Source organism: Chryseobacterium sp. ON_d1 (assembly GCF_006829085.1).
Classification (GTDB): domain Bacteria; phylum Bacteroidota; class Bacteroidia; order Flavobacteriales; family Weeksellaceae; genus Chryseobacterium.
In genome coordinates this window covers 1-115,343 of sequence record NZ_BJTC01000003.1, presented here as the reverse complement: position 1 = coordinate 115,343, position 115,343 = coordinate 1, and the positions used below count along the sequence as shown (strand labels likewise).

General features: G+C 37.0%; 103 protein-coding genes, 2 tRNA genes and 1 riboswitch (1 of these 106 running past the window's edge). Of the genes, 40 read left to right on the top strand and 65 right to left on the bottom strand.

Annotation, left to right across the window (positions count from 1 at the left end):
- The 3 genes from CRS_RS06030 to CRS_RS06020 all read left to right on the top strand — a co-directional run.
- Positions 1 to 715, top strand: partial view of an AraC family transcriptional regulator gene (locus CRS_RS06030; protein WP_142723174.1) — the 3' portion only. It extends 164 nt beyond the left edge of the window; only the last 715 of its 879 coding nucleotides appear in the window; its start codon lies off the left edge, out of view; its stop codon occupies positions 713 to 715.
- Positions 716 to 804: 89 nt separating this feature from the next.
- Positions 805 to 2,733 (top strand): oleate hydratase, encoded by a 1,929-nt coding sequence (locus CRS_RS06025; RefSeq protein ID WP_142723173.1) that lies wholly within the window; start codon positions 805 to 807, stop codon positions 2,731 to 2,733.
- Between the two features lie 38 nt (positions 2,734 to 2,771).
- The gene (locus CRS_RS06020) at positions 2,772 to 3,668 is read left to right on the top strand and encodes a 3-hydroxyacyl-CoA dehydrogenase (RefSeq protein WP_142723172.1); all 897 of its coding nucleotides are present in this window, start codon (positions 2,772 to 2,774) and stop codon (positions 3,666 to 3,668) included.
- 376 nt (positions 3,669 to 4,044) lie between these two features.
- Here the strand turns inward: CRS_RS06020 and CRS_RS06015 are convergent, their stop codons facing one another.
- Positions 4,045 to 5,718 (bottom strand): glutamine--tRNA ligase/YqeY domain fusion protein, encoded by a 1,674-nt coding sequence (locus CRS_RS06015; protein WP_142723171.1) that lies wholly within the window; start codon positions 5,716 to 5,718, stop codon positions 4,045 to 4,047.
- A 154-nt stretch (positions 5,719 to 5,872) separates the two neighbouring features.
- Here CRS_RS06015 and CRS_RS06010 point away from each other — a divergent pair, with 154 nt between their 5' ends.
- A complete protein-coding gene (locus CRS_RS06010; protein ID WP_142723170.1) occupies positions 5,873 to 7,003 on the top strand; it encodes an alpha/beta hydrolase in 1,131 nt (376 codons plus the stop codon).
- Positions 7,004 to 7,437: 434 nt separating this feature from the next.
- Here CRS_RS06010 and CRS_RS06005 read toward each other — a convergent pair whose 3' ends face one another.
- Positions 7,438 to 8,442, bottom strand: coding sequence for an o-succinylbenzoate synthase (locus CRS_RS06005; RefSeq protein ID WP_142723169.1), 1,005 nt, complete (start codon positions 8,440 to 8,442; stop codon positions 7,438 to 7,440).
- Positions 8,443 to 9,459, bottom strand: coding sequence for a class 1 fructose-bisphosphatase (fbp, locus tag CRS_RS06000; RefSeq protein ID WP_142723168.1), 1,017 nt, complete (start codon positions 9,457 to 9,459; stop codon positions 8,443 to 8,445). It lies immediately after the preceding gene.
- 323 nt (positions 9,460 to 9,782) lie between these two features.
- Here fbp and CRS_RS05995 point away from each other — a divergent pair, with 323 nt between their 5' ends.
- The 3 genes from CRS_RS05995 (at position 9,783) to CRS_RS05985 (ending at position 13,067) form a co-directional block, all read left to right on the top strand.
- A complete protein-coding gene (locus CRS_RS05995) occupies positions 9,783 to 11,021 on the top strand; it encodes an aspartate kinase (RefSeq protein WP_142723167.1) in 1,239 nt (412 codons plus the stop codon).
- 22 nt (positions 11,022 to 11,043) lie between these two features.
- Positions 11,044 to 12,885 (top strand): lysophospholipid acyltransferase family protein, encoded by a 1,842-nt coding sequence (locus CRS_RS05990; RefSeq protein ID WP_142723166.1) that lies wholly within the window; start codon positions 11,044 to 11,046, stop codon positions 12,883 to 12,885.
- Between the two features lie 109 nt (positions 12,886 to 12,994).
- Positions 12,995 to 13,067 (top strand) — tRNA-Phe (locus CRS_RS05985).
- Between the two features lie 445 nt (positions 13,068 to 13,512).
- On the opposite strand, the gene tssD (CRS_RS05980) is transcribed toward CRS_RS05985, so the two are convergent.
- The gene (tssD, locus tag CRS_RS05980; protein WP_142723165.1) at positions 13,513 to 13,917 is read right to left on the bottom strand and encodes a type VI secretion system tube protein TssD; all 405 of its coding nucleotides are present in this window, start codon (positions 13,915 to 13,917) and stop codon (positions 13,513 to 13,515) included.
- A 442-nt stretch (positions 13,918 to 14,359) separates the two neighbouring features.
- On the opposite strand from tssD (CRS_RS05980), the gene CRS_RS05975 reads away from it, so the two are divergent.
- Positions 14,360 to 14,432, top strand: a tRNA-Phe gene (locus tag CRS_RS05975).
- Positions 14,433 to 14,848: 416 nt separating this feature from the next.
- Here CRS_RS05975 and CRS_RS05970 read toward each other — a convergent pair.
- From CRS_RS05970 to CRS_RS05950, 5 genes are all read right to left on the bottom strand, one after another.
- A complete protein-coding gene (locus CRS_RS05970) occupies positions 14,849 to 15,610 on the bottom strand; it encodes a LytTR family DNA-binding domain-containing protein (RefSeq protein WP_142723164.1) in 762 nt (253 codons plus the stop codon).
- A 79-nt stretch (positions 15,611 to 15,689) separates the two neighbouring features.
- Positions 15,690 to 17,009, bottom strand: coding sequence for a RagB/SusD family nutrient uptake outer membrane protein (locus CRS_RS05965; RefSeq protein WP_142723163.1), 1,320 nt, complete (start codon positions 17,007 to 17,009; stop codon positions 15,690 to 15,692).
- 12 nt (positions 17,010 to 17,021) lie between these two features.
- The gene (locus CRS_RS05960) at positions 17,022 to 20,354 is read right to left on the bottom strand and encodes a SusC/RagA family TonB-linked outer membrane protein (RefSeq protein ID WP_142723162.1); all 3,333 of its coding nucleotides are present in this window, start codon (positions 20,352 to 20,354) and stop codon (positions 17,022 to 17,024) included.
- 6 nt (positions 20,355 to 20,360) lie between these two features.
- Positions 20,361 to 22,934, bottom strand: a complete 2,574-nt coding sequence (locus CRS_RS05955) for a zinc-dependent metalloprotease (RefSeq protein ID WP_228451192.1) — start codon at positions 22,932 to 22,934, stop codon at positions 20,361 to 20,363.
- 130 nt (positions 22,935 to 23,064) lie between these two features.
- A complete protein-coding gene (locus tag CRS_RS05950; protein WP_142723160.1) occupies positions 23,065 to 24,648 on the bottom strand; it encodes a histidine kinase in 1,584 nt (527 codons plus the stop codon).
- 279 nt (positions 24,649 to 24,927) lie between these two features.
- Here CRS_RS05950 and CRS_RS05945 point away from each other — a divergent pair, with 279 nt between their 5' ends.
- From CRS_RS05945 to CRS_RS05935, 3 genes are read left to right on the top strand one after another with little or no spacing between them, the layout of a single operon-like run.
- Positions 24,928 to 26,103: a thioredoxin fold domain-containing protein gene (locus CRS_RS05945; protein ID WP_142723159.1), complete on the top strand. Its 1,176-nt coding sequence runs from the start codon at positions 24,928 to 24,930 to the stop codon at positions 26,101 to 26,103.
- A gap of 12 nt (positions 26,104 to 26,115) precedes the next feature.
- Positions 26,116 to 26,748, top strand: coding sequence for a DUF3575 domain-containing protein (locus CRS_RS05940; protein ID WP_142723158.1), 633 nt, complete (start codon positions 26,116 to 26,118; stop codon positions 26,746 to 26,748).
- A 4-nt stretch (positions 26,749 to 26,752) separates the two neighbouring features.
- Complete coding sequence (locus tag CRS_RS05935) at positions 26,753 to 26,959, top strand: hypothetical protein (RefSeq protein ID WP_142723157.1); 207 nt, start codon at positions 26,753 to 26,755, stop codon at positions 26,957 to 26,959.
- Here the strand turns inward: CRS_RS05935 and CRS_RS05930 are convergent, their stop codons facing one another.
- Positions 26,960 to 28,171 (bottom strand): exo-beta-N-acetylmuramidase NamZ domain-containing protein, encoded by a 1,212-nt coding sequence (locus CRS_RS05930; protein WP_142723156.1) that lies wholly within the window; start codon positions 28,169 to 28,171, stop codon positions 26,960 to 26,962. It abuts the gene before it with no gap.
- Positions 28,172 to 28,175: 4 nt separating this feature from the next.
- Between CRS_RS05930 and CRS_RS05925 the strand changes: the two genes are divergently transcribed.
- Positions 28,176 to 29,405 (top strand): ABC transporter permease, encoded by a 1,230-nt coding sequence (locus tag CRS_RS05925; protein WP_142723155.1) that lies wholly within the window; start codon positions 28,176 to 28,178, stop codon positions 29,403 to 29,405.
- Positions 29,406 to 29,554: 149 nt separating this feature from the next.
- Entirely contained in the window at positions 29,555 to 30,547 is a 993-nt protein-coding gene (locus CRS_RS05920) for a PLP-dependent cysteine synthase family protein (RefSeq protein WP_142723154.1), read from the top strand.
- A 77-nt stretch (positions 30,548 to 30,624) separates the two neighbouring features.
- Here CRS_RS05920 and CRS_RS05915 read toward each other — a convergent pair whose 3' ends face one another.
- From CRS_RS05915 to CRS_RS05905, 3 genes are read right to left on the bottom strand one after another with little or no spacing between them, the layout of a single operon-like run.
- The gene (locus CRS_RS05915) at positions 30,625 to 31,158 is read right to left on the bottom strand and encodes a YcxB family protein (protein WP_142723153.1); all 534 of its coding nucleotides are present in this window, start codon (positions 31,156 to 31,158) and stop codon (positions 30,625 to 30,627) included.
- A gap of 36 nt (positions 31,159 to 31,194) precedes the next feature.
- Positions 31,195 to 31,497, bottom strand: a complete 303-nt coding sequence (locus CRS_RS05910; protein WP_142723152.1) for a chaperone modulator CbpM — start codon at positions 31,495 to 31,497, stop codon at positions 31,195 to 31,197.
- A 3-nt stretch (positions 31,498 to 31,500) separates the two neighbouring features.
- Positions 31,501 to 32,415, bottom strand: coding sequence for a DnaJ C-terminal domain-containing protein (locus CRS_RS05905; protein ID WP_142723151.1), 915 nt, complete (start codon positions 32,413 to 32,415; stop codon positions 31,501 to 31,503).
- A 93-nt stretch (positions 32,416 to 32,508) separates the two neighbouring features.
- Between CRS_RS05905 and CRS_RS05900 the strand changes: the two genes are divergently transcribed.
- Entirely contained in the window at positions 32,509 to 33,708 is a 1,200-nt protein-coding gene (locus CRS_RS05900; protein ID WP_142723150.1) for a dicarboxylate/amino acid:cation symporter, read from the top strand.
- A gap of 56 nt (positions 33,709 to 33,764) precedes the next feature.
- Here CRS_RS05900 and CRS_RS05895 read toward each other — a convergent pair whose 3' ends face one another.
- The 3 genes from CRS_RS05895 to CRS_RS05885 all read right to left on the bottom strand — a co-directional run bounded on the left by CRS_RS05895 (position 33,765) and on the right by CRS_RS05885 (position 37,046).
- Positions 33,765 to 34,148, bottom strand: coding sequence for a DUF779 domain-containing protein (locus CRS_RS05895; protein WP_142723149.1), 384 nt, complete (start codon positions 34,146 to 34,148; stop codon positions 33,765 to 33,767).
- An 81-nt stretch (positions 34,149 to 34,229) separates the two neighbouring features.
- Complete coding sequence (gene adhP / locus CRS_RS05890; RefSeq protein WP_142723148.1) at positions 34,230 to 35,264, bottom strand: alcohol dehydrogenase AdhP; 1,035 nt, start codon at positions 35,262 to 35,264, stop codon at positions 34,230 to 34,232.
- A gap of 252 nt (positions 35,265 to 35,516) precedes the next feature.
- Complete coding sequence (locus CRS_RS05885; protein ID WP_142723147.1) at positions 35,517 to 37,046, bottom strand: aldehyde dehydrogenase family protein; 1,530 nt, start codon at positions 37,044 to 37,046, stop codon at positions 35,517 to 35,519.
- Positions 37,047 to 37,228: 182 nt separating this feature from the next.
- Here CRS_RS05885 and CRS_RS05880 point away from each other — a divergent pair, with 182 nt between their 5' ends.
- Entirely contained in the window at positions 37,229 to 38,161 is a 933-nt protein-coding gene (locus tag CRS_RS05880; protein WP_142723146.1) for an AraC family transcriptional regulator, read from the top strand.
- A 44-nt stretch (positions 38,162 to 38,205) separates the two neighbouring features.
- Here CRS_RS05880 and CRS_RS05875 read toward each other — a convergent pair whose 3' ends face one another.
- The 13 genes from CRS_RS05875 to CRS_RS05815 all read right to left on the bottom strand — a co-directional run bounded on the left by CRS_RS05875 (position 38,206) and on the right by CRS_RS05815 (position 55,169).
- Positions 38,206 to 39,669: a RagB/SusD family nutrient uptake outer membrane protein gene (locus CRS_RS05875; protein WP_142723145.1), complete on the bottom strand. Its 1,464-nt coding sequence runs from the start codon at positions 39,667 to 39,669 to the stop codon at positions 38,206 to 38,208.
- A gap of 15 nt (positions 39,670 to 39,684) precedes the next feature.
- Complete coding sequence (locus tag CRS_RS05870) at positions 39,685 to 42,474, bottom strand: SusC/RagA family TonB-linked outer membrane protein (protein WP_142723144.1); 2,790 nt, start codon at positions 42,472 to 42,474, stop codon at positions 39,685 to 39,687.
- 620 nt (positions 42,475 to 43,094) lie between these two features.
- Positions 43,095 to 44,420, bottom strand: coding sequence for a hydroxymethylglutaryl-CoA synthase family protein (locus CRS_RS05865; RefSeq protein ID WP_142723143.1), 1,326 nt, complete (start codon positions 44,418 to 44,420; stop codon positions 43,095 to 43,097).
- Positions 44,421 to 44,589: 169 nt separating this feature from the next.
- Positions 44,590 to 47,100: a M1 family metallopeptidase gene (locus CRS_RS05860; RefSeq protein WP_142723142.1), complete on the bottom strand. Its 2,511-nt coding sequence runs from the start codon at positions 47,098 to 47,100 to the stop codon at positions 44,590 to 44,592.
- 22 nt (positions 47,101 to 47,122) lie between these two features.
- Positions 47,123 to 47,341, bottom strand: a complete 219-nt coding sequence (locus CRS_RS05855; protein ID WP_142723141.1) for a hypothetical protein — start codon at positions 47,339 to 47,341, stop codon at positions 47,123 to 47,125.
- Positions 47,342 to 47,484: 143 nt separating this feature from the next.
- Entirely contained in the window at positions 47,485 to 48,924 is a 1,440-nt protein-coding gene (locus CRS_RS05850) for a hypothetical protein (RefSeq protein ID WP_142723140.1), read from the bottom strand.
- Positions 48,925 to 49,000: 76 nt separating this feature from the next.
- Complete coding sequence (locus CRS_RS05845) at positions 49,001 to 49,795, bottom strand: thymidylate synthase (protein ID WP_142723139.1); 795 nt, start codon at positions 49,793 to 49,795, stop codon at positions 49,001 to 49,003.
- A 138-nt stretch (positions 49,796 to 49,933) separates the two neighbouring features.
- Entirely contained in the window at positions 49,934 to 50,584 is a 651-nt protein-coding gene (locus CRS_RS05840) for a hypothetical protein (RefSeq protein ID WP_142723138.1), read from the bottom strand.
- 16 nt (positions 50,585 to 50,600) lie between these two features.
- The gene (locus CRS_RS05835; protein WP_142723137.1) at positions 50,601 to 51,041 is read right to left on the bottom strand and encodes a GreA/GreB family elongation factor; all 441 of its coding nucleotides are present in this window, start codon (positions 51,039 to 51,041) and stop codon (positions 50,601 to 50,603) included.
- Between the two features lie 153 nt (positions 51,042 to 51,194).
- Positions 51,195 to 52,544: an alpha-amylase family glycosyl hydrolase gene (locus CRS_RS05830; RefSeq protein ID WP_142723136.1), complete on the bottom strand. Its 1,350-nt coding sequence runs from the start codon at positions 52,542 to 52,544 to the stop codon at positions 51,195 to 51,197.
- Between the two features lie 143 nt (positions 52,545 to 52,687).
- A complete protein-coding gene (locus CRS_RS05825; RefSeq protein ID WP_142723135.1) occupies positions 52,688 to 53,281 on the bottom strand; it encodes a plasmid pRiA4b ORF-3 family protein in 594 nt (197 codons plus the stop codon).
- A gap of 133 nt (positions 53,282 to 53,414) precedes the next feature.
- Positions 53,415 to 54,446 carry a cell wall metabolism sensor histidine kinase WalK gene (locus tag CRS_RS05820; protein WP_142723134.1) on the bottom strand — a complete coding sequence of 344 codons (1,032 nt, stop codon included), beginning with the start codon at positions 54,444 to 54,446 and terminating at the stop codon, positions 53,415 to 53,417.
- Positions 54,447 to 54,494: 48 nt separating this feature from the next.
- Positions 54,495 to 55,169 carry a response regulator gene (locus CRS_RS05815; RefSeq protein WP_002977493.1) on the bottom strand — a complete coding sequence of 225 codons (675 nt, stop codon included), beginning with the start codon at positions 55,167 to 55,169 and terminating at the stop codon, positions 54,495 to 54,497.
- Between the two features lie 324 nt (positions 55,170 to 55,493).
- Between CRS_RS05815 and CRS_RS05810 the strand changes: the two genes are divergently transcribed.
- Together CRS_RS05810 and CRS_RS05805 are read left to right on the top strand one after the other, a co-directional pair.
- Positions 55,494 to 58,283: an outer membrane beta-barrel protein gene (locus CRS_RS05810; protein ID WP_142723133.1), complete on the top strand. Its 2,790-nt coding sequence runs from the start codon at positions 55,494 to 55,496 to the stop codon at positions 58,281 to 58,283.
- 45 nt (positions 58,284 to 58,328) lie between these two features.
- Positions 58,329 to 59,738, top strand: coding sequence for a hypothetical protein (locus CRS_RS05805; protein ID WP_142723132.1), 1,410 nt, complete (start codon positions 58,329 to 58,331; stop codon positions 59,736 to 59,738).
- Positions 59,739 to 60,117: 379 nt separating this feature from the next.
- Here the strand turns inward: CRS_RS05805 and CRS_RS05800 are convergent, their stop codons facing one another.
- The 7 genes from CRS_RS05800 to CRS_RS05770 form a co-directional block, all read right to left on the bottom strand.
- Positions 60,118 to 61,356, bottom strand: coding sequence for an amidohydrolase (locus tag CRS_RS05800; protein ID WP_142723131.1), 1,239 nt, complete (start codon positions 61,354 to 61,356; stop codon positions 60,118 to 60,120).
- Positions 61,357 to 61,436: 80 nt separating this feature from the next.
- Positions 61,437 to 62,282 (bottom strand): AraC family transcriptional regulator, encoded by an 846-nt coding sequence (locus CRS_RS05795; protein ID WP_142723130.1) that lies wholly within the window; start codon positions 62,280 to 62,282, stop codon positions 61,437 to 61,439.
- Positions 62,283 to 62,469: 187 nt separating this feature from the next.
- On the bottom strand, positions 62,470 to 63,804 hold the full coding sequence (locus tag CRS_RS05790) for an amidohydrolase (protein ID WP_142723129.1): 1,335 nt from the start codon (positions 63,802 to 63,804) through the stop codon (positions 62,470 to 62,472).
- A gap of 504 nt (positions 63,805 to 64,308) precedes the next feature.
- On the bottom strand, positions 64,309 to 65,598 hold the full coding sequence (gene hemL, locus CRS_RS05785; protein WP_142723128.1) for a glutamate-1-semialdehyde 2,1-aminomutase: 1,290 nt from the start codon (positions 65,596 to 65,598) through the stop codon (positions 64,309 to 64,311).
- A gap of 70 nt (positions 65,599 to 65,668) precedes the next feature.
- Positions 65,669 to 66,727 (bottom strand): glucosaminidase domain-containing protein, encoded by a 1,059-nt coding sequence (locus tag CRS_RS05780; protein WP_142723127.1) that lies wholly within the window; start codon positions 66,725 to 66,727, stop codon positions 65,669 to 65,671.
- A gap of 66 nt (positions 66,728 to 66,793) precedes the next feature.
- Positions 66,794 to 67,702, bottom strand: a complete 909-nt coding sequence (locus tag CRS_RS05775) for a 1-aminocyclopropane-1-carboxylate deaminase/D-cysteine desulfhydrase (RefSeq protein WP_142723126.1) — start codon at positions 67,700 to 67,702, stop codon at positions 66,794 to 66,796.
- Between the two features lie 324 nt (positions 67,703 to 68,026).
- Positions 68,027 to 68,353 carry a hypothetical protein gene (locus CRS_RS05770; protein WP_142723125.1) on the bottom strand — a complete coding sequence of 109 codons (327 nt, stop codon included), beginning with the start codon at positions 68,351 to 68,353 and terminating at the stop codon, positions 68,027 to 68,029.
- Positions 68,354 to 68,393: 40 nt separating this feature from the next.
- Between CRS_RS05770 and CRS_RS05765 the strand changes: the two genes are divergently transcribed.
- The 3 genes from CRS_RS05765 (at position 68,394) to CRS_RS05755 (ending at position 71,282) form a co-directional block, all read left to right on the top strand.
- Complete coding sequence (locus tag CRS_RS05765) at positions 68,394 to 68,576, top strand: DUF5522 domain-containing protein (RefSeq protein ID WP_047434227.1); 183 nt, start codon at positions 68,394 to 68,396, stop codon at positions 68,574 to 68,576.
- 1 nt (position 68,577) lies between these two features.
- The gene (locus CRS_RS05760) at positions 68,578 to 69,105 is read left to right on the top strand and encodes a DUF4136 domain-containing protein (protein ID WP_142723124.1); all 528 of its coding nucleotides are present in this window, start codon (positions 68,578 to 68,580) and stop codon (positions 69,103 to 69,105) included.
- Between the two features lie 389 nt (positions 69,106 to 69,494).
- Complete coding sequence (locus tag CRS_RS05755; protein WP_142723123.1) at positions 69,495 to 71,282, top strand: endonuclease; 1,788 nt, start codon at positions 69,495 to 69,497, stop codon at positions 71,280 to 71,282.
- 179 nt (positions 71,283 to 71,461) lie between these two features.
- Here CRS_RS05755 and CRS_RS05750 read toward each other — a convergent pair whose 3' ends face one another.
- The 17 genes from CRS_RS05750 to namA all read right to left on the bottom strand — a co-directional run bounded on the left by CRS_RS05750 (position 71,462) and on the right by namA (position 87,116).
- Positions 71,462 to 72,175, bottom strand: coding sequence for a hypothetical protein (locus CRS_RS05750; RefSeq protein WP_142723122.1), 714 nt, complete (start codon positions 72,173 to 72,175; stop codon positions 71,462 to 71,464).
- Positions 72,176 to 72,266: 91 nt separating this feature from the next.
- Positions 72,267 to 72,917 (bottom strand): hypothetical protein, encoded by a 651-nt coding sequence (locus tag CRS_RS05745; RefSeq protein WP_142723121.1) that lies wholly within the window; start codon positions 72,915 to 72,917, stop codon positions 72,267 to 72,269.
- A gap of 18 nt (positions 72,918 to 72,935) precedes the next feature.
- The gene (locus tag CRS_RS05740; protein WP_142723120.1) at positions 72,936 to 73,709 is read right to left on the bottom strand and encodes a hypothetical protein; all 774 of its coding nucleotides are present in this window, start codon (positions 73,707 to 73,709) and stop codon (positions 72,936 to 72,938) included.
- A 4-nt stretch (positions 73,710 to 73,713) separates the two neighbouring features.
- The gene (locus CRS_RS05735) at positions 73,714 to 74,082 is read right to left on the bottom strand and encodes a hypothetical protein (RefSeq protein WP_142723119.1); all 369 of its coding nucleotides are present in this window, start codon (positions 74,080 to 74,082) and stop codon (positions 73,714 to 73,716) included.
- Positions 74,063 to 74,623 (bottom strand): LemA family protein, encoded by a 561-nt coding sequence (locus CRS_RS05730; protein WP_142723118.1) that lies wholly within the window; start codon positions 74,621 to 74,623, stop codon positions 74,063 to 74,065. The genes CRS_RS05735 and CRS_RS05730 overlap by 20 nt, the downstream gene beginning before the upstream one ends.
- Entirely contained in the window at positions 74,623 to 75,273 is a 651-nt protein-coding gene (locus tag CRS_RS05725; protein WP_142723117.1) for a hypothetical protein, read from the bottom strand. The genes CRS_RS05730 and CRS_RS05725 overlap by 1 nt, the downstream gene beginning before the upstream one ends.
- A gap of 13 nt (positions 75,274 to 75,286) precedes the next feature.
- On the bottom strand, positions 75,287 to 75,886 hold the full coding sequence (locus tag CRS_RS05720) for a hypothetical protein (RefSeq protein WP_142723116.1): 600 nt from the start codon (positions 75,884 to 75,886) through the stop codon (positions 75,287 to 75,289).
- Positions 75,887 to 75,891: 5 nt separating this feature from the next.
- Positions 75,892 to 78,723 (bottom strand): OmpA family protein, encoded by a 2,832-nt coding sequence (locus CRS_RS05715; protein ID WP_142723115.1) that lies wholly within the window; start codon positions 78,721 to 78,723, stop codon positions 75,892 to 75,894.
- Between the two features lie 11 nt (positions 78,724 to 78,734).
- Positions 78,735 to 79,223: a DUF4280 domain-containing protein gene (locus tag CRS_RS05710; RefSeq protein WP_142723114.1), complete on the bottom strand. Its 489-nt coding sequence runs from the start codon at positions 79,221 to 79,223 to the stop codon at positions 78,735 to 78,737.
- 29 nt (positions 79,224 to 79,252) lie between these two features.
- Positions 79,253 to 80,296 carry a hypothetical protein gene (locus CRS_RS05705; RefSeq protein WP_142723113.1) on the bottom strand — a complete coding sequence of 348 codons (1,044 nt, stop codon included), beginning with the start codon at positions 80,294 to 80,296 and terminating at the stop codon, positions 79,253 to 79,255.
- A gap of 56 nt (positions 80,297 to 80,352) precedes the next feature.
- Entirely contained in the window at positions 80,353 to 81,765 is a 1,413-nt protein-coding gene (locus CRS_RS05700) for a DUF2235 domain-containing protein (RefSeq protein ID WP_142723112.1), read from the bottom strand.
- A 31-nt stretch (positions 81,766 to 81,796) separates the two neighbouring features.
- Positions 81,797 to 82,774, bottom strand: a complete 978-nt coding sequence (locus CRS_RS05695; protein ID WP_228451191.1) for a DUF2931 family protein — start codon at positions 82,772 to 82,774, stop codon at positions 81,797 to 81,799.
- A gap of 64 nt (positions 82,775 to 82,838) precedes the next feature.
- Complete coding sequence (locus CRS_RS24350; protein WP_156121567.1) at positions 82,839 to 83,009, bottom strand: hypothetical protein; 171 nt, start codon at positions 83,007 to 83,009, stop codon at positions 82,839 to 82,841.
- Position 83,010: 1 nt separating this feature from the next.
- Positions 83,011 to 84,942 (bottom strand): type VI secretion system Vgr family protein, encoded by a 1,932-nt coding sequence (locus CRS_RS05690; protein ID WP_142723110.1) that lies wholly within the window; start codon positions 84,940 to 84,942, stop codon positions 83,011 to 83,013.
- Between the two features lie 147 nt (positions 84,943 to 85,089).
- A complete protein-coding gene (tssD, locus tag CRS_RS05685) occupies positions 85,090 to 85,494 on the bottom strand; it encodes a type VI secretion system tube protein TssD (RefSeq protein WP_142723109.1) in 405 nt (134 codons plus the stop codon).
- A 262-nt stretch (positions 85,495 to 85,756) separates the two neighbouring features.
- The gene (locus CRS_RS05680; protein WP_142723108.1) at positions 85,757 to 86,035 is read right to left on the bottom strand and encodes a DUF2752 domain-containing protein; all 279 of its coding nucleotides are present in this window, start codon (positions 86,033 to 86,035) and stop codon (positions 85,757 to 85,759) included.
- Positions 86,036 to 86,063: 28 nt separating this feature from the next.
- Complete coding sequence (namA, locus tag CRS_RS05675; RefSeq protein WP_142723107.1) at positions 86,064 to 87,116, bottom strand: NADPH dehydrogenase NamA; 1,053 nt, start codon at positions 87,114 to 87,116, stop codon at positions 86,064 to 86,066.
- Between the two features lie 104 nt (positions 87,117 to 87,220).
- On the opposite strand from namA, the gene CRS_RS05670 reads away from it, so the two are divergent.
- Positions 87,221 to 87,703: a cytidine deaminase gene (locus tag CRS_RS05670; RefSeq protein ID WP_142723106.1), complete on the top strand. Its 483-nt coding sequence runs from the start codon at positions 87,221 to 87,223 to the stop codon at positions 87,701 to 87,703.
- An 87-nt stretch (positions 87,704 to 87,790) separates the two neighbouring features.
- On the opposite strand, the gene CRS_RS05665 is transcribed toward CRS_RS05670, so the two are convergent.
- The 8 genes from CRS_RS05665 to CRS_RS05630 form a co-directional block, all read right to left on the bottom strand.
- A complete protein-coding gene (locus CRS_RS05665) occupies positions 87,791 to 88,093 on the bottom strand; it encodes a barstar family protein (protein WP_142723105.1) in 303 nt (100 codons plus the stop codon).
- Positions 88,090 to 88,716 carry a Zn-dependent protease gene (locus CRS_RS05660; protein ID WP_228451190.1) on the bottom strand — a complete coding sequence of 209 codons (627 nt, stop codon included), beginning with the start codon at positions 88,714 to 88,716 and terminating at the stop codon, positions 88,090 to 88,092. The genes CRS_RS05665 and CRS_RS05660 overlap by 4 nt, the downstream gene beginning before the upstream one ends.
- A 121-nt stretch (positions 88,717 to 88,837) precedes the next feature.
- A complete protein-coding gene (locus tag CRS_RS05655; protein ID WP_228451189.1) occupies positions 88,838 to 89,098 on the bottom strand; it encodes a GIY-YIG nuclease family protein in 261 nt (86 codons plus the stop codon).
- Between the two features lie 67 nt (positions 89,099 to 89,165).
- On the bottom strand, positions 89,166 to 89,675 hold the full coding sequence (locus CRS_RS05650; protein ID WP_142723104.1) for a ribonuclease domain-containing protein: 510 nt from the start codon (positions 89,673 to 89,675) through the stop codon (positions 89,166 to 89,168).
- Positions 89,676 to 89,782: 107 nt separating this feature from the next.
- Positions 89,783 to 90,577 carry an NAD(+) synthase gene (gene nadE / locus CRS_RS05645; protein WP_142723103.1) on the bottom strand — a complete coding sequence of 265 codons (795 nt, stop codon included), beginning with the start codon at positions 90,575 to 90,577 and terminating at the stop codon, positions 89,783 to 89,785.
- A 15-nt stretch (positions 90,578 to 90,592) separates the two neighbouring features.
- A complete protein-coding gene (locus tag CRS_RS05640) occupies positions 90,593 to 91,126 on the bottom strand; it encodes a GNAT family N-acetyltransferase (RefSeq protein ID WP_142723102.1) in 534 nt (177 codons plus the stop codon).
- Entirely contained in the window at positions 91,123 to 91,653 is a 531-nt protein-coding gene (locus CRS_RS05635; RefSeq protein WP_228451188.1) for a GNAT family N-acetyltransferase, read from the bottom strand. The genes CRS_RS05640 and CRS_RS05635 overlap by 4 nt, the downstream gene beginning before the upstream one ends.
- A 5-nt stretch (positions 91,654 to 91,658) precedes the next feature.
- Entirely contained in the window at positions 91,659 to 92,306 is a 648-nt protein-coding gene (locus tag CRS_RS05630) for a leucine-rich repeat domain-containing protein (RefSeq protein WP_142723100.1), read from the bottom strand.
- Positions 92,307 to 92,358: 52 nt separating this feature from the next.
- On the opposite strand from CRS_RS05630, the gene CRS_RS05625 reads away from it, so the two are divergent.
- From CRS_RS05625 to CRS_RS05585, 9 genes are all read left to right on the top strand, one after another.
- The gene (locus CRS_RS05625) at positions 92,359 to 93,342 is read left to right on the top strand and encodes a gliding motility protein GldB (RefSeq protein ID WP_142723099.1); all 984 of its coding nucleotides are present in this window, start codon (positions 92,359 to 92,361) and stop codon (positions 93,340 to 93,342) included.
- 32 nt (positions 93,343 to 93,374) lie between these two features.
- The gene (gene gldC, locus CRS_RS05620) at positions 93,375 to 93,698 is read left to right on the top strand and encodes a gliding motility protein GldC (protein ID WP_123872449.1); all 324 of its coding nucleotides are present in this window, start codon (positions 93,375 to 93,377) and stop codon (positions 93,696 to 93,698) included.
- Positions 93,699 to 93,809: 111 nt separating this feature from the next.
- Positions 93,810 to 94,949 carry a cystathionine gamma-synthase gene (locus tag CRS_RS05615; RefSeq protein WP_142723098.1) on the top strand — a complete coding sequence of 380 codons (1,140 nt, stop codon included), beginning with the start codon at positions 93,810 to 93,812 and terminating at the stop codon, positions 94,947 to 94,949.
- A gap of 66 nt (positions 94,950 to 95,015) precedes the next feature.
- Complete coding sequence (locus CRS_RS05610; RefSeq protein ID WP_142723097.1) at positions 95,016 to 95,465, top strand: GNAT family N-acetyltransferase; 450 nt, start codon at positions 95,016 to 95,018, stop codon at positions 95,463 to 95,465.
- A 100-nt stretch (positions 95,466 to 95,565) separates the two neighbouring features.
- Positions 95,566 to 96,078, top strand: coding sequence for a DinB family protein (locus CRS_RS05605; protein ID WP_142723096.1), 513 nt, complete (start codon positions 95,566 to 95,568; stop codon positions 96,076 to 96,078).
- 250 nt (positions 96,079 to 96,328) lie between these two features.
- Positions 96,329 to 96,757, top strand: a complete 429-nt coding sequence (gene tnpA, locus CRS_RS05600; protein WP_142723095.1) for an IS200/IS605 family transposase — start codon at positions 96,329 to 96,331, stop codon at positions 96,755 to 96,757.
- Between the two features lie 240 nt (positions 96,758 to 96,997).
- Positions 96,998 to 97,546, top strand: a complete 549-nt coding sequence (locus CRS_RS05595) for an L-threonylcarbamoyladenylate synthase (RefSeq protein ID WP_142723094.1) — start codon at positions 96,998 to 97,000, stop codon at positions 97,544 to 97,546.
- Positions 97,547 to 97,652: 106 nt separating this feature from the next.
- On the top strand, positions 97,653 to 97,997 hold the full coding sequence (locus CRS_RS05590; protein ID WP_142723093.1) for a nuclear transport factor 2 family protein: 345 nt from the start codon (positions 97,653 to 97,655) through the stop codon (positions 97,995 to 97,997).
- 39 nt (positions 97,998 to 98,036) lie between these two features.
- A complete protein-coding gene (locus CRS_RS05585) occupies positions 98,037 to 99,455 on the top strand; it encodes a CCA tRNA nucleotidyltransferase (protein WP_142723092.1) in 1,419 nt (472 codons plus the stop codon).
- 170 nt (positions 99,456 to 99,625) lie between these two features.
- Here the strand turns inward: CRS_RS05585 and CRS_RS05580 are convergent, their stop codons facing one another.
- The 3 genes from CRS_RS05580 to CRS_RS05570 all read right to left on the bottom strand — a co-directional run bounded on the left by CRS_RS05580 (position 99,626) and on the right by CRS_RS05570 (position 104,183).
- On the bottom strand, positions 99,626 to 100,681 hold the full coding sequence (locus CRS_RS05580) for a YncE family protein (protein WP_142723091.1): 1,056 nt from the start codon (positions 100,679 to 100,681) through the stop codon (positions 99,626 to 99,628).
- Between the two features lie 20 nt (positions 100,682 to 100,701).
- Positions 100,702 to 102,528, bottom strand: a complete 1,827-nt coding sequence (locus CRS_RS05575) for a TonB-dependent siderophore receptor (protein WP_142723090.1) — start codon at positions 102,526 to 102,528, stop codon at positions 100,702 to 100,704.
- Positions 102,529 to 102,558: 30 nt separating this feature from the next.
- A riboswitch (cobalamin riboswitch) is annotated at positions 102,559 to 102,737 on the bottom strand.
- 132 nt (positions 102,738 to 102,869) lie between these two features.
- The gene (locus CRS_RS05570; RefSeq protein ID WP_142723089.1) at positions 102,870 to 104,183 is read right to left on the bottom strand and encodes a T9SS type A sorting domain-containing protein; all 1,314 of its coding nucleotides are present in this window, start codon (positions 104,181 to 104,183) and stop codon (positions 102,870 to 102,872) included.
- Between the two features lie 155 nt (positions 104,184 to 104,338).
- Here CRS_RS05570 and CRS_RS05565 point away from each other — a divergent pair, with 155 nt between their 5' ends.
- Together CRS_RS05565 and CRS_RS05560 are read left to right on the top strand one after the other, a co-directional pair.
- The gene (locus CRS_RS05565) at positions 104,339 to 105,967 is read left to right on the top strand and encodes an AraC family transcriptional regulator (protein WP_142723088.1); all 1,629 of its coding nucleotides are present in this window, start codon (positions 104,339 to 104,341) and stop codon (positions 105,965 to 105,967) included.
- Positions 105,964 to 107,097: a tetratricopeptide repeat protein gene (locus CRS_RS05560; RefSeq protein WP_142723087.1), complete on the top strand. Its 1,134-nt coding sequence runs from the start codon at positions 105,964 to 105,966 to the stop codon at positions 107,095 to 107,097. Before CRS_RS05565 ends, CRS_RS05560 begins: the two co-directional genes overlap by 4 nt.
- Positions 107,098 to 107,156: 59 nt before the next feature.
- On the opposite strand, the gene pafA is transcribed toward CRS_RS05560, so the two are convergent.
- The gene (gene pafA, locus CRS_RS05555; protein WP_142723086.1) at positions 107,157 to 108,803 is read right to left on the bottom strand and encodes an alkaline phosphatase PafA; all 1,647 of its coding nucleotides are present in this window, start codon (positions 108,801 to 108,803) and stop codon (positions 107,157 to 107,159) included.
- A 104-nt stretch (positions 108,804 to 108,907) separates the two neighbouring features.
- Here pafA and CRS_RS05550 point away from each other — a divergent pair, with 104 nt between their 5' ends.
- From CRS_RS05550 to CRS_RS05515, 8 genes are all read left to right on the top strand, one after another.
- Positions 108,908 to 109,693, top strand: coding sequence for a hypothetical protein (locus CRS_RS05550; RefSeq protein WP_142723085.1), 786 nt, complete (start codon positions 108,908 to 108,910; stop codon positions 109,691 to 109,693).
- Between the two features lie 22 nt (positions 109,694 to 109,715).
- Complete coding sequence (locus tag CRS_RS05545; RefSeq protein WP_142723084.1) at positions 109,716 to 110,108, top strand: VOC family protein; 393 nt, start codon at positions 109,716 to 109,718, stop codon at positions 110,106 to 110,108.
- A gap of 16 nt (positions 110,109 to 110,124) precedes the next feature.
- Positions 110,125 to 110,661: an N-acetyltransferase gene (locus CRS_RS05540; RefSeq protein ID WP_142723083.1), complete on the top strand. Its 537-nt coding sequence runs from the start codon at positions 110,125 to 110,127 to the stop codon at positions 110,659 to 110,661.
- Between the two features lie 112 nt (positions 110,662 to 110,773).
- Entirely contained in the window at positions 110,774 to 111,007 is a 234-nt protein-coding gene (locus tag CRS_RS05535) for a hypothetical protein (RefSeq protein ID WP_142723082.1), read from the top strand.
- A gap of 117 nt (positions 111,008 to 111,124) precedes the next feature.
- Complete coding sequence (locus CRS_RS05530; protein ID WP_142723081.1) at positions 111,125 to 111,697, top strand: Crp/Fnr family transcriptional regulator; 573 nt, start codon at positions 111,125 to 111,127, stop codon at positions 111,695 to 111,697.
- Positions 111,698 to 111,738: 41 nt separating this feature from the next.
- Positions 111,739 to 112,290 (top strand): putative glycolipid-binding domain-containing protein, encoded by a 552-nt coding sequence (locus tag CRS_RS05525; RefSeq protein WP_142723080.1) that lies wholly within the window; start codon positions 111,739 to 111,741, stop codon positions 112,288 to 112,290.
- Between the two features lie 282 nt (positions 112,291 to 112,572).
- The gene (locus CRS_RS05520) at positions 112,573 to 114,183 is read left to right on the top strand and encodes a T9SS type A sorting domain-containing protein (RefSeq protein ID WP_142723079.1); all 1,611 of its coding nucleotides are present in this window, start codon (positions 112,573 to 112,575) and stop codon (positions 114,181 to 114,183) included.
- An 8-nt stretch (positions 114,184 to 114,191) separates the two neighbouring features.
- The coding region (locus tag CRS_RS05515; protein ID WP_228451187.1) for a hypothetical protein at positions 114,192 to 115,343 on the top strand (1,152 nt) is incomplete at its 3' end.

Below are 115,343 nucleotides of genomic sequence, written 5' to 3'. Positions count from 1 at the left end.
TGAGATTGACCGTCAGAAATATAAAGTGAATGTTCACAGCTTTTTGATCGCTGCTCCTTCTACAATTGTGAAATTTGGAAAAGCAAGCGACGGTTTTACGATGAAACTGCTTTTCTTTGACAAAAACTTTCTGATTAAAAATATTTCCAATCCTTTTATCATAGAAAAAATGAATCTTTTTTCCAAAGGTTCATACAACATCATAAAAACCTCTGCAAAAAATTCTTCATTGCTGCAAAATCTTCTGGATTATCTTGAAAAAAAATCTAAGAAAAAGGGCAAATTCACTGAGGAGATAATCCGTACCATTATATTTAACCTGCTGCTCGAAACCGCTGAAATAATAGAACAGGAAAACTTGGTAAATCCCGGAAAAGAGGAAGGAAAGAAAGATCTTTATCTGAAATTCAGCAAACTCATCCGGGAAAATATCAACCGGGAGAGAACAGTTCAGTTTTATGCTGATAAGATGCATATTTCCAGTAAATATCTCATAGAAATCATTAAAAAAGCAAGTGGAAAAACGCCTCATGAAGTCATTGATGAAGCTTTATTGAAAGAAGCTTATGTCATGCTTGGAAATCCGGATATCACAATCTCAGAAATAGCATTTGAACTTCAGTTTAATTCGGCATCAGCTTTCGGCCGTTTTTTCAAAAAACACACTACCTTGTCTCCTTCAGAATATAGGATTAAAGAAAAAATCCAGTTATAAGAATTTGGGGATAATAATTCCGAACTTGGGGATATATATCGCTTTGTGAATAGAGGTAACTTTATACTGTTAATTAAAAACAATATAAAATGAGTACGATCAATTCAAAATTCGACAAAGTTTTAAAAGCTTCTGACCAGTTTGGAAAAGTAAACCACGAGCCGGATTCCAGTAAAGAAGTTCAGATTAACACTCCTGAAAAAACAATGCCTTTTTCCGACCAGATCGGAAACTATCAGCGCAATAAAGGAATTCCTTTACAGTCTTATGAAAACAGTAAAATTTATATTGTAGGAAGCGGAATTGCCGGTATGTCTGCCGCTTACTATTTTATCCGTGACGGTCATGTTCCCGGCAAAAACATTATTTTCCTTGACCAGCTGAATATTGAAGGCGGATCTCTGGATGGAGCCGGTAACGCAAAAGACGGATATATCATTCGGGGAGGAAGGGAAATGGATATGACTTATGAAAATTTATGGGACATGTTCCAGGATATTCCAGCTTTGGAACTACCTGCACCTTACAGCGTTCTGGATGAATACCGTCTTATCAATGACAATGACCCTAATTATTCCAAAGCAAGACTGATCCACAATCAGGGACAAATCAAGGATTTCAGTAAATTCGGACTTGAGAAAAAGGATCAGCTGGCGATTGTAAAACTACTCTTGAAGAAAAAAGAGGAACTGGATGATCTTACTATAGAAGATTATTTTTCTGAATCTTTCCTGAACAGTAATTTCTGGTTCTTCTGGCGTTCTATGTTTGCCTTCGAAAACTGGCACAGTTTATTGGAACTGAAACTGTATATGCACAGATTCCTTCACGCTATCGACGGAATGAAAGATTTTTCATGTCTTGTTTTTCCAAAATACAACCAGTATGATACCTATGTAACGCCTCTTAAGAACTTTCTGGTAGAAAAAGGAGTACAGATCCAATTCAATACTTTGGTAAAAGATCTTGACATTCATATCAACACGGAAGGGAAAACAGTAGAAGGAATTATTACCGAGCAAAACGGAGAGGAAGTTAGAATACCGATTGGCAAGGATGATTATGTGATTGTGACTACCGGTTCTATGACTGAAAGCACTTTCTACGGAGATAACAATACTGTTCCTGAAGTTACAATCGACAACAGCAGCGCAGGACAGAGTGCCGGATGGAAGCTATGGAAGAATCTTGCAGCAAAATCCGAAGTATTTGGTAAACCTGAAAAATTCTGTAGCCACATTGAGAAATCTTCATGGGAATCTGCTACATTAACATGTCACCCTTCTGCCTTCACGGAGAAACTGAAAGAACTTTGTGTGAATGATCCTTATTCCGGAAGAACCGCTACAGGAGGAATTATTACGATTACAGACTCTAATTGGGTAATGAGTTTTACCTGCAACAGACAGCCGCACTTCCCTACTCAGCCGGATGATATCCTTGTAGTTTGGGTATATGCTTTACTGATGGATAAGGAAGGTAATTATATCAAAAAAACAATGCCTCAATGTACCGGAAACGAGATTCTTGCCGAGCTGTGCTATCATCTTGGAATAACAGATCAGCTGGATAATGTCACAGAAAATACAATAGTTCGTACTGCATTTATGCCTTACATTACTTCTATGTTTATGCCAAGAGCGATGGGAGACCGTCCGAGGGTCGTTCCTGAAGGATGTACCAACCTAGGGCTTGTAGGGCAGTTTGTAGAAACCAATAATGATGTTGTATTCACCATGGAAAGTTCTGTGAGAACTGCAAGAATAGCTGTTTACAACCTGCTTAACCTTAATAAACAGGTTCCGGATATCAATCCGTTGCAGTATGATATCCGACATTTATTGAAAGCTACTCAGGCTCTTAATGATTACAAGCCATTCTTAGGAGAAGGAATCCTGAGAAAAATATTAAAAGGAACTTATTTTGAGCATATTCTGGTCAACCGTCCGGAAGAACAAGAGGAACATGAATCTTTCTTCAGCAGATTTCAGGAATGGGTAAAAGGAGTGAAAGGTTAAAACAAAACTCCACATTTCAAAAAATAAAAATAAATCTCATGGATTTTAAAAATATAACGATAGCAGGAAGTGGCGTATTAGGATATCAGATTGCCTTCCAAACAGCCTATCATGGTTTCAACGTTACCGTATATGATATCAATGATGAAGTATTGGAAAAAGCCAGAGGCAAATTTGCAGGTTTAAGTGAAGCTTACCGGCAGGATTTAGGTGCAACACAGGAGCAACTTGATGCTACATTTAAAAAAATCAGTTATTCATCTGATCTTACTGAAGCAGTAAAAGCTGCTGACCTTCTGATAGAAGCTGTTCCTGAAGATCCAGCCATTAAAAAGGAATTCTATCATAAGCTGGCTGAAACAGCACCGGAAAAAACTGTATTTGCAACAAACTCCTCTACTCTCCTTCCGAGTCAGTTTGCTGAAGATACAGGAAGACCGGAGAAGTTTGTAGCTCTCCATTTTGCGAATGAAATCTGGAAGCACAATACCGGAGAGGTAATGCGCCATCCTGGAACTTCGCAGGAAGTATTTGATTCAGTCATTGCATTTGCAAAAGCTATTGGAATGGTAGCACTACCTATCCAGAAGGAACAGCCGGGGTATATAGTCAACTCATTATTGGTTCCATTGCTCGGAGCGGCAGTCAATCTTTGGATAGATGAAGTATCAGATATTGAAACAATTGACAAAACATGGATGGTAGCCACAGGAGCACCTGCAGGACCATTTGGCATCCTGGATGTGGTAGGTATTGCAACAGCTTATAACATCAACAAAATGGAAGCTGAAGAAACTCAGGATCCATTGAAAATCAAAGCTGTAGAAAAATTAAAAAAGGATTATATTGATAAAGGAAAGCTGGGTGTACTGACAGGAGAAGGATTTTATAAATATCCCAACCCCACATACCGCGACAAAGATTTTTTGAAGTAGAGTCTTATAGTTCAGATTTTTAAACTATTAAATAAGAGCAGGACTTGTATGAAGTCTTGCTTTTTTATTTTTTCCCCCTTGGAATTGATCATGGTTTATATGTATCTGTTGGAAAACGCAAAGGAGCAAGATTATTCCTTTCTATATAATATAAGACACAAGGATTTTATCTATGATAAAATTTTACACTGTTGATTTTGAGAACTAAGAATATTGATTGATTAAGCGTTGCATTTGCCGGAAATCTTCGATTTCCTTGCGCCTTAAATATTCACCATGCATAAAATTTTTAACAGCTTTGCATTTTCCGACAAAAACAAAAAACCAGGACTCCAAATGAAGTCCTGGTTTCTGTTTTATGATCTATTCCTGAAAATTATTCAGGTTTATAAGAATCTTTCAATGTTACTGTACGGTTAAATACCAACGTATCTTCTGTAGAATCCTGATCTTTTGTAAAGTATCCGATTCTCTGGAACTGTAATGGTTCCCCAATAGCAACCTCTTTCAGACTTGGCTCAGCAAATCCTTTCACAGTGGTTACAGAATCAGGATTGATAAAGTTTAAGAAGTCTACATCTTTTTCTGCATCAGGCTGTTCTACAGTAAACAGCTGGTTGTAGATTCTTACTTCTACAGGAATTGCATGTTTTGCAGATACCCAGTGTAAAGTACCTTTTACTTTTCTCAAACTTTCCTCTGTTCCGCTTCCTGATTTACTCTTCTCATCATACGTAGCGTAGATCGTTGTAATCTCACCATTTTCATCCTTCTCCACTCTTTCGGCTTTGATGATGTAAGCAGACTTCAAACGAACTTCTCCCCCTAATTTAAGTCTGAAGAATTTATTGTTAGCTTCTTCTTTGAAATCTTCACGTTCAATATAGATTTCTCTTGAGAATGGCACTTCTCTTGTTCCAGCATTTTCCTGTTCAGGATTATTTTCAGTTTCCAGCCATTCTTCCTTATCTTCCGGATAATTTTCGATCACTAATTTCACTGGATCTACTACTGCCATCACACGCTTGGCAACCTTATTCAGATCTTCACGCACACAGAAATCAAGCAACTGAATTTCGATAAGATTTTCTCTTTTCGCAACTCCTACTTTCTCAATAAAGTTTCTGATAGAAGCCGGAGTAAATCCTTTTCTTCTCATCCCTGAGATAGTGGGCATCCTGGGATCATCCCATCCGGTTACTACCCCTTCGGCGACCAGTCTCTGAAGCTTTCTTTTGGAAGTAATCATATAGGAAACATTCATTCTTGCAAATTCTCTCTGCTTAGGAGCTACCTTCGATTCATCATATACCTGATCCAGATACCAGTTATAAAGAGGTCTGTGATTTTCAAACTCTAATGAACATAAAGAGTGGGAAACCTGCTCAAGGTAATCAGATTCACCATGTGCCCAGTCGTACATCGGATAGATTTTCCATGTTGTACCTGTTCTGTGATGAGGTCTTTTCAGAATTCTGTACATCACAGGATCACGCATATTCATATTAGGTGAAACCATATCGATTTTTGCGCGGAGTGACATTGTTCCTTCTTCAAATTCTCCATTCTTCATTCTTTCAAACAGATCCAAAGATTCTTCAACCGGTCGGTTTCTGTACGGAGATTCCACCCCCGGTTCTGTAGGGTTCTTTCTCTGCTCGGTAATCACTTCAGATGGTTGCTCATCTACATAAGCTTTCCCTTCTTTGATTAACTGGACTGCCCAATCGTAAAGCTGCTGGAAGTAATCGGATGCATACAATTCTTTATCCCATTTGAACCCAAGCCATTCAACATCTTTCTTAATAGAATCTACGAATTCCTGCTCTTCTTTTTCAGGGTTCGTATCGTCGAAACGAAGGTTTACAGGAGCGTTGTATTTTTCACCCAGACCAAAGTTGATGCAGATGGCTTTTGTATGCCCTACATGCAGATAACCATTGGGTTCAGGGGGAAAACGGAAACGGATCTGATCTTTCTTCAGCCCGTTTGCCAGATCATCTTCAATAATTTGCTCAATAAAATTGAGGGATTTTTTTTCTTCTTCCATTAAAGTAGCTTTTATTTTTTAGCAAAAAAAGTTTCACAAAGTTACGGAAAAATAAGCGTTTGTAAAAATGATAATTTAAAAGCCGTATCTGTTATAATTCAATATTTTTTGTTAATTTAGGAAAAGCTAAAACCATTGTAACCAATTAACAATCATGGCCGTTTATATCCTAAGCAACCGTAAAATCATCAGGCACAAAGGTGAAAAAGCAGACTCTTTTTCCAATGATGAATATTCAATTCCTAATTTCAGGATCGCTAAGTGTGATTTTGACAACTATAAAGAGCCCAATGCACAAGCCAAAAAGAAAAAAGATTACACCAATAGAAATATTTTAAACTACACCCTTTTTTCCGAACCTGAAAAACAGGGTTATGAAGAAGTTCTGGATGTCCTTCTGAGCGAAAAAGGAATTAAAAAATCCTCTCTTACAGCTAATAATCTCGGAGGCACACAAAGAATGTTCTATGAGCTCTACAAAAATATGTCTTCCACAAAAGACAGAAGTGATGTGCTGATATTTCTTCATGGTTATTTGTATGATTTTGATGACGAATTAAAAGCCATTCTTGACCTTAAGAAAATATTCATCGATAATCCGGCATCACCTGTAGAACATATTTTATTTATTAGCTGGCCTGCATCTGGCAGTATTATTCCATTAAGCTATTTTGACGACAAGGCATCAAGCATCAATTCCGGGACATCTCTGATGAGACTGTTTTATTTCTATACCCAGTTTTTAAAAGATATTTTTTCCAACCGGGATCTCAACCCATGTAATCAACGAATTCACATCATGGCTCATTCTATGGGAAACAGGGTGCTTCAAAGTATGCTGTACAGTCTTAAAAGAGAGAATATCCTACGGGTTATCGACCAGGTTTTACTGTTGAACGCCGATGTGAGCTATAAAGTATTTGAAGATTCCGAGGATGCATTTAATAAACTGCCATTATTGGCCAACAGAATTTCTATCTACTTAAACAGACAGGATGCCGTTCTGGGAATTTCGCAGTTTTCAAAAAATATACTGACCCCAAGACTTGGAAAAAATGGTCCAAGTGATATTGACCGATATAAAGATATTGTGTCTATTATAGACTGCACTTTTGTGAAGGATGATCTTCTGAGCAGCTTTAAATATGAAGTGGGAAACCACTGGGGGTATCTTTCCAGCTCTCAGGTTCAGCATGATATTTTCCAGAATCTATACGGAATAGACAGGAATCTCATTACCAACAGAACTAAAGAAAACGAAAACACCTTTACAATTATTTCTTAACAAATAATTAAAATAACTCTAAAAAAATAAACTCTATGTTAAAATTAGCTTAGCTCTATAGTATGGCATAAAGATTGCTAATTCATACATTAGGGAATTACAATATTTTATTATGGGACAGATTAAAAAAAAGGTTTCTTTTATATTAAATTATATAAAAAAAGCCATCTTCGTAAAAGATGTGATTTAACTGAATAACAACTTTTAAAACCGTAATTTATTCGAACAAAAATTACTTTAAACAGAAACTATCCGAATTATAATAATTTTTACATACATAATGTAAGAATGTATTGTTATGGCTAAATATCAAATAAATTATTATAAAATTAAAAGAAAGGTCACCTCTTGGATGTAATAATTGGAATCCAGATGTTAGGTACTGGAGATCATGTGCACTATGTCCATTATCATGTTACTTAATTTTCCTGCGATTATATTTTGAATCTTAACAGTTCATTTCTGAGTTCCAGATTGGATTCAAAATTATTAACAAATAAAGATCCGGTACCTAAACCCTGTGGCATTGGATTTTTTTTGGTGAAAGTGTATTGAGTAATAGCATTCAACCCTATATTACTTTCCAGAGCTGAAGTAATCCACCAACCTATATTATGCTTTTCAGCAAGGGAAATCCATTCATCCGAACCGGAAAAACCTCCTACCAAAGCAGGCTTTAAAATAATATACTGAGGCTTTATTACTTCTAAGAGTTTTTTCTTTTTTTCAGCATCTATAATCCCGATCAGCTCCTCGTCCAATGCAATCGGAATAGGAGTTTTTGCGCATAATTCTGCCATATCATCCCAGTTTCCTGCTTTGATAGGCTGTTCTATAGAATGAATATGAAGATCGGCAAGCTGCTGCAAAACAACCACCGCTTCATCTTTACTGAAACCGCCATTTGCATCTACCCGAAGTTCCAGCTGGTTTTTGGAGAATTTCTGTCTTAGTTTCTGAAGAATGGTGTATTCAGAATTCCAGTCAACCCCTATTTTTAGCTTAATACAGTGAAAACCTTTTTCCAGTTTATCCTGGATTTGCTCTTCCATATATTCTTCATCTCCCATCCATATCAGTCCATTAATGGTAATGGCAGATTTACCTTCGGTAAATTCACTTGGAAAGTAAAGATGATCACCATTTCTAAGATTCAGAATAGCCTGCTCATATCCAAACCAGATTGATGGAAATTCTTTCAGTTGTTCTTTAAGAATAGCCTTATCCTGATTGATGTTTTCACAAAGCCATTGTAATTTTTCTTCGTAATCAGGCCTGTCATCAAAGCTCAACCCTCTGAAAACGGCACATTCTCCTATTCCTTTATTTGCTTGTTCAGAAACAGTCAGGATAAAGGTTTCCTTATCAAGCAAAACGCCGCGAGATGTTCCACTCGGGCGTTTAAATTGTAATAAATATTTTAAATACGTTGCTTCCATTTATTTTACGCTGTCAATACGCATAAATTCTTCTGCTTTTTCTACCATCTCTACACTTCCACAGAAAAACGGAATTCTCTGGTGGAGTTCTGTAGGTTCTACTTCAAGAATTCTTCTGAATCCGTCTGTTGCCTTACCTCCTGCCTGCTCTGCAAGAAATGCCATTGGATTACATTCGTACAGCAATCTTAATTTACCGTTTGGAGCTTGTGAGTATGAAGGATAGATATAAATTCCTCCTTTCAGCATATTTCTATGAAAGTCTGCTACCAAAGAACCGATATATCTTGAAGTGTAAGGACGGTCACCCTCTTCCATCTGGCAGTATTTAAGATAATTTTTTACTCCCTGCGGGAATTTGATATAATTTCCTTCGTTAATGGAGTAGATTTTACCCGTTTTTGGGAAAGTCATATTAGGATGAGAAAGATAATACGTTCCCAAAGAAGGATCCAGGGTAAATCCGTTGACTCCGTTTCCTGTTGTATAAACAATCATGGTAGATGACCCATAAATAACATAACCTGCGGCAATCTGATTAATTCCTTTCTGTAAAAAGTCTTCCAGCTGTACCGGAGTTCCAGGCTCAGTAACTCTTCTGTAGATTGAGAAAATAGTTCCTACGGAAACATTTACATCAATATTGGAGGATCCGTCCAAAGGATCTATCAATACAACATATTTACTTAAATGACCGTTTTCACCACATTTAATATCAATAAAATCATCATTTTCTTCAGAAGCAATACCACAAACAACCTCTCTTTGAGACAAAGCCGTAATAAAAATCTCATTAGCGATCACATCAAGTTTCTGCTGCTCTTCTCCCTGAACGTTTTGATTTCCTGCAGCCCCTGTAATATCTACAATTCCAGCTTTATTCACTTCTCTGTTTACCACTTTCGAAGCCAATCTTATTGCACTTAGAAGACGAGAGAATTCCCCTGTAGAATACTGAAAATCGTCCTGTTTATCGATAAGAAATTCTCCTAAAGTCTGTAATGGTTGATTTGACATATTTTTCTTTTTACGTTTTGCCCAAATTTCGGAAAATTTATTTCATTAAGAAAATTTAATTACAACCTTTATTACTCACTGTATTTCAACACAATACATAGCAACATATCATAATTCGGGATATCGATCAAAAATTTCATGTCCGGATTTGGGGCATCAGGCTCATGAAAATTCATGATTATTTCATTAATTATTGATTTTAAGGAAATCTTAATTCTGTCATTCCGGCTGGCTATTTCATATCTCGTTGTAAATTTATAATTTTGACGTCCGTAAAAAACTCATGTAATTTTTTATCTAACAATTTTATTTTTAACAATTTAATGAAAATTTTCAAGTTTGGTGGAGCATCAGTAAAGGATGCTGAAAGTGTAAAAAACGTGTCTATGGTTCTACAAAGCCAGGGATTTGCCAAATGCTTGCTGGTGATTTCAGCAATGGGCAAGACGACAAATGAATTGGAAAAAGTTGTAGAACTTTATTTCAAAAAAGATAACTATCAAACTGAGATTGAAAAGATAAAACGAAAACACATTGAGATTGCGGAAGGGCTTTTCCCTGAAAATCATGCGGTTTTCGCTGAAATCAATCTCTTCTTTGATGACATTGACTCTTTTTTAAGAAGAAATAAGTCTCCCAACTACAACTTTGTGTATGATCAGGTAGTAAGCTGCGGAGAAATGATTTCTACTAAAATCGTGAGTGAATATCTGAATGAAATCCAGTTTATCAATCAGTGGTTAGATGCCAGGGATTATATTAAAACGGATAATTCATACAGAGAAGGTACGGTAGACTGGACAAGAACTGAAGAATTTATTTCGAATCTTAATCCTGAAATCTGCTATGTAACTCAGGGATTCATCGGTTCTGACGACAATAATTTTACCGTAACGTTAGGAAGAGAAGGCTCTGATTACTCTGCTGCTATTTTTGCTTATTGCTTAAATGCTGAGGCGATGACGATCTGGAAAGATGTACCGGGTGTAATGACCGGAGATCCAAGAAAATTCAGTGATGTAACTCTTCTTTCCAATATCTCTTACGAGGAAGCTATTGAGATGGCCTATTATGGAGCAAGCGTCATTCACCCGAAAACATTGCAGCCGCTGCAGCAAAAAAACATTCCTTTTTATGTAAAATCTTTCGTAGATCCTACTAAAGAAGGGACAAAAGTAGGAGCTTCCGACAAAAATCAACAGGAGGAATCTTATATTCTGAAAGAAAACCAGGATCTTCTGAAAATATCCACAAGAGACTTCTCTTTTATTGCAGAAGATCACATGAGCTTAATTTTCGGATATTTATCCAAATATAAGATCAAGGTTTCCCTGATGCAGAATTCTGCAATCTCCCTGGCATTGTGCCTTGAGGACAAGTTTAATCATATTGACGAGCTCAATGAAGAGCTTCAAAAAATTTTTAAAACCGAAGCAATTAAAAATGTATCTTTATTCACAGTAAGAAATGCGAAGATGGATCACATTGATCAATTTTACCATGAAAAAAATGTATTATTGGAACAAATTTCCAAGAATACTCTTCAAATGGTAACACAATAATATTAATTGCGACTAAACACACATGAGTTTAATTTCGAAAAACGATCTGATCAAAGCTTCCGGCTTAAATAAAATCGGGTTCCTCAAGAACCCGGTAGCATCTGCTGTAATGAGCATTGCTAAAATAAATGAAGTAAATAAACTGTACGATAAATTAAAAGACAAGGAAGGCAAAGACTTTTTCGACTCATTTGTGAGAGAAAGAAACCTAAGCTATGTAGCTTTTGAGGAGGATCTGGCAAAGATTCCGAAAACGGGACCGTTTATTCTGGTTTCCAATCACCCGCTGGGTGCTATTGACGGAATCCTGATGTGCAAGATCCTGACAGAGGTTCGCCCTGATTTTAAGGTAATGGGTAATTTCCTTTTGGAAAAGATCAAACCTATGGAACCATATGTAATCGCTGTCAACCCTTTTGAAAACAGAAAAGAAGCTTACAGCAGCTCATCAGGAATGCGTGAAACACTCAAGCATTTGCAGAACGGAGGCTGCGTAGGTATTTTTCCGGCAGGAGAAGTTTCCAATAAAAACAATCCTTACGGAGAAATTTTAGATAAAGAATGGGAAAAAACGGCACTTAAGCTTATCAGAATGGCTAAAGTGCCGGTAGTTCCTATGTATTTCCATGCCAAGAACAGCCGACTTTTTTATCAGGTCGCTAAACTTCATCCCAATTTACAGACCCTGATGCTTCCCGCTGAAATGATGAATGACAGAGAAAAACCTATCAGAATCAGGATAGGGCGCCCCATCACGGTAAAAGCAATGGATGAAATGGAAACGATTGAAGAACTGGGAGAGTTTCTGAAGCGTAAGGTATATATGATGAAATCTTACTATGAAAAGAGAAAATCCCTTGCTCAAAGCATCAACCTTCAGAATTTATCAGTAAAGTTTCCTTTGTTAAAAGAAGAAAATATTGTTCAGAATATCATTGACGAAACTCCTCTGGAAGATATCATTAAAGATGTGAATAAACTGAGGGGAACTGATAAAATGCTGTTCAGTAACGGAAATTATGAGATCTATTTTACGACTTATGAGGAAATCCCTTCTATCATGAGGGAAATCGGACGTCAGAGAGAGCTTACCTTCCGTGCTGTAGGAGAAGGAAGTAATCTTCCTTTTGACCTTGATGAGTATGACAAACATTACCACCATTTATTCTTATGGGACAACGGAGAGAAAAAACTGGCCGGGGCTTACAGAATGGCATTGGGAAGAGAGGTGATGAAGAAATATGGCATCAAAGGCTTCTATACAAGTTCTCTTTTTGAATTTGAGCAGGACATCCATCCTTTCTTCAAAAAAGTAATTGAAATGGGACGTGCCTATATCTGCCAGGAATATCAGCAAAAACCATTACCCCTTTTCCTTTTATGGAGAGGAATTGTACATGTATGCCTGAGAAATCCTGACCACAAATTCCTTATGGGTGGCGTGAGTATTTCCAACAAGTTTTCAGAATTTTCAAAATCCCTGATGATTGAGTTTATGCGTTCAAATTATTTTGATTCTGCCGTAGCTCAATATATCACTCCCAGAAATGAATATAAGGTAAAGCTTCGCGACAGGGATAAAAACATTTTCTTTGAGGAAATGGAATCTGACCTTAATAAACTTGACAAGATCATTGATGATCTTGAACCTGAATTGAGGCTTCCTGTTCTGATTAAAAAATACATCAAGCAAAATGCTAAAGTAATTGCTTTTAACGTGGATCCAAATTTCAATGATGCGATCGACGGACTGATGTATATCCGAATCAGTGATCTTCCGGAAAACACGATCAAACCGGTATTGGAAGAGATGAGTGAACAGATCAGAAAAGAACAGGAAAATAATCCAGCTGATAATCAGTAAGTTTTTAATTTTATGCAAAAAAAGTACGATGAACACTTGCTTTGTATACTAAAACTTACTACTTTTGCATCACTTTAAAACAACGAAGTAAGTCAAACAAAAATATAATGGTTTCTTAGCTCAGTTGGTAGAGCAATGGATTGAAAATCCATGTGTCCCTGGTTCGATTCCTGGAGAAACCACTTGAAGACCTCTGATTAGTCAGAGGTTTTTTTGTTTTTAAGAGATCAGGTGCAAAAGTTGGGGCTAAGCAAAAAGTTTTGTTAATCTGAAGAGAAAAATGTTCTGTCCTTCACTCCTCTGAGCTGCATTCTGAAATTTTTGATAAAATATCTTTGCAATGATTTATTTTTGCAAAAAGATTTGTGATGCCTCCTGCACTTTACTGCAGACGAAAATGCTTGAAGTGTTTGATAATTTTCCATTCACCATATCCAGCCTCACCACACGGTTGTTTCCGGTGAAGACTCAACCTTTTTCAGACAGTTGATAAATATAAAATACTTCTAGTTGGCCAAATACGCTTTAGCATATAACCAAGAGTTATATAAGTTAAAAAAGGCAGAACAGCATTCCCTGAAACGGGTGGATGTACTATTCTGCCTGATATTTAAATTCTGAATATGCTTAAGAAGGCCATGCTCCGAAATAAGAAGAATTTCCAAGATCTATCTGTTCTGCACTTACCACAAAACTGATGTACATGCTGTTTTCATCTACTGCATCGAAATCTACTTCATGTTGGATAACATAACCGTTTGTCCATTTCAATGTTGTTAAAGTCCCCTCTTCATGAGATTTGTTAAAGGTGATTTCTCCTACGGTAGGTTTGTATTTTCCGTTCAATAAGCTTTCCAGGATGTCTGATTTTTCAGTAGCTTCTACCGTAATTTTGATAAGCGCATTGGAAGGATCTGATGCTACACGCCCTGATACATCTGTAGATCGGGATACGCTGTAGTTAAGTTTTAATAATTTTTGTCCTTCACCGTTGTTGAATTTTAAAATTCCTCTTGAATTTCTTTCTGCCATGATTATAAATTTTAATGGTTAATATATTGTGATTGTTCGTTTTATATATCACCAAATATAGACGTATTTACAAAAAGCAAATTATATTTCTTATTAAATTTCAAAAACTGTAGTAATAGTACGACTAACAACCGTTAGGATTATTAGATGTTATAAATCAGGTGTTTGTCACTTCACCCTATTGAAGATCGACTTATTTTTTTTCTGTTTAAAATGCAGCGGGCAATTTTACCCATCTGAAAAAGTAAAGTATAAGAAAAAAATTTAAAAATGGAAAAAAAAAGAATCTATCAAAACACTGATGAACAACACATTGAAATCAAAAACAAGCTTTATCACGATATTTCTTCAAAAAAATAAAATAAAATACTTGCACCGTATTATAAAATGTTATACTTTTGCATCACTTTAAAACAACGAAGTAATAAACAAAAACATAAATGGTTTCTTAGCTCAGTTGGTAGAGCAATGGATTGAAAATCCATGTGTCCCTGGTTCGATTCCTGGAGAAACCACTTAAAACCTCTAATTTATTTTAGAGGTTTTTTTGTATTGTACCCTTAAAGCAGAATTTAACGCAAAGATTTAATATTTAGAATCAAGTGCAAAAGTTGAGGGCTAGTACAAAATCTATACTTTTTATTGAACAACAGGTCATTTTTTAATCGCAAAGAAAAGTGATTCAAATGTTTTATTTCAGGAAGCTAAGAAGTGTAACTTTGTCGCTGAAAAAGCTTAGTGGATATGTATTTGCTTAGAAAGAATCAATGAAATTGATTCCATCCTTTGCTCCCTTGAAAATATGAGATAAGAGGCTAAAAACTTTGCGTTAGTTTAAACAATATTCCCCCAACTTTTGAGACTGATTCCTTTCTTCATTCGCTTAGCAAATAATGATTAAGGAAAAATAATAATGTAGATTTAATTCTTATCAAGTATTCAGCCAGTTCAGACATTCAGCAATCTGCATTTTACTGATAAAAACGTCAGCATTTACCTCCGGTTCAGGCGAGAGCTTAATTTCTACTTTCTGACTGGAATGCTTAATGATTTGAGAAACAGCTTCCTTATTGATAATAAACTTACGGTTTATTTTAAAGAAAACATCCGGGTTCAGTTTCTGAATAATATCTTTAATGGTATCATCATAGATATAGGTCTGGTGATCTTTTGTGGTAAGGAAAAGGTATTTTCCGGAGGCAAAAAAATAAGCTATATTATGCTCGTCTATTGATTTGAGCTTATTTCCATCTCTCACCATAAAACGTTTCATCATATCAGCATTTCCCTGATGCAAACTGGAAATAGATTTCAGAGTAAGCTCGGGATCAAAATTATTCCTGATAGAGATAAATTTCTGTAATGCTTTATGCAAATCCTCTTCTTCAAAGGGCTTCAGAAGATAATCAATTGTAAAATGCCTGAAAACCCTCATGGCATATTCATCGAATGCAGTAATGAAAATAATCGGCGCAAAAAGCTCTATCTGTTCGAAGATCTCCAGACTCATCCCATCACCAAGATGAATATCCATAAAGATAAGATCTGCGGAATTTTTCTCAAAAAAATCAACTGCCTGCTTTTTAGAACGAAGAACAACCGTCTCTGTAACAGGGACAATATTCTGTGAATCCAGAAGGTTTTTCAGATAATTCACAGCCAGCAGTTCATCTTCTAGAATGGCAATTTTCATGATGATGCAAAAGTACAAAAAAACCGCTGAAACAATTAAGTTCAAGCGGTTTCATCTGTATTGAATTTGATATGAAGTTCTATAAATTAGGATTATTCTTCTTTGCACTCATTGGATACTCAATGGTATATCGCGGATCATTCTGCTGAAGAATATACTCTTTACCACTGATGGTGTGGCTTATTTTTTTCTGATTGGCTCTTCTCAGGTCGAACCACCTTTGCCCCTCCAAAGCAAATTCTCTGAATCTTTCATCAAGGATAAAATTCATAAATGCTGTAGAATCCATTGAAGACACTGTATTTTGTACTGAAGTATATCCGTCCGGAGTGTATCTGTTTTTTAATACTTTCAGAAGTGTTTCCTTCGCTTCAGCAAGTTTATTCAACTTTAACAATGCTTCAGATTTTATAAAATACTGTTCTGCTGTTCTGAAAGACACTTTGAATTCTAAGCTACCTCCTTTGATCACTTTATACTTACTTCCATTTTTTTCAAAATACATGCCAAGTCTTTTATCAGTCGTAGTATTGTATGAAGAAATCAGCTCCGGAGATGCAAAAGATAAATTCTTTATCGAATTATCCCATGTATTATCCAAAGCCAGAATAGATTCCGGGGAAGCATAATGGTTAGGGGGTGTATTTACAGTATTCAAATTAACAAGATCTGCTTTCACTGCCAGCACCTGATCTGCATAGTTTACAGCTTTATTCCAATCTCCTTCATACAGTGCCGCTCTTGCCTCAAAGGCCAGCAATGCCGTTTTTGAAAATCTGTAGTTCACTCCCACTGCCTGCTTTTGCTCTACCATCAGGTCTTCTGATCTTTTAAGGTCTGCGTGAACCTGGTTGTAGACTTCCTGTACAGAAGATGGCTTCAGTACCTGCTCAAGATCAATTTCCAGGCTGATCGGCACTCCTCTGTCGGTAGCAGCGGTAGCATTGTTGTACGGTTTTCCGTATAAATTCACCATATCAAAATACAGATAGGCACGAAGCGCATAAGCCTCTGCTAAAATCTGGTTTTTCTCAGGTGAATCCTGCATAGTCTTGCTTCCTTCATTGATAATCTGATTCAGATAGAAGTTCACTGAATAAAAGCTTACCCATGGAAATTCTGTAGAGGCTGGATCATTATTGGAATCTTTCCACATGGCAATTTCACGGTAGGAGATAAAATCCGCAGAATTATCATCAATATTCACCTCATCGGTACGAAGCGCTACCAGAGATTTGTGAACAGGATATTTTGAATAAGCAGAAGTAAGAACTTTCCGATAATCTTCAGTGTTTGTAGGAATAATTTTTCCTTCAGGCTGAATATCTAAAAACCTGTCACATCCGATATTGATTAGGCTGATTGCTGCTAGTGCTATGATTGTTGTAATTTTTCTCATTTTTATGAAGTTTTAAAAAGAAACATTAAATCCTACGGTCACCGACTTGGTGATAGGCTGTGCATAAATATTACCATACGTTTCAGGATCAAAATATCCTTTATATCCATTACTGAATACAAAAAGATTACGTCCTTCAACACTCAGCCTCAGACTGGAAATTCCCATAGGATTTGTAAATTCTTTTGGCAATGTATATCCTAAACGGATGCTGCTGATTCTTACATAACTGATCTCTTTCGCCCAAACATCCAATAAACTGTATGCATTTGAACGGTTACCGGCAAACCATTTATTAGCCATCCATCCGTCAGGATTAGCATCCATATCAGGACTTGTAATCCCTGGCAGTGAACCTCCTGCTTCATAGATATCTCTTGTATAATTTCTTCCTCTGTCGAACTCCATACCGCGGTAAGAAGGAGTTCTCATTACCGTCTGCTTCAGGTTGAATGTTGCAGAGACCGTCAGGTCGAAATTGCGTACCTTAAATGTATTGATAATCCCTCCTGTAAATTTCGGATCCCTGTCTCCTACGTATGTGAACAGGCTCCTCAGTTCAGCGTTTGAAAGTTTTGTATCCACCAGCTGCCCTGGCAGGAAGTCTGCATATACATCGTATAATTTAAAAAACTCTGCTGCTGAAATTTTCTGATCTCCTTTCCAGAACAATGGGTTTCCATGCTCGTCCATTCCTGCAGTTTTCAAAGCAAAAACAGCATTCACAGGAAGGCCTTCTCTGGAAGGAAGCAATGAATTATCGCGTGGCTGCTCACTCAGTACCCGACTCTTGTTATGAGCAAAGTTGATGGTAGTCGTCCATTTGAAATTTTCATGATCGATGTTTCTGGTAGATAATGCCAATTCAAAACCTTTATTGGTCAAACTTCCCCAGTTCATCATCGTGTATTCAAATCCGGTTTCAAGCGGAGTTTCCTTCATACTGATCATATCCGTACCTTTTCTGCTGTATACATCAGCGGTAAGGCTTACACGGTTTTTGAACATTCCCAGATCAAGTCCCAAGTTGGTATTTGTAGTTTTTTCCCATCTAAGCTTATCATTCGGCGGGCTGAGAACATTGATAATGGATTCTTTTCCTCCCGGAAGAATTGTGGCATCATTATATTCACCGATAAAGAATGGTGAGGTATTTCTGTCAATATTTCCCTGTAGACCATAAGATGCTCTCAACCTAAGGTTGGATACTGCAGAGATATTTTTCATAAAGTCCTCTCTCGTTACCAGCCATGAACCGGAAATAGCCCATATCGGAAGGTATTTATATTTTTTATTCACCCCAAACAGGTTTGTTCCATCATACCTCACACTTCCAAAGAATGTATATTTCTGATCATAAGTATAAGATGCTGTAGCAAACATAGAAGCATAAGCATTCTCTATAGGTGCTGCCTCACGGTAGGTTTCATATCTTTTATCTGCTGCAAAACTTGAATTCGGGAAAACAATTGCTGTAGCTCTTCTTGTTGTCGGATCATATCCGAAAGCTCTTGTAATGGTTGTATTGTCTTCTGTTTTACGGATTTCCGTTCCAGCCATTAAATCAATTTCATGTTTTGAATTGATCTTTGTGCTGTATGCCGCCTGTAATTTCCAGTTGTACTGAAAGAAATCATTATCCCAGTTTTGTTTTACCGCACCAGCCGGCAGAAAGTAGTTGTATTTACCATCTTTATAGTAACGGGTATTTTCTTTCATTTTTCTGGTGAAGTAAGTATTCTCCGCTGCAAATTTCTCCGTTTTGTTTGCATCGTACTGGATCCCTAACTGAGAGGTAAATCTTAAACTTTTTGAAGCTTTATATTCTAAATCTAAAATAGCTTTTAAAGAGTTATTCTTCAGCGAATAATTGGTATTTTCTCTTTCTTCAAGGAAGTTGAAAGGAATATAACGGTCTTCAAAACCATCCATATCTCTATCATAATTGTAACTTCCGTCTGCATTGAATGGTTTCAGGTATGGATTGGCGTTTCTTGAATAATTAACAGGGTTGATTGAAGCGTCGGCATCCGTTACAAAAGATGTACGTTCACTCTGCGTTCCGAAAATAGAAATTCCTGCATTTAACTTATCGCTTAATTTATAGTTGTTTTTTAGAGTCAGGTTATAACGTTTAAAACCTGTTCCGATAGTTGTTCCTTCTTCATCGTAATATCCCAGGGAAAAATAGTAATCAGCACGGTCACTCCCTCCGGAAACACTTAACCCATATTGTTTGTTGATAGCATTTCTGTACAGTAGTTTGCCCCAGTCTGTATTATTGTTTCTTAACCCGTTGATCTGCTGCCGGGTCAAAGAGTTCAATGCGTCAAAACCTCCGTTTCTGAAAGCATCAAGCTGATTATTCTGAGTCAGAATTCTCATCACTTCTCCCTTATCTGCACGGTAAGTAAGATCTGCACGCTTGGCAAGCATCAGTTCCAGGTCTACTTTTTCAGAGGCATTTAAAAGGTTCAGTTTATCAAAATCAGGGCGTGCTGTAATGAAAGTATCTGCAGAGAAATTCAATTTTAAACTTCCTTTTTTCCCTTTTTTTGTTGTGATGGAGATTACCCCGTTTGCAGCTCTTGCTCCGTAAATTGCCGTTGCAGCCGCATCTTTAAGGATGGTGATATCTTCAATATCATTAGGGTTCAAACCTGCGATAGAGAAGTTCTGAAGCTGGTCAATATTGTCTTTATCCGTAAAGTTAGGCACATCATTTCCTTCCAACGGAAGCCCGTCGATTACCCATAGCGGATCCTGAGGTCCGGAAAGAGAAGCTGTACCCCTGATTCTGATCTTCGCAGGACTACCAGGAGCCCCGGTTTCGGGAGTTACTGCCACACCGGCAATTTGTCCTGCCAGCATCTGATCCACACTGGCCACACCAGCCTGGCTGATATTATCCATTTTCACGGTAGAAACGGCTGAAGTCTGCTTGCGTTTTTCAATTTTCTGGTAACCGGTGATAATTACTTCCTGGATTTTATTTTTATCTGAAACTTCAGAAGTCAGTCTGATGGTATAATTCGTTTGTCCTTCATTTAGCTGAATGACCCTGGATTCATAACCGGGGTAACTTACCAATACAGTTTTTGTATCAGCAGGAATTTCCAATATAAATTTTCCGTCCTTATCGGTTACCGTACCTACTGATACACTTTCGATAATTCCTTCCAGTTCTGTTTTTGTAGAGACCGATTGGGTCTCGATTTTTATAGATGCACCGCTAATAATCTGAGAAGTGTTTCCGTCTTCTATTTTTCCGGTGATGGTTTTCTTTTGCTGGGCCATTGCTATATTAGCAGCCAAAAGAGGTAAAAGTATTAGAGTTTTTTTCATAGCCGTTTATTTGTTTAAAGCCTCCTGAATACGAATGATTAAATCTGTGTAATGTGCTCTTGAAGCATCATCACCTCTGTACCTTGTTCTGTTCAGTAAATCCAGAACTTTCTGAAGTTCCGCTCTTTTGTAGGTAGTTACTTCAGACACTCTCTTCATGGATGAGTAATTGATATTCCTCAAACCGTGATCTTCCTCATGAAAATTACAGATGGTCGGGATATTCAGGGTATCATCTGCTTTTAATCCTTTCACTGCTGTTTTTTCAAATAATTTGTTCACCGAAACAATTAAGGCATCCACATAATTTTTCTGAGTCATCTTTTCAAGCATTGTAAGACTTCCTTTTTTACTGAAAATGGCTGTTCTTACCTGATCAAATAAATTTTCTACCGTGTAGATCTCTTCTTTAGATCCTGAAACCTGATGCTTCAGCTCGTTTTCAAGCAATCTCAGCAATCGGTCATCCATAAACAGGGAATAGATATTCGCATACTGCATTCCTCTTGCCAGCGTATAAGGCGTCTGCTCGAATGGTCCCATTGGTGAATCTTTTACCGGATACGTTTTTTCTGTAATTGGATTAAAGAATAGCCACTCCGGAAGGTTGATAGCGTTTTTAAGAAGATAATCAACCGCTCTTCTCTGAATTTCTGCAGGAACTGCTTCGTAAGCTTTCTTTTTGTTCCCAAAAACAGTATTATTCAGATAAATTCCACCCACATTGGCCATTACATGACCTGTATACAGATCCCACTGCCCGATTACCCCCAGATACAGCTTTCCGGTATCCGTATAATCTTTACCATCTTCATACGTCCATTTCAAAAGGTTATTGATGACCACTTTCAGGTTTTTCATCCCATATTCGCTGGCTTTCATGGCATCATCTCCCAAATCTTCAGACTGCGAACGCGGATCAATGGTCTCCAGATAGCTCTGCTGTTCTCCATAGAAATACATCGGGTCATCCTGATGTTTTTCAATTAAGTTTTTCAGCGCCTTTTTCTCTGTAAATTCATCCGGATACCAACGGTACCCCCATTCTATGGCATATTTATCATAAAGACCAATTTTTGGAGTGATAGCTGTAACACCATCTTCCGGCTGTGCTACATAATTGTAACGGGCATAATCCATAATAGAAGGAGCTGTCCCTCCCATTTTGTCTGTAAATTCTTTAGAACGAAGCGACTCTACAGGGAAAGCGAATGAAGCTCCCATATTGTGCTTCAGTCCGAAAGTGTGTCCTACTTCATGGGATGAAACAAAACGGATCGCTTCACCCATATGTTCATCACTGAACTTATTTCCTCTGGCTTTCGGGTCTATAGGTCCTGTCTGAATTCTCATCCAGTCATGAAGAGAAGTCATTACATTATGCCACCAGATGATATCTGCTTCGATAATTTCTCCACTTCTCGGATCTACTACAGAGGGGCCCATTGCATTTGACTTTGGCGAAGCGGCGTAAGTAATCACAGAATATCTTACATCATCAATATCAAAATCTTCATCTTTTTCATCCGGCATTTTCGCAATCACTGCATTTTTGAATCCTGCCTGCTCAAACGCCGCCTGCCAGTCATGTACTCCGGCAATGATTTTTTCACGCCATTGTTTAGGAGTTGCCGGGTCTATATAATAAACAATCGGTTTCTTAGGCTCTACCAGCTCTCCTTTTAAATATTTTTCTTTATCTTCGTCTTTGGGCTCAAGATTCCATTTGGTAATAAAGAATTTTTCATCCATTTTCTGCTGATTGTCATTAAACGACCAGTGTTTTTCTGAGAAAAATCCTACTCTTGAATCCGCTACTCTTGGTTTCATCGGTATTTTAGAAAGAAGTACCAGATTCGTCGTAACACCCAAGGTTACCGGCAGGTCTACTCCACCTTCATTGACGGAAGTAGACAATTGAGATTTCACCACAAGGTTCTTTGGAAACGTCTTCACTCCTTCTATATAGGAAAGGCTTGATTTCACAGATCCTCCCAATCCTACATTAGCCAGAACATCATTAAAACTCTTTTGGTTCCCATCAAAAACCTTGTTCACTTTAATAGCTACAGCCGTAGAATCATTATTTTGTGCTTCAATATCAAAGACTTCAATGACAGATTCTGAAAAGTTATCTTTTACGGATTTTGTAATGGCATCATTCTTCGGAGATGACACTTTAGGCACCACAGTTTTCACCCATACTTTTTTAGCTACAGGATCACGGTGGAAAGAGATGACCTTATTTTCATAATTCATTCCTTTATTCAAACCTGCCTCATTCACCTGCATGGGTACCTGAGAGAGTTTGTTAACCACCAAAAACTGACGCCCCATCAAGCTATCAGGAATCTCAAAATAAATATCCGTTTTTACCTGAATCGTATTAAAAAGCCCTTTTTTATAGGTTCCTTTTTTGATCAGGTCTTCAATCTTTTTTGTTTTCTTTGAGGAAGAGGTCTCTGTTTTGTCCGTTTTTTCTTTGTTGACCTTTACTGTATCTTTATCTTTTTTCTGTGCTACGGCCATTGGTGAGGCCATAGCAAGACCAAGATACAGTGCAAGCCTGTAATTCTTCATTAAAATAGTCCGATTCATTCCAAATAGTAAATATCTTAGTTTCAGCCAGCAAAGCTATAGGTATCATGAATCATATAAATAATATTAGGGAGTGAATGGTGAGTTTTCGGGAGTGAATGGATTTTTATTTTCACTTCAATAAAGGCAAAAAACATATGAAATATTCACCATCTACAGAAATATGAAGAAGATTATTCTTAAAATATCCATAAATTTGATTCAAATAATCAATTCCGAACTTTTCACCCTGCACCGGTTCTGTTTTAGGCTGCCAGGTGTTCTTTACTGTAATCCCGTCTTTGTCAACAATAATGATAATTTCCAGAGGTTGGTCTATTGTTGCTATATTATGTTTGGTTGCATTTTCTGTGGCAATCTGAAGAGATAAATAAGGAATTCTTTTTTCCAGACTTTCAGGAGCATTAATGATCAGTTCAAATTTCATCTCTTCATCAAACCTGCTTTTCAGAAGCTCCATATACTGTTGTATAAATTTGATTTCCTGAGAAACCGGAACAATATTTTCTTTCGGAGGCACTATCAGGTACCGATAAATCTTAGAAAGATTCATAGTAAATTTCTGAGCATTCTCTTTATTGATTCCGATCAGCATATAAAGAGAGTTCAGTGAATTGAAAAGAAAGTGCGGATTAATATTATTTTTAAGCTGCTGAAGCTGATTGATCACTTCTGCTTTGTGCATTTTTTCATTCTCAATAAGAAGAAAGTTTTTCTCAGACTGTATTTTTTCTTTTTCCTGATACGCGAGGTTGGTTGCCCGCAGGAATAAAATAAAGACTGTTACAATAAGGAATAATGCGGCCAGAAAAATATAAACGGTATAGGTTTTTATCTTACTGATATTTTCATCAATTATAAAATTGACATGGTTCACAACCGTATATCCGTCAAAATTATCAGTCTTTAATGGTTTTATGAACCTTGTTACCTCTACGCCAAGATATTCCGAGACAGCTGTTCCTTTGGTGTATCCCGCTTCAGTTTTACTGGCCAATGTATCGGCGGGCTTAATATCTGTAAAGTCAAAAATATTCTTTCCTATATATTTCTTTTCGGGATGTGTAATGCAGATTCCTTCTTTGGTGAAGACAAAGGCATAGGTATTGGAGCTCTTATCAACATTGATAAAATATTGATGGAGATCATCCAGGCTTACGGTAGAGCCATAATACAGTTTGTTCTTATCAGGCAGTTCTAAAGAATCATAGCTCACCCAGAACATACTGTCTTTTTTTGTAACCAAAAGATCTTTGAAATGCCCCGGACCATTATTTTTGAGAACAATAGATTTTTCTTTATTCCCGGTATTTTTAAAAATAACGGATAACGGATTATTACTTTCTATTTTTCCTGAAGTTTTATTCTCGTAATAATACCAGCTGTATGGCAGCAGGTTTCTTTTTTTATTCAAATCATTTAAAACCAAAGAATAGTCTTTATAGTTTTTCAACCCATCTTTCTGGATCAATGCACGAAGGATATATTGATAATCTTCAATATTTCTGAATTCATGTTCTATCGATTCATACTTCCTGAAGAAAGTTTTCTTCGCAAAATCATCGGTATTCTTACGGCTGTCTTCCGTAATCAGAAGACTTAAAACAGCAAATGCCGCCACTGCAATCAGGCAGGCAGATAAAGCGGTAATATAGATGGACTTTTTGGATAAAGCGTGCTTAAAATTAATAATCAAATTCTCAAAATTGTAGGTTCCTCAACATATAAATTATTCGTTTGCAAAGATATAACAAAGATTTCAGGACCGAAAAGTGAATTAAATTTAGATTTATTTTTTTCTAAAACAGGGAACAGAATAAATTTCAATTCTAAAGCAGTATAAAAATAATTATTTTTTGAATTTTAGTTCAATGGTCTTAAGTCATAAAATTAGTTAATATCATCATTCATACGACAGATTCAGCATGGTATATTTTGAAAATTAATTATCTTCGCCTACAAATCTTATTTGAAAATGAAGAAGATCATCTCTGGGATATCTATTTTTTGTGCCATCGTTGTGTCTGCTCAGGAATCTATACAGTTTCAGGAGCTGCCATTCAAAGATATCATCGCAAAAGCCAAGAAAGAAAAAAAACTGGTTTTTATTGATGCCTATGCTTCCTGGTGTGGCCCCTGCAAAATGATGGAAAAAAATGTTTTCACTCAGAAATCGGTCAGTGATTATTACAATACCAACTTCATTAACGCAAGATTTGACATGGAAAAAGGGGAAGGCAGAGACATCGCTTCTAAATTCGGAGTACGTTCCTACCCTACTTATCTATTCCTAAACGGTGAGGGTGAGCTTGTATCCAGAAATACAGGATACATGGAAGAAAGTCTGTTTGTAGCAATGGCTCAGGATATCAATTCACCTGGAAATAAAAAGGGGTCTCTTAAAGATCGTTTTGCAAGTGGTGAAAAAGACCCGGAATTTCTGATTAACATTATGAAACTTAATGCCAACTCAGATTATGACTTCGCTAAAAAAGCTTCTGAAAGATATTTCCAGAACAAAAAGAAAACGGAAGAACTCACAAAGGATGAAATTGGCTTTCTTCTTTATTTTGTAAAATCATCGGAAGATGCTAATTATCCTGTCTTTGCATCCAGAAAAGCCGAAATCATTAAATTTCTTCCTGAAGAAACATACAGCGAGTTTGATGCTCAGTTAAAATTAGGAAAAATAGTGGAGCAGTCTATCGATGATAAAAATAAAAAGATCAACGATGATTATTTTATGAAAAACGCTGAGCCATTAGTAGGAAAAGAAGCCGCTGTTAAGAAGCTTAATCAGACAAAATTGAGCTATTATGAACAAAACAGCAATTTTCCTGAATATGAAAAAGCTGCTTTAGACTATTATAAAAACTCGGATGCCTTTGATCCTAATGAACTTTTAAGAGCCGCCTGGATATTTGCAGATCATGTGAAGACACCATCTTCACTAAAAAAAGCAACAGAATGGGCAGAAAAATCTGTGATGAGGGGAGAAACTTCTGAAAACACTTATATTCTTGCTAAACTCTATTACCTTACCGGAAATAAAGAAACCGCAAAAAGCTATGCTGAGATGTCTAAAAATATGGCTGTTCAGACCAATAAAGATTCTCAATTGGCAGATGAATTATTAAAACAGATAAAGTAACATACACACCACATGAAATATAAATTATTAGCAGCAGGCATTGTAGCTTCTCTCTCAGCAGGAACATTAAGTGCCCAGGAGCGGGAACAAGGAGGACAGGATAAGAGTTTATACATAAAAGGAAATGCTTTATTTGCACCCATAGGAATTTTAAATCTTGGAATAGAAAAACAGATCAGTCCCAAATACACCTTACAGGGGGATGTTTTCATTTCGCCCTGGAAATCTTTTGCAGGACATGAATTACAAATCTATTCTCTCTCTGTTGAAGGAAGATATTATTTTAAAGAAGCTTTTAAAAATTGGTATTTAGGAGCAAATATTGGTTTTGCAGCTTATAATCTTCAAAAGTGGAGTTATTGGCATGACGGATATTTTTATAAAGACAACGGAGATGTTCTTTTGAATACTAACCTTTATCAAAAAGGATTTACTGTTATGCTGGGTATTACAGGCGGATATCAATTTCAGTTATCTGACCGCTTAAATCTTGATATTTATGCTACTGTAGGAACATCACAGGGTTTTTACAAAGGATATGACCGTTCAACCGGTTTACGCTATGATTCTGCAGAAAAATTTAATAAAAGCGGAGAGATCATCCCATACAGAGGAGGCGTAATGATTTCCTACAAATTAAAATAATACAATGAAGCCATTCGGAAAAAATCATATCATTATTTCAGTAATCACTTTTGTGATTCTTTTTCTAATGAATTATATCGGGAATGATCTGCCTGACAAATTACAGAGGGCTTTAATGACTGCTTTTGCAGGAGTTGTGGGATTAACCGTCGGATTATTTATATTGAATAAAGGCAGAAATGATAAAAATCCACCTCAGAATTTTGACTAATTAATCTTTGTATACCACATATCTGGTTCTAATCTTTTCAAAACTTTCCAGATCTTTTTTCCATGAAGCTTTGATTTCCGGAATTGATTTTCCGGCGATGATCTGTTTTCTCAATTCATCAGTCCCGGCCAATGTGTCAAACCAAAAATTTTTCCCTGATGCAGGTTTTAAAAAAAAGCCCAGTTCAGGATTTTTAAAATTCTGATAAGCTTTAATCACCCATTCAAGATTCAATTCTCTTAGGTCTTTGGGATATCCGGATAGATTTTCACCATAGCACAGTTTCCCGTTCAGAAAAGGATCTTTAGCTCCGTAGCTCGGCTTGGGAGTAAACTGATAAGGAAGTTTTTCAGTCCATGGAGAGCCATAAATCTGAAAAGGAAGTTCTGTTCCTCTTCCTACGGAAACCTGTGTTCCTTCAAAAAAGCATAGACTTGGATATAGATTGATCGCTTTATCATTGGGTAAATTAGGAGAAGGTTTATCAAGCATCATATAGCGCTGTTTTTTATGATAATTCTTCATAGGAACAAGAGTGTACTTAACCTGAGCACCATTTTTCAGCCATTTTTCACCATTAACCATCTTTCCATACTCTCCTATCGTAAGTCCATACACTACAGGAACCTCGTGAAGCCCTACAAAACTGGCCCATTTTTTTCTCAATACCGGTCCATCTGTATATCCGTCGTGTGGATTGGGGCGATCCAATACCATAACCTCAATATTATTTTCAGCTCCGGCTTCCATCAGATAAGACAAAGTGGAAATATAGGTATAAAACCTTACCCCAACATCCTGAATATCAAAAATGACAATATCAATTCCGGCAAGCTGCTCCGGTGTGGGTTTCTTATTATTCCCATAAAGAGAAACGATAGGAATTCCTGTTTTCACATCTAGTCCGTTTTTCACTTTTGCACCCGCATCGGCATCTCCTCTGAAACCATGCTCAGGAGCAAAAATAGACTTGATTTTAATTCCATTCTTCACCAGAAAATCTACCAGATGCGTCCTGTCGCTCATCAGGCCTGTCTGATTGGTTACCACTCCTATTGTTTTATCTTTTAACAGTGGCAAATATACTTCTGGCTGGTCTGCTCCGGTTTTAAAATCCTGTTGAACCTGAGTCTGAGAATAATATTGGTTGAATACTCCCAAAAAAATTAGGCAAATCAGAAGTAAATTTTTAATTTTGAAATCTAAATTCATAAGCTTGAAGTTTCCTTTATATTTCTCCAGAAAAATAGCATTTTCCAAAGATAACAAAAATAACCTTTCAAGGGTTATCATCTTCATTGGCAGGCTTTCCGTAGCATTGGGAATCATTGTTTCCTTAATTACGGTGGCCACTGGTTTTGGTTCCAAAAAAGCGATTAAAGAGAGGCTGGCAGATTTCAGTGGACACATCACGGTAAGATCTACGCGATCAAATTCTTCTTATAATACTTCTGTGCTTGACAATCAGGGGCTGAATATTGCAAAAATAAAAGAACTTCCTGATGTTGAAAGTATTCAGAAATACGTGACAGTTACCGGAATCATGCGTAATGAACACAATTTTGCAGGAATCATATTTAAGGGAGTAGGAAAGGATTTTGACAGCTTGAGGTTTAAAAAATTCCTTATTGCCGGTACTACTCCGAAAGTGACAGAGAAAGGGTTCAACAATGATGTTACTATTTCGCAAAAAGTAGCCAATGACCTACACCTTAAAGTGAATGACAGTATTGTTACCGTTTTCTTAAAAGCTGATCAAAAACCACTTTACCGTAAATTCAGAATTATAGGAATCTATAGAACAGATATTAAACTTATTGATGAACAATTTGTTATCGGTGGAATCAATCACGCAAGGAAAATTCAGGATATGAAGCCTGATGAAATTGGCGGAATAGATATTTTTCTGAAAAACGTAAATGATATTGATAAAGATTTCCCTGGGATTGAAAAACTGATCGGATATAAGAATTATGCAGAAAAAGCAACTGAAAAATTTCCTCAGATCACAGACTGGATCAGTATTTTTGACACCAATATTGCCCTCATCATTATCATCATGCTGATTGTGGTCGTCATCAATATCATCATGGTTCTTCTGATTCTTATTATTGAAAGAACAAATTCTATAGGTCTTCTTAAAACATTGGGAGCGAGCAATTCACAGATAAGGGCAACCTTCATCAACTATACCCTTATTATTATGATCCCGGGACTTCTGTATGGAAATGCAATCGGATTAGGACTTATTCTGATTCAGAAATTCTTCGGAGTAATCAAACTTAATCCTGAAAACTATTATGTAAGTACAGTTCCTGTAGATCTTAATCCCATTGCAATTATTTCTATCTCAGTAGGAATTCTTATTATTTCAGCCCTGGCTTTAATTATCCCGAGCTATCTGATCAGTAAGATCTCTCCGGTGAAGGCTATTAAGTACAACTAATAATGTGATAATAGATAATAGATAATAGATAATAGATAGTTATTCATTGTCTTTCAGGTAATTTCAGTTTTATCCACAACTTATCCACATGTTATCCACAGTGCAGATAATTTTAAAAGCATTATCTTTGCACTGCTTATAAAACATTTATGAAATACGCAAAAAATATCCTTGAAACGATAGGTAACACACCGCTGGTAAAGCTTAACAAAGTATTAGGTGAAGATTTCCCGGCATTAGTATTGGCAAAAGTAGAGACCTTCAATCCCGGAAACTCAGTGAAGGACAGAATGGCTCTTAAAATGATAGAAGATGCTGAAAAAGACGGCAGATTAAAACCTGGAGGAACCATTATTGAAGGAACTTCCGGAAATACAGGAATGGGACTGGCATTGGCAGCAATCATCAAAGGTTACAAATGTATTTTTGTTACCAACTCAAAACAATCAAAAGAAAAATGTGATATTCTTCGTGCTGTAGGTGCAGAAGTAATTGTTTGTCCTACTGACGTAAAACCTACAGATCCGCGTTCTTATTATTCAGTTTCAAAAAGACTGGCTAAAGAAACAGAAAACGGATGGTATGTCAACCAGTATGACAACCTTTCCAACAGAGCGGCTCATTATGAGTCTACAGCACCGGAAATCTGGGAGCAGACAGAAGGAAAACTGACTCACTTTGTAGTAGGAGCCGGAACAGGAGGTACAATTACCGGATGCGGAACCTTCTTCAAAGAAAAAAATCCGGAGATTAAAGTTATCGGGGTTGACACTTATGGTTCTATTCTGAAGGAATTCCACGAAACAGGTGAACTGCATTATGATCACGCATACACTTATATTACAGAAGGAATCGGGGAAGATATCATTCCTGAAAATTATGATATGTCTGTCATTGATCATTTTGAAAAAGTAACGGATAAGGACGGTGCTATCTATGCAAGAAAACTGGCTAAAGAAGAAGGAATTTTCTGTGGATATTCTGCAGGAAGTGCCATTGCATCACTGATTCAGATGAAAGATCAGTTCACTAAAGATGATGTAATTGTAGTTTTACTTCATGACCACGGTTCAAGATATGTAGGAAAAATCTACAATGACGAGTGGATGAAGGAAATGGGATGGCTGGAAGAAAGTAAATAAGCAAAATTGCTAAAAGGTAAAAAAGTTAATTTATAAATAATAAAAACGGAGCAAAATAATTTTGCTCCGTTTTTATTTTATGGGTTGACATTTACTTTCTCTTTCAATGTATTTTTGAGAAGACTGTATTCTCTTTCGCTCATTGCTTTCCTGGGAAACATATAGCTGTATTTTCCCTCAAGGGAAATGAAATCCTGAGTACTGTCAAAATACTCAAAATCTTTCCATTCACTTGTTTCTTTTTCCCCATCAATATTTACTGTAAAAAAGTTCTTATCAAACCGGATTTCATACACTTTGCATTTTTCCAGTCGATTTAAATAATGATTGACCTGTTTCTTCCATCTTGAAACTTTGTTAACACTTACTGAAAGAAAAACTGCACAAAGCAAAAATATAAAGCTTAAAAAATATAAAATCCCCGCACTTTCTTTAGTCAAATAATCTTTTAAAAGAAATACAGTAAATACGATCACAGCTGCTGCCATGGTCGTAATGGTCTTACCTTTTGTTGTCGGTGAAAAAAGCAAACTGCCCTGATTACCACTAAAATAAATAGCTTCAAAAATCTTTCTGTCTGGTTTTAGGGTAATCACCTTTTCTTCATTCATAATTGTAGAATTTGCTTTAAAAGCTACAAAACTACATTAATTATCTTCATATTGATCATTTATTGCAGAAAGTTTATTCATCAGTTCTCTGTTTCTGCGGTTCAGAGCATCCAGCTTTTTCAGCATATTATAAATCACTTCAAGACCGGGAAGATTTATTTCAAGATCATAATACCAGTTGGCAAATTTTTCCAGATCAGGAAGGTCTTCATACATCAGGTAATGAATATTATTTTCAATCTGAATGTTCAGCAGCCCATAATCTACAAGTTCATCAAAAAAAGTGACTTCTATATTATATATTTTTACGAGTTCTTCCCGTGATATTCTTTCACTCATAGCTTATGAATTTTTTAGTTGTTCAAAAAGTTCTTTCTGCTTTTCAGTAAGGTTCGTTGGCAGTTTCACTTCATAGGTTACAAAAAGATCTCCATGTTCACCTTCTTTTTTATAGACAGGAAAACCTTTTCCTTTCAATCTTACGGTAATTCCGTTTTGGGTTTCCGGTTTTACTTTAAGATTGACATTGCCCGTAAGCGTATTCACTTTTACATCTCCACCTAAAACGGCGGTGTACAAATCGATCACAACCTTTGTTTTCAGATCATCCCCTATTCTTTCAAAATCCGGATCTGCCGGGATATTGAAGGTAATATACAGGTCTCCGTTAGGTCCTCCGTTTACGCCGGAATTTCCATGTCCTTTCAGTTTGATCTGCTGTCCGTCATATACCCCTGCCGGAATGGTGATCCTAACTTTTTTGCCGTTGATATCAAAAGTCTGCTGATGAGTGGTTGCGGCATCTCTTAAGCTTAAATTCAGTTCAGCCTGTATATCCTGTCCTTTAAATTTTCCGGAAGCCCTTCCTCTTGAACTCTTGCCAAATCCTCCGCCGGTTCCACCAAACATGCTCTGGAAGAAATCTGAAAAATCTTCTCCTTCGCCAAAATCCGCACCGGAAAACCCTCCGTTGTAGCTTTGCTGCTGATACTGTCTTTGCTGTTGCTGTTGGGCCTTTTCGTATTCTTCACCATGTTTCCAGTGTTCTCCGTACTTATCATATTTGGTACGGTTTTCAGGATTACTGAGGACTTCATTGGCTTCATTCAGCTCTTTGAATTTCTTCTCTGCTTCTTTATCGCCGGGATTTAAATCAGGATGATGTTTTCTGGCCAGTTTCCGGTAGGCCTTTTTGATATCATCCTGTGTTGCGTTTTTATCTACGCCTAAAATTTTATAATAATCTATATAAGCCATAGAAATGAGGTTTACTCAAATTTATGAAATTTAGGTTTGAAAATTGTATAACAGAATGTTAAAAATAAACCTATCTTTGATAAAATGCTATACATGAAAGATGTATTGAAAAACTACTCCGGAATCCTGTTTTTACTTTTAGGGATCATTGTTGGAAGCATCATTGGAATTGTTGCGCCCGGTTTTGTGGAATACATAAAACCTTTAGGAGATATTTTTCTTAATCTGCTTTTTGTGAGTGTAGTTCCTTTGGTATTTTTTGCGGTATCCAATTCTATCGCATCACTCGAGCAGCAGTCTAAATTTGGAAGGATCATCCTGGTTATGGCACTTACCTTTTTATTTTTCATTCTCACGGCTGCTATTTTTACCATTTGCGCAGTATACCTGTTTCCGGTATCTGGAATCTCCGGAAGTTCTGAGATTATTTCCGAAGCAGCTCATGAAGATACATGGGGCAACAGAATTGTAAGCTTTTTTACGGTAGGGGAATTTACAGAGCTTTTCTCGAGAAGAAATATGCTGGCTCTTCTGGTATTTGCATTTCTGACAGGATTTGCAGCAAGAAAAACAGGAGAAAAAGGTCAGCCTTTCAGAGTTTTTATCGCTTCAGGATATGAAGTAATGAAAGAACTTCTTTTGCTGGTTATGAAACTTGCTCCGATTGGTCTTGGAGCTTATTTTGCTTATCAGGTTGCCACTTTAGGGCCACAGCTTTTTGGGTTTTATGCCAAACCCTTAGGATTATATTATGTTGCAGGAGTTATTTACTTCCTTGTGTTCTTCTCTATTTATGCTTTTATGGCGAATGGACAGAAGGGGGTGAAAAGTTTCTGGACCAATGCTATATATCCTACATTAACTGCTATAAGTACATGCAGCAGCTTTGCAACAATGCCCGCCAATTTACAGGCTGCATCAAAAATCGGGATACCGAATTCTATTGCCAACCTGGTGATTCCCATTGGTACTACGCTGCATAAAAACGGGTCTTCCATGTCATCTATCATCAAGATCTATGTAGCTTTCCTGATTATCGGAAGAGATTTCTTTGATCCTGCCAACCTTCTTTTAGCTTTGGGAATTACAGTCTTTGTGAGTATTGTGGCTGGAGGTATTCCTAATGGAGGATATATTGGGGAAATGCTGATGATCTCTGTTTATAAATTACCTCAGGAGGCTATTCCTGCTGTGATGATCATCGGAACTTTGGTAGATCCTTTAGCAACAGTACTGAATGCTGTAGGAGACATCGTTGCCGCCATGTTTGTCAGCCGGTTTGTAAAGGTCTGACTGATGAATACCGTGGCTGTAAACACTTCTTTACAAAACTGTTTGACTAATGACTTTTATTCGCTACGTTTTACCGGCTCCAGATTTTCATATTCTTCAGGAGTGAAAAGCCTGTAATGAACTTTAAAGGTTTTTCCTAAAGGGGTTTCCAGGGAGAATCCTCCGGGTCCGAAACCATCTGTCACATCGAGTGTAAAGTGTGAATATTTCCAGTACTCAAAAAGATCCCGGTCTATCCAGAACTCATGTCCGTTGACGGTACCGATCATGGCATCATTCATTCGGGGAAAAAATCCTCCTTTTTCAAAACACTGCGGCTGTGTTCCTTCACAGCATCCTCCTGCCTGATAAAACATCAGAGGTCCATATTGATCTTCCAGTTTACGGATTACTTCAAGCGCCTGTTCTGTTGCTGAAAGTCTTGATATTTTTGTTTCCATTCTTAATATTTAACCTGATATTACCTGAAGTATAAAAAATCCCGGTAAAATAATTAACCGGGATCCACAACACATCTTCATTTAATTTGAGCCGGCAATATCCAAAACGATTCTGCCATCAATCTGACCCTTTTTCATTTTATCGAAGACATCATTGATGTCTTCAAGCTTTGCAGGAGTAACCGTCGCTTTTACCAATCCTTCATTGGCAAAATCCAATGCTTCCTGTAAATCTTTTCTGGTTCCTACTATAGAACCTCTTACTGTAATCCTCTTTAAAACCGTTTCAAAAATGGGCAGCTCGAAAGATCCGGGAGGAAGGCCATTCAAAGCAATGGTTCCCTTTCTCCTCAGTACATCTATTCCCTGTTTGAAAGCAATAGGCGAAACTGCTGTAATCAATGCGCCGTGCATTCCGCCGACTTCTTTATGCAAATATTCTCCAGGATCTGTGTTTTTTGCATTGACTACAAGATCGGCTCCCAATTTTTTTGCCAGCTCAAGTTTATCATCTGCTACATCAATGGCAGCAACATGCATTCCCATTGCTTTTGCATATTGAACAGCCACGTGTCCCAGCCCTCCGATTCCCGAAATGGCAACCCATTCCCCAGGTTTTGTTTCTGTTTCTTTTAATCCTTTATAAACCGTTACTCCGGCGCATAAAATAGGGGCAATCTCCAGAAAGTTAACATCCGGTTTCAGGTGTCCCACATATCTCGAATCTGCAATAACATACTCTGCAAATCCGCCATCTACGCTATACCCTCCGTTTTTCTGTGCTTCACAAAGGGTTTCCCATCCGGTAATACAGTAATCACAGCATCCGCATGCACTATAGAGCCAAGGGACTCCTACCGCATCTCCTTCTTTTACAAAAGCTTCAGGTCCACAAGCCACCACAATACCTACCCCTTCATGTCCGGGGATAAGAGGCATTTTCGGCTTTGCCGGCCAGTCGCCATCTACAGCATGCAGGTCTGTATGGCAGACACCACAGGCAATTACTTTGACAAGGACTTCATATCTTCCGGGTTCTCTTACAGGTACTTCTTCTATTTTCAGAGGCTGACCGTAGCCTTGTACTACCGCCGCTTTCATTGTTTTTGGGATCATATTTTATTTTTTGGATTGAGTTTATTTTTTTGTATTAGTTTTTATCTCTACAGCTGAACTGCTTCAGTGAATTTCTTTTGAGAGTTAATATCATATCAAAATACTGATATTTCCTGCGTGAGGGATAGTAAGGGCGGCGAGGAACGAGCCGGTGCGGAATGAAATGGAGCACCGAAACGAAGTGCAGTCCTGCATAGCCCGACCGTTTTGCCCTGGGAAAAGCCAAGGCAATCGGGCACGTCCTAAATAATATTAAAAGAAACCTAACTTATTCTTGTTATAAGAAATCAGCATGTTTTTAGTTTGACGGTAATGGTCGAGCATCATTTTATGATTTTCTCTTCCGATTCCTGACTGTTTGTAGCCTCCGAAAGGTGCTCCTGCAGGGTAAGAATGATACTGGTTCACCCATACTCTTCCTGCTTCAATCTGACGCGGAATATTGTACAGCTGATGCGCATCTCTTGTCCATACTCCTGCTCCCAGTCCGTAGATGGTATCATTGGCAATTTTCACAGCTTCTTCCTCGTCTTTAAAAGTAGTAAATGCCAGGACGGGACCAAAAATTTCTTCCTGGAAGATTCTCATTCTGTTATTTCCTTTGAAGATGGTAGGCTGAATGTAGTATCCGTCTTCCAGATCTTCTCCCAGATGATTGACATCACCTCCCACCAGCACTTCTGCTCCTTCTTCTTTTCCCAGCTGGATATAGGAAAGGATTTTATCTTTCTGAATCTGTGAAGCCTGAGCACCCATCATCACGGTTTTGTCCAATGGATTTCCTACTTTGATCGCTTTTACTCTTTCAATCACTCTTTCAATAAAGGCATCAGCAATACCTTCCTGAACCAGTAACCGTGAAGGGCATGTACAGATTTCTCCCTGATTAAGGGCAAAAAGAACAGCTCCTTCTATCGCTTTATCTAAAAATTCATCATCTGCATCCATTACTGAGTTGAAGAAAACATTGGGTGACTTTCCTCCCAATTCCAGGGTAACCGGAATGATGTTTTCTGTTGCATACTGCATCACCAGACGTCCTGTTGCGGTAGATCCTGTAAATGCTGCTTTGGCAACTTTCGGATTGGTCACCAGGGCTCTTCCGAGTTCTGCTCCAAATCCGTTGACAATATTAACAACGCCTGCCGGTAAAAGATCTCCGATAAGTTCCATTAAAACCATAATGGAGACAGGGGTACTTTCTGCCGGTTTTAAAACAACACAGTTACCAGCCGCCAATGCCGGAGCCAGCTTCCAGACCGCCATAAGTATCGGGAAGTTCCACGGGATAATCTGCGCGATTACTCCAAGGGGTTCATGAACGATCAGCGACACAGTATCTTTATCCAGTTCGTTATGAGATCCTTCTTCGGCGCGGATAACGGATGCAAAATATCTGAAATGATCAATAGCCAGAGGTAAGTCTGCTGCCAGAGTTTCTCTTACAGCTTTACCGTTATCAATAGTTTCGACCGTTGCGAGGTATTCAAGGTTCTGTTCTATCCTGTCTGCAATTTTGTTCAGAATGATGCTTCTTTCTGTAGAGGAAGTATTTTTCCATGTCTGAAATGCTTTTTCAGCAGCATCTACCGCCAATTCCAAATCTTCTTTGGAAGAGTGGGCCACCTGAGTGAAATTTTTCCCATCTACCGGAGAGACTACATCAAAATACTGGCCTTTAACAGGTGGGGTGAATTTTCCGTCGATATAGTTATCATATCTGTTTTTAAACTGAGGACGCTGTAATAGAGTCGTTGATCTTGGTTCTGTAATAGTGCTCATATTAGTTTGTTTTTATTTTTTCGTTAATGCCAAATTACACTGAGAAGCCAAAAAGAGTATAGCACAATCGTACAAAAAAAGTGTAAAATAGTACAGTGAGTTGAATTTTAGTATTTTATTAACAGCAACATACAGTCAAATTTTCTATATTTGAGTTACCTCCTTTTGAAAAAAATTTAGAAATGAATAACAATAGTAAGATTTTATTAAATACTCCTGAATTACGTAAGGAAAACCAACTATTGAGTCTTGTTGAAAACCAGACGAAGTTCAATCTAAACAATTGTGAATTTAATATTTACGAAACCCATAAGGCTGCTTATGATGTAAAACTGCATTTCGAAAATATTGCATTTACAGCGATGCTGAGAGGGAAGAAGCACATGAAACTTGATAATAAAACCAATTATTTTGATTATTATCCAGGTGAAAGCATTCTGGTAGCACCGGGGGAAACCATGGTGATTGACTTTCCGGAGGCGGATGAAACTCCTACACAGTGTATTTCTTTAAGTCTTAATCCTGATTTTATTGAGGATTCTCTCAACTATCTGAATTATCATCTTCCCAAAGTGGACGAAGCCTCACAATGGAATATTCAGCTGGATGAGTATTTTCTTTTTAATAATAAAGCCCTCGCTTCTGCTACTAACAATATTATGAGAATTGCGATGGATGATAACTCTCAAAAGGATATCATGGCAGACTTTGCCCTGAAGGAACTTCTGATCAGACTCATGCAGACCCAGGCAAGAAGTATGGTAGAAAAGAATATTGCCAAGAATAAATCCAGGATAGGATTTGTGGTAGATTATATTAAACGTAATCTGCATCAGAAATTGTCGATTGACAGTATTGCCAAGCTTGCCTACGTAAGCAAGTCAAACTTCTTTAAAATGTTCAAAGACGAGTTGGGAACCTCTCCAAATGATTTTATTTTACAGGAAAGAATTAACCGGGCGAAAGAATTATTAGCCAGCCAGACCAGCATCAAGGAAACCGCTTTTCAGACAGGGTTTTCAGATACGAATTATTTCACCAGAGTATTTAAGCAACTGGAGGGAGTAACTCCGAAAAGCTACCAGGATAGGATGGTGGTAAGACAGTCCATATAAAAAAAGCCCCGAAGTAAAAACTCCGGGGTTATTTTTAATAATGATTAGTAACCATCATTTTGTTTAATATTAGGATTCGCCTGAATAGCGGTGATAGGGATTGGCCATTGCCACTTTAAGCTTCCGGCTGGAAGGTTCTGTGCAACAGCCGGCGTTCCTGTACCGTCAAAAAGATCTCCTTTACCTGATCTCTGAACAGAAAGCCCTAATCTCTTTAAAGTATACCATCTGTCGTTTTCGAATGCAAGCTCCAGTCTTCTTTCTTTCAGGATAGCATCTAAAAGCGCCTGTCCTGTTTCTGTTCCAGGAGTAAATGAAGTATATCTTTCAGCTCTTAGCTTGTTTAGTAAAACAAGAGCCTGTGCACCATTCCCTGTTCTGTAATATGCTTCTGCAATATTCAATAATACTTCAGCAGATCTAAGATACTTGATCGGCACAATATTGGCTGGCCCTCCGTTTCCAGCATATTTTGTAACGTGGTTGTATTTTTGTCCACTATATGTACTGGTCGTAAAGTAAGCTCCTTTTCTGATATCGTTAGCAGTATAAGCAGTATATAGATCATAATCCACAACAAATTCAGATCTAATGCTTGGTACAGACTGGTTATATGCAACTCCCACTGTATTCAATTCAGCTGGTGCATTTGATACCTGGAACAAAACACCATCTGTAATTCTGGATAAACCTTCGTTTTCTTTCCAGATTCTGGTAAAGTTATCCAATGTTGTAATACTTGGAGAAAGCCCCAATGCCAACTCACCATATTTGATTGTATTGGCATAATCACCTCTATAAAGGTTTACTCTTGACAACAATCCATATACGGCAGCTTTGCTTAATCTTCCTTTATCCGCATCATTCTGCGTGATATTATCAACAGCAAATAATAAGTCTGCTATAATTTTATCATATACCTGATCAACAGTTAGATTTCTAGATGATGTTGTATTCGAAGGATTATAGTTTTCTGAATAATAAATTCCCGTTGCATTTTTAGCTCCTGCAGATTGAGTCGGAATTTGAGAATAGGCTCTTACAATATCAAAATGAGCTGCAGCTCTTAATGCTCTTGCTTCAGCTTCAATATTTGTTTTTTGAGTACCTGATAACACTCCGTTATTGATATATGACAAAACAAAATTAGTTCTACTAACTACAAGATAAGCGGCACTGTATAAACCTGTTGTTTGTGAGTTATCTGAAGAAAACTCGAAATTAGATGCTGCAGAATTGGTATTTCTACCAGAAGCCGTACGAACTAAATTATCAGTAGTAAGATCACCCATGATAAGCTGATTACCAGTATCTCCATTATAGTATCCTACTCCTTTAAGAGCTGTATAAGCTCCATCCATAGCCTGTCTAAATGATTCAGGTCTGGTCATTGCCTGGTTCTGTTCTTCGTTAATTGAAGATGTTTGATCTAAATTTCTATCGCAAGACGTTAACGAAACAAACATGGTTAACGCAGCTAAACTTATTTTTATTATATTCTTTTTCATAAAGCTATTCAAAAATTAAAATTCTAATTGCAATCCTACCAAGATTGTTCTTACAGCTGGATAAGTATAAAGGTTATATGAGCCAGGTACAAATAATGCCGTAGATTCACCAGATCCTACTGAAACTTCAGGTTCGCCGTGGAACTTAGTCACAGTAAATAAGTTTTGTCCTTGTACATATGCTCTAAGCTTGTTGATTGGAGATCCTTCTCCAAGGAACGCTTTATCAAATGTATACCCTAAAGTAAGTGATCTCAACCTTAGATAATCTGATTTTTCAATCCACTGATCGGAGTCACGCATACCATTAGAGTCTACTTTTTGGAATACTCCTGTGTCTCCAGGATTTTGCCAAACCTGAGCAGCAGCCTGTGCCATATTTCTACCAGCAACAGCCAATGTTGGATCAACAGCAGCAGCGTACATGTTATTATAAGTATATCCACCTAATTTGAATGCAAAGTCTGCACTGAAATCAAGTCCTTTGTACTGAACGGTAGTACCAAATCCACCAAAACTTTTTGGGAATGGAGATTTATCAGTAAGTGGAACTGCATTAGAAGCACTGTAAACATCAGTAATGTTTCCTGCTTTGTCATAGTATAGAGCGTTACCATTACTTGGATCTACCCCAGCAAATCTAACATTGTAGAATACATATGGCGTTTCACCTACCTTAAGATAAGTATCTCCTAAATTTCTTTCTGTCTGCCCATTTGCTAATTTATCAAGAACTGAATTCTGGAAGGAAATATTAGCATGCAAATTCCACTGGAAATTTTTTTGTTTGATCACGTCAACACTTAATTCTGCCTCAAGACCTTTCTGAGACATATCTCCTGCATTGATATATTGGTAATATCCTCCTTCCTGTTTATCCAAAGGTACTAACTGTACAAAGTCTTTTCTCTTATTTTTATAAACTTCTACGGATCCACGGATTCTTCTGTTCCACATTGTGAAATCAACCCCTAAGTTGGTAATTGCGTTAGATTCCCACTTAAGATTTTCGTTACCAATAATAAAACTGCTTGATGTTCCCGGATATAAAGCTCCATTAGAACCATATAATCCATAGCTAACATTGGTTACGTTATAGTAATCCGGCAGTGTTCCATCATTACCTGTTGTACCATATGATCCTCTAAGCTTTAAATCATTAATAAAGCCTCCATTCATGAAATCCTCTTTGGCAATATTCCATGCAGCACTTGCAGACCAGAAGACACCACTTTGATTATTGGCACCAAATCTTGATGAAGCATCTCTTCTCAATGATCCCGTTACCAAGTATTTACCAGCATAATCATAGTTTAATAGACCCGCTAAACTGAATAGAGTATTTCTTGTTTTAACCCCAGTAAATGTATTTCTATCAGAAGGCGTTGTAATAGAAGGAACACTTAATTGAGAAGATTTCAATCCATAGGCACCCCCATTCATTGTTTCGTTGAAGTTATCATTATATTCGATAAATCCTAAGAAATCAAAGTTATGGCTTCCAAATGATTTTTTATAATTAATGGAGTTATTCCAGGTATAGTTAAATGTATAGAATGAGTTTTTATTTAATGCACCTGTAGGAACTTTATTAACGGTGATATCCAGGTTTGAACCTTTTTTCAGCCATTGGGTTCCCATGTACCAATCATAAAGACCATTGAAATTGGTTTTAAACTTCAGACCATCAATAATTTTATACTCAGCAAATAAGGTTACCGGAATTCTTAGTCTCTGATCGTCTAATCTATAATTACGGATTTGCTCAACAACGTTAGAACCCGCTCTCATGGTCTGGTTATAACTTCCATCTGCATTATAAATCGGCTCATATGGAGCGTATTTATACATTGCTCCAAATGGGTTCTGTGTATTGTTTCTGTCTCTGAAATTCTGTGTTTCCTGATACTGAACCCCAAGGTTGATACCAACGTTAAGTTTTTCACTCAGTTTATTCGTAAATCCAAAGTTACCTGTATATCTCTTAAGACCATCTATATCTCTGATAATTCCATTGTCAGAGTCATAACCTAAAGAGTAGTAAAAAGTACTCTCTCTGGAACCACCTTGTGCGCTGAATAAGTAAGACTGAATGCTTGAAGGCTTCAAAAGGTCTTTTTGCCAGTTGTGATCATAAGCCGCAAGCCTGTCCATTTCCTGCTGAGATCGTGGTTTAAATCCAAGGTATCCCAATTGATTCTGAAAATCCATCAACTCCCTTGAGTTCATCATCGTGTAGTTTTTGTCTCTCAACTTTTCACTGAAACCAAACTTAGTTTCGAATGAATAATGAGTTTTCCCAGCTTTTCCAGCTTTAGTAGTTACTACAACTACTCCATTTGCACCTCTTGCACCATACTGTGCTGTAGCAGCAGCATCTTTAAGAATTGAAATAGATTCTACGTCTGCAGGGTTGATTGCACTGAACTGTCTAGCAGTCATATACATTCCGTTTACTACATAAGTAGGTTCCGAAGAACCACCTACACCGGCAACTCCTCTTACCAAGATTGTCGCAGCAGCACCTGGTTGCCCTGTTGTACTTTGTACAAATACCCCTGAAGCTCTACCCTGTAAAGAGTTCCCGATAGACGTTGTAGGAGAGTTTCTTCTGATTTCATCACCACCAACAACAGCCTGAGCCTGGGTAATTTCATCTGCTTTTTTCTTCTGGTATCCAGTAACGATTACTTCATCGATCTTATTCTCCTTCAGAACAGAATCATTCTTAGATTTTTGTGCAAAAGCAGCTTGTCCTAAAAAAAACAAAGCTCCTGCACTTAATACATGTAACTTCACATTCATATTAACAGATTTTAATATATTCAAGCGACAAATATGTCGATAAATATCTGTAACATCAATTCATTAAACGCTGAAAACCGGCTTCCAGAACGGAGATATTCACATTGATACTTAAGAAATGATGGGAAATCATTTTAATTGTATTTAAAAAATTAACAAAAAATAAGTCAATTTATACATTAACGGAATTTTAATAAATTTTAAAATTAAAATCAATTTACACACATTTTAAATAAAAGGTTAAAAAAATTAATTTAAAAATAAAAAATCAACGTAAAATATAAACAAAACCAATTCTCAATTTCAAGCAAAAAACTAAAAAAAAGCGTTTTTTTTCTTAATTTTTATATAAAAAAAAGCTATTACAAACAACTAATCCCTGTTTTATGATGGTCTGGCCGGGATTAAAATTAAAAAATCATTAATATATCTAATTCCAAATTGGGTTAAAACCTATCGGATTTCCATCTATGTTTACTGTATTTTTTTAACCATTTTATCATTAAAATCAAAAATAATTCGACTGTAAAAACATTATAATTTTTTACAGTAACTTCATATTTATAAAAAGTAAAGCACCTCAAATAAGAGATGCTTTCGATATTAATTGTTTAATAAAATTAGTGCTGGTAGCTGTAATTTCTGGCTCCTATTAATACAGGATTTTCGTCTTCAACAGATACAAGCCCAAAACCCTTATAATTTTTTACAGATTCATTCAGCTGTTTTCTGTGAAGTTTTTCATAAGTTTCAAAATCAACAGCTGTTCTTTTATTCAGGCTTTCAAATAAATTCCATTTTTCTACTACGCTTCTCCAGTTAGCAGAAACCTTACCGGCAAAAACCTTCGATTTCGAGCCACTTCCATAGCCTATAAAACCAATCTCTTTTCCCGAAAGCTCATCATGTTCATTAAAAGATGTTTGTAATGCCGAAAGAAACGCCATAAAAATAGAAGCTGTATACATATTTCCTATTTCTGATGACGCTCTCTGCGTTTTTTCTATCTTATCATTGATTAATTTCAGGTAGCTTTCAGATTTGGCCACAGATTTCTGTTCATCCACAGTTTCATAAGAAAGATTATTCTCCAGACTGTAGATTTCAGTAAAGACTCTTTTCCCATGGAAGGCATAGGGAAGATGGAAAATAATATACTCCCAGTTTTCATAAGGTTTTTCCTTTCCTGTTATCTCTTTATAATGATTGTAAGCTTCTCTTATTCTATCCTGATAGCATTGATTGGAATATTGTCCGTCAAAAACAGGTTCATCCGTAAAGATTTCAATTTTTTCAGGGTACGTTTCCGGAGCTCCATTCAGATTCTCTTTCTTATAAGATCTTCTCGGTTTGAAAAAATCAAAAACACTTTCTGAAGCAACCCCCCAGTTATTTTCGATTTCAAGAAGGTCAGGTTTTGATGAGATTAAAAGGGCCACCGCACCGCCTCCCTGTGTATATTCGCCTGAAGAAGCCAGCTCGTATTTGGCATAATCACTGGCAATCACTACAGCTTTTTTATCAGGATTCACTCTTACAAAATCCAGAGCATTGTGCAACGCATCTACTCCCCCCACACACGCAAAAGTCATATCCAGTACATCACAGTTTCTGAAACATCTTGCCCCAAACTCTTCTTCCAATACTTTCTCTACCATCTGTACAGCATAAGAGGCCGTAGGTTTTGCAGCATCCACTGCACTTTCTGTTCCCAGATATACTCTTGCTATTTCCTTAGGATTGATATGAAAATCTTGTATAAGCTTCAGTAATGCTTCTGCTGCAAAGGTAGCAGCGTCCTCATGAACATCAGAAAGTCCCATCTTATGAAGACCCAAGCCTTTTTCCAATTTGGCCGGTTCTATTCCCCTTTTTTCCGCTAAATCCTTAATCTCCAAATATAAACCAGGCACATAATAGCCCGCTGCTTCAATTCCAAAACTCATAATTGTCTAAATTTTAAACGAATTTATGAAAGATAACGCAAAAAACAGTGCTAAAAAGTAGTGATTTTTACAACATCATTAAAAATCAATGTATTTTGAATGATAATCTGGCAGTTTAGTATTCGGCAATAAAAAGAAGGGAGCCGGTAAATTTACCGGCTCCCTTCTTTTATTTATAATTTTCAATGGCTTTATTAATCACATCAATCTGCTTGTTGATGCTTGCTGCGTTCTGTGGATTCTGTTTCAGTAATTCCATTTTTTTGCTCAAGCCATCTTTCAGCATTTGAACCATCATCATTTTAGCCTGTGGGTTATCTGCCATTTGATTTTTGGCATATCCGGCTATTTTTGTGATACTTTCTGTCGCTTTGAGATTATCAGAAGTCATAATCCAGTTGAAACCGTCTTCTGCTGCTTTTCCCAATTCCGGGTTCTGGAATTTAATAAACGGATAGAAAGTGGCAAGAGGAGCAATATTCTCTATCTGGGATACAATTCTGTTCTTCACAATAATCGGAAGCAGTTGTGCCTGCAATTCATCTGAAGCTCCTTTCATATCAATTTTATCAGCCAGGCTATTTGCTCTCGACGGATCGATGGTAAGAATTGCGCTCATTGAACTTCCTCTCACGGCATTTGAAACGGCATTCATTCCTTTTTCAAATAACGGAAGATACTTCTTGTCTTTTGTCTTTCCTAAAGCCGTAATAGCTGCAGCCTGAGTTAATGTCTTCGGATCATTGGAAGCCAGTTTTTCAACTTCAGCACCCAATGCCTTCATTTGTTCAGGATTGGTAAGGTCTATTAAATTCAAAGCTTTTATTCTTACCCTGAAGAAAGGATCTTTCAGTGCAGCGGCTAATAATTTTACAGCTGCAGGACTCTTTCCTGTTTGATCCTTGATCCCGCTTAACGCCAGATATCGGCTTTTAAATTCTTTAGAGTTTGTAAACTGTATCAGATTCTGTTCCGGAGTTTTGGTATCTGTAATGTCTGCAAGTAAAACGCCATCTGCATTGATATTGACAAGATCCGGAGTCTTAGAGACATCAAAATTAAAAGTATTTTTGGCTTCTGCATTTACCCAGACATTGTATCTTTTAGGTTTTCCATTGTCATAAACGTCTATAGCCAGAGGAAATTCAAACAGTTTTTCCTGGGTTTGATTAATGGTTACAGCAACCTGTTTTTTCACAGGCTCAAATGTAGATGAGTAATTGATTTTCGGATTTCCGTTTCCAAAATACCATTGGTTAAAGAACCAGTTTAAATCTTTACCAGATACTTTTTCAAAAGACAGCCTCAGCTGATGGGCCTCTGCGTTTTGATATTCGTTAGTTCTGAGATAGTCATTCATTCCTGCAAAAAAAGCATCATCTCCAAGATAATTTCTCAGCATATTTAAAATTCCTCCTCCTTTCTGATAGGTTACCAGATCGAAAACATCTTCACGGGATTCATAATTGAACCTTACCAGATTTTTATTAAAATCAGACGGATTATGAAGGTAGTTATTCACATCAGTCATCAGGTGATAATCAGCCTGGTCTTTTCCATATTTGTATTCATTCCAAAGGTATTCGGAATAATTGGCAAAAGACTCGTTAACGGTGAGGTTGCTCCAGCTTTCTGCTGTCACCAGATCTCCAAACCAGTGATGAAACAATTCATGGGCAATGGTATCTTCCCATGTATTTTCATCAATAAGCTGTCCCGGCTTTTGAAGAATATCACTTCCATGAAGTGTTGCAGTGGTATTTTCCATTGCTCCACTTACATAATCTCTTCCGGAAATCTGAGCATATTTCGCCCAGGGATAGTCATAATTCAGTTTTTTGGAGAAAAAATCGATCATTTCCGGGGTATTCCCGTAAATCTGTTTGGCATACGGCTCATATTCTTTTTCTATATAATAATCAACCGGAATGTTCTTCCATTTATCTTTTACCACAGCGTATTCTCCTACTCCCATGAAGAAAAGATAGGTAGAATGTCTCTTGTCCATTACCCAGTGATCGGTTCTGAGGCCATTGGATTCTTTTTTGGATTCTTTCAGAAGGCCATTGGAAAGAGTAATATATTTATCAGGAACCGTCATATAGATTTCCTGTGTTGTCTTTTGATTGGGTTTATCAATCGTGGGAAACCATGCGGATGAAGATTCTGTTTCTCCCTGCGTCCATATCTGTGTAGGCTTATCCGGATCTGTTCCCTGAGCATTGATAAAATAAAGTCCTTTTGCGTCATTGATTGCCATACTTCCCTGCTGTTTTACTTCATTCGGCCGGGCGGTATATTTGATATAGACTGTATAATCCTGATTTCTCTGATATGTTTTATCCAGAGTGATTTTTAAAATATCGTTTTTATATTCATATTGTAAAGGAGACTTTTTGCCGTTATGGTCAAGCGCGACTTCATGAATCAGCATTCCTTTTGCATCAAGAGTAAGTTCATTTCCTGGATAAAAATAGGGTGAGGCAGTAAGCCATTCTTCCCCGTTCATCTGTTCTTTCTGATAATCGAAATTTACTTTCAGCTTGGTATGTTTGAGTTCTGTTACTTTGGTATGGGTAGCTCTGTATACTTTTTCCCTTCCTGAAGTTTCAGTTTGTGCTGATACGTTAGTGGAAAATAAAATTCCAAGTATAGCAATTGATAAAATGGCCTTTCTCATCGGTCTACTTTATTTTTTAGAATTATTTTTTAATGATTATATCGAAAATATCATTGACTAAAGTTTCATAATCTCCCTTTTTAAGCTGTTCCTTTGTTTTAGCAAAGGCTTTTTTGAGCTCGCTTTCAGGGTTTTCTTCGTCCACTATTTCTGTTGAAGCAACTCCTTTTAACTGTTGTACAGCATTTTTCAGCGCTTCAATATCAGCATTCTCTTCTATATTGATTTTTAAATACTTCATGATTTATTTTTGAATATTTGAAATTTGTAATCTACATGATCTTTTCATAAGATTCAATGTAGGAGTTATTCTTTCAAATTTAAGAAACAATTACTGAAAGAACGCCTATTCATATTTTATATAAGCATAATTTGTGGTACGGATTATTTTGTACGGATTATTTTTCCTTTTTGATAATAAAATATCACTTCACAATTTACTTTTTTGTCATTGTTGTAAATATGAATTTTCTGTGGATCAATGCCATTCATTTCACTCAGCAAAGGTGCTTCCCAGTCATTATAAAAAAGAGGTTCCCTTAGTGTAAGATTGGGATTGGATTTAAGCTCATTAAACATATCATATTCCACACAGATGTTTCCACTCTTAATATTATTTTGCTGAAGAGCTGTATTCAATTTGCTGAATAATTTTTTATTGAACTGATTGGCATAAATCCAAGAGTTTTTCACACTTATATTAGTTGTGACAAGGATAAAAGTAATTCCTGTAAACAAAACACAAATTGTTCTGTTCTGTAATTTTAGTTTAACGGATACATATATTAATCCTGAAATAATAAGTAGCGTATAGAAAAGTCGTATTGCTCCAAGATTCCTGTTATCAAATCCGAACAGAGTTGGAATATAGGATGAAAAAAAGAAAATACTTAATGCCAGTAATATTGAAATAACCGAAATGATACTGAGCTTCTTAAACTCCCCCACTCTGCTTTTAAAATCATATTTGCTGAATACTTTATAAACAGTCACAGGAATTATCAATGAAAATACCATTTCCACTACATTCAATTTTCCAATGTTAAGTAATCCTTTACAGAGGCCTGTAAAAAGATCTTTGAAAAATAGCTTTATAGCACAGACTAATGAAAATGAAATATGTTTTAAATCAAAAATTTTACTGAGTATATCCCTTTGATAAGAATGCAAAAATAAGTTGGGCTGAATAAATTTCCTGAACAGTACTATCACCCCCATAGTAAGCAGAACAAACAAAACCCTCTTCTTATTCTCTTTAATGATAAAAAGATGGAGAAGAAATAAAGGAATAAAAATTTCATAGCTTAGTACAGAGGCTATGAAGCACAATGCACTGGGTATAATTTTGTTCTGCACGTATGCATAATAAATACTTAAAGCGAAGAAAATTGTTGCCAGATTCGAATTAAGCATAAGAGAGGAAAACTGAATACTTGTCCCCATTATTGAGCTTGAATACAATAATGTTATCAGACTGGCCAGCTCTTTTGTAAATATTTTTTTAGTAACCCAATATATCACAACTAATGAAAGCGGAAAAAAAAGAGTCCCTAAAAGATAAAAAGATTCATTATTTTTTGAGAAATAAAACAACGTTCCCGTCACCCAACCGGATACAGGTCTTGCAGCCATCGTTGCTGAATCCAGAAAGGAATGAATATAACTGAAATAAGATTCTGAGATAGCCCTTAATTCATATACTCTTGCCAGATCATCTGTCAGTATTATTTTTTCTGAAAAAATTGTCAGGCTGATATAAAGATTGTAAACAATAATCAGGATATTTAATAATACAAGATAATTATTGCCGTTTTTTACCTTCATATTCAGATTATATCGTCTATTAATATCAAAAAATAATAGAATTAAATTAAAGGAGCTGGACTGATATTACAGAATATCAAATGGCTACAGGAGCTTTAATCCCTGGATGTGGATCATAGTTTTCTAAGGTAAAGTCCTCGAAATCGAAATCAAAAATGTTTTTAACATCAGGATTCAGTTTCAGGGTCGGAAGTGCTCTTGGTTCTCTGGCAAGCTGTCTGTTTACCTGCTCAAAATGATTATTATAGATATGAACGTCTCCAAAACTGTGAACATAATCTCCCACTTCAAGATCACAAACCTGTGCTACCATCATCAAAAGCAACGCATAACTCGCGATATTGAACGGTACCCCAAGAAAAACATCAGCACTTCTCTGATACAGCTGTAAGGATAATTTACCATCCGCTACATAAAACTGAAATAAGGCATGACAAGGCGCCAGTGCCATATTGGGAATTTCTGCGACGTTCCATGCTGATACAATAAGTCTTCTGGAATCCGGATTCTTTTTGATCTGATCGATTACTTCTGTGATCTGGTCTACTACTTTTCCGTCCGCTCCGCTCCAGCTTCTCCATTGTGCTCCGTAAACCGGCCCCAAATCTCCGTTTTCATCCGCCCATTCATCCCAGATACTTACTCCATTGTCTTTAAGGTATTTGATATTGGTATCCCCTTTCAGAAACCAGAGCAATTCATAGATAATAGATTTTAAATGCACTTTTTTAGTAGTTACCAAGGGAAATCCTTTTGACAGATCATATCTTAACTGATACCCGAACACGCTCCTTGTACCAGTGCCGGTTCTATCGGTTTTATCAGTTCCGTTGTCTAAAATATGCTGTAAAAGGTCCAGGTAGTTTTGCATTTTTGAATGAGATTTTAAGTTCCAAATTTAGTAAAAAAAAAGCACCCAACCTATGGATGCTTTTTATAAGGTGCATATCTCTTTTCTATTAAATGAGTATAAACATTATATTTTCAAGCGATTAAAACAGCTGAAATATTATAATACAGAAACGCTGATTTCTTCATTGTTTCCATTGATTGATTTTAACTGGCCATATCTGTTTTTATCAATAAATTTATCATTTGAATAATCCAGTCTAACCGGGCCAAATTTTATAAGCTTCTGAAATTTACTTTCATCAATAATATCTTTTGTTCCATAGTCAATAGAGATATTTCCTATTGTCTTCAGTTTACCCAGCCTGCTGTTATCTATCACATCATTTGGCCAGTAATCTATATTGAGACCACCTATTTTCTTTACCTTACCTGCTTTTTCTGTGGTAAATGCAGATTCTTCCCAATAGTCTATAGAAATATTTCCTATACTTTTCAGCTTCCCTGCTTTTTCACCTGTAAATGCGGAATCATCCCAGTAGTCTATTTTGACATCCCCAATACTTTTCAGCTTACCATATTTGGCTTTATCAAAAACCTGATTATCATAATACTCAAATTTCCCATTCAGATCAGGAGCATTAAAATCAGAAATTGATCCGTCAGCATTCAGTGTAATTACAAAACCATCTACTGTCAGTTTTACCGTTTCCAAATCATATGTTTTTGCAGAAACCGTAGCACGAACCTGTGCATTGATGGTCAGACTGCCCAATAAAAAGACAAAGAGAAGTAAATTTTTAATTTTCATATCATTAAAGATTGATTTACCAAATATGTTCAATATCCTGATTGATACTGTTGATGGTAAAACGATCTCCCATTTTCTTGCCAAACATGGCTTTTACTAAGGGAGATTCTGCAGAAACCGTCATGATCTTCTGATTTTCAGAAAAAATTTCTCCCATGGAAGCAGAAATATAGAATAAGCCTTTATTGGTTTTCACCAAAGCACCATTCTGAACTTTCTCAGAGGGTTCTGAAGTTATCTTTTGCAATACAACCTGCTGGTTCAAAACTTCATTTAGCTGCCGCTGAAGATTATTGATTTCCTGCTGAAGCATTTCCCTTCCGGTTTCATATTTGTCGCCCATAGAACTTTTTGTGTCATTATTGGACGCGCGTGTTTCTGTAATAAGGTTTTCAAAATACCGGATTTTCTCCGCAGCTTTCGCTTTAATGATATTAATTATTTCCTGTTTGTTCATTAGATGATCTTTTTTATTGCGGACAGGTGGCAGATAAACCACCCCGTCAAAATCTGTGATTTTGACACCCCTCCAGAGGATGGGAATTGAGTGCACTGGAAGACTGGTTGTTAAGATTTACATTTTCAGACGGGACTTTAAAGGTTGGAAAATTCATTTTTCAAATACGGCATAATCAGAAACTTTGAAGCTGAAATCTTTTCCATGATTGAAATCTCTTTTTGTTTTATCAAAAACATTTCTGAATGTTCCTGATACATGTTCATCTTCAATGGAAAAATTAACAGGTTCTTTTGACAGGTTCAGAACGACCAGAACTTCATCTTGACCATTTTTCCTTACATAGGCCAGAATTTTATCATTTGCTGTCGTATTAAGAAGATAGGTTGTCACATTGGTATCTCCTCCCCTTAACGCCGGATTTGATGCTTTTAAATCTAATAATGTTTTATAGAAATCAGCAACCTGATAAGTGTTTGTCCATTTGATGGCATCTTTTTCGAAGAATTCCAGTCTTTTCATATTCGGAAGTTCCTGGCCGGAATATAATAACGGAACACCATTCCATGTTACTGAAAATACGGCCATAGGTTTTGTGATTACTCCATATTTTTCATATTCGGTACCATTCCATGAATTTTCATCATGATTGGTGGTAAACCATGCTCTCATTGAAGCGTCTCCAATATTGGAATATTGTCTCAACAGGTCCTTTAATTCCTGAAGAGGTTCATTGTTTTTATAATAGTCAGCAGATTTGTGCATCCATTTCCAGGAATAGCTGGCATCGAAAACTTTTCCGTATTCCGGACTTTCCAATTCATCGAATTCTCCCAGCCAGAAAAGAGGTTTTATTTTTTCCACTTCCGGACGGGCCTGTTCCCAGAAGTCCACTTCAACCCACGATGCAAGGTCACATCGGAAACCGTCAATATTGGTCTCCTGCACCCAGAATTTCATAGCATCAATCATTGCCTTACGCATCGCCTGATTCTTATAATCCAGCTCAATGATATCATCCATTCCGGAAGCAATATGAAATTTACCATCCGCATCTTTCAGATAAAATTCAGGGTGAGTTTTTGTCCATACATGATCCCACCCTGTGTGATTGGCTACCCAGTCAAGAATTACCTTAAATCCTAACCTGTGTGCTTCGTTCACCATATCTTTAAAATCCTGTAATGTCCCGAATTCCGGATTGACAGAGGTATAATCTGCCGCTGCATAAGGGCTTCCCAGGCTCCCTTTTTTATTCTGTTGGGCAATGGGGGTAATGGGCATAAACCAAAGTGTTTTTACCCCCATAGATTTCAGGCGGGGCATTTCTTTTGCAAATGCTCTGAAAGTTCCTTCCTGAGTATATTGTCTTACATTTACTTCGTAGATATTTGTGTTATGTTTCCAATCTTTTGGCAGTTCTGTCATCCTTCTGGTATTTTTTTGAGTGGTACAGGAAACAATTCCCAGACCAATTACAGCTAACAAAATTAATTTTTTCATTAAACTATTTTTAACAAAATTAAGGATTGTTTTTGGGGTAAAAGGGCAAAAAGGCAAAATCGTTAAAAGCAGAATGGCAATTTGTTGACCCAGCATAAAAAAGCCCCGGATTGAAATCCAGGGCCAGTAAGTATATTGTATGACTATCTTTCGTCATCATTGTCATCCTCATCATCAAAGACATCGTCATTGTAGTCTTCTTCTTCCTCATCATCGAAGCTGTCATCTTCATCTGCAAAATTACCCCCGGCTCCGAAATCCTCATCAAAACCGAATTCATCATCTACCAATGGCATTGCTGATTTCTTTTTGCCTCCTGAATTTCCGTTTTTGCTAGGAGCCTTCAATGGAACATTTCCAAATCTGTACACTGTGATCGGGTAGTTAACTCCTTTTGTTTCCTCAATCACTTCCACAAGCTCGCAGAAAAATTCCCAAAGATCAAGAAGTCCATACTGGAATTGCGCTTTGTCACCTACATTTTCAAAAGCTTCATCAATGTAAACATCTGACATGATTTCACCATCACCATCATCACTCATATCTTCCAATGGGACACTTTTTACGATCGTTCCGTCATCTTCCAACAGATTAAAAGTAGAAAGCTCATCTCCCTGCAGACTGAATGCACTTTTAATTCCTAAATGTAAGTTCCATAACGTTTGTTTTCCCTTAACTTCGACATCACGGAAAATATCCTCTTTCGCATCTAATATTACGCGGATTTTGTAAACCATATCAGTTTCTTAAATTACTTTTTGCCTTTATAATTATGATAAATCTCTGTTGCAAATATATAATAAATGACATGTGACAAAAAAATATTTCAGGATTTTTTAAAATATTTTTTTTTCTTACATTTTGCCGGAATTATTTACTTTTTTCCAACATAAAACTGAATTTTGTACCTTCAAGGTAAACGCTTTCTACGGTAATATTTTCGTTGTGTGCTTCAAGAATATGCTTTACAATAGCAAGACCAAGCCCTGAACCGCCTTCTCTCCTGCTTCTGCTGGTTTCTACACGGTAAAATCTTTCAAAGATTCTGGGAAGAATTTCAGATTTGATTCCCATTCCGTTATCAATCACTTCTATCAATACCTTATTTTTCAGGATGCTGGTTTTTACAATCACTTTTGCTTCCTGTCTGTTGGCATAATGGATAGCATTGGAGATCAGATTAATAAAAACCTGGGAAATTTTCTGTTTGTCAGCTTCTACAAAAATCTGCGGGTGAAGGGTCTGGATCTGCAGGGTTGTATTCCGTTTTTCGGCTTCAAGATCAAGAAGGTCGAAAATTTCCTTAATCAGAAGATTGACATCAAACTTAGAAACGGTAAGGTTGATTTCACCCGCTTCCAGCCTGTTGATCATATCCAGATCTGTTACAATGGCAATCAGTCTTTCTACCGATTTATCAATTCTTTCCAGATACTTGTCTCTGATGGTAAGGTTGTCTACGCCACCGTCTCTTAAAGTTTCTACATATCCCTGGATAGAAAACAAGGGAGTCTTGAGTTCATGGGAAACATTTCCGATATATTCTTTACGGTAGCTCTCCATCTCTTTCATCATATCAATTTCTGATACCTGCTGTTGGTTAAGATCCGAGAACCTTTCCCCTAATTCTTTGATGGTGATATTTTCGTCATGATTCTGTACTATTTCCTGCGGGAGAAAACCGGAAAGACCTTTTACCTGTTTTCTGCCATAATAATTGAAAAGAAGTTCAAGCACTACACAGTTGATCAGGAAGATCAGAACAATACAGATAAAAAGACCCGTTTTGAATAAAGGGGTCTCATAATAGATATCTTTCAGTGAATCAAATATGATTACCAAAAGGAACATTACCAATGTCAGCAGACAGGAGGCAACGAGGGTAAGTCTGTAAAATTTCAATTTTACAACGTTTTAATGATTGAACGTAAAGTTAAGATTTTTAAATCATTAAACGATCAGTTTATATCCAATCCCTTTTAATGTCTGAATCGTATTGATTCCTAACTTTTCTCTCAGCCTTCTGATATGAACATCGATTGTTCTCTCTCCTACAATCACATCATTTCCCCAAACTTTTTCCAGAATCTCCTCTCTTTTGAAAACCTTTTCAGTATTGGAAGCCAAAAGGTAAAGCAAATCAAATTCTTTTTTAGGAAGAAGAAATTGCTGTCCGCTTTTGGAAACTCTGAAGTTATCTTTATCAATGACAAGATCTCCGATTTCGATGAGTTTAGCATTGTCAGAAACCTGAGAGGTTAACTGCAATAATGCATTTACTTTAGAGATAAGGATTTTCGGTTTGATCAGTTTTACGATGTAATCATTGGCACCCGCCTGAAAACCTGCTAACTGGGAAAATTCTTCGCTTCTTGCAGAAAGGAACACAATAAGTGTTTTTTGAAGTTCTTTCACTTTACGAAGTTCCTGACAGGTTTCTATACCATCTTTCTCAGGCATCATGACATCTAATAAGATAAGGTCCGGAACAATTTCCTTTGCTTTTTCTATACCTTCATTACCATTGGTAGCAGTATAGATATCATACCCTTCTTTTTCCAAATTGTAAGACAGAATCTCTAAAATGTCCAGTTCATCGTCTATTAAAAGAATTTTTTTGCTCATCTTCTAGTTTAAGAATTCCCACAAAATTAATTATTTCCATTGATTCCATCTATTCGGCAAATGTTAACTAATTATTAAAAAATTACATTTTACACTTAAATTATAAAATCAATAAAAAAACAAATGAATAAACACACACAAATCAAATATAGGCAATATTTTTTAAAATTAAAATAAATATTATAATTATATAAATGAAACTTTGACAAATGTAAATTCAGCTTATCCGTTAATGCAAACTTCATAATTAATTAAGATTATCCTAAAGTTTTCCTAAAAACTTAGCCTTTATTTTGCCCTTGAAAAAGAAGTAAAAGAAGTAAAATGAAAAAACAACTCCACAAGAGCATAATGCTACTTGCCTTGTTTTCTGCTGGCTATGCTTTTGCACAAAGTCAGATTTTGGAAGGTAGGGTATTGGACGAGAAAGACAACACCCCTATACAAGGGGTAAAAGTAAAAGTAAATGGGCAGGAAGTAACAACTGACATTTCCGGATACTACTCTATCAACCTTTCCCCTGGTACCAATTACATTGTAACGGTAAGCTCCAATGGGTACAACGGAAAAGAGATCAGTGAGGTCGTTATCAAAAATGAAGGCAACACTCACCTTGATATCGTTCTGGAAAAGCCATCTACCAAAGAAAAGGAAATCGAGGGAGTTGTCATAAAATCAAACGCAAGAAAGGAGACTATAGCCTCTACCATCGGTTTACAAAAAAATGCCGGTGTAGTTTCTCAGGTTATCGGTGTTGAAGCGATCAAAAGAAGTCCGGACAGAAACACCGGTGAAGTTCTGAAAAGAGTTTCAGGGGTGAGTTTATTTGAAGGAAAATATATTGTAGTAAGAGGTTTGTCTGACCGTTATAATCAGGCGATGCTGAATGGCATTCAGCTATCCAGTACAGAACCGGACAGAAAGACTTTCTCTTTTGACCTTTTCCCAGCCAATGTTATCGAAACACTTGTCATCAACAAAACTTTCATTCCAGAATATACAGGAGAATGGGGAGGTGCTCTGATTCAGGTTAATACGAAAGATATTCCTAATAAAAACTTCTTCAATGTACAGGTAGGTGTAGGAGGAAACACAGCTACTATGGGACAGGAATTCCATATGCAGAAAGGCGGAAAATGGGACTTCCTGGGAATTGATGACGGTTACAGAAAACTTCCGGCTAATATGCCTGCAAAAAATGCGTTCAGCATTCTTACTGAGGCACAAAAAACGGAGATCGGTAAAGGATATACAAAGAACTTAGGATATAACAGCATTGGTTACCCGGAAAATTTGAGCTTACAGCTTGACGGAGGTTTCAACACAAAAGTTTTCGGAAAAGATTTAGGGGTAATCGCGGTTTTAAACTACAGCAACAATAAAAGAAGAACCGAATCTACCAACCGTTTCTTTACCATCAACGACCAGCTTGCTGATACCAATTTCGATTATTTTACAGAAAAATACAGCAATGATATTATTTTAGGAGGAATGTTGAACCTTGCTTTAAAGCTGAACAACAACAATAAAATCTCCCTGAAGAATATCATTACCAACAATACGGTAAACCACATGTCCTTCAGAACAGGAAAGGACTTTGAATTTGATCCGATCAACGGAACAAACATCATGGCAAGGGAGATCGGTTTTAAAGAAACTACTTTTTACAACTCAACCCTTAGCGGTAACCACAAAATTGATGCTCTTGGAGGATTGGCCATAAACTGGTACGGAAGCTTCGGGATCCTTGATCAATATATTCCTTTGCTGCAGCGTTTACAGTATAATCAATATACCAACATGCCGGGAAGCCCCTATTTAGCATTGATTTCTAATGGTCTTTCCCAAAAATCAGGAAGTGTATTCTACTCTACTCTGAGCGACTATCTCTATAATGCAGGAGGTGATGTTTCCAAGTCATTTACAATGTTTGGACAGAAACAAACGATCAAAGGAGGGTATTTATTTCAGGTAAAAGACAGAATATATAACTCACGACCGTTCTCTGTAAGACTTGAAAACTTCAACCAGGGATTACTTTCCCAGCCTTTCGAAACCATCTTTAATCCGGGTAATTTCGGAACTAACGGTGGATTCACGTTTGATGAGATTGCTGGAAATCAGTACAGATATATTGCCAATACAATCCTTAACGCAGGGTATTTACAGTTTGACAACAATTTCACACCATGGTTAAGAGCAGTTTGGGGATTAAGAGTTGAAAACTTTGACCAGTTGGTAGGGAGTACAAAAAGAAGTGACGACCGTTTTGTAAATACAAAAGTTACCGACTTTTTGCCTGCTGTTAACTTAACATTCAAGGTAAATCCTAAAATGAATATCCGTCTTGCAGGTTCACAAACCGTTGTAAGACCGGAGTTCAGAGAGGTTTCTCCTTTAGCCTATTATGATTTTGATTTAGGAGCTACAGTAATAGGTAACAAATCTATTGAAAGAACCAAAATAACCAATGTTGACCTTCGCTGGGAATACTACCCAAGAAACGGAGAGATCTTCTCTGTGGCAGGTTTCTATAAAAATTTCAAAAAACCTATCGAATTATATTTCAACCAATCCGGGGTAGGAACAAGTAACACTTTCAATTACCTGAACGTAGATAAAGCTGACGCTTACGGAGTTGAAGCGGAATTCAGAAAAAAACTTGATTTCGTTTCTGCGCTTAGAAACTTTACAGTAGGTGGAAATGTTGCCAGAATCTGGAACAGGGTAACAGATGAGACCACTAAGATTGACAGACCAATGCAGGGACAGTCTCCATATACGGTAAACGTAAGCCTTCAGTACGATACTGAGAAATCAGGATGGTCTTCTACTGTATTATTCAACATGATCGGAAGAAGAATCCTTTATGTAGGAAACGATCAGGTTCCGCCAATCTGGGAAGCACCAAGACCTCTTCTTGATTTCCAGCTTGCTAAAAAACTGTGGAGCAACAAAGGAGAGATCAAGCTGAATGTTTCAGATATCCTGAACCGTCGTGCCAAATTCTACCATGACCTGAACGACAACGGTAAGTATGACAGTAAAGATGCTCTTGCTATTGAAAGGCTTACAGGAACCAATATCAGTTTAACACTGGGATACAATTTTTAATACACTCAACAAATATCTAATAAAAATAATTTAATTCTTTATAACATGAAAAAGTTCGTTTTATATTCTTTAATGCTTGGCGCTCTAGTATCCACTACCGCTTGTAGAAATATAGAAGAAGATGGACCTACCATTATTCAAAATGGAGGTAACGGAAACGGAGACACTGAAAACCTTATTCTTTCAGGAAAAATCACTTCCAATACTACGCTTAAAGCCAATAAAATCTATAAGCTGAGAGGACTAGTATATGTAACTAACGGAGCTACTTTAACAATCGAACCAGGTACAAAGATTGTAGGTGAAGCAGATAAAAACGGAGCTTTGATCATTACAAGAGGAAGTAAAATCATGGCAGAAGGTACTGCTGCCAACCCTATTATCTTTACTTCTGAAAAACCTAGTCCGAAAAGAGGAGACTGGGCTGGAGTAGTTATTTTAGGAAATGCTCCTACCAATGCTTCTTTCGGTGGTGCAAACGGAGTTGGAGAAATTGAAGGAGGAATCAACAACTCTGAAGGTCTTGGACTTTACGGTGGAAACAATGCTGCTGACAACAGTGGCGTATTAAAATATGTAAGAATCGAGTACGCAGGATATGCATTCTTACCGGACAAAGAGATCAACGGTCTTACATTCGGTGGTGTAGGTAACGGAACTACAGTAGACTATGTAGAAGTTGCTTATGCCAATGATGACAGTTTTGAGTGGTTTGGAGGAACGGTAAACTGTTCTCACCTTATTTCTTACAAAGGTCTTGATGATGATTTCGATACAGATAATGGTTTCTCAGGAAACATCCAGTTTGGTATTGGAGTAAGAGACCCCCAGGTAGCAGACGTTTCAGGTTCTAATGCTTTTGAATCTGATAATGATGCCAACGGTTCTACATTAACGCCTCAGACTTCGGCTACATTCTCTAACATGACGATTATAGGGCCAATCAACTCTACAACTTCCGGATCAATCAACGCTTTATTCCAGAATGCATTACAGATCAGAAGAAACTCTTCGATCTCTGTATTCAACTCTGTATTTACAGGATTCCCTGTTGGATTATTCATTGATGCTACAAAAGGTGCTCCAACAGATAACAATATTGTAGGTAACAAATTATTCTTCGAAAACAACGTATTGGCAGGAAATACAACTCCTTTAAAATTCGGACCATCTACATCTACCCCAACAACGTATACATTAGCAGATCTTACAACATGGTTTAATGCTAAAGGAAACACAATTCTTGCTTCTACAGCTGATGTAAAACTTGCCGGAGCCTGGGCTCCTGCAGGAACTACTCCAAACTTTACTCCTACTGCCGGGTCTCCATTATTAACGGGAGGATCATTTACCAACCCTAAATTGGCAAACTGGTTTACACAGGTAACTTACAGAGGTGCTGTGAAGGATGCCAGCGATACATGGTATGCAGGATGGACTAACTTCAACTTATAACATGTAGATATAAGTACCTAGATTTAATTTCAAATAAGAAAGTCTTCGGAAAATTTCCGAGGACTTTTTTATGATAATTATCCAACATGTTGACGATCTCCTGAAATCAATATTAAGAGATGTTCATATTGTAAAAACAGAAAAAGGGAATATGAACAGTAATTTTTTAAATTGATCATGGGGTTTTATTGCTAGGTTTTGGCTAAAGCCGGACGTATTCTTCTATTTAATAAACGGGCTAAAGCCCGTTCCTATTGATAAAGAAGAACCCCAAAACCCGGATCCCGAAACTCATAACTCATAATTAAAAAAACGCCACCAGAAAGACTCCCGGCGGCATTCACAAAAAACAAGTGTATAAAAAATATATATACTTCAGTTAATTTCTCCAAAACAGATTCCCATCATTCATGAGAGCCTTTATTTCAGACATTCTGGAAACAGCCTCTGCAGAACATGAAGCATCTGTCAGTATAATGGCCGCTTCATCCCCCGCTTTTGGCCACTGCTGATTTCCTTTTTCATCTAGAGGAATAATATTTTGAACAGCAAACTGTAAAGTTCTTGACAAGGCATATTCTGTAGCATAACCATACAGTTCAGCAATCAGATTCGCTTTCTGCAGCATACTTCCGGATCCAAACGTACTCCAGTAATCCTGTACATTGTCATTTCCGATCAGTACATTGACCCCATATTTTTTCAAGATTGGAATGGGCATTACTTTTCCTTTAAAAGGTACAGAAGAAGCAATTCCTACCTTTCCTTCAGCCAGTCTTTCTGCTATCTGCTCCGTTTCTTTAGGCGAAAGATGAGCTAAAGCAAATGCATGACTTATAAATGTTTTCCCTTGAAGCTCAGGATTTTCTATCGCTTTATCAATAAGGTAATTGATCGTTTTCATTCCGGACTCTTCTGTTTCGTGCAAATGGATATCAATTCCTTTATGGTAATCCAAAGCCAGCTGAACAGTAAAATCCATCACTTTTTCAATGCTGCCGTCAATACTTAATGGATCCAGTCCTCCAATAAATTCTATACTCTTAAGTTGTGCTGCTTCTTTCATCAAAGGCGCAGATTCAGTATAATAAACACCATGCTGCGGGAAGGCAACCAGTTCAGCTTTGAAGGAATCTTTTTTATTTTCAAGAGCCTGCTCAAGATGTTCAAGGGATTTTAATCCTGAAGTAGGATCAATATTGAAATGAGTTCTCACAAAATGAGTCCCGTAATGCTGCAAGAGGCTGATCAGCTGTTCTGCCCTGCTTACCGAAGTTTTCAACAGTTCGGGAATAATTTCCTGCTCATAGGCAATCATATCTTTTACCGTTTTTCTTTTTGGAGAAAGAGCCTGCCATGGAAGCCCATATAATGTTTTATCCAAATGGATGTGCATATCCCTGAAAGCAGGAAGCATCAGATATCCTTTAACATCGATCCCTTCAGAACGCGGATCATTGGCTTTTACCGTTTTTATTTTTCCAGCCTCAATTTCAATACTGAAAAGATCGGTTTTTGTTCCAATTACCTCTTCATTTTCATATTCAAAACCTGTTTCCAGGCGGACATTTTTCAGGGTATATTTTCCTTTCGCAGTTAATTGATAGGGAAATTGCATGATTTAAAATTTTAACAATACAAAATTAACCCGGTCTGAGGGTAAAACCGGTGTATCAATTATGTCTTGTTTTGTACAGATTATTCCTTAAACTGGGAGGGAGTCATTCCCGTCTGAGCTTTAAAGAATTTAGAAAAACTGGCGTGATCATAAAATCCCAGATCATATACAATGTCTTTTACTGACATTTCGGAAACTTTTAAAAGTCTTTTTGCTTCCAGTAAAATACGGTCCTGGATAAGAGATGAGGCCGAAACATTAAGGCTTTTTTTACAGACAATATTCAGATAGTTGGCAGAAATATTCAGCTTGTCTGCATAAAAGGAAACGGATCTTTCTGTTTTGAAATGTTTGTCAATAAGATGCAGAAACTTTGAAATAATAGGATTGGAATGATAAACTTCAAAATCTTTAAAGGCTCCTTCCACAGATTTACTGACCAGCAAACCGATAATTTCGCTTCTTTTTTGAATGAGTTCCCAAAAAATTTTCTCCCCGCCCAACTCTTTCTGGATTTCCTGAAACTCATACAAAAATGTAGTAAAAACTTCTTTGGAAAGATTGATTACCGGGTGATTCTGATAATAAGATGCTGAAAACCGTAACGATGGCAGAAAGCTTTCAAACCAATCTCTGCTGATCATTAACTGATATCCTATGGTTTCTTTTTCAATCACCCACTGATGCACCTGGTCAGGAAAAACAAGATGGATCTGGTAATTTTCAATTTGATATTCCGCAAAATCTATGGTATGTGAGCCTACTCCGTGCTCAAAAAGGTTAATAATAAAAAAGTCATGCTTGTGGGGTTCATCAATAGAACGCGCCCCATAAAGTTCATTAAATAACAGATTACAGCCCTTCAGCTGATTCTCGCTGAATTCCTGAATTCCTAAAACCGGAAAATGATCTGTATGGTAACCCACTCTGCCTGATTTTCTCCTAAAATTACTAAAAATTGTGAGAGAAAACTAAAAATAACCACAAAAGGATAAAAGCATTACCTTCACTCTTACATTAGTTTCAGTCCGCATTCACTTCTATACCTTTTGTGGTCAAAAAAAACACAACTAGATTATATTTATATCTTTATTTAATCAATTCTTATTTGAATTAAAAGACAACATTTCCATCATATACCAATGATTCCACCTCTGAAATTCTTGATACCGCTTCTGCTGAACAGCTGGCATTGATCAGTACAAAATCTGCTTTATCTCCGGCTTTAGGCCACTGTTGGTTTCCTTTATCATCCAGCGGAAGGATATTTCCTGTTGCCAGCTTTAAACTTCTTGATAATAAGAATTCTGTTGAATATCCATACAATTGGGCCATTAAGTTGGCTTTCTGAAGGACACTTCCTGTTCCGAAAGTATTCCAGTGATCCACAATGCTGTCATTCCCTGTAAGAACAGTGACATTATGTTTGTAAAGTGTTGGTATTGGCATGATCAGTCTTCCGAAGGGAATTGTAGAGACAATTCCGATTTGGGCATCGGCTAATTTTTCAGCAATTTCTTCCTGTTTTACGGTTTCTAATTTCCCAAGAACAAAACAATGGCTTAAATAGGTTTTCCCTTTCAGAGAAGGATTTTCATTTACTTTTTTAATCAGATATTCTACCGTTTTCAATCCGGAATCTCCGGTTTCATGCAGGTGAATATCAATTCCTTTTTTATGATCTGTAGCAAGCTGAACGGTAAAATCCACGACTTTTTCAATATCTCCATCAATGTTGAACGGATCTACCCCACCAATAAAATCGATATCCATTTTTGCTGCTTCTGTCAGATAAGGCGCTGAATCTGTATAGAAAACACCATGCTGTGGAAATGCTACCAGCTCTGCTCCAAAACTTTTCTTTTTATTGTCTAAAGCCTTCTGCAGATTTTTTAATGACTGAAGTTTGGAAGTAGGCTCAATATTTACATGGCTTCTTGCGAAGGAAGTTCCTTTCGACTGCAACAATTCAATTAGTTTTTCAGCCTTGAAAGTGGAATTTTTAAGCATCTCCGGAAGCATTTTCTGCTCCAGTTCGATCATTCCTTTCACTCCACCATTCCTTTTTCTAACAGCCTGCCACCGCTCTCCATAAAAAGTTTTATCAAGATGAATATGCATATCCCTGAATGCAGGAAGCATTAACAATCCTTTTGCATCTACTGCTTTAGCACCTGGCTGATTGGGCGAAATCTTTGTAATTTTTCCGTTGTCAACTTCTATATAAAACAGATCTGTCCTGGTAGAAACCACTTCCTCATCCTGGTACTCAAAACCTGTTTCCAGACGGACATTTTTAAGGCTCATTTTTCCTTTTGCTGAAATACTATTTTCATCAAAAAAAGGTGATGCAGCCATGATATTAGGCATTAAAGTCAATCCCGCTGCAGCCAATGCTGAATTCCGAATAAAATCTTTACGGGAGATCGTATGGTCCGAGGTCTTCATTTCCAATCTGTTTATGACAAAATTAAAAAGAAGAACTCTTAACAAAGTGTATGGTTTATTACAAAATCTGTATGATTTATGCTTTGTGATGATTACTTGCTAAATGTTAAGTTTATCTTTCTGCACTACAACAAAGTGTATCCCGCAACGCTTGTCATTCCGTAGGAATCCAGGTTATACTGCTTTACGCTGCTGAGACTCCTGCGGAGTGACAAACTATGTGGGTATTTTTTAGATGTAATACTATTACTTATGATAAACGGAAATATTACCAGCACCCTTGTCATTCCGTAGGAATCCAGGTTATGTTATTTACGTTGCAGAGGCTCCTATGGAGTGACAAACTATATGTGTATTTTTTAGATGTAATACTATTACTTATGATAAACGGAAATATTACCAGCACCCTTGTCATTCCGTAGGAATCCAGATTATACTGCAGACTTTCCAATTCAAATCATTCTGCATAAAAAAACCGGATGTAAAATCCGGTTTCATGTATATTTACTTATTGGAATATTCAAATTTTCTTACAGCTTCAAGGGTCATATCAATTTCTTTATCCTTGATGGCATCACTGATGAAGTATGTTTCATAGCCGCTTGGCGGAAGATATACTCCATTCTGAAGCATTTGGTGAAAGAAGTTATTGAACAATGAATGATTGGCTTCCTGAGCCTCATCAAAGTTGGAAACACTTTTAATATGAAAGAAAACAGACATCATAGAACCTTTTCTGTTGATTCTGTGAGCAATCCCTTTTTCATTCAGAATTTTTCCGATCTCGAAATCCAGTGTTTCGGTTGTCTTTTCTAATCTGTTGAAAAATTCAGGATCATTTTTAATGAGCTGCAGCGTTTTTAATCCGGCTCTCATGGCCAAAGGGTTTCCACTTAATGTCCCAGCCTGGTAAACACCACCTTTGGGTGCCAGGTGATCCATAATTTCGTTTCTTCCTGCAAAAGCACCTACCGGAAGTCCCCCACCGATTACCTTTCCATACGTTACCAGGTCTGCTTTTACATTGAAAAGCTCCTGAGCTCCTCCGAATGCTAATCTGAAACCGGTCATTACTTCGTCAAAGATTAATAAAGCTCCGTTTTCATCACAGATCTTTCTCAACTTTTGTAAGAAATCATTTTCTGGCAATACGCAGCCCATATTTCCTGCAACTGGTTCTATAATTACCGCTGCAATTTCTCCCTGATTGTGACGGAATAAATCCTCAACCTGTTCAAAATCATTATAACGGGCCAGTAATGTATCTTTAGCGGTTCCTGCTGTTACTCCAGGAGAATTCGGATTTCCAAATGTAGCGGCTCCACTTCCTGCTTTGATCAGGAATGAGTCTGAATGTCCGTGATAACAGCCTTCAAATTTTACAATCTTATCCCTTCCCGTATATCCTCTTGCCAGTCTGATGGCACTCATACATGCTTCTGTTCCTGAAGAAACCATTCTGATCTGATCGATATTCGGGACATTTTCAATGATGAATTTTGCAATTTCTGTTTCCAGTTCGGTAGGCGCACCAAAAGAAAATCCTTTCTCTGCCTGTATCTTCAGTTCTTCCAGTACTTCAGGATGGGTATGTCCTAAAATAGCCGGCCCCCATGAGTTGATATAATCAATATATGTATTGTCATCTGCATCAGTAAGGTAAGCTCCCTTTGCTGATTTCATGAAAACTGGCACTCCTCCTACGGATTTGAATGCTCTTACCGGAGAGTTTACCCCTCCCGGAATGTATTTGTAGGCTTCGTCAAATAAAGCCGAACTTCTCTGATATTTCATATATACTAGCTGTTGATGACAGTAATTGTTAACATATAACTGTCAACGATACACTCTCAACAAAATTAAATTAGTTTCGTGGTTTTTTGTCTATTAAATAAATCAGTTGTCCGGGAGAAGGCTGTTGTCCTTCATCCATCCTGTTTTTAGCATACAGTTTATTTAATTTGATTCCGAATTTTTGAGCGATATCATGCATATCTTCTCCGGATTCTGCTTTATAGGTAGCGGTATTTCCCGTAGAATTTTTGGATTCAAGGAAAACAATGTCATTTTTCTTTAAAGTTTCACTTTCCAGTTCATTCCACTTCATCAGTCTGCTTTCGCTGACTTTGAATTTATTGGCAATGAATTTCACATCGGTGTCTTCAGGAATAACAATATATTTAAGTCCGTCATTCGGGTGGCTTTTGATCAGAATGGAATTCAGAATTTCCGCTTTTGTTTTGATTCTTTCCACTCTTTTCTGCTGTTGTGCATAAGAAGTCTGTTTATAAGGAACTTCTACAGTAACCGGATCTTTAACTTTTCTGGTTGCTTTTGAGGGCTCCAGCTGAGCCATGAATGTTCTGTCATCCTTAAGATCAGGATACATTTTCAACACAGCGTACAATACTTCATTGGAATTGGTATTGTCGTATTCGTATAATTTATACTTTTCAATTTTTGTGATAAGAATGGAAGCATAGCGGGGATTGGTAGCATAACCTGCTTTTTTCAAACCGTAAGCCCATGCTCTGTAATCTTTCATATCCAGTTTGAAAAGATTAGCATAATATTTTCTGGTGGATAAAAATATGGAATGGTCCTCATAAGACTGTCTTGGATCTTCATACACACGGAAGCATTCGTTGGGGGCATCATCGGTATGTTTCATCGTTTTACCGGTCCAGTCTTCTTTACATTTTATACCGAAGTGATTTTTACCTTCCAGTGCCAGCCTGCTCTGCCCGCCCCCTGTTTCCAGTAATCCCTGGGCAAGGGTAATAGAAGCCGGAATCTTATATTTTTCCATTTCTTCTACGGCATATTTAGCAAACTTCTGAATATACTGATCTTCGGTTGCCCAAGTCTGGGCTGAAAATTTTGATAAAACTAAAAGGCTTATGGATAGGAAAAGTCTTTTCATCTTATATTTTTTATTGTTTTAAAATGAAAGATGGAACACTAAGTGTTTCACGTTTTTCAATTTTACTTATATAATTAAATTTCTATTCTGTTTTTCCAACAGTAAATTAGCACCCTCAATTCCCTGCAATCCGCCAGTGTGAAAGCACAAGATTTTACTGTTTTCAGGAAAATACCCTTCTTCGATCAAATCAAAAATCTTCTCCATCATCTTTCCTGTATAAACCGGTTCCAAAGGAATACCATACCTTTCTTTGAAATCATTGATAAAACGGACGTTTCCGTCATTTATTTTACCATAACCTCCAAAACATGAATCTATTAGATCAAAATTATGCTTTAAAGTTAATTCAAAAATTTTATTCTCCAGTGAAGCATCCTCAACGGCTTTAAATCCTATAACTTTCTGATTATCTTCACAAAATTTTGAAATTCCTGCAATGGTTCCTCCGGTTCCGACTGCGGTGCAAAGATAGTCAAAATCTTTTGTTTGTTCGTTGAGCATCATTTTCACTCCTTCTACAGCCTCTTTATTGGTTCCTCCTTCAGGAACTATCAAAGCTTCAGGGAACTCCTGCTGAAGGAATTCTGTCAGTTTTTCTTTGTGACGGTATTCTTCACGGGTGACAAATTTCAGGTTCATCCCATTTCTTTTTGCAAAAAGCAAGGTTGGATTATCACGCCATTTATGCTGCAGTTCTTCTCCCCTGATAATCCCCAATGTTGGAATACCTGCCAGGCTTCCTACTGCTGAAACCGCAGCGATATGATTGGAAAAAGCTCCTCCAAAAGTAATAATATAAGGGTTTCCGTGATTTTTTTCGAGATAGTTATTAACATTGTAAAACAGCTTCCAGTATTTGTTACCTGAAATCAGCGGATGAATCTGATCTTCCCTTTTAATAAAAAGTTTGATATTTTTCTCAATGGGAATCTCCTGAATGGGAACAGGCTCTATGGGAAGTTTTAATAGCATTTCAGTTTTACAACTCAAGGTTTATTCTTTACAAAAGTAGGAAAAGATTTATTGTTGTGTGAGTTTTCTTTTTTTCCTACAGATAACGCAGATTGACACAGATGATCGTGTTAAATATGTACGAATTTTGTATAATAAGATAAGGATTATTTAATTTAAGTTTTGGCTAAAGCCGGATGAATTTAGATTGTTTTGATAAACGGGCTAAAGCCAGCTCCTATTGAATATTGTGATCGTTAACCGAAATCCCAGCCCAGATTCCCAAACCTTGATCCAAACCTTGAATCCCGAAAACACACAACTCATCATTTATAATTTATAATTTCAAAGGTATTTCCTGAAGTTCCAGAATTTTCTTTTTCTGAGATAATTCAGGTTGTTTTCATTCGCGTAAGCTTCTCTTTCAAAAGAGATTCTTCTGTAAGCCAGGTAACCATCTTTGAGTTTGAAGAACCAATAATAGTATTCGATAACATAAAAGATGTAAAAGAAAATGATGAGCATTTCCAATTGTTGCCGCAAATGGATTTTTTCGTGATTGATCAATACATTATTTTCCTTATCTTCGGGTTTCCTAATAAAGATAAAGGGAAAGAGAGCAATGCCATTAATTTTTAATCTTTTTAAAGGCTTTTGGCATACAATTATCATAGTAACAAATATAAAAAGTTTTTTGACTAGCATTTAACTTATGGCCCATTATGACATCAAAGAGGGTGAAGACTTCTACTATAATGAACAGGGGTACAAGGTTTTTACAGAAAAATTCCATCTGAAAAGAGGTTATTGCTGTAAAAGCGGCTGCAGACACTGTCCTTACGGGTACGATAAAAAGACTGATACATTCATTAAAAGTGATAAAAAAAATAAATAAAATGAAAAAATATATTTTTATTTTGTTGGCATCTGCTACTTTAGGCTTGACTTCTTGTAGCCCTTTTCAGGTACGCTCAGACTATGCTGAAACAGCCAATTTCAATTCTTACAAAACCTATAAGATAAGAATTGATGATCTAAAACTGAATGATATTGATAAAGACAGAGTGCTGAATGAGCTATCGAGACAGCTTCAGAGCAGAGGGCTCCAGTCCGGAGAAAACCCTGATCTTATTATCAACGTAAAGGCAAATCATAAAAAGATTACTGATATCAATTCTTCTTCACCTTACGGAATGTGGGGATGGGGCGGACCATTCGGATGGGGTGTTGGCATGAACAGAACGTGGACAACAAACTATAACGAAGGGGCACTGATTGTCGATTTAATTGATGCAAAAACCAACAAATTGGTTTGGCAGGGTATCGGAAGCGGAATTTCTGTAGATTCTCCAAAAGCAAAACAGAGACAGATTCCTGAAATCATGGCTGAGATTATGAAAAATTATCCGCCGCAAAGAAAATAAAATAAGTCATCCATTATATCTGCCGGTACATTTTGTGCCGGTTTTTTTATGTCTTATAAAATTATACTTATTTAAATAATGCATTTGATGATCCTTTCATCATAGATCATGCTGATTTAAACGGATGTTTTTTGATTTTTTATGAGTGGAAATATTAAATTTTGGCTAAGGCCAGTGAAACAAGCTTTATTATAAATCAGGCTAAAGTCCGGGTCTGTTGAATTTGTAAGATATTGAAATATACAATCTAACTCTAAAATCCGAGTCTCCGATCTCAAAATTCCGGATCCAGGAACTCTCACGACATTACATGCAATACATTTAAAATTAACGATTCTGTAATTTTTTATTCACAAAAATGTGGTATTCTTGCTGAAACTTATATTGATATGAAAAAAATCATCTTATTTTCTGTATTTGCGGGACTTGCACAGGCTCAGGCCCCTGCCGGATACTACAATTCTGCCAACGGACTGAGTGGTGCTGCCTTAAAAACTGCATTAAGCAGTATTATCACTAACGGACACCAGGACAAAGGCTATAACGGTTTATGGACAGCCTATAAAACCACTGATATTGACAAGGACTACGAAAACGATGGGTCCATTCTTGATATTTATTCTGAAAAGCCTTCAGGAACTGATCCTTATAAATATACTCCGGGAACTGACCAATGCGGTACTTATTCTACAGAAGGTAACTGTTACAACAGAGAGCATGTAATTCCTCAAAGTCTTTTTAACCAGGCATCCCCAATGGTTGCGGACATTCATTTCATCAGAGCTACAGATGGAAAAGTAAATGGCATGAGAAGCAATTATCCTTATGGAAAAGTTGGGAGTGCTTCTTTTACCTCAATGAACGGATCAAAGCTTGGAACATCCGCTTCGTCGGGATATTCAGGGACGGTTTTTGAGCCGATTGATGAGTTTAAAGGCGATGTCGCCCGTATGATTTTCTATTTTGTAACCCGTTATCAAAGCAAGCTTTCCGGTTTTTCGTCAGGAGACATGCTGGGCAGTTCTGCATTCCCCGGACTGCAGACCTGGGAACTTAATGTTCTCTTAGCGTGGCACAATCAGGATCCTGTTTCACAGGCTGAGATCAAAAGAAACAACGCTTCTTATACTTACCAGGGAAACAGAAATCCATTTATTGATAATCCTAATTATGTAAATCTTATCTGGGGATCCCAACAGCCTTCAGGTGACACACAGGCGCCCACTACAGTAACAGGTGTAAATATTTCAGGAAAGACTTCCACCAGCATTTCTCTGGCATGGAGTGCTTCTACAGATAACGTAGGGGTAACTGCCTATAATGTGTATATGAACGGAAACCTGCAAACCACAGTAAACTCCACTTCAACAACAATTTCAGGGCTTGCACCTTCTACAACTTACAGTTTTTATGTTGTAGCAAAAGATGCGGCTGGAAATTCATCATCAAACAGTTCAACGGTTTCTGGTACAACCAATGCAGGAAGCACTACTCCGACCAGCTGTGCCAATGAAAGCTTTGAGACAATTCCTGCAGCAAGTGCCACTTATTCGACCAGGTCATGGAGCAATGGAGGTATCTCCTGGACAGCAACAGATGCAAGAACGGATCAGACTCTTAATAATAAAGCTATTACAGTAAGAAACGGCTCTTTAACTTCCGGCAGTTCTGCCAATGGTATTGGCTCTTTAACAGTCACTACACAGCTTAAATTTACAGGAACTAACGGCACTTTTGATGTAAAAGTAAACGGAACAACCGTGGGAACTATTCCTTACAGTGCTTCCGTTGCCACTACAACCATCAGCAATATCAACATTTCCGGAAACGTGACAGTGAGTCTGGTTAACAATTCAACAAGTAACAGAGTGGCTATTGATGACCTTTCATGGACATGCTATTCCGGATCAAGTGCAAGGATGGTTCAAAATACGGCTACAGAAAAGACTTCCGGCAGTTTTAAAATCTCTCCAAATCCAATTACCAATCAGGAAATTTTTGTAAAAGGAGATCTTCAGAAAGTAAAGAAAGCTGAAATTTATAATCTTCAGGGGAAAGTTCTTCAGACGATCGATCAGCCTTTCAAAAATGGAAATTCTATTAAAACCAGAAATCTCGGCCAGGGAATTTATATTCTGAAACTGGATCAGGTTACAATGCAGTTTCTCGTAAAATAATTCAAATATTAATTTCTATAAATAATGCCGGTCTTCTTTAGACCGGCATTTCTATTTTAAACTCCCACAGATTTTCCTGATTGAACAGAAGTTTTTTTAATGTTTTATTTTAGAAGGCGAAGTGGAATCAGGAGGCTGATTTGACTAAATGGATGTGTTATTTTTTGTTTTAAATTAATTCAATGAATTTTATCAAGATATGGATATCCGGATCCTTTCAGAAGGTCTTTCCATTCTTTGTTTTTGAACACAAAGAGGTTACAGCGGTACTCATCAGGTCTGTTATCTATTTTGGTTTCACAGTAGTAGTAAAGCATATCTTTATTTCTCCAGATCGCCACTTCCTGGATGAGCTTATTATGAGTCTGGATGATCACATCATCTTTCACCTCTGATTCAAAACCTTCATGAATAGTATCAAAAGTGGGTTTCTGAAGTGTTTTGTTTAAGTTGGCAAAGAGTGCTGTCTTTTCCTGTTCAGTATAGATATCAAGCTGATACATTCCTAATTCGTCTTCTTTCTCATTGGCAAGCGGACCTATTTCCTGATCTACTTTTCCGAAATGTAAAATGACTTTATTCGTATTTTTATGATTCTTTCCTTCCAGATCTATCCCATTAAAGTGTAATAATTCTTTTGATGAAAAAGCCAGTTTTTCATTTCCGATCAGGGTAACTTCATTGGTACGTACAGCTTCTTTTTCTGTTGCTCCGGCAGATTTTAAAATTTCATTAATATTTTGTCCTGCTTTCAGCTTGGCAAGATTGAATGGTTCAGTCTGGGTACTTCCCGCTGTTTCAACCAAAGACTCACTTTCTTTATTTTTCTGCCGGCCGCATGATGCAAGACTCAGGCAGATTACTGGTATTAATACATATTTCAGTTTTTTCATAATGTTAGTGTTAGTGTTCGGTTATCAATAATAAAACAGAAAAAACAGGATTCAAGTATCTGGAAACTGTTTTATATTCTTACTGACTGTTTTAATTCATATACTTATACCATGGAGAAGCCGGAGGGGCAGGAAATTTTAACCCAAATACCGCATTATTACGATAAGCCTCTTTAGTAACAGAGATGTATTTATTTCTTATTTTTCCGTCATCTTCAATGGAGATACTGAGTATGGAATAATTTTTACCATCATCCCAGAAGAAAGAAGTTGGATAAGTAAAGGCATTTTTTTGATTTTGATCCCATGACACTTTTTCGGGAGAAAGTTTTTTAAGCTTTTCAAAAATTGGCTTTACAAGTTTGGCATCTACGATTGCTTTATCAGTGATAGAAGCTGTAGGATTTCCATGTTTTTTCACTATTTTTTCTAAAAATTCCAGAGAATATTTTTCTGCAGCATTGGTATCTACAGCTCCTACTTTTCCTTTGTAGACCGTAATTCTTGTACCCATCGTATTGTCTAAGGGTATATTTCCGTAGGTTACTCCTTTATTTTCATCAGCATAATATTGAATGATATCTGCTTTTGCGGCATCTTTCATAAATAAATCTTTGTTTTCAAAGTCATACTTCTTCGCATCATCGCCTAATGTAACTGATGAAAGATCAAATGATTTATTTCCACAACAGATATTGATTAATACTGCAAAAATCAGCAAGAAAACGTTCCGCTTTTTCATAGAATACTATAAATGTAATTAGATTATTTCAAATTCTTCCTTTCCTTCCGGAATATAAAATGAAATATCAAGCATCAGTTCTTCTTCTGTTTCCGGGTTTTCCAGATATAAAGCAGATTCTCCGTTTGCCTTTTTTAAAAAAGCGACTTTATTTTCTGCACATACAAACATAACGGCATCTTTAGAAACAGGCTGTATTTTAAATCCGGACTTGAAATCTTTTACAAGATCAGTAAAGCGTTCTTCCGATTCTGCTTTTGACAGATACATAGAAGCAGCCATATTTTCTTCCCTTCTGGAAATTGATTTCTTATAATCTTCAAATTTATTTTCCCTTATTAATCTTGATATATGATCATAAGCCTGCTCCAGTTTTTTTCTGCCGTCTTTAATGTCCTGCAGGTTTCTCCCGTTCTGCCATGCCGAAAGCTGATAAGGAACTTCTGCTTTAAAGGAGCCAACATGTTTGATAACCTGTTTCTTTTTGTCTTCAATAGCCTCTGAATGATAGTCTCCGAACTGTTTGTCAAAAACAAAATCATTAGCCACATCAAAAAGTTTGACATTAAATTTCAGTTCTGATTTAGGATGCAGCTGTACATCGCCTATATTAGGTAAAATGGTTGCTGATATCGTCTGAACACCACTTTTTAATATGGCAAAATTAATTGGAATATTGGTGGCAACCTGTCCCTCAACATTCATATGAATCACAGGATAATCATTAATCCTTATTTCGAACAAACAGGCTGATGCACTGAAGTCGATCATATAATAGGGTTGCTGTATCATAATTTTAGTTTTTAATGATTTTAGACCAGTCTGTAAACATTTTACTGATGGTATTGGTATTGATGATGCTAAAGCAGAACATTCCCAGGAGAATAGCACTCCAGCACCACGCAAGTTTCACTCCGTTCTTATCTGTTATGAAAAAAAGGATGAGCATGGTAACCGTTCCAAAAAAGAAGGTGAAAAGCAAGGTATACAGTATTGCCCGAATAATATACATATTGAATTTCAGTTTTCTGAAAACCCAGCCTATCATACTGACCACCATAATCAGACCTATAGGAAGAAGCATCGCCCCGAACAAAACAATTTCGGGTTTTTCCATCAGTATATTTTCATATCCGAAAAATGTATTAAAACTGAACTCCTCCATAATGTTTTTCCTGATTTGAAACGTCTAATAGGGTTTTGTCTTTATAGCCCAGCATTTTTGCCAATATAACATTGGGAAATTCATGAATTCCTATATTATAAAGGTTTACACTGTCATTGAAAAATTCTCTTCTGTCTGCTATTTTATCTTCCAGTCCGGAAACTCTTTTCTGTAGTTCCAGGAAGTTATTGTTTGACAGCAGGCTGGGATAGTTTTCTGAAACAGCAAAAAATGATGAAAGTGCTTTTGATGTCTCATTGGCAAGCTCTGTTTTTCTGTCGGAATCATTGGTGTTGTTATAGGAAGTTCTAAGTTCTGTCAGTTTGGTAAGCAAATCTTTTTCATGTGCCATAAACTGTTTGGCAACGTTGACAAGGTTAGGAATTTCGTCTGCTCTTTGCTTCAGAATAACATCTATATTCCCATACGCTTTTTCCACATTGAATTTCAGCATGACAAGCTTGTTGTACAAACTGATGAAAAAAGCCACGATGGCCACGATAAGAAATACGGCGATAACAATTGCTACAATTTGATTCATTATTGTGATAAGATTAAAATCATTACGATAAGTATAACGATACAGGTGACAATAAATGACCTCAACAGGGGCTGGTATTTATTCCAGACTGAAATTCCTGCAACAGTGGTAATTCCTAAAAGCTTATGCCCTGTATCTTTTCTGATGAAAGCTTCTCCGTTTCTTGAGTCGGCAGCTCCCACAAGAAGCATTTCCTGGCCGGATTTAAGCAATGTTTCCTTATATCTTTTCTGTCCGTTATAACTTACATTGGTTTCTTCGATTAATATCAATTCTATGCCTTCGGGATGTATTTCAATGGTTCCTGAATCATCCTGCATCAGAAAGAGATTGCACTGGGTTTCTCTATGAATTGTTGTATAAGAATTTTTCCCTTCTTTATCTCTGGTTACATCTTCAATTGTATAATAATATCCTATGCATTCTTCTCTTGCGACGGGTGAAATCAAAGGTTCTTTCATAATAAGTTTTCCCTGAATTTCTACCAGCCCCATGGCCACAGATTTTATTTTGGATGTAGGTAATGATGCCTGAATTCTTAAAAATCTTTTTCTAGAATTAGGAAGTAGTAAAAGAACTGCAATGACAGAAAGTATAACTAACGGTAAATACGTAATTACTTTTTCTGCATAATAATCATAATTATCCATCAATAAGAAACTGCTATGAAGTATACGTTTTCAGAAGGTGTGCTGCTGCTGTTTCCTGCCCGTCTGCCGTCTTCACCTGACTGTCTACAATATAGAGAACAGAGGAAGTATTGGGTTTATTATTGGTGTATTCATAATATTGTACCAACACCATTGTTTTACCTTTTAGATCCCAGGCATAGGCTGCATTTCCCAATATTTTACCTTCACTGTTCTTTGCCGGAACTCCTGCAAGAACTTTAGGATTTTTGTATTGTGATTTGAGATAGGCTAGAAGATCGTTACCAGCGGCAGTATCTTCCAGTTCTATTTTCACTCCTTTGGTAAGCCTTTCTGTAGTATTATTAATGAGTAATCCTACGGTGGAGCTTTTTACATTATTTTCTTTGTGTTCCGGAAACGATATATTTCCGAATTTATATCCGGAAACATCTTTGGTATAAGCTACAGGCAATGTAGTTACAATTTCCCTCGCTTCTGTCTGATATTTAGTATCTTTCAGAACTTCTTTATATCCTTTGGAAAAATCTACTTTTTCCAGATCTGTCTTTTGTTGTGACTGGCATGATACAAACATGATAAAACACAAAATTATTAAAACTATCTTTTTCATATGATCTAATTTCTTATTAACGGAATATCGGCACTGAATCCGAAAAGTTCTTCAAGACTTTTGATGACATCAAATTTAGGTACAATTTCGTTAAATTTACCTTCTGCGATAATACCTTCGTCTTCTGAACTTCCTTTAAGTTCTGCCGGTTTTTTATTGCCACCTCTAGGTATTTTCTTTTTTGCAGACATTCCTACTTTTCCTTTAATCACATATTCAGCGTTGAGTCCATCAAATCCTAATTCCGGGCGGTAATTTAATCCTTTATCATCAAATTTCACACCATGTCCGAATGTAATGGAAGCTGATCCCTTTCCGCTCATTTCAAAATATCCTTCTACTTTCACAATGACAAGATTGGCTTCTGCTTTTGCCCAAACCCCTGCTTTTAATTCAATTTTAAGGGTATTTTTGGCTTCTATTTTTCCTTGCTTATCATTTTTTTCGCTTACAGTGTTGAATGAAAAACCAATTGATGTTTTGATTTCACTTGAAATAACAAGATCAATGTAAACATCTGAACTCATTTTAGCTCCGAAATCATCATTTCCAAACTCTACTCCTGTATTCATCCGGTCTTTGATCACTCCATACAACCTTACAGCACCTGGTGCTGCGGTTCCACCACTCACAGCTCCTGCCACCAGTCCTACAGCTGTACAAAGGAGGTCTATTGTAACTTCTAATCCTATCAGGGGTTCTGCATTAAAAGATATATCAACCTTTGTTCCTAATCTTTCAATTTCTGTATTTTTCTGTTTGGCTCTTTCTAAACACCATTCACCTTTAAGATTGATATTAGGTGGTTTAATGGCAAAAGTTACCGGAAGACCTTTAAAACCTATATTTCTAACCTGTCCTTTAGTTTTGTTCGTAATACCGTCAGACATTGCTCCCATTGAGCCGAAAAGATCATAAAGCTTTTTGAATTTTGTCTCGTATTCTCCTTTAACTTCTTTACTTTTCTGAAAACTACCGCTTCTGTTCTTTTCCCATTCACTTTTCAGACTGAATCCGAAGGAAGCATCCTTTTGTTTCCATCTTCTTTCAGCACCTATTTTACCGGCTTTAGCCTGTAGGTCTTTATGTTTTGCCGCTGGCTGATTCTGCCATTTCACACTCAGTTCATTGGTAAGATTAACGAAGAAAGTGAGTGTCCATTTAATGTCCGGGTAGGCTTTGATTAATACGGTTGTTCTCTTTTCATTGCTAAAATACCTGCAGGTATGTGCGTGAAGATGGAACTGGTTGGGAGTGGCCCACATCGGCCAGATATATTGTATAGGAAAAGCATCAAATTGTGATAAATCTGAGTATACTCCATAATTAAATGATGGCGTAGTAAATGTCTTTACCGTGTCTCCTTTATCTATTGCCTGCCCTACATCTACAATCTGTATCTGTTTTTTGTGCTTTCCTTTACTGTCTCTGAAACATTCCTTTGTTTCAAAGCCAGTAACGTCAATAGTCAGATTTTTCTTTGTAGAAACACTTGGTGCGGTTACTTCATAATTGATAGTCTGTGCATCATGGGCATTGAATATAAATGAAATATCTACTCTACGGTTATTTTCGTAGTCTTTCTCGTTTTTGTATTTGATATTATCTCTTCCCATTTTATCATCGGTAGGATCTACTTCCCCTTTTCCTACTGAGATAATTCTTCTTGGATCTAACCCTCCGTCTGCAAAGAATTTTTTGACAACATCAGCTCTTCTTTGCGAAAGCCCTTTGTTATAATTTTCTTTTCCTATAACGCAGGCATAGCCACTGAGATTCATTGTGGAATCTTTGTGTTCAAGAAGAAATTTGAGCACATTATTCAGGACGGCTTCCCCGTCTTTATCAATAACTGTAGAGTCAAACTTATAATAGATGGTTCTCTGAATATGTTCCTGTAAAGCGGCGGATTTTATCAGTTTGACCCCATTCCCGTTATCAAAGACTTTAACGGTTGTGTTGCTGGCTTTGCCGTCCTTTGTTTCATTTTCAGTAATCTTGATCACTTCAAATTTACAGGGTTCGAGTCTTACAGAGTTGACATCCGGCTTATAAACTTTAGTCGGTGTCTGGTTCTGGGCTCCGTTGGTATTGGTAGTGGCAACTTTATTTTTTACATTCAGATAGATGGCATGAAGATCATCACCGAGTTTATCTTTAATGTACTGCTTGGATGCAACATCCTTTACTTTAACATAGAATTCCTCTACATTCTGGATGTTGTCCACATATGCCATCCAGGCAAAGGTATTTTCTATTTTCAGATTTACCTCACCATCTATGACCTTTACATTGTTGTATACATGTACCAGCTTATCTTTTTTGGCATACTGCTGATTCCACAATTCAATAATGACTGTATTTCCATTCAGGCCTTCCGTCATGAGGTTCAGATGAACAATATGTCCATAGGAAATATAATCAACTTTTTTATTGTTTTTAATGCTTTTGCTGTTTTTCTGTGTAGACCATTTGCTGCTCACAATTTTAGGCTCACACCAGCCTCTTACAAATATTCCTGTATTATTTTTTTTATCTCTGACGCCTGAAAGGCTGGCTTCAATATAAAAGTGATAGCTTCCGCAATACTGTTTGTCTATTAAAAACTTATACCCGGTAGCAGAGGTTACCTGATTGACAATATTTTGCCTGTTGCTGTCCTGTCTCATCCAGGTCAGAGGTTTCTTTTTATCTGCATCTGTAGTGCCCGGCAGCCACTCTTCAACGCCAAAGTACACCCACTGGTCCGGTTTTATGGTAATCCTTTGTCCTAATACAGACATTTTGGGATAATACAATCCACTTGTAACCTTTATTTTTTTTATGCCTTTTGCCATTGTATGATCATTTAGATTGCACCATCCTGCCCTCCTCCTGAAGGCTGCTCATTATACATTTCTTCGGAATCTACCAGCGGATTAATCTGCTGCTGAACATCTTTGTCAGCATTTTTAAAGTTCTGCTGGCTGGCTTCCGCTCGCTGCCCGTGGTCTATAATTTCAATGCATGGAGTACCGGCAACAGCACATACTGCCTTGCTGTCTTCCACAATGATATATCCGCCATTGCTGAGCTGTACTTTATCATAAAACTTCTGCCATTCTGTGACCATAATTTTGCATGGCGGCGGCGGGCTACCCATTTTGGTACAGTTTCCGAATGTATTTTTTTCAAATGTGGCTGCTCCAATTTCTTTCGTAGTAACGATCAGTTTTTTGGAAGCGCTTTTATCATTGGCATATTCTTTTTGGTGTGTAAGTACTTTCAGCTTGTCCGGAACCTGTCCGAACTGGCATTTGCATAGAGCTCCCTGTACTACAATATGTTTTTCTGCCATATTAATTTTATCTTTAGTGAAATGGTAATTTAGTTTTCATCAATTCCTGAAACGGATACTGAAATCTTTTTTTCTTCCTGCAGCATTATGCTGCATTCCAGATAAAGAGATTTCGGAAGTGAAGTTTCTTCTTTCATATAGTTTATTATTCTGAAGGTTCCGTCTTCATTCATTACAGGTGCATCATTTATAATCAATGAAAAGGGCGATCTTCTTATAAAGTCATCAATATTTCTTTCTTCATATAACTTTCCTGATCCTTCTACCGTAATCAGGCCGGTTTCTCCTTTCAGCGGATCTGTTTCCAGCGTGATTTTATATCCAGGTTCAATAGCATTATCTACTACAGGAAAGGTTGTTATCATCTCAGTTTTATATTCTGGACCATAGCTTTGGTATATTCCAAAAAACAAAGTACGGATGAAATAATCATTTTTCAGGTAAAGATCGATGGCTTCAGGCCGGCTGATTACTTTTTCAATCTTTCCGCAGTATTCGTCTACGGTTTGGCCATCAAATTCTTTATACAGTTCTTCCTTTACAGCGGACCATCTTTTCAAAAACACCTCAGCATTTTCTATGGCTTCAAATTCCCCATGTTCATTGGTGCTGATCTGTAACGGGTATAAAACCTTAGATGTTCTGTAAGCCAGCAAATCGGCAATTTCATTTACTTCTTCTTCATTGAGATAAAGGTTTGATGTTCTGTCTATCTCAAAAAAATGATTTCCTTTTTCTGTTTTCAGCCAGCGAACAGATGTTTCATATTTTAATTCGCTTTTATCTTCTCCTTTTTCAATGGTAATGACCACACTGTATCTTCGCACTGAAGCTTCCGGCTGAAGGACAAGGCTGTTTCCTTTTCCGAATTTCACCAAAAGGTTTTTATCTGCAACTGCAGTTCTCGGAATAAAAAGCTCTTTCTGCCCGTTCAGGTTGATCAGGATCATATCCTTAACAGCGCAATGGTTGTTGTGGAAGAGTTTTAATGCGTCTTTATCCAATCCGTACAGCGAGGCTATACTTTTTAAAGTTTCATCTTTCTGAACGGTATGTATGTTATATTCCTGCATAAAAATGTTCCTGCTTCAATTTCTTTCTTTGTATGGTATCTTTTTAAAATTTAATTCTAATGGATAACTCTTGTTCTGTTTGGTCTCGGATCCATACCAATTCCTTCTCTTCTGGCTGACCAATGAAGATATTTATGGCGAAGCGTTCTTAAATCATCCTGTTCTTTTACTTCTTTCTGATAAGCCGCCTGGCGGTTTTCCGGGATTTGGTTTCCTCCATAGGCGTCACGCAGTTCTTTATAATGTCTGAAAGAGTATGGCTTTCCGTCTCCCATGACGTAAGATCTGAGACGTTCCTTTATTCCTATTAAAAATTGATCATCCGAAATGGAATATTTTTCATCTGTCAGCTTCTTCATGGTTATGGGAAGATTCTTACCTATACCATATTCTGCCATAAAATGTAAAGGAATGTAACTGAATGTTTTCAGCAGATAGCGTGAGCCTTTCAATGACAGGTAAAATCCCGGAGTAATGGTGAGTTCACCTTTTTGGTACCATCCTTCGTTTTCAAGTTCTGTCTTTAATGCCTGCAATTTCGTACTGGTTGTCCACGATGTTTCAACTTCTTCCCATGTTTCCTGTCCGTTTTCATAGGCACCTCCTACATCGCAGTGAACACCGGGGAATGTTTTTTCAGTTCCGATATGTACTCTTGTGAGATCAAAGTTTTCTCTGTGTTCATTTTCTGCAATGAAGTGAACGACAGTCTGGGCTTTTCCGATGTCATTCAGGCTCAATTCTTCTACGTCATTGCTGAAATTGGGCATTGGTGACAGGTATTTTGAATAAGAAGAAACGGTATCATAAATTCCAAGAAATCTTACTTTTAAGACATCTACCTTTAATCCTGCTTCTTCGAGCTTAAGGCCAAGATGTCCCCATTTTGGAAGCTCTTCCCCTTCTACACTTTTACCGTCACCATCTGAATAAGTGGTCACTGTAGCAGCTTCATTGGAAATGGTACGTGCGGTAGCTTTATATTTTGCTTTTCCTATTTCATATACAAAATTACGGGCAGCGGCAGCTCCGCGGCTGAATCCGAACACATCAAAGGTAAGAACTGCGATTTTATCAGCTTTTTTTTCTGCTTTAATGGTTTTCACCTTTTTTACGATTTCCTCGCAGCCTTTTCTCACTTTTGATCTGATCCCGGTTTCTCCGGTTCCGAAAGCGTATCCCAGCGTAGCATCTCCTTCTTTATCCTGTGTACCGATACCTTCTATATAAATACCGAAGTTTTTATCATAATTGTCCCACATACGGGCTACATTGCTCCAGTCATTGTTGTAGCTTGTATTGTCTGATGATTTTCCACCATGTTTTTTATGGGCATTCGTGTTATTTTTTCTTTCGTCTGTATTGGTTTTATTGTTCAGGGTTCCGTCAAAAAAAATCCCAATGGTAATATCCAGTACCTCCTCTTTGGATACAGTTGGTGTATAGCTTCCAAATTGATTATTGTGCATAGTTCTTGTTTTTAAATTGACTGAATGAAACCTATTCTTCTATCTTTTGAGATACTCTTATTTTTGCTTTGGTTACCGGAAGTTTGTCTTTTTCAGAGTCAATGGATATCAAAACCTTTGTATTGTCTTCATTGACTTTAATGGTCAGATCAATATTTTTGTCTTTTCCTGTTTTCTGAAACAAATCAAATATTTCTTTGTCATCAAAAGCGTCTATCCATACCGCATACCTGTTGTTGTTTTTATCTTTCCAGTAAAAACCGCAGAATTTTGGTATAGCTCTGCTTTTGTATGTATTATCTTTTAAACTCTGATCAAAAAGATTTTCCTGTTCTCCGTTATAGCTGGTAAACCCGAAATCGATCCAGGTGGCTCCTTCCGGGAGAATTACGGAAGGTTTCCAGTTGTATCTTTCTCTGTATACATTATAAATGTCTGCATCAGGATATCCTTCTTTTTCAATTTTCTCACGAACTTCCGGCTTGAATGTTTTGTAGGACGGATCTTTCAGCATTCTGTCTGCAAAGCCTTCTTTCAGCATGTATTGGGCATTGTCATATGCTTTTTCTTTGGTAATGACAGTATCATGTGCCTGGAAAGCGCCCACTTCCTTCTGATTTCCAGCACCTTTCACCCACAGCACTACTCTTCCCTTCGGAGCCAATCCTACCACAAAAGAATGGTAAGTAGCTTTCTTTTTTGTGTCCTGGTCTACGAATCCCTCATCCAAAAGTTTTTTGATCTTTTCTTTATCCAGTTCCCATTTTCCGGTGTAAAATTTTTTCTCCACTAAGGAATACCATGTGAATTCCAGCTTATGAGGAGCATTCATTCTTTCGGTGGTTACGTTCATGGTACCTCCTTCTTTACCCCATCCGGTATTCTGTGTTCCCCAGATGGCATCAAAGGCATAAGTGAAATCATTGGCAATAATAGCTCCTTCATATACTTCCATGGGATATTCCTGCGGAGCAGAAACGGTTCCCAGCCATGTGTATTTTTCTTCCATTTTTTTATTCTGACAATTCGTTAATGAGAAACAGCATATAATAAAAAGAATCAGTATGTTATATTTACTTATGGCCATGGGACATAATCTTCTTGTTACTTGCTAAAACCAGATTTTCCTTATGTGCTTCCACATTGATTTTCTTTGCTATTTTTTCAACCTTTTTTCCAACGCTCAGATGATAAGTATCTTTCACTGTGATGCGCAGATTGGTTGCTGTCTTTATAATTGCCATATCAGAAAAGTTTTGATTTTTCAGCACTGTTGAATTCTACGATCTTTCCACTCTGCATGGTCATATTTTCCAGCTCGCTGAACATGGAAATTTCCCCTGCAATTTCATTGGAAGTTTCAGACTGTCTCTTGAATTCTTTTTCAATCATTTCTGTTCTGGTATCGGAAGTTTCTGTAATGTCTCCCGAAGCCGTAAGTTTCATATCTTTTCCTGCAATGGAAACAATATTATCGTTTGCGGTACTGGTAATGCTTGCTCCTGCCCCTATAGAAATTTCTTTTCCTGCTGTGATATTGATATTGTCACCTGCATTCAAGGTGAAATTTTTAGGAGCTTTCATGCTGATATTTCCCTGTCCGTCCATGAAATAAGTGTTGCCGCTCGGATCAAGAATCGTCACGCTTCCCTCTTCATCATTCATTAGAATTCTGATCCCGCTTCTGGTTTGAATAGACTTCAGGTGATTGTTGACACCTCCTCCCAAGGCTATTCCTCCATGGAACATTCCTCCCATTACAAAAGGTCTGTCCGGATGACTGTGCACAAAATTGACCATCACCTGATCTCCCACCTCGGGAATAGCCACATAGCCACGGTTTTGGGTAATCTGGTCTGTTCCTCCTGCATCAGGGCTCATCATACGGATAAAGTGAGTGGTGTCATTCGTCTGCCAGTCAAATCTTACCTGTATTCTTCCCTGTCCTTCCGGGTCCGTATTGGAAATAACAGTTGCTGTCTGTGGCTCAGCTTTGGGAATGGTAAATTCCGGCTTTGGAAGAAATCCAGTATCCGCTGCGATACCTACGAAGCTTCCACTGTAATGCCCTCTGGTGTCGATTTCATGCTCTGATTCCGTAATCATGATTCTGGTGAAATAAGAGGTTTCATTGGAATCCTGTTTACGCATCTGTACATCTGCTACACAGCCTGGATGCAGAAACGGAACCGTTGTATTTCCTGAAACGGAAAAAACATTTACTGCTTCACTTCCCGAAGCACTTTTCTGAGAGTACTCAACATCAAGGTGTGTGGTTGCTTTAATAGGAGCTATTTGCAAAGCAGGTGTTTTATAAATAGTTTCATTATGGCTGTATGCTGTTTTTGCAAGGTCACTTACATGTTTGATCGGCGTTGACCCTGAAGTCAGCTTTTCATTTTTATTGCTGTTATAACCGTAGAACTGCGGCTTGGTGTGTACAGCTTTCAGCTCAACTTTAATATCATTGGCACTGCTTCCGTAAGTAAGGGTAATGGGTTTATTCTGAGCCGGAAGTTTTCCGAAATGTAAAACTTCTCCGTCATAAAAGAACTGTTCACCATATGCTTCAGCCATTCTGGCCAGATAATTATAATGGGTTTCATCGTACTGGCTGCTGTAGATGATCTGAGAATAGTTATTGGCATCTATCCTGATATCAAAACGGCTTTTATCAATCCCCTGTTTGATGACTTCTTCAGCAATAATTCCGATGTTAACAGGCTGGGAGCCTCCAAAACTCTGAATATGAGGTGCCCCGTCAAGAAGAATGGTAGGGCTGTATCCTGTAAGCACAATATTTCCCAGGCTCATTTGCTCCTGACTGAACCCTACTCCGGTAATCACTCCTACAAATGTTCTTTCAGGGCTGTTGTCTATATCTTTATAGGAAATCACTGCTGTAAGCCTTTTTCCAAGAAACTTATTGGCTTCTTCCAGTGAGTGGGTTTGTCGGTCTCCCAGGGTATCATGTGCCAGTGTCAGTGTGAATTCATGATGTCGTCTTGTACTTTGCTTAAGCCTGAAATGTTTGTAATATTTGATAATTTTACCTTCTATAACAAGGGAAAGCTTTACCAAACGGTTAATACCTGTATGATGGTTTTCGGAAATACCATCTGCATTCTGCGTTGGACGAAAAGACGCCGCTTGTAATTTTCCAGGTGTATTTGACATATTTTTTAGTGATTTGATTAATTTTCTAAACGGTTATTCAACAGAACGGGAGTTTAAAAACATAAACAAAAGATCCCGCAGAATATAGTCTAAGGTAAAAAAGACCGTCTTATAAGGACAGTCTTTTATTTTTTATTCATGAAAGACTTAGCTCATCGGCCAAAGTCCGTCATAAAATGAATTTCCATATATGATACTTTCAGCGCTCACTACGAAGCTAATCAGCATATTATTACTGTCAATTGCATCAAAGTCCACTTCATGCTGGATAACATATCCGTTTTCCCATTTCAGAGAAATCAGGGTACCCTCTTCGTGAGATTTGTTGAAATTGATCTCCCCGCTTGTAGGTTTATATTTGCTGTTCAATAAGCTTTCTAAAATATCAGATTTTTCTGTTGCTTCAATTGTTACTTTGATCAATGCATTTGACGGATCAGATGCTACACGTCCGGAAACATCTGTAGCTCTTGATACACTGTAGTTAAGCTTTAATAGCTTCTGACCTTCACCTCCATTGAATTTTAAGATTCCTCTTGAATTTCCTGCCATATTCTTAAATTTAAATCTTTATAACAAAGATAGACTTCATGTTCTAATTTAAAAAGTTTTTGTGGCACTGTTTCATAAATTGTAGTAGTTCTACGACATTTCCAAAATTCAGCACAACAAAACAAAGCAAGAATTTTAATCTAACAAATTTTATTTTTTATTGAAATTTTTCTAAATAATTCTCTTTAAATCAAAATACAAAATAAGATACATTCTATATTTTCTGTTTAAAATCAAACACTTACACTATTCTTATCTTTAATTAATAATGTTTATATAGGTAGCCAATGATCATAATAATAAGATTAACTCCCACCAAAATCATTAAAATATTACTGTATTTTCTTTTTTTATCGATAAAGCTCAAACCCAGCGTAAGAAAAAACAACAATAAGGTATATACCGCAGGATACATTTGAAAAGCTTCAGCAAATTTTCCTTCAAATACCAATACGACTGCTCTCTGTGCACCACATCCCAGGCATTCTACTCCCAGGAATTTTTTACTGGGACAGGTAAGCATGAAGTCGTTGATATCCATTTCTGTTGCTTTGAAAGTTATCCGGGAACTAAGAAGAGATTTTGGCTCTGGTGTACTGATGAGGAAAGAAACAGTCTTCCTTCATTTCAAAAGATCCCTGAACAGCAATATAAGGATTCCTCAAAATTTCTCTTGCCACAAAAATCAGATCAGCATCTCCTTTCTGAAGGATTTCTTCAGCCTGTTCTATTCTGGTAATTAAACCTACTGCTCCGGTGTTCACTCCTGCTTCATTTCTCACCTGTGATGAAAAAGGAACCTGATAGCCGTCAAAAACAGGAATTTTTGCCCCATGGATATTTCCGCCGCTGGATACATCAACAAGGTCTACTGCGTGTTCTTTTAAAATTTTTGCCAGTTCCACACTGCTTTGGATATCCCAGCCGTTTTCAGCATATTCTGTTCCTGAAATTCTTACAAAAAGGGCCGTATTTTCGTTCAGTTCTTCGTTAACGGCATCTACAATTTCGATCAGAAACCTGATTCTGTTTTCAAAGCTCCCTCCATATTCATCTGTCCTGATATTGGAAAGTGGTGATAAAAACTGGTGGATCAGATATCCGTGTGCTCCATGAAGTTCAATAATATCAAAACCGGCTTCTACAGCTCTTTTTGCAGCTTTTTTAAAGTTCTGAATCTGTTCCTTCACCTCATCTGTAGTCAGTGCATGCGGAATTCTTTCCGTCGGATGGTAAGGAATAGGGCTTGGTGCTACAGTTTCCCAGCCTTCTTCCACAGAAATCTGTATGTTATTCCATGTAGATCCTTTTCTTCCGGCATGGGCCAGCTGAATTCCTATTTTACTTTCGGAGTTTTTATGAACAAATTCTACGATTCTCTGCAGCTTCTCCGCCTGTTCATCATTCCAGATTCCCATACAGTGATTGGTGATTCTTCCTCTGGGCTCTACTCCGGTAGCTTCTACGATCAGCAGGCCTGTACCGCCTTGTGACCTGCTTCCATAATGTACAAAATGGAAGTCGTTAGCTTCTCCGTTTTCGCATGAATACATACACATAGGTGACATTACCCATCTGTTTTTCAACTCTACATTTCTGAATTTTATTGGTGTGTATAGCATTTTTAATCTTAAAAAAATTGAACTTTTCAGGGGAAGAATAAAATATTGCCCACTTCATTAAAAAGAACTAATTTTACCCCCCTTTTTTAGTTGACAATAAATATATGAAAAAAGACATACAGATCAGTTACGAATATTTTAAAAATAGCGGTGAACTGAGCGATATAGAAAATAAATTATTTGAAAGAGCCAAAGAAGCCCGTGAGAATGCGTATGCGCCTTACTCTCAGTTTCTGGTAGGATGTTCTGTATTATTGGAAAACGGAGAAATCTACTCCGGGAATAATCAGGAAAATGCAGCCTATCCATCAGGACTCTGTGCTGAAAGAACGACTCTTTTCTGGGTAGCTGCCAACTTCCCGAATATGAAAATAAAAAAGATCTTCGTAGTAGGCGGCCCTAAAGAGTTCCATGAAAAGAATCCTCCGATTCCGCCTTGCGGAGCATGCCGTCAGAGTCTGATTGAGTATGAAACCAAGCAGAACGAGAATATTGATCTTTATTTTTCAAGTATGAATGAAGAAGTTGTAAAAGTACATGCGGTGAAGGACCTGCTTCCTTTTTATTTTGATTCAACATTTTTGTAAGAAAAGACTTTATCCTTGTCAAGGTTTAAAACCTTGACAAGGATAATAAAAAAAAGCTGTTTCATACTTTGAAACAGCTTTTTTTTATTATCCTTCGGATTCCAGATCATCGTCTTCGTATTGCTCCAGATAATAGCTGAAACTAAAATCTTCCACTTCTTCTTCGGCATCCTCCAGCGTTGTCAGCAGATCTTCAAAAATCTCAAGCTGATCTACTGTCATGTTTACGAATTCTAAATGGAGTGGCATTTCAAGATCACCGGTGATGGTATCAAAAAGTGCATCAAGATTATCTCCAAAGTGTTCAGGAAGCTGGATCTTCTCTTTCAGCTGGGTGTAAAAATCTTCATAGTCACCGATGTCTGTAAAATCTATATATACTGTCTTCATATTGAATTAAATTTCCAATTTTTATTGATTAAAAAAGTTTTGCATTTTTTGCAGAAATCCGTTTCTTCATCCGTAGGATTTTTGCCTTTCGCATCCCTCATAAAACACATTTTTTCAGGACAATGTGACAGCCCTTGCGTATGTCCCAGCTCATGAATGGCTATTTTATAAAACTGCTTATCCGAATTTTCTTTATCAAGTCTGAAATTTGAGGCTACACAAGCTTTTCCTGGCCTATACCCTAATCCCATAATTCCAAAGTCTGCTATCTTACCTCTCGTGGCACTGATGTCTTTTGAAGTCAGGCCAATTGTAACAAAACCTTCTTTTGTTTCCTTATTCAAGAATTTAATGATTGAATCTGCCCTATATCGGTTTCTCTCCTTATAGAAAGTATTTTTCGGAAAGTCTATAGCTTCCTGCACTGTTACATTCGGATATACCCTTCGTATTTCCTCAGCTACTTTTGCTACAGTTTCCGGTTTAATATTTTTAAATGGTCGTATAAGTATTGTTATAGCTGTTTTTTCAGTCTTTTCCTTTACTGCTATATTTTTCTTTTCTGAACATGAGTACGTCAGAAGCAAAACAATTAAAAGGTAAAAAAAGTTTCTATTTTCCAAAATTAACACTTATCATTATTTAAATACAAATTATGCACTAGTCATTGCGAGGAGCGTAGTGACGAAGCAATCTCATAAAACATCCATAATATCTTCAACATCCTCCGCAAGATCTTTCCAATCAGGGTTTATAACTATTGATTAAATCCAGTTTCTTTTGCCTGGAACCTGCTTTTATTTGTTTTTCTCTATATATAGCATCACCTATTTCCTGAAAGGATTCCCAGTATAGCAGTATATATAAATTATATCTTGAAGTAAAACTTTGAGAATAATATGATTGTTTATGCTGTTGAACACGTTTGGGCAGATTTGAAGTCACTTCTGTGTAAAGAGTAGTATGATTTTTATTCGTCATAATGTAGACAAAACCTGCTTTCATCTGTGGTTATTTTTTAGAGATTGCTTCGTCGCTTGCACTTCTCTCAATAACTATTCACTATGCATAATTACTGTTTCTCAAAACTCTTATAATGGTTTTTGGTAAGGTATACATCACCGTTCTCAGTATAAATGATACGGTCAGCATTTCTTCCGCCACAATGATAATTTACATCTGCTTCAAAATATCTGTTTCCATCCGGCAGGCGTCCTTCTCTGTTTCCGAATTTATCTCCGCCAATAGCTTTTCCGGGAAGCACATCACAAAGATTTCCTTTGGACGGATCCCAACCCTGCTTTCTGGCTTCTTTTTTAGTAATATAATAATCCGGAAGCTTATGATTCTGCTTCACATAACTGATTACCGTTTTTTCTTCAGTAAGCTGCTCAATAGAAACCTGAGCCGATGAATTATATGCTTCTTCTGAAGAAGTACTGCCATAACTCACTGCCTCCTTTTTTACAGGACCCGACAAATCTCTCTTGTCTTCAATAAAATTCCTGTAAATATACATCACAGCCATCCCGAAAAGGAGCCCCAGGCATATGAAAAAGAGTGATCTTATTTTACCATTCATGATAATTTTGTATTAATGTAACAATTTACCAATATAACAGTGTAACAACAAGAAAACATAAAATATTGACAAACCGTTACATTGTTAAATAGGTTCTTTCATGCTATTTATTTACTTCTCCATTCTTCAGGAATATCACAAACCGGAATAGGATCCATTTTATGTTTCGCTGCTTTGTGCATTCTGTCAAAAATCTGGAAAACTTCCTTATCTCTTCCTTCGTAATCATCAGCCGTTTTAGTCCCATATTCTTTCTGGATTTTTTCCAGCTCAGGATATGTAGCTCCGATTTGCTGCTCGTCTGTTCTGTCAACATCCCAAAGTCCGTCCGTAGGAATAGCCTCCTGAATGCTTTTTATAAGATTCAGGCCTTTAGCCAATTCATAGACTTCAGTCTTATAGAGGTCAGCAATTGGAGAAACGTCTACTCCGCCATCACCGTATTTCGTATAGAACCCGATCCCAAAATCCTCTACTTTATTCCCTGTTCCGCAAACCAAAAGTCCGTTTAACTGTCCGTAATAGTAAAGAGTAAGCATTCTAAGACGGGCTCTGGTATTTGCAAAAGTTAGTTTTTCATTTGGATACACCTCATCATTTACATGGAAGGTTTTATAAATTTCTTCAAATGCCGGCGTCAGATCTACAGATATTGTTTCTACATTAGAAAATCTGGATTTAAGATCATTCATATGATCCTGTGCCCGGTCTACCTGATCAGCTTTCTGACGGATCGGCATTCCGACCAGTAATGTTTTCATCCCTGTCATCGCAGCCAGCGTAGAAACCACTCCGGAATCTACCCCTCCGGAAACTCCAATTACATATCCTTTTACTCCGGCATTTGTTGCATAATCTTTTAACCAGTTTACAATATGATCTATTACTTTTTGTGTCTGCATCGTTTATATATTTTTTTAATCTATTCCAAATTCCTGAGGGTATTTCACCACTCCTTTTTTATTTTTTAATCCGTCTTTTACCAACTCTATAGCCATTCCGTTTTCTTCCGGAATTTCGAATGGAAATGAAATCCCAAAATTACTCGTTTTTTTGTAACCAAAACGCGGATAATATTTTTCATGTCCGATGAGTATTACAGATTCATATCCCAGCTCTTTCGCTCTATCATGTCCCCAAAGAATAAGCTTAGCTCCGATTCCCTGGTTCTGGAACTCAGGTTTCACGGAAACAGGTGCCAGTGCGAGGGAATCAAATGATTCTTTATCATTGACAATCTTAATTTTTGTGAACAGAATATGCCCGGCAATAATACCGTTTTCATCTTCTGCCACTAATGATAATTCTGGAATAAATGCTTCGGATTCCCTCAGTTTTTCTACCAGAAACTGTTCCTGATGATCACTGTGTTCCATTTTCCTGAAAGCCTCTTCCGTAAGCTGGAAGACCTGTTGATGGTCTTTTTTTTCTTCCTGACGTATTGTTATCATTTTTTATTATATTTTTCACGCTTCAGTTCATACCAGAAGCAGGTACCATCAGGTTCTTCGAATTCTCCGGTCTTTTCAAAGCCTAATTTTCTTAAAATATGATTGGAAGCATCATGTTCAGAATGAGCATAGGCATAGATAACCTCTGCATTCAGATCATTAAAACCATATTCCAGAGAAGCAGTACCGGACTCCATTGCATATCCTTTCCCCCATGATTCCGGCAGAAAACGATATCCGAGTTCCAGTACATTTTTGTAACCATTCGTTTCAAGGGTAAGCAATTTCAGTCCACTCCATCCTATCAGAAGTCCGCTTTCTTTTTCCACGACGCCCAATCTTCCGACTCCGTTTTCTTCATATTGCTTCTGAATCATTTTAATTACATTTTCTGATTCTTTAATATCTGTCAAAGCCGGTATTCCAATATATTTCATCACTTCAGGATTAGAATCCAGAAGAAACATTCGATCTACATCTGTATCTTCAAGTTTTCTTAAAATAAGCCGTTTTGTTTCTATTTTCATATTCATTAATTTTGCTTCTCTGCGCCAAAAATGGTGACATCTGTTTTCGCTGCTTTCTTTATATCTGATCCTTTTTTTATATTATTACCTGTTATATTCAGGGTTTGCAAAACCGGATTTCCGGAAATATCAATTTCCTGAAGCTTATTATGTTCCAAATTCAGTTTTCTCAATGTCTTAAATGGAGTCAGGTCAATTATTTTTAAACGATTTAAAGATAATGTTAATTGGTCAATTTTTGGAATTCCTGCCAGTGAAATACTCTCCAGTTTATTATTATCGAGATATAGCGAGGTTAAGTTTTTAAGATGGTCTGCTTTGAACGAAGACATTTTGCATCCCGTACACGAAAATAGCTCCAGCTGATCCAGATCACTGACTGTTATCAACGGAATTACATTATCATCCATAACAGTCATTTTTACATTTTTAAAAAAGCGCAGGTCTTCTGCAGAAGTAATTCCCCGGTCAACGAGAAACAGATTCGTTACCATAGCTGCTTCAGGAGATTCCAGCAGTCCGTTTTTATTCAGATCAAAATTTTCCAGCACTGCTTTTTCAAAGTTTTTATCTTTAAATTCAAGCTTTTGTCCATAGAAAAAATATATCGTAAAAATAAGGCAAAGGGCTGTAAATATTTTAATTTTCATCATAAATTGTGTATTTAATCCTTATTTTTGTAAACTTAAATTTCATGTAAAAATAATGAAGATTTTTAGATATATTGCACTTTCTTCTGTTTTAGCTGCCGGACTTATTTCCTGCAAAAAAGAACCTGAAAATCAATGGAAGGTAGAGGTTAAAGAACCGGCTGAAAAAGTTGATATCACAGATATTTCCAAAGAATTTTATAATCCCGGTATCCCTTTGAATCAGTTTAAAGCTCAATTTCCATGGTTTCAGGGAAGTGTTTCTGATACTGATTTCGAAAAAAGAAGAGCAGATGCTGAAGAGATAAAAATCTACAGGGAAGCGATCGGAAAAATAGATCAGACAAAGCTTCAAAAAGAACTTCAGAATTTATTTTCACATATCAAATATCACTTCCCACAGTTCAAAAGCCCAAAAGTATATCTGTTTTCTTCAGCCTTACAGATGGTACAGGATCCGATATTTTATGATCAGAAAGGAAACCTTCTTTTTATAGATGTTACGGGCTTTATGGGAGATGGAAATGCCAACTATAAAGGGTTGGAGCTGTATTTCCAAAAATCCATGAATCCACAAAATATTGTTCCGAAAGTATCACAGCTTTTTGCAGAAAATATTGTAACAGAGTCTCCTGATCATCAGAAGTTTATTGACCAGATCGTTCTGAATGGAAAAGTAATGATTCTTCAGGATGCTTTTCTGCCTGATGTTCCTGATTATCTGAAAATGAATTATACCAGAAAGCAGTATGAATGGGCAACAGCTAATGAAGCCAATATCTGGAATTATTTTGTGGAAAGCAATCTGATTTTCGGAGATGATCCGAGACTGGGAGAACGTTTCATCTCGCCGGGACCATTCTCAAAATTTTACACAGAAATTGACAATGAATCTTCACCACAGATCGGAATTTTTACAGGATGGCAAATCTGCAAAGCATACCTGAAGGAAAAGCCTGAAACGAAGCTCACGGATTTTCTGAAAATGGATGCCACCACAATTTTTAATCAATCCGGTTATAAGCCGAAACTTAAATAAAGAAAATTTAGAATTCAGAAAAAATAGAAAAAATGAGAAAGACTCAGATTACGATAGATGTAGAGCTTGATGAAAATCATGTCCCGGAAAACATTACATGGAACGCTCAGGATGGCGGTATTGAAAAGCAGGAGACCAAAGCAACCATGATTTCTGTGTGGGATGATAAAACAAGAGAAGCGCTAAGAATTGATCTTTGGACCAAAGAAATGCCTGTAGACCAGATGAAGATGTTTATCCACCAGATTCTAATATCTTTAGGAAACACGTATCAGAGAGCAACAGGAGAAGAGGATGTAGCACAGTGGATGGAAGAAATTGCAGAAGAGTTTGCTGTGAAATCGGCTATCAAGTAAAATGTAACACATTCAATGTAACAATGTATTAGTGTAACAATATAACAATCTTTAAATAGAAAAGTATTGGTACACTATTAGATTATTCAGATTGATAAATTATAAAATATTATGAATTTTAATACAAAAGTAATTCACGGAGGGCAGCACCATGAGTCTGCAACAGGTTCTGTAAATGTACCTGTATTTTTAACCTCTACATTTGCACAGAAAAGCCCGGGAGTACATTCCGGATATGAATATTCAAGAGCAGCCAACCCAACAAGACAGGCGCTGGAAGACTCTTTAGCAAGTATTGAAAACGGAGCAAGAGGTCTAGCTTTCGGTTCTGGCCTTGCAGCCATCGACTGTGTTTTAAAATTATTAAATCCCGGTGATGAAGTAATTGCTGTAGATGACCTTTATGGTGGTACCTACAGAATGTTCACCAGACTTTTCGAAAAATATCAGCTTAAATTTACATTCGTGAATTTTGATGATGTTTCTAAAATTGCTGATGTTATCACAGATAAAACAAAACTGATCTGGGTAGAAACGCCAACGAACCCATTGATGAAACTGGTAGATATCAAAGCGGTAGTGGAAGTTGCAAAAGGGAAAGGCATTTTAGTAGCAGTGGATAATACTTTTGCTACTCCTTATATCCAGAGACCGATTGATTTGGGTACTGATATTGTAATGCACTCTGCAACCAAATATTTAGGAGGACACTCTGATGTTATTGCCGGAGCTCTTATTGCCAAAGATGCCGAACTGGGAGAAAAGCTTCACTTTATTCAGTTTGCGAGTGGAGGTATTTTAGGTCCCCATGATTCTTATCTTGTATTGAGAGGAATTAAAACACTGGCCTTAAGAATGCAGAGACATTCAGATAACGGCCTTGCTGTAGCAAAATATCTAGAGACTCATCCGGCGGTTGATAAAGTAATTTATCCGGGATTGGAATCTCACCCCCAATATGAACTGGCAAAATCTCAAATGAAGGAATCCGGAGGAATGGTTTCATTCACTTTTAAATCAGGAAAAAAAGAAGATGCCATTAAGTTCTTAGAAAAAGTAAAAGTATTCACTTTAGCAGAATCTTTAGGAGGAGTAGAATCTTTAGCAAACCACCCTGCTCTGATGACTCACGCTTCCATTCCTGCAGAAAAACGTGCTGAACTGGGAATCACTGATGATCTTGTCCGTTTAAGTGTAGGTATTGAAGATGCGGAAGATCTTATTGCAGATCTCGAGAGAGCTTTCTCTTAGCAGAAAATACATTAATGAGAAGGATTGCAAAATCTTTCTCATTTTATTATAACCACAAACTGTACTATGAAAAATACAAGAAAGGCAGCCATTTCTGATTTACCGGAACTTGCGGAATTGTTTGATCAATACCGGATATTCTACCATAAAGACTCTGATATTTCCGCAGCAAAAGACTTTCTTCGAGAAAGACTTGAAAATAAAGATTCCGAAGTTTTTGTTACAGAAGAAAATGGTCAACTGACAGGTTTTGTTCAGTTATATCCCATATTTTCATCTACAAGAATGCAGCGCTACTGGCTTCTGAATGATCTCTACGTTAATGAAAACTACAGAGGTAAAGGCTATTCCAAAGAACTGATTGAAATATCCAAAGAACTCTGTCGTTCTTCAAAAGCCTGTGGCATCCTGCTGGAAACAGGAAAAAGTAATGACATAGGAAATCAGCTTTATCCCGCCTGCGGTTTTGAGCTCTATGATTCTGTAAATTTCTACGAATGGACTAATCATGCGTAATGAGCAATAAGTAATAAATAATTTTCACATTATACGCACGAACAAACCCAGAATCCAGAAAACTTGTATCCCTAAATTACTACTAAAAACAAAAAATAATATGACCGAATTTCAAAAATACATCCAAAGATACTTAGATCAGATTCCATCAGAAGACTGGTTAAACGAATTAAAAATATCCGCAGACAAAACCATAGGCATTTATTCCAATCTTACTGAAGAGCAATCTACATTTGCTTACGCAGAAGGAAAATGGACTTTAAAAGGACTCCTGCTCCATTTATCAGATACGGAAAGAGTTTTTCAATACAGAATATTAGCTTTCGCCAGAGGAGAGAAAAAAAACCTTCCCGGATTTGACGAAAATGAATATGCTGACCAATCTTTTGCCAATGAAAGAAGTCTGGAATCTCTTTTAGAAGAATATAAACTGGTAAGGAAGTCCTCTCAGATTTTATTAGAAACACTTCATCCTTCCGCTTTACAACATACTGGTACTGCGAATGGCCACGAAATTACTGTGGAAACCATCGGAAAACTGATCGTGGGACACAATTATCATCACCTGAGTATTATTGAGGAAAGGTATTTATCGAAATTGGGATGGATGTAGACATTCAACAATAAGTTTGGATTATTATAGGTTTTGGCTAAAGCCATAGTATTGGTATATTTTAATTAAATGGGCTAAAGCCCATTTCTATTGAATAGAATAATATCTCTAATAATTCATTGCATCATCTTTAACAACGCTATAAAGCATCAATAGGAACGGGCTTTAGCCCGTTTTCTCCTTATACACTATCCATTGGCTTTAGCCAAAACTTATTGAAAAAAATAATACTTTTGGTAAAACAACACAAATGGCTTTTATCAAAATTTATATTCATCTTGTTTTCTCTACAAGAAACAGAGATCCGTTTCTCAATACATTCGACATACGTCTCAAGGTCTGGAAACATATTAAAGAATATGCTACTGAAAAAGGATTATTTTTAGATATGATTAATGGCTATTCAGACCATTGTCATTGCCTTATTTCTCTGGGATCTAATCAGAATATAGAAAAAATTGTTCAACTGATAAAAGGTGAATCGTCTCATTGGATTAATAAAAATAAACTTGTCACTGGAAAATTTTCATGGCAAGATGAATATTTTGCAGTCTCAGTTTCCGAATCTATGGTGGATATCGTAAGAAATTATATTAAAAATCAGGAAAAGCATCATCAGAACAAGAGTTTTACTGAAGAATATAAAGAATTTATTGAGAAGTATAATTTTAAAATGTGATAGGTTTGGGCTAAAGCCCATTTCTATTGAATAATAACATCTCTAATAATTCCTCACACCATCTTTAATCAATCATCTAAACATCAATAGGAACGGGCTTTAGCCCGTTTTTACATTATTTACCCTTATTCCATTGGCTTTAGTCGAAACTTATCATCCTAATTATATTTACCACCAGATTTTTTGTCTGAAACTCACAGATTTTCTACCTTTATCCACTCTTTGAACTCATATAAAATTATGGAACATATTATCGAAATATTAAAATCCGGCGGAACGATTCTTTACCCTACAGATACCATCTGGGGAATTGGTTGTGATGCCACCAATATAGAAGCTGTCAATAAAATTTTTGAAATCAAAAAACGTGAAAAGAATAAATCTATGATTATCCTAGTGGAGTCTGAGAAAAGACTTCAGGATCTGGTAGATGTCCCTGAAATGGCGTGGGAAATTATTGATCTCAGCGAAAAGCCTGTAACCATCGTTTATGAAAATCCAAGAGGCCTGCCTAAAGAGCTCCTTGCTGAAGATGGAAGTATCGGAATTCGTCTTGTAAAAAATGATTTCTGCAAAAAGCTGATTACGAAACTGAACAGACCTTTGGTATCCACTTCCGCCAACTTCAGTGGTGAAAAAAGCCCGTTGAAATTTTCTGATATCTCTCAGGAAATGATCAACCTTGTAGATTATGCGGTAGAAGAAGACAGAGAAAAAGTTTCAAAATATTCAGGTTCTTCGGTAATCAAAATATGGAATGACAACAGGATAAAAGTTCTGAGAGAGTAATTATTCTGAAGTTGCCTGTTTATTTTTAGAGTCTTGTCAGTTCATCTTGGCAGGATTTCTTTTTTTTAATTCTATCTTTGCAAACTCAACTCATAAACTATTTGCTATGGATCATCAAAAATTTGCTCAAACGTGGGTGAATGTCTGGAATTCTCATCATTTAGAGGATATTCTGTCCCATTACGCGGATGATATTGAGATCATCACTCCTATGATTGCTATGGCTACAGGTGGCAGGGAAAGTTCATTAAAAGGAAAAGAAGCTGTCCGTGAATATTGGAGAAAGGCACTGGATAAATTTCCGGACCTTCATTTTGATCTGATCCATTCCACGGCGGGAGTAGATTCGATAGCATTATTTTATAAGTCGATTATGGATAAACATGCTGTTGAAGTCATGTTTTTCAATGAAGATGGAAAAATTAGTAGAATGTATGCACATTATGATTAATGATGGCAACATTGGTAGAAATTGACACTGTTATTAACGATGAAAATTAATCTTAATCAAAATAAAAATTTAAAACTATTTAAAATCATTTCTGAAGCAGCAGAAAGGAATAACCAGTCCGTATACATTGTAGGGGGTTATGTACGCGACCTTCTGATGAACAGAAAAGCTTCTACAGATATAGATTTTGTAACGGAACAAAGCGGTATTGAGCTTGCCCAGAATGTAGCTCAGGATATAGATCCTAAATTAAAGGTTTCCGTATTCAAAACCTATGGTACTGCTATGATCAAGTATAAGGATCTCGAACTTGAATTCGTAGGAGCGAGAAAGGAAAGCTACACAGAAAACAGCCGAAAACCTGAAGTAGAGGGGGGAAGTCTGGAAGATGACCAGAAAAGAAGGGATTTTACCATTAATGCGATGGCGATCTCTTTAAATAAAGCCCATTTCGGCGAACTGATCGATCCATTCAATGGAATCGATGATCTCGAGAAAGGAATTTTAAGAACCCCTCTGGAACCTGCACAAACTTACTCTGATGATCCTTTGAGGATGATGAGAGCAGTACGTTTTGCTTCGACTTTACATTTTAAAATTGAGGAAAACTCATTACAGGCTATCCAACAGGAAGCAGAAAGAATCAGGATCGTTTCTATGGAAAGAATCATGGTGGAATTCAATAAGATTATGCTTTCTGAAAAACCTTCTGTAGGACTTAAATTAATGGAGCAAACCGGCCTTTTAAAGCTGATTGTTCCTGAACTGATTGAACTGAAAGGGGTGGAAGAAGTAGAAGGTCAAACACACAAGGATAATTTTTACCACACACTGGAAGTGGTGGATAATATTTCCGTAAATACTGATAATCTATGGCTTCGTTGGTCTGCCCTGCTTCATGATATCGGAAAAGCTCCAACTAAAAAGTTTGTGGAAGGAACAGGATGGACATTCCATGGACATGAGTTTTTAGGCTCAAAAATGGTCAAAACACTTTTTCAAAGATTGAAACTACCTTTGGGAAGTGACATGAAATATGTTCAGAAAATGGTGAAGCTTTCGTCAAGACCAATTGCTCTGATCACTGATGATGCATCAGATTCGGCATTGAGGAGGCTCTTATTCGATGCCGGTGAAGACCTGGAAGATCTTTTCACCCTTTGCAAGGCAGATATTACCACGAAAAACTCCAGGAAACAGGAAAAATTCAAAAGAAACTTTGAATATGTAGCGGTAAAGATCAAGGAGGTGGAAGAAAAAGATCAGGTAAGAAATTTTCAGCCACCTATTACAGGTGAAGAGATTATGGAAATGTTTAATCTTAAGCCGGGCCGAGAAATCGGCATTTTAAAAGAGAAGGTAAAAGAAGCCATTCTGGAAGGTGAAATTCCCAATGAGAAGGAAGAAGCTACAAAGTTTGTCATTGCTGAAGCTGAAAAGCTGGGACTGACCTTATAATTTAAATATAAAAAAACAAAAAATTCCGGCGGGATGTTCCATCCCGCCGGAATTTTTTATGCTTACTATGAAAACAAAGCCGGCCGGTTTCTTGTAAAAGAAACCGGCCGGAAAAAAACACAAATGATGAAAAAATAAAAAATTATATTTTTACATGCTGTAAAGCATTATTATTGATTCAAAACAGTTCCGTTAGCACCAATGCCTCCTGTTTTTATAGTGATAATCTTACTTCCTGTAGCTGCTGAATATACAACCATTTCACTTTCTTGTGTAAACTGCTTTACGTCTGAAGCAAAAATTCTTCCGTCGATAACGTTAAATCCATAAAGGGTAAAATAAGGCCCGCCATCTGCTGCTGTTAATAATGGGCTGGAAGGAACTGTCGGAGTTGCTAAACTTGTTGTATACACTTTATTAGCTGAGCTGAAATATAATTTATCATTATCGATCTGAAGGTTCGTTGCACTAGGAATTCCAGTCAGTGTAACTACCGGTGTAAGAGTTCCTGTACCTGAAATCTTATAGATATAAGAATCTGTAGCGGTAGAAGAAATCGTATAAACATTGGATTTGTAGGAAACTGTATTTCCAATCTGACCATTCGGAACGGTAATTTCAGTTTTGCTGTCGTTGGAAGTATTGATATAAGTAATCTTGTTTCCATATCCTGATGAAGCATTTTGTACAAAAACATTCCCTCCTGCTTCTACTGTTTTATCAGAAACCTCAGTCATATTGATTTTGCTTACAAATGTATAGTCGGAAGCTTTATATTTCGTTATACTTTTTGCATTGGTAGAGAAGTTGGTGTTGGCAACATAGATAAAGTCATTTGCAAAAGCAATTCCTCTTGGATTATCAATCTGATCTGTAATTACTCCTAATTTTTTAAATGTATAACGGTCTACTACAACAATTTTATTGGAGTTATTCATAACTAGATAAGCCTTATTTCCATTAAGACCAATAGTCTGAAGAACATCTCCCAGAATTTCTTTATTGTTGTTATAACCATATACATCATCCTGCTTCAGGCTCAAATCCCTGGTAACGAATGTTACTTTGGCTCCCTGGCTGTTAAAGTTACCTTCGTTGGAGATAAAATATCCGTTCTGGTACGTAATCGGAGAAACTTCAAATTCTTCAGAACTGCTTGTACATGAAGAAATGTTAAACAATAACACTACTGCAAATAATACAGTTAAAAGTTTAGTTAATTTCATAATTTATTCAATTTAATTTTTTAAAAATTTATTGCGGCATACACACTATAGTTTCTTTTGGGTAAAGGATAGAAAGAAACGGTTTTATAATATGTATTTGTCAGATTATTCACTTTAAATCCTAAAGTATATTTTTTCGCAACCGTTGCAGAAACACCCATATTTAAAAGAAAATAGGGATCTATGGCTTCCGATCTCTTTTCATCACTTGTGGTATAGGTAACTCCGTTTAATAATCCCTGTACAAAAAACTTAATAAACCCATACTCATAGTCTATATCGGCACTTCCTCTGTGTATCGGAACATAGGGCCTTTGCATTTTGGTTTCTTTATCAATAGATTTTGCAAAATAGTATCCTGCATTTGCTCTGAACTTATGGTTACCAAATTGTTTGCCGAAAGACAGCTGGGACTCCAGCCCGTAGGATTCTGATTTATTGACATTAAAGGCCTGCCAGTAACCTTTAGCAGTTGGAAGCCATACAATAAGATCTGTTATATTCATATAGTATGGAGACAAAGCAATCCTGAAACCTCCCACTTTGAATTCATGGGTCATATCCACCTGAGTAGAAGTTTCCGGTCTCAGATCTTTATTTCCTCCCGGTTCATAATAAATATCATTAAATGACGGATATCTGAAGTTTTTTGAAACATTAATGCTCACATCATACCATTTTGCTGTACTCCATTTCCCGGAAAATGAATACATAATTGGAGATTTTACATCTTCTACAAAATCTTTCTTAAATCCTCCTTCAAAACGCAGATCTTTTGTGGCAAAATATCTTAACAGCCCCGAAACAGAACCAATATTTCTGCTTACATCCGATATACCGCTCTGATATCCTTCTCCTTTATTAACCTGAAATTCTCCGATCAGATTAAAATTCCACTTTGAATTCAGAAAATAGTTGAAGTCATTTTTAAAGATATAATTTTTTCCGGTTCCACCACTGGATTTAGGCATATTCAACGAACCGAAATACTGAAAATTCTCTTCTGTATAGGCAGCTTTAAAGGAGTTGCTGAATTTTGTTCTGCTCCAGTCCCAGGAAAGAAGGCTTCTTATACTCTGAGTCTTATATTTTGTCTTTGTTCCTGTTTCTTCATAGACAGGATAATGTTGTGAAGAATCAAAAAACTGGCTCTGCCAAGAAATTTTATGATCATTTGTGATTTTATAGGATGCTCCTACATTGAATGTTACATTGTAATAATTTCCGTTTCTGTTGATATAGTTCAGATCACTTACTTTATAGTCATTTTCACTTACAGAATAATTTCCGGAAGCTTTAAAACTGAACTTATCATTGCTGTAAGAACCTTTTATAAAATTATTATAAGTATTAAACGATGCCACTTCAGAAAATAATGAACCATGGAACCCTTTATTAAAATCAAGGGTATTATTCAGATGAATGCTTCCTCCGATAGCTCCGCTTCCATAGACCACACTTCCGCCGCCAGCTTTTATTCCGATCTGATCATATCCGAATAGAGCAATATTATTGATGTCTCCCTGCCCCAGAAAATTGGAATTGATATTAATTCCGTTCCATAAAAATGCAGTCTGCTGGGCAGTAGTTCCCCTGAAAGAAGGTGAAGAAACAGCTCCGCGGCCATTTTCCTTAATAAAAACCTGTGACTGAAATCTCAGAAGTTCTGAAAGGTTGCTGGAATTTTTCTCAGCATCTTCCGCCGAAATTATTTTTACAGGATGAAAAAGCTTCACCCTATTCATCTGATTGTCGAAGACGTAAATAGTGTCAATGGTCTTCTCTTGTCCAAAAAGAAAACAGCCATAAGATGAAAAAAGCAGTACTAAAGATCTTTTTATATCCATACCTTTTTACTTTTCCTCCGAAAGCAATATGTTTTTGATTATAATTCCGGCAGGTCTCCTGACTTTCGCATTCTGCCCCTTCCCGTCATTAAACAGTGGTTTTTTGCAGAAACTTGTATTGCGATTTACAGTTGCGGGGACAGTCCGGGAGTTACACCCGATTCCCTTTTCATTCCAAAATACTGGAAACCAAAATTTTTGCAAAGATAGTTTTTTATATGTATCCGCCAAAAAACGCAATTACTCATAAAAGCACTATCTTTTGTCATATAAACAAAAAAGAACAGCCGTTTTCAATATTGAAAACAGCCATTCATCCCATGACTTTACTATTATATGTGTTATTTTTTAATAAATTTATAGGTCTGTTGTTTTCCCTCCTTCACTAAATATTCCAGAATGTAAGCTCCTTTTGACAAGGATGAAACATCAATCTGCCCTTCCACAGTATTGAATGATTTCACCCTTTGTCCAACCAAATTATAAATTTCTGCTTTCTCTATTTTTCCTGTGCCTTTAAAATATAGAATATCAGTGACCGGGTTAGGATAAATACCCATGCTGTTTTTCTCTTTTGCCACATCATTCACGGATAAATATTCAGATGTATCCAGATAAAAAGCAACCATTTGATTGGAAGCATTGACTCCCATTCCCGCAATTTTCTTCCCATCCTGAGAAATAGCCAGAGGAAGTCCCATTGTTACCCCATTGGTGGCAATTCCTAAGGATACAGCATAATCATTCAGGTTAACCCTTCCGGTAGCTGAGGTCCAGATAAAGCCTTCTCCTGACATTGGAGGAGCTCCAAATGCTCTGTAATATCCAATAACTTTTGTCCCATCCGCTGAAATTCCTGTTGCTCCTCCTTTGAAACTGAATGATGCATTAGGATGCGTAATATAAGTAAGTCCACTTACCGCATTCCAAACATAGGGGTTAGGATTGGCTGAACCGATGATGGTACTCCCGTCTGCGGAAATACCTCCCGCTTCCCCAACATTATTCCCATTGTTATCTGTAATAAAGCTTTCCACTCCATCCTGCCATTTCGCGCCGCTTCTGGTACCGTTTGATTCGTCCTGCCATCCTACAATCACCGTTCCTGAAGCATTGATTGCATTTGCCCTGGAGCTGCGTCCCTGAACAATACTTCCCAGATCTACCATTCCGTTGACTTCGTCCCATTTCACAGCATGTGCATTAGCGGCTGTAAGGAATCCCAATCCTACAATCATATTTCCGTTGGCTGTCATACCCCAGGTAGAACTCACACTGCCATCCCAGCCGGTAGGAACCAACCCTCCTCTGTTTACCCATGTGGCTGTTGCCACATCATAAGTAGATATCTCATTGAACCCTGTTGCAGCATTTGTAACAGAAGACGAGATCTTACTTCCGTCATTCGAAACTATGGTTCTGCCCGCAGCCGGATATCCGTTTGATATTGAGCCTATCTGTACAAGTCCTCCCGCCATATTCCATTTATATATACCTCCTGCACTTGTATGCATACTTACCACTCCATTATCCGAAACCGCCCCTACATTATAATTTCCCAAGCCAATTACAGTAAGCTGAGCTTCCGCAATACCGAATTTCAGAAAAAGGCAAGCTGTTAATATTTTCATTGACATTCTGTAAAAATTTTTCATATTTTATTATATTTAGACTTTCTAATTGGTGAAAACAATATTAATACAATATTTACGACACCCAAAGAAATTGACTTTCATAATTCGTGAATTTCAAAAGAATACAATTTTTAAAACATTAATAATCAAATAAATAAGAAAAAATTATTTTGAATATGGATTTTACCCGAATTATTCAAAAAAACACAAACAACCCATTATTCATTCAAAAATTATTTCATCATAGCAGAGAAATACTCCTTGTTATTTTCATTGGATTTTCTCTTATCACCAATGCACAATCCGGCCCTGACTTTAGTATTTTGGCAGATAAGGCATTTTTAAAACTCTATCAGAATTCTGACGAATGCATCAGCTATACTCAGGGAATTCTTGTCAGCGATCAGAATACAGAACATAAAATGATCCTTCAGAATATTATTTCCCAGGCTTTTGCCATGAAGGGTGATTATGTACAATCTGTGAATATTTTCGCTCAAAAAGAAGATCCTGATCTGCATAATAATCTTTCTTATTTTATGCAGATCTTCAATGATTATAACCTTGCTGATCAATATCAGAATCTGGGTTTATACAATCAGTCTAAGAGAATTATCAGTTATCTCCTGTCTGATCAGAAACTTCTTAAAAGTAACGATCCGGCTTTAAGAGTTACTGCTGCAAAACTGTATCAGCTTCAGGCTTTGAACTCAGGAATCAACAGGGATTATCCCACAGCGCTTCAAAATCTGAACAAAAGCAATCAATACCTCAGCAGTCATAATGAAGAAAATAAAATATTAAAACTGGAAAACAGGATTTTCCGTTCTTCCTATCTGCTGAAACAAAATAAACTTATCGAATATCAACCTCTTATAAAAAGTATTATTGATGATCTTGAGCATCAGAAAAACCAGCCATTTCTGTTAGGTCTTGCCTATGAAAACCTGTCTCAATATTATTTTCTGAAGCAGGATTACAGTGCATCTGTTGAAAAGCTGGAAGCCGGGCTTTCAATGATTGAAAATCTGCCTTTCAATAATTTAAAAATTAAAATATATGAATCATTATCCCGTAACTATTATGCACTTCATGATGATACAAAGTACCATCAATACAATAAACTCTACAATGATCTAAAAACAAAAACAGATGCCAGCTCAAGGGAAGGAATACGGTATATCGTAAAACTTGTAGAAACCAGTCAGAATAAAAACATTGAATTTCAAAAACTGATGTTTGTTAAATCCTTCTGGCCGTTAGCGCTCATTTTGTCCTTGATAATTTTGGGACTATTCGCTTATTTTTTAAGTATTAAAAGTAAAGGTAAAGACTTAAAAAAACAATTTGATTTCTTTGAAAAACAGATCAGTCGCAAGTCTCAATCTGCCATACCAGAGAAGGCTACTGTAACGGCAAAAGATTCCGGTTCTACCAAAATATCCAGAGAAAAAGAAGATGAGATTCTCCGCAAACTTGAAGAATTTGAACAATCCGACCGTTATCTGAACAAAAATATGTCGTTATCCATGCTTTCCTCTCAGATGGAGGTTAATACGAAGTACCTTTCGGAAGTTATTAATAACAAAGAGAAAAATTTTAACGGTTACATCAACAAACTGAGGATCAATCATATTGTACAATTATTAAAGAATGATTCTACTTTTCTCAATTATAAAGTGAGCTATCTTGCAGAGTATTCAGGGTTCTCATCGCACAGTGCCTTTACTACTGTCTTTAAGTCTGTCACCGGGATGTCTCCCAACACCTATATTCAGGAAATCAGTAAAAGTAAAACTGTATGAAACTCTTTTTTAAAATAGTTACACCAATCTTTCTGTCATTTTGTCTCGTCATGAAAGCTCAGAAAATACCGGATCGTGAATTGATCAGAAAAGCCCGGCTAGACATTTATGACAACCCTGATTATACTATTAAAACCGGGGAACAGTTATTAAAGAAAAAACCGGATATCAATACATCCATTGATATTTATATGTTGCTTTCCACAGCGAATATTGCCAAAAGAAACTTCGAGGAATCTTTAAAGTATATTTTAAAAGCTAAGGAGCTGTCACAGAAAACCAACGATTCCAAAAGCCAGGCAAGTGTTCTTATTTCCGTTGCCATACAATATCAGCAGATGGAACTTTTTAATAAGAGTTTAGAAACTTTGAATGAGGCCGATCAGTATCTGGCCAGAATACCGGAAAAAACACCTGTTAAATATATTGAAACGGCAAGAAGTTATGCTATAAAAGGAATGATTTACAAGAGTCAGTCTAATTCAGAAATTGCCCTGGAAAAGTTTTTAACTTCGATACAGAATTTTGAAAAAGTATCTTTCAAAAAGACCACTTACGCTAATATGAGTGTGGTATACTACAACATCGGATACTGCTATCTTAATCTCAATCAAATTGATAAAGCACAGGAGGCTTTTGTTCAGTCTTTGGACTATGCCCGGAAAAATCACGCTAAAAGTCTGGAAGCATTTGCCTTGAAAGGAATTGCTGAAATCTATAAGCAAAAACATGAAAATCAATCAGCAATCAATCTTTTACTAAAAGCAGAAAACCTTTGTAAAAATACAGGAGATATCATCCTGAATGAAGGAATCTATAAAGAATTAGCTGATAATTATCTTGCTTTGGGAGAACAGAATCTCTATCAGCAGTATAACAGAAAATACCTGGAAATGCGTTTCAGGAGAAAGCAGAACGAACTGAAATCCATTAATCAGATTATCGATAATCATAATAAGGAAACCTTTTTAGAAAGCGAAAAACTGAAATCTTATCATCATTCCATAATAATAGCTTCTGTTGCACTGGGAAGTGTTGTAATGGCTGTTCTCCTGTACTTTATTGTAAAGGTCAGAAGACAAAATAAAAAGTTTCAGAAAGAAATCCAGCAAATGATAAGAACTTCATAACCTATAATAAAAAAACGTTCCAGAGCCGGAACGTTTTTTATGATCTGTAATTTTCAACTTTATTTACCAATAACTTCAGTAATAGGATTCCCCACATTTCCACTTGGAAACTGGATTTTCAGTAAAGAAGATACGGTAGGGGCAATATCCGTCATATGATATTCCTTATTGCTTTCTCCCTGCTTCACTCCCCATCCCATAAAGATCAGTGGAATATGTGAGTCGTAAGAATTCCAAACACTGTGTGTAGTTCCTGTCTTAGAATATGGCGGAAGCATAGAGTCATGAGAAATCAGCTGGATGTCTCCGCTTCTCTGTCTGTTGATTCCATTGATAATTCTCTGTTTGATTGGCTCCGGAATGCTGGATTCCTGAACCTTATCTACAGAAACGGCGTATAAAACTGTAGGATCTTTCTCAATTTCTTTAACGGCAAAGTTTCTTACATCATCCAGTTCAAGCTTATTGTCAGCCAATACTTTTCTGTCAAAATAAATCTGGTAGTTATCAATGGCGTTGATCAGCTTGTCAGCTCCGAATTTTTCTTTCAGTTTCTGATTCAGATTCTTTTCTGCATCTTCTCCGAAGAAACCTGTCGGAATTTTATGCTCTTTAAGGAATCCTACAGAGTGGGCTCCCCCGTGATCCGCAGAAAGGAAAACCGTATACTCGCCTTTTCCTACTTTTGAATCAAGATATTTGAAGAATTCTGCCAGATCCTGATCCAATCTGATATAAACATCTTCCACCTCAATAGAATTCGGTCCGAATTTGTGTCCTGCGTAATCTGTAGACGCCAGGTTGATAGCTAAAAAGTCTGTGATATTATCTCCACCCAGTTTTTCACCTTCTACAGAAGCTTCTGCCAGCTTTAATGTCAGCGTATTCCCGAAAGGTGTATACCGGATATTATCTTTTTTAGCCTGATAATCTTTTGCTAAATTGCTGTAAGGGAAAGTAGGTGTTTTGGCGCTTCCCAACAGACCTTCCCAGGGAGAATTGTCAGGTGCGCTTTCTGTATATTCATTAATCGGAAGTAAAGTATTCCAACCATTGGCAACTAATTTTTCCGGAAGATTCTGGGAGTTGAATGATTTCACCCATTGCGGAAGATCATTCATATACCATGTACTGGTAATGAAATTTCCTGTGCTGTCATCAAACCAGAAGGCCCCGTTGGGTGTGTGGCCTGCAGGAAGAATGGAAGCACGGTCTTTCAAAGAAACCCCCACTACTTTTCCCTGGAAGTTGGTAGCCAGTCTCAATTCATCAGTCACTGTCGTAGACCAAAGATTTTTCGGAGAGTGGCTTCCGGTTTTTGTATTGGTAGTTCCAACCGGCTGAACGCTTTCATCTGCGGTACAGTAAACTCCTTTTCCGGTTTCCTTATCCGTCCAGTCATTTCCTGCAATCCCATGAATAGCCGGCACAGATCCTGTATAGATACACGTATGTCCCAAAGCTGTAATGGTGGGAACATAAGGAATATGTACATTATTCAAAGAATACCCTGTATTCAAAAGTCTTTTGAAACCGTCATTTCCATATTTACCATAAAAACGGTAAAGATAGTCCCAACGCATCTGGTCTACGACCAGACCTACGACTAATTTGGGTCTTTCCAATTGAGTATTTCTGTTCTTCTGCGCATTGATTGTAACTACGGACAATAAAGTAGCTGCCGCAATTGAAATGTTCCTAAGCATCCAAGTAAAATTTTTATTGACCACAAATTTAAGGGTTTTGAAAGTTTTGGAGTGTGAAATTTTATTTAATTTTGATTATTATACAATTCATCAATTCATCTTCTATGATTCTAGGCGTATACTGGTATTTCAGATTTCCTAATCAACTTTATGACTTTCAATTCTTCAAATTTTATCCGGGATACGGAGGACACGCCGATAACCCAGCCGAACTGGCAGCGAGAGTCCGTGTTGAAAACGCAGATGATCTTATCCGTAAGCTTGAAGAACTGAAAACAGATTTCAAAGAAACTTATTTGCAACTGAATATTGACGGGAATCAACTCATCATCAATATTGGAGATCATCAGCTTTTTGATTTTCATTTTCAGTTTGCAAAAGAGATTGAAAAGTTATTGATTCTTGAACATGCTGTTTCATTGGATACCCATGTTCCCTTTACCGTTCAATCCAGTAAAAGCTATCTTCCGGAAAGAGAAGCATTCAAAAATATAGAACACCGCTTCATTCAGATGGTTGGTTCAGATTTCAAAAAAAATAATGCAGAGAATTATGCTGTCAGAATAGATTGCAATCTGCCTTTGCTGTATAAGCACAATCTTATTAACGATTTAGTAAAGATATGCAAAGAAGAAAACTTCCAGGTATTTTATTATAATGATTTTGATTTTAAAGATCATTGTAACCTGATGCTTTTTTTCACTAATGGCAGACAGAAAAAAGAGTCCGTTCAAAAGGTTGATATCAATTCTTTCGGAAGTAAAGTACGCCGTCTTACTGAAAAATACCCTCTCCATTTCGGTCATTTCGGAAGCTTCAAAGAGTATCCTTTACAGGGGCCTCATACAGAACTGATCGTAGATGAAGAATATATTATCAACAAAAAATAAAAACCATTTTAATTCAAATTACATGATCAAATTTAAATATATCATTCTGTATGTAGAAGATGTAGAACACTCCATGAATTTCTACAAAAATACTTTCGGTTCTGAAATAAAATTCATCACTCCTGAAAAAGACTATGGAGAGCTTCTGACCGGAGAAACCACTCTTGCATTCGCCTCTGTAAGTCTTGCAGGCTCCAATATTAAACAGGGATTTTTAACCTCAAAAACAGAAGATAAGCCTTTCGGAATGGAACTGGGATTTACAACAGACAATGTGGAAGCATTGGTAGAAAAGGCAATAAAGAACGGAGCTGTTTTTTATGAAGATATTGCTGTAAAACCATGGGGACAAAAAACAGCTTATATCAAAGATCCCAACAATTATCTTGTAGAAATATGTACTGAAATCCAATAAGCCTAAAATATCTGATGTGGAAATAAAAAATTTACAAAAGCTAACCTCCAACCCCAGCTCTGAATGGGGACATAACGGTTATACAACAGACAGAATATATTCAGTTTCTTCCATAGAATTCGGAGGTTCTTTTGAGTTTATTTTAAAAGAAAAAGCATTTCCTTATACCAAAATATGGGAAACAACTTCCGAAGACCTTAAGGAGCTGAATACCATTATTGAGCAGGGAAATTCTTTCGGTGCTTTTGTCAATGAAAAACTGGCAGGCTGGATCATCTGTGAACACAGGAAATGGAACAACAGTTTTTATATTGAAAATATTCTGATCGACGAAAAACACAGACGGGAGGGAATTGGAATTATGCTGATCAAAAGTGCCATTAAAGAAGCCCGAAGATTAAACTGCAGAGTTATAGAGCTGGAAACCCAAAACACCAACTACCCTGCCATACAGTTTTACAGAAGAATGGGATTCAATGTTACCGGGCTGAACACCAGACTGTATAATAATGCTGAGGAAATTGCTCTTTTCATGACTTTAGACATGGAATAAATATTATAAAACAGATACTTAATACACGATATTTGATCCCGTTTAATTAAAACACTTGTGGGTGTGCTAATTTTTATATACATTAGTAATCAACAAATTAAAAAGTATTACTATGAAAAATCTAAAAAAATTAAAAAGGAATCAGCTCGTCCTGATTAGTGGTGGTGATACTCCATATGCTTTATGTGATATTGATGGCAACTGCCCTCCTACGATAGGATCATACTATTGCAGCGACGGTACCTGTTACAGAGTTTCCGGCGGTGGAGGCGGTAATCCGGGATGTAATGAACCGATGCGTCTTTGCCAGGAATGGGAAACAGGATGCGGATGTGTTTATATATAAAGTATAATTTGTTAGATAAAATTTTGTTGAGGGCGGTTTTTACCGCTCTTTTTTATACCTGCCTCAGAATATATCCCTTCAATTTTATTACTTTCGCAAACAGGATCCCTTAATAATATGCAAAATCTTCTGAATTATATCAGATCACTCACTTCATTTTCCGACGAAAGCTGGAATATGCTTCAGCCTGCCCTATCGGTAAGAATTTATAGAAAAAATGAACTGATGTTGCGGGAAGGTGAAATCTGCAAATCCTTATTCTTCATTGACAAAGGATTTTGCAAAAGCTATTTTGAGATAGAAGGTAACGTTAAAAACACCGGATTCTTCTTTGAAAACGAAATTGCAACCAATATCAGCAGCTTTGGGAGTGGACAAAGATCCGAATTTAATATCATTGCCTGCGAGGAACTTCATGCAGTTATTTTTGATAAAACAAAATTATTTGGAATTGCAGAAAAATCTTCAGAAATTGAGAGTTTAGGCCGCCATTGTATCCGTCAGTTTGTTTCCAGACAGGAAGAATTTTCCAATCTGTTCAAGCTCTATACAGCGCAGGAAAGACTCGAATATCTTGAAGACCAACACCCTTATATGATTCAGCGCATACCTCTCACTCAGCTGGCTTCATTTCTGGGTGTTGCAAGAGAAACATTAAGCAGAATCCGGAAACGGAGAATATCCAGGTAGCCCAACTTATATTTAAGATCATACCACACTTAAAGTATACTATGACAACATTAATCTGGCAGGGAATCTTTTATCAATCTCTCGAATATTTTAATCTATTATCCGAGGATAAAAACTATACTGCGGAATCAAAAATTATCGGATGTCACGAGGATAAAATATATGCTTTAGAGTATAGAATCCTCACTGATAAAAATTGGGTTGTTCAGAGTTTTTCAATCGAATCTGAGATCAATACGGTTAAAAGAATTTTTAGAGGAAAAAGAAATCAGAATCAGTGGGAAATCAACGGCATAATAAATCCTGATTTTAACAACTTTAAGTTTATAGATATCTCCCTGACCCCATTCACCAACACGCTTCCCATCAATAATTTAAAACTTTCAGAAAACATTCCTCAGAAGATCGATGTGATGTATATTGATATTTTAAACCATTGCATCCGGCCTGTAAAACAGCAATATACCCGGACAACCGCTAATAAATACCTGTATGAGAATATTGAAAATGATTTTAAAGCAGAAATTTCGGTAGATGAAATGGGATTAGTCACCAGCTATCCGGAATTGTTTGAAAAGATTACAGAACTTTGAAAACCAATCAACAGCAATTTAATCAGAAGATAATAAATCAAGTATCTTTTATTTAAATATCAAAAAAACATTTTAAAATTATAAAATAACACGACAGCTTTTGTCGCCGTGTGTAGATAATTTTGCATCAGAACCAGACAAAATCATTATAATATAAATATAATCAAATAATGTATAGTATGATTTATATTAAATCGCATTAACGTGAGTTTCGATTCTTAAAAAGTGTTAAATTTGCAAAGTTTCAAAAAAACTAATTACTAACTCAAAAAACAACATTGAATGAGAAAGTTTTATCTCAGTGCACTTACTTTGTGCATGATTCCGGGAGTATCGGCCCAGGAAGTGGTATGGCAGAAAGACATCAAATCCTCTACCCAGGCTTTCCTGAGCGAGATCACCACAACCATCGATCAGCAATATTTAATTACAGGAAGTTCGATACAGTCAGGAAGCGGGAAGCTGGAGACTGGAAGTAAGCAGAACAACGGTTATGATTTTCATCTGATCAAGCTGAACCAGCAGGGTGAAGAAGTCTGGGAAAAATATTTCTCAGGACAAAACCATGATTATCTGTCAGCCACAGTCACAACACAGGATGGCGGATTTCTTTTAGCAGGCACTTCTTATTCAGGGAAAGGGCTGGATAAAAAAGAGGATTCCAAAGGAGGATCTGATATCTGGCTCATTAGAATCAATGAATTTGGAGATGAATTATGGCAGAAGACCTTAGGCAGCTCTTCTGATGAAGAAGCCAGAGCGGTTATCCAGACTACCGATTTAGGATTCTTTGTGGCCGGAAATATACAGGGTTCTTCAAAAGGCTACGGTTCTAAGGATGTCTTCATCACAAAACTGGACAAAGACGGAAAAGAAATCTCACAGCTTATTTTAGGTGGAAAAGGATTAGATGAAGTAGAGAAGATGATTCCAACAAAAGACGGCGGAGCTTTACTTGGAATGTATTCAAGAAGTTCAGCTGTACAAAGTAAAATGTATAATGTACAAAGCCCTCAAAATACATCCGACACCCGACATCTGACAACGGTACAAAAACAAAGCGACAACTTTGGCGAAGGCGATTACTGGATTGTAAAACTTGACAAAACAGGAAAAGTGGAATGGGAAAAGAACTTCGGAGGGAAAGGTGATGATCATATCAGAACCCTTGCATTGACGTCAACCGGATTTATTATCGGTGGAGAATCCAGATCAGAAAGGTCAGGAAATAAAACGGTAGGACTGGAAGAAGGAACAGACCTTTGGCTCATTGCTTTAAATGAAAGAGGCGATGAACAGTGGCAGAAATCTTACAATTTCAAAAACCGTGATATTCTGATGGGCATGAGTGTTCTTCATTCTGCGGATGACAAATCTTCCAAAGGAATTTTATTGGGAGGTTATACCCAGGCAGAAGGAAGAATAGAAAATGATGATGAAACCTTCTGGATGCTGTATCTGAATCAGGATGGAAATGAACAGTGGAGAAAACATGTAAAAGGAGAATCCAGAAAGAAAGAAGAGAGACTTTCTGATTTAAAGCTGAACAGAGACGGATCAATTATTCTGGCCGGAACCAGTGCTGAAGAACTCGGTAAAGAAAACTGGAAGATCGTGAAACTGGGAGACAAACAGGTTGACCAGTTAATTGAGAAATACGATATCAAAATCTATCCGAATCCTGTCTCAGATTATGCTTACATAGAAATCGGTTTTGATTTTAAGGAATCGGATATTCTTTTGTATGATATGAGCGGAAGACAGCTGCAGAGTATTAAAACAAAGAATAAAGTGACTAAGATCAATACCCAGGCACTCATTCAGGGGGCATATCTGGTGACGGTAAAAACGGATACAGGTAAAACGGCTAATGCTAAACTGATAAAGAAATAACACAGATAATGAAAAGATCATACTTATTACTGCCTTTACTGGCAGCACAACTTTTTCAATCCCAAACAACTCCTGCTACTGGTTCGGTAAGCAGTCCTATGGATAATATAAAACAAATCTATCCGGCTGCTCCCACTGCAAATAATTTAATGAAATTTGAGGAAGTTCCTGTAAGCTATTATACAGGAATCCCAGATATTAAAGTTCCACTTGCAGGGATCCCAACCCATGATGCTAAAATTTCTATGAATGTTTCCTTAAATTATCATCCTTCAAATGCCAGGCCTGATGATAAGTCCGGGGAAGTCGGTTTGGGATGGAGTCTGTTTGCCGGGGGAAGTATTACCAGAACGGTAAGAGGTACTCCTGATGACCAGGCTGTATCGGCTTCTTACGGAGGACAGGCAACTATAGGCATTTTGTTTGATGAGTTTACTTCAAACTTTACAGACAAGAACTACAGCCGGAAATATCTGGATGCTCAGGAAACAGGAGTCGGCATAGATCCGGGTAATGTTCAATTTAGAAAGCTGTTTTATGAGGGTTTATTTTTAAACAGATTTGATACAGAATATGATCTGTATCAATATAACTTCATGGGATACACCGGGAGATTTATTGTTAAAAAAGACTCCAACAATCAGTTGTATGCTGAGAAACTGGATAAAAATAATTTGAAAATTACCATTAGTGCCACCAATCCTTCAAACAGCCTTGAGGCCATAGCATTTCTGATCATTGATGAGCAGGGCAATAAATATTCTTTTGATGTTCCTGAAAAATCCGTACGAACAACGCTTTCCAATAAAACAGGCTTTTCCGGAAATATTAATACCAATGTATCTAATTTAGGAGATATTAATTCGGCCTTTCATTTAAGCAAAATACGCAGTTCATCGGATGCTGATCTTGTTACATTCAGCTATTACCCTTCCCAACAGGTATTTTATACGGAATATTCCCAAATTGACAGAAGTAAAAAGTTTCCGGATGATGATATTGTCAGTGAACCTGTGAGAATACAGTTTGACGCAGAAATTCCTGCTATGCAGGAAATAAATACAGCGTCAACGAATACAGCTGTTCGCTCTTTAAAGGATATTGAAATCGTAGGCAAAGGGAAAATCAGCTTTATATATGTACAGGGCCGGGGAGATACC

Bases quoted from the DNA above. Each gene is read 5' to 3' on its own strand.
- CRS_RS06025 (WP_142723173.1), top strand. From the start codon at position 805: ATGAGTACGATCAATTCAAAATTCGACAAAGTTTTAAAAGCTTCTGAC.
- CRS_RS06020 (WP_142723172.1), top strand. From the start codon at position 2,772: ATGGATTTTAAAAATATAACGATAGCAGGAAGTGGCGTATTAGGATAT.
- CRS_RS06015 (WP_142723171.1), bottom strand. From the start codon at position 5,718: ATGGAAGAAGAAAAAAAATCCCTCAATTTTATTGAGCAAATTATTGAA.
- CRS_RS06010 (WP_142723170.1), top strand. From the start codon at position 5,873: ATGGCCGTTTATATCCTAAGCAACCGTAAAATCATCAGGCACAAAGGT.
- CRS_RS06005 (WP_142723169.1), bottom strand. From the start codon at position 8,442: ATGGAAGCAACGTATTTAAAATATTTATTACAATTTAAACGCCCGAGT.
- fbp (WP_142723168.1), bottom strand. From the start codon at position 9,459: ATGTCAAATCAACCATTACAGACTTTAGGAGAATTTCTTATCGATAAA.
- CRS_RS05995 (WP_142723167.1), top strand. From the start codon at position 9,783: ATGAAAATTTTCAAGTTTGGTGGAGCATCAGTAAAGGATGCTGAAAGT.
- CRS_RS05990 (WP_142723166.1), top strand. From the start codon at position 11,044: ATGAGTTTAATTTCGAAAAACGATCTGATCAAAGCTTCCGGCTTAAAT.
- tssD (WP_142723165.1), bottom strand. From the start codon at position 13,917: ATGGCAGAAAGAAATTCAAGAGGAATTTTAAAATTCAACAACGGTGAA.
- CRS_RS05970 (WP_142723164.1), bottom strand. From the start codon at position 15,610: ATGAAAATTGCCATTCTAGAAGATGAACTGCTGGCTGTGAATTATCTG.
- CRS_RS05965 (WP_142723163.1), bottom strand. From the start codon at position 17,009: ATGAGAAAAATTACAACAATCATAGCACTAGCAGCAATCAGCCTAATC.
- CRS_RS05960 (WP_142723162.1), bottom strand. From the start codon at position 20,354: ATGAAAAAAACTCTAATACTTTTACCTCTTTTGGCTGCTAATATAGCA.
- CRS_RS05955 (WP_228451192.1), bottom strand. From the start codon at position 22,934: ATGAAGAATTACAGGCTTGCACTGTATCTTGGTCTTGCTATGGCCTCA.
- CRS_RS05945 (WP_142723159.1), top strand. From the start codon at position 24,928: ATGAAGAAGATCATCTCTGGGATATCTATTTTTTGTGCCATCGTTGTG.
- CRS_RS05940 (WP_142723158.1), top strand. From the start codon at position 26,116: ATGAAATATAAATTATTAGCAGCAGGCATTGTAGCTTCTCTCTCAGCA.
- CRS_RS05935 (WP_142723157.1), top strand. From the start codon at position 26,753: ATGAAGCCATTCGGAAAAAATCATATCATTATTTCAGTAATCACTTTT.
- CRS_RS05930 (WP_142723156.1), bottom strand. From the start codon at position 28,171: ATGAATTTAGATTTCAAAATTAAAAATTTACTTCTGATTTGCCTAATT.
- CRS_RS05920 (WP_142723154.1), top strand. From the start codon at position 29,555: ATGAAATACGCAAAAAATATCCTTGAAACGATAGGTAACACACCGCTG.
- CRS_RS05915 (WP_142723153.1), bottom strand. From the start codon at position 31,158: ATGAATGAAGAAAAGGTGATTACCCTAAAACCAGACAGAAAGATTTTT.
- CRS_RS05910 (WP_142723152.1), bottom strand. From the start codon at position 31,497: ATGAGTGAAAGAATATCACGGGAAGAACTCGTAAAAATATATAATATA.
- CRS_RS05905 (WP_142723151.1), bottom strand. From the start codon at position 32,415: ATGGCTTATATAGATTATTATAAAATTTTAGGCGTAGATAAAAACGCA.
- CRS_RS05900 (WP_142723150.1), top strand. From the start codon at position 32,509: ATGAAAGATGTATTGAAAAACTACTCCGGAATCCTGTTTTTACTTTTA.
- CRS_RS05895 (WP_142723149.1), bottom strand. From the start codon at position 34,148: ATGGAAACAAAAATATCAAGACTTTCAGCAACAGAACAGGCGCTTGAA.
- adhP (WP_142723148.1), bottom strand. From the start codon at position 35,264: ATGATCCCAAAAACAATGAAAGCGGCGGTAGTACAAGGCTACGGTCAG.
- CRS_RS05885 (WP_142723147.1), bottom strand. From the start codon at position 37,046: ATGAGCACTATTACAGAACCAAGATCAACGACTCTATTACAGCGTCCT.
- CRS_RS05880 (WP_142723146.1), top strand. From the start codon at position 37,229: ATGAATAACAATAGTAAGATTTTATTAAATACTCCTGAATTACGTAAG.
- CRS_RS05875 (WP_142723145.1), bottom strand. From the start codon at position 39,669: ATGAAAAAGAATATAATAAAAATAAGTTTAGCTGCGTTAACCATGTTT.
- CRS_RS05870 (WP_142723144.1), bottom strand. From the start codon at position 42,474: ATGAATGTGAAGTTACATGTATTAAGTGCAGGAGCTTTGTTTTTTTTA.
- CRS_RS05865 (WP_142723143.1), bottom strand. From the start codon at position 44,420: ATGAGTTTTGGAATTGAAGCAGCGGGCTATTATGTGCCTGGTTTATAT.
- CRS_RS05860 (WP_142723142.1), bottom strand. From the start codon at position 47,100: ATGAGAAAGGCCATTTTATCAATTGCTATACTTGGAATTTTATTTTCC.
- CRS_RS05855 (WP_142723141.1), bottom strand. From the start codon at position 47,341: ATGAAGTATTTAAAAATCAATATAGAAGAGAATGCTGATATTGAAGCG.
- CRS_RS05850 (WP_142723140.1), bottom strand. From the start codon at position 48,924: ATGAAGGTAAAAAACGGCAATAATTATCTTGTATTATTAAATATCCTG.
- CRS_RS05845 (WP_142723139.1), bottom strand. From the start codon at position 49,795: ATGCAAAACTACCTGGACCTTTTACAGCATATTTTAGACAACGGAACT.
- CRS_RS05840 (WP_142723138.1), bottom strand. From the start codon at position 50,584: ATGAAAATTAAAAATTTACTTCTCTTTGTCTTTTTATTGGGCAGTCTG.
- CRS_RS05835 (WP_142723137.1), bottom strand. From the start codon at position 51,041: ATGAACAAACAGGAAATAATTAATATCATTAAAGCGAAAGCTGCGGAG.
- CRS_RS05830 (WP_142723136.1), bottom strand. From the start codon at position 52,544: ATGAAAAAATTAATTTTGTTAGCTGTAATTGGTCTGGGAATTGTTTCC.
- CRS_RS05825 (WP_142723135.1), bottom strand. From the start codon at position 53,281: ATGGTTTACAAAATCCGCGTAATATTAGATGCGAAAGAGGATATTTTC.
- CRS_RS05815 (WP_002977493.1), bottom strand. From the start codon at position 55,169: ATGAGCAAAAAAATTCTTTTAATAGACGATGAACTGGACATTTTAGAG.
- CRS_RS05810 (WP_142723133.1), top strand. From the start codon at position 55,494: ATGAAAAAACAACTCCACAAGAGCATAATGCTACTTGCCTTGTTTTCT.
- CRS_RS05805 (WP_142723132.1), top strand. From the start codon at position 58,329: ATGAAAAAGTTCGTTTTATATTCTTTAATGCTTGGCGCTCTAGTATCC.
- CRS_RS05800 (WP_142723131.1), bottom strand. From the start codon at position 61,356: ATGCAATTTCCCTATCAATTAACTGCGAAAGGAAAATATACCCTGAAA.
- CRS_RS05790 (WP_142723129.1), bottom strand. From the start codon at position 63,804: ATGAAGACCTCGGACCATACGATCTCCCGTAAAGATTTTATTCGGAAT.
- hemL (WP_142723128.1), bottom strand. From the start codon at position 65,598: ATGAAATATCAGAGAAGTTCGGCTTTATTTGACGAAGCCTACAAATAC.
- CRS_RS05780 (WP_142723127.1), bottom strand. From the start codon at position 66,727: ATGAAAAGACTTTTCCTATCCATAAGCCTTTTAGTTTTATCAAAATTT.
- CRS_RS05775 (WP_142723126.1), bottom strand. From the start codon at position 67,702: ATGCTATTAAAACTTCCCATAGAGCCTGTTCCCATTCAGGAGATTCCC.
- CRS_RS05770 (WP_142723125.1), bottom strand. From the start codon at position 68,353: ATGATAATTGTATGCCAAAAGCCTTTAAAAAGATTAAAAATTAATGGC.
- CRS_RS05765 (WP_047434227.1), top strand. From the start codon at position 68,394: ATGGCCCATTATGACATCAAAGAGGGTGAAGACTTCTACTATAATGAA.
- CRS_RS05760 (WP_142723124.1), top strand. From the start codon at position 68,578: ATGAAAAAATATATTTTTATTTTGTTGGCATCTGCTACTTTAGGCTTG.
- CRS_RS05755 (WP_142723123.1), top strand. From the start codon at position 69,495: ATGAAAAAAATCATCTTATTTTCTGTATTTGCGGGACTTGCACAGGCT.
- CRS_RS05750 (WP_142723122.1), bottom strand. From the start codon at position 72,175: ATGAAAAAACTGAAATATGTATTAATACCAGTAATCTGCCTGAGTCTT.
- CRS_RS05745 (WP_142723121.1), bottom strand. From the start codon at position 72,917: ATGAAAAAGCGGAACGTTTTCTTGCTGATTTTTGCAGTATTAATCAAT.
- CRS_RS05740 (WP_142723120.1), bottom strand. From the start codon at position 73,709: ATGATACAGCAACCCTATTATATGATCGACTTCAGTGCATCAGCCTGT.
- CRS_RS05735 (WP_142723119.1), bottom strand. From the start codon at position 74,082: ATGGAGGAGTTCAGTTTTAATACATTTTTCGGATATGAAAATATACTG.
- CRS_RS05730 (WP_142723118.1), bottom strand. From the start codon at position 74,623: ATGAATCAAATTGTAGCAATTGTTATCGCCGTATTTCTTATCGTGGCC.
- CRS_RS05725 (WP_142723117.1), bottom strand. From the start codon at position 75,273: ATGGATAATTATGATTATTATGCAGAAAAAGTAATTACGTATTTACCG.
- CRS_RS05720 (WP_142723116.1), bottom strand. From the start codon at position 75,886: ATGAAAAAGATAGTTTTAATAATTTTGTGTTTTATCATGTTTGTATCA.
- CRS_RS05715 (WP_142723115.1), bottom strand. From the start codon at position 78,723: ATGGCAAAAGGCATAAAAAAAATAAAGGTTACAAGTGGATTGTATTAT.
- CRS_RS05710 (WP_142723114.1), bottom strand. From the start codon at position 79,223: ATGGCAGAAAAACATATTGTAGTACAGGGAGCTCTATGCAAATGCCAG.
- CRS_RS05705 (WP_142723113.1), bottom strand. From the start codon at position 80,296: ATGCAGGAATATAACATACATACCGTTCAGAAAGATGAAACTTTAAAA.
- CRS_RS05700 (WP_142723112.1), bottom strand. From the start codon at position 81,765: ATGCACAATAATCAATTTGGAAGCTATACACCAACTGTATCCAAAGAG.
- CRS_RS05695 (WP_228451191.1), bottom strand. From the start codon at position 82,774: ATGGAAGAAAAATACACATGGCTGGGAACCGTTTCTGCTCCGCAGGAA.
- CRS_RS24350 (WP_156121567.1), bottom strand. From the start codon at position 83,009: ATGGCAATTATAAAGACAGCAACCAATCTGCGCATCACAGTGAAAGAT.
- CRS_RS05690 (WP_142723110.1), bottom strand. From the start codon at position 84,942: ATGTCAAATACACCTGGAAAATTACAAGCGGCGTCTTTTCGTCCAACG.
- tssD (WP_142723109.1), bottom strand. From the start codon at position 85,494: ATGGCAGGAAATTCAAGAGGAATCTTAAAATTCAATGGAGGTGAAGGT.
- CRS_RS05680 (WP_142723108.1), bottom strand. From the start codon at position 86,035: ATGGATATCAACGACTTCATGCTTACCTGTCCCAGTAAAAAATTCCTG.
- namA (WP_142723107.1), bottom strand. From the start codon at position 87,116: ATGCTATACACACCAATAAAATTCAGAAATGTAGAGTTGAAAAACAGA.
- CRS_RS05670 (WP_142723106.1), top strand. From the start codon at position 87,221: ATGAAAAAAGACATACAGATCAGTTACGAATATTTTAAAAATAGCGGT.
- CRS_RS05665 (WP_142723105.1), bottom strand. From the start codon at position 88,093: ATGAAGACAGTATATATAGATTTTACAGACATCGGTGACTATGAAGAT.
- CRS_RS05655 (WP_228451189.1), bottom strand. From the start codon at position 89,098: ATGAAAGCAGGTTTTGTCTACATTATGACGAATAAAAATCATACTACT.
- CRS_RS05650 (WP_142723104.1), bottom strand. From the start codon at position 89,675: ATGAATGGTAAAATAAGATCACTCTTTTTCATATGCCTGGGGCTCCTT.
- nadE (WP_142723103.1), bottom strand. From the start codon at position 90,577: ATGCAGACACAAAAAGTAATAGATCATATTGTAAACTGGTTAAAAGAT.
- CRS_RS05640 (WP_142723102.1), bottom strand. From the start codon at position 91,126: ATGATAACAATACGTCAGGAAGAAAAAAAAGACCATCAACAGGTCTTC.
- CRS_RS05635 (WP_228451188.1), bottom strand. From the start codon at position 91,653: ATGAAAATAGAAACAAAACGGCTTATTTTAAGAAAACTTGAAGATACA.
- CRS_RS05630 (WP_142723100.1), bottom strand. From the start codon at position 92,306: ATGATGAAAATTAAAATATTTACAGCCCTTTGCCTTATTTTTACGATA.
- CRS_RS05625 (WP_142723099.1), top strand. From the start codon at position 92,359: ATGAAGATTTTTAGATATATTGCACTTTCTTCTGTTTTAGCTGCCGGA.
- gldC (WP_123872449.1), top strand. From the start codon at position 93,375: ATGAGAAAGACTCAGATTACGATAGATGTAGAGCTTGATGAAAATCAT.
- CRS_RS05615 (WP_142723098.1), top strand. From the start codon at position 93,810: ATGAATTTTAATACAAAAGTAATTCACGGAGGGCAGCACCATGAGTCT.
- CRS_RS05610 (WP_142723097.1), top strand. From the start codon at position 95,016: ATGAAAAATACAAGAAAGGCAGCCATTTCTGATTTACCGGAACTTGCG.
- CRS_RS05605 (WP_142723096.1), top strand. From the start codon at position 95,566: ATGACCGAATTTCAAAAATACATCCAAAGATACTTAGATCAGATTCCA.
- tnpA (WP_142723095.1), top strand. From the start codon at position 96,329: ATGGCTTTTATCAAAATTTATATTCATCTTGTTTTCTCTACAAGAAAC.
- CRS_RS05595 (WP_142723094.1), top strand. From the start codon at position 96,998: ATGGAACATATTATCGAAATATTAAAATCCGGCGGAACGATTCTTTAC.
- CRS_RS05590 (WP_142723093.1), top strand. From the start codon at position 97,653: ATGGATCATCAAAAATTTGCTCAAACGTGGGTGAATGTCTGGAATTCT.
- CRS_RS05585 (WP_142723092.1), top strand. From the start codon at position 98,037: ATGAAAATTAATCTTAATCAAAATAAAAATTTAAAACTATTTAAAATC.
- CRS_RS05580 (WP_142723091.1), bottom strand. From the start codon at position 100,681: ATGAAATTAACTAAACTTTTAACTGTATTATTTGCAGTAGTGTTATTG.
- CRS_RS05575 (WP_142723090.1), bottom strand. From the start codon at position 102,528: ATGGATATAAAAAGATCTTTAGTACTGCTTTTTTCATCTTATGGCTGT.
- CRS_RS05570 (WP_142723089.1), bottom strand. From the start codon at position 104,183: ATGAAAAATTTTTACAGAATGTCAATGAAAATATTAACAGCTTGCCTT.
- CRS_RS05565 (WP_142723088.1), top strand. From the start codon at position 104,339: ATGGATTTTACCCGAATTATTCAAAAAAACACAAACAACCCATTATTC.
- CRS_RS05560 (WP_142723087.1), top strand. From the start codon at position 105,964: ATGAAACTCTTTTTTAAAATAGTTACACCAATCTTTCTGTCATTTTGT.
- pafA (WP_142723086.1), bottom strand. From the start codon at position 108,803: ATGCTTAGGAACATTTCAATTGCGGCAGCTACTTTATTGTCCGTAGTT.
- CRS_RS05550 (WP_142723085.1), top strand. From the start codon at position 108,908: ATGATTCTAGGCGTATACTGGTATTTCAGATTTCCTAATCAACTTTAT.
- CRS_RS05545 (WP_142723084.1), top strand. From the start codon at position 109,716: ATGATCAAATTTAAATATATCATTCTGTATGTAGAAGATGTAGAACAC.
- CRS_RS05535 (WP_142723082.1), top strand. From the start codon at position 110,774: ATGAAAAATCTAAAAAAATTAAAAAGGAATCAGCTCGTCCTGATTAGT.
- CRS_RS05530 (WP_142723081.1), top strand. From the start codon at position 111,125: ATGCAAAATCTTCTGAATTATATCAGATCACTCACTTCATTTTCCGAC.
- CRS_RS05525 (WP_142723080.1), top strand. From the start codon at position 111,739: ATGACAACATTAATCTGGCAGGGAATCTTTTATCAATCTCTCGAATAT.
- CRS_RS05520 (WP_142723079.1), top strand. From the start codon at position 112,573: ATGAGAAAGTTTTATCTCAGTGCACTTACTTTGTGCATGATTCCGGGA.